The organism is Bacillus sp. NTK034 (genome assembly GCF_017303275.1).
Lineage (GTDB): Bacteria > Bacillota > Bacilli > Bacillales > Cytobacillaceae > Cytobacillus.
The window spans coordinates 171,251-258,973 of record NZ_JAFKOJ010000008.1; the positions used below are offsets into that span (position 1 = coordinate 171,251).

Annotated in this window: 95 protein-coding genes, 1 pseudogene and 4 riboswitches; of the genes and pseudogenes, 72 read left to right on the forward strand and 24 right to left on the reverse strand. The window is 40.5% G+C overall.

Translation table 11 applies throughout. The features are described 5' to 3' along the window. Nucleotides 1-7 precede the first annotated feature (7 nt). Entirely contained in the window at nt 8-1,174 is a 1,167-nt protein-coding gene (locus JI665_RS21100) for a TraB/GumN family protein (protein ID WP_206843757.1), read from the forward strand. A gap of 211 nt (nt 1,175-1,385) precedes the next feature. Further along, complete coding sequence (locus JI665_RS21105) at nt 1,386-2,399, forward strand: DUF3231 family protein (RefSeq protein WP_206843758.1); 1,014 nt, start codon at nt 1,386-1,388, stop codon at nt 2,397-2,399. A gap of 84 nt (nt 2,400-2,483) precedes the next feature. On the opposite strand, the gene JI665_RS21110 is transcribed toward JI665_RS21105, so the two are convergent. Together JI665_RS21110 and JI665_RS21115 are read right to left on the reverse strand one after the other, a co-directional pair. Continuing rightward, the gene (locus tag JI665_RS21110; RefSeq protein WP_244671270.1) at nt 2,484-3,647 is read right to left on the reverse strand and encodes an ABC transporter permease; all 1,164 of its coding nucleotides are present in this window, start codon (nt 3,645-3,647) and stop codon (nt 2,484-2,486) included. Next, nucleotides 3,607-4,536 carry an ABC transporter ATP-binding protein gene (locus tag JI665_RS21115; RefSeq protein ID WP_206843761.1) on the reverse strand — a complete coding sequence of 310 codons (930 nt, stop codon included), beginning with the start codon at nt 4,534-4,536 and terminating at the stop codon, nt 3,607-3,609. The genes JI665_RS21110 and JI665_RS21115 overlap by 41 nt, the downstream gene beginning before the upstream one ends. Nucleotides 4,537-4,761: 225 nt before the next feature. On the opposite strand from JI665_RS21115, the gene JI665_RS21120 reads away from it, so the two are divergent. After that, nucleotides 4,762-5,550 carry an aminoglycoside adenylyltransferase domain-containing protein gene (locus JI665_RS21120; RefSeq protein WP_206843763.1) on the forward strand — a complete coding sequence of 263 codons (789 nt, stop codon included), beginning with the start codon at nt 4,762-4,764 and terminating at the stop codon, nt 5,548-5,550. Nucleotides 5,551-5,586: 36 nt separating this feature from the next. On the opposite strand, the gene JI665_RS21125 is transcribed toward JI665_RS21120, so the two are convergent. Further along, nucleotides 5,587-5,928, reverse strand: a complete 342-nt coding sequence (locus tag JI665_RS21125) for a hypothetical protein (protein WP_206843765.1) — start codon at nt 5,926-5,928, stop codon at nt 5,587-5,589. A 159-nt stretch (nt 5,929-6,087) separates the two neighbouring features. Between JI665_RS21125 and JI665_RS21130 the strand changes: the two genes are divergently transcribed. The 15 genes from JI665_RS21130 (at nt 6,088) to JI665_RS21200 (ending at nt 18,127) form a co-directional block, all read left to right on the forward strand. Beyond that, the gene (locus tag JI665_RS21130; protein WP_206843984.1) at nt 6,088-6,924 is read left to right on the forward strand and encodes a pentapeptide repeat-containing protein; all 837 of its coding nucleotides are present in this window, start codon (nt 6,088-6,090) and stop codon (nt 6,922-6,924) included. Next, a complete protein-coding gene (locus JI665_RS21135) occupies nt 6,921-7,376 on the forward strand; it encodes an NUDIX hydrolase (protein WP_206843768.1) in 456 nt (151 codons plus the stop codon). Before JI665_RS21130 ends, JI665_RS21135 begins: the two co-directional genes overlap by 4 nt. A gap of 32 nt (nt 7,377-7,408) precedes the next feature. Beyond that, complete coding sequence (dnaN, locus tag JI665_RS21140) at nt 7,409-8,530, forward strand: DNA polymerase III subunit beta (protein WP_206843770.1); 1,122 nt, start codon at nt 7,409-7,411, stop codon at nt 8,528-8,530. Between the two features lie 240 nt (nt 8,531-8,770). Further along, a complete protein-coding gene (locus JI665_RS21145; protein WP_206843773.1) occupies nt 8,771-9,463 on the forward strand; it encodes a response regulator transcription factor in 693 nt (230 codons plus the stop codon). Continuing rightward, a complete protein-coding gene (locus JI665_RS21150) occupies nt 9,441-11,660 on the forward strand; it encodes a sensor histidine kinase (protein WP_244671271.1) in 2,220 nt (739 codons plus the stop codon). The genes JI665_RS21145 and JI665_RS21150 overlap by 23 nt, the downstream gene beginning before the upstream one ends. 16 nt (nt 11,661-11,676) lie before the next feature. Next, on the forward strand, nt 11,677-12,177 hold the full coding sequence (locus JI665_RS21155; protein ID WP_197249428.1) for an RNA polymerase sigma factor: 501 nt from the start codon (nt 11,677-11,679) through the stop codon (nt 12,175-12,177). A 241-nt stretch (nt 12,178-12,418) separates the two neighbouring features. Next, entirely contained in the window at nt 12,419-12,898 is a 480-nt protein-coding gene (locus tag JI665_RS21160; protein ID WP_206843776.1) for a hypothetical protein, read from the forward strand. 23 nt (nt 12,899-12,921) lie between these two features. Continuing rightward, nucleotides 12,922-13,359, forward strand: coding sequence for a hypothetical protein (locus JI665_RS21165; RefSeq protein ID WP_206843779.1), 438 nt, complete (start codon nt 12,922-12,924; stop codon nt 13,357-13,359). A 363-nt stretch (nt 13,360-13,722) separates the two neighbouring features. Then, the gene (locus tag JI665_RS21170) at nt 13,723-14,088 is read left to right on the forward strand and encodes a DUF805 domain-containing protein (protein WP_206843781.1); all 366 of its coding nucleotides are present in this window, start codon (nt 13,723-13,725) and stop codon (nt 14,086-14,088) included. A 103-nt stretch (nt 14,089-14,191) separates the two neighbouring features. Further along, nucleotides 14,192-14,737 (forward strand): general stress protein, encoded by a 546-nt coding sequence (locus tag JI665_RS21175; RefSeq protein WP_206843783.1) that lies wholly within the window; start codon nt 14,192-14,194, stop codon nt 14,735-14,737. A gap of 82 nt (nt 14,738-14,819) precedes the next feature. Beyond that, nucleotides 14,820-15,653, forward strand: coding sequence for an aminoglycoside 6-adenylyltransferase (locus JI665_RS21180; RefSeq protein WP_206843786.1), 834 nt, complete (start codon nt 14,820-14,822; stop codon nt 15,651-15,653). Nucleotides 15,654-15,686: 33 nt separating this feature from the next. After that, a complete protein-coding gene (locus tag JI665_RS21185) occupies nt 15,687-16,040 on the forward strand; it encodes a VOC family protein (RefSeq protein WP_206843788.1) in 354 nt (117 codons plus the stop codon). A 211-nt stretch (nt 16,041-16,251) separates the two neighbouring features. Continuing rightward, nucleotides 16,252-16,434 (forward strand): hypothetical protein, encoded by a 183-nt coding sequence (locus JI665_RS21190; protein WP_206843790.1) that lies wholly within the window; start codon nt 16,252-16,254, stop codon nt 16,432-16,434. A gap of 225 nt (nt 16,435-16,659) precedes the next feature. Beyond that, on the forward strand, nt 16,660-17,202 hold the full coding sequence (locus tag JI665_RS21195; RefSeq protein ID WP_206843792.1) for a DUF1572 family protein: 543 nt from the start codon (nt 16,660-16,662) through the stop codon (nt 17,200-17,202). Between the two features lie 109 nt (nt 17,203-17,311). Then, nucleotides 17,312-18,127 carry a lipid II flippase Amj family protein gene (locus JI665_RS21200; RefSeq protein WP_206843795.1) on the forward strand — a complete coding sequence of 272 codons (816 nt, stop codon included), beginning with the start codon at nt 17,312-17,314 and terminating at the stop codon, nt 18,125-18,127. A gap of 52 nt (nt 18,128-18,179) precedes the next feature. Here JI665_RS21200 and JI665_RS21205 read toward each other — a convergent pair whose 3' ends face one another. From JI665_RS21205 to JI665_RS21230, 6 genes are all read right to left on the reverse strand, one after another. Beyond that, nucleotides 18,180-18,785 carry a DedA family protein gene (locus JI665_RS21205; RefSeq protein ID WP_197249434.1) on the reverse strand — a complete coding sequence of 202 codons (606 nt, stop codon included), beginning with the start codon at nt 18,783-18,785 and terminating at the stop codon, nt 18,180-18,182. Nucleotides 18,786-19,218: 433 nt separating this feature from the next. Beyond that, nucleotides 19,219-20,529 (reverse strand): hemolysin family protein, encoded by a 1,311-nt coding sequence (locus JI665_RS21210; RefSeq protein ID WP_206843798.1) that lies wholly within the window; start codon nt 20,527-20,529, stop codon nt 19,219-19,221. 137 nt (nt 20,530-20,666) lie between these two features. After that, nucleotides 20,667-21,038 carry a MerR family transcriptional regulator gene (locus tag JI665_RS21215; protein ID WP_206843800.1) on the reverse strand — a complete coding sequence of 124 codons (372 nt, stop codon included), beginning with the start codon at nt 21,036-21,038 and terminating at the stop codon, nt 20,667-20,669. Between the two features lie 177 nt (nt 21,039-21,215). Then, nucleotides 21,216-22,439 carry a dicarboxylate/amino acid:cation symporter gene (locus JI665_RS21220; RefSeq protein WP_206843802.1) on the reverse strand — a complete coding sequence of 408 codons (1,224 nt, stop codon included), beginning with the start codon at nt 22,437-22,439 and terminating at the stop codon, nt 21,216-21,218. Nucleotides 22,440-22,587: 148 nt separating this feature from the next. Continuing rightward, nucleotides 22,588-22,732: riboswitch (cyclic di-AMP (ydaO/yuaA leader) on the reverse strand. 126 nt (nt 22,733-22,858) lie between these two features. Further along, nucleotides 22,859-23,044, reverse strand: a complete 186-nt coding sequence (locus tag JI665_RS21225) for a hypothetical protein (RefSeq protein ID WP_009333656.1) — start codon at nt 23,042-23,044, stop codon at nt 22,859-22,861. Nucleotides 23,045-23,293: 249 nt separating this feature from the next. Further along, on the reverse strand, nt 23,294-23,818 hold the full coding sequence (locus JI665_RS21230) for a GNAT family N-acetyltransferase (protein WP_206843805.1): 525 nt from the start codon (nt 23,816-23,818) through the stop codon (nt 23,294-23,296). Nucleotides 23,819-23,937: 119 nt separating this feature from the next. On the opposite strand from JI665_RS21230, the gene JI665_RS21235 reads away from it, so the two are divergent. The 8 genes from JI665_RS21235 (at nt 23,938) to JI665_RS21270 (ending at nt 31,043) form a co-directional block, all read left to right on the forward strand. After that, nucleotides 23,938-24,399, forward strand: coding sequence for a GNAT family N-acetyltransferase (locus tag JI665_RS21235; RefSeq protein WP_206843808.1), 462 nt, complete (start codon nt 23,938-23,940; stop codon nt 24,397-24,399). A gap of 115 nt (nt 24,400-24,514) precedes the next feature. Further along, nucleotides 24,515-25,534, forward strand: coding sequence for a serine hydrolase domain-containing protein (locus JI665_RS21240; RefSeq protein WP_206843810.1), 1,020 nt, complete (start codon nt 24,515-24,517; stop codon nt 25,532-25,534). A 63-nt stretch (nt 25,535-25,597) separates the two neighbouring features. Next, a complete protein-coding gene (locus JI665_RS21245) occupies nt 25,598-26,131 on the forward strand; it encodes a DinB family protein (protein WP_206843813.1) in 534 nt (177 codons plus the stop codon). A gap of 151 nt (nt 26,132-26,282) precedes the next feature. Continuing rightward, on the forward strand, nt 26,283-27,446 hold the full coding sequence (locus tag JI665_RS21250; protein WP_206843815.1) for an endonuclease: 1,164 nt from the start codon (nt 26,283-26,285) through the stop codon (nt 27,444-27,446). Between the two features lie 112 nt (nt 27,447-27,558). Further along, a riboswitch (cyclic di-AMP (ydaO/yuaA leader) is annotated at nt 27,559-27,709 on the forward strand. Nucleotides 27,710-27,787: 78 nt separating this feature from the next. Beyond that, nucleotides 27,788-28,444 carry a potassium channel family protein gene (locus JI665_RS21255; protein WP_206843818.1) on the forward strand — a complete coding sequence of 219 codons (657 nt, stop codon included), beginning with the start codon at nt 27,788-27,790 and terminating at the stop codon, nt 28,442-28,444. A 46-nt stretch (nt 28,445-28,490) separates the two neighbouring features. Further along, nucleotides 28,491-29,861: a TrkH family potassium uptake protein gene (locus tag JI665_RS21260; protein ID WP_206843821.1), complete on the forward strand. Its 1,371-nt coding sequence runs from the start codon at nt 28,491-28,493 to the stop codon at nt 29,859-29,861. A 73-nt stretch (nt 29,862-29,934) separates the two neighbouring features. Further along, the gene (locus JI665_RS21265; RefSeq protein ID WP_206843822.1) at nt 29,935-30,369 is read left to right on the forward strand and encodes a MarR family winged helix-turn-helix transcriptional regulator; all 435 of its coding nucleotides are present in this window, start codon (nt 29,935-29,937) and stop codon (nt 30,367-30,369) included. Between the two features lie 404 nt (nt 30,370-30,773). Continuing rightward, nucleotides 30,774-31,043 (forward strand): DUF1450 domain-containing protein, encoded by a 270-nt coding sequence (locus JI665_RS21270; protein WP_206843825.1) that lies wholly within the window; start codon nt 30,774-30,776, stop codon nt 31,041-31,043. 194 nt (nt 31,044-31,237) lie between these two features. Here the strand turns inward: JI665_RS21270 and JI665_RS21275 are convergent, their stop codons facing one another. Continuing rightward, on the reverse strand, nt 31,238-33,385 hold the full coding sequence (locus tag JI665_RS21275; RefSeq protein WP_206843826.1) for an FUSC family protein: 2,148 nt from the start codon (nt 33,383-33,385) through the stop codon (nt 31,238-31,240). A gap of 182 nt (nt 33,386-33,567) precedes the next feature. Between JI665_RS21275 and JI665_RS21280 the strand changes: the two genes are divergently transcribed. The 9 genes from JI665_RS21280 (at nt 33,568) to clpP (ending at nt 40,562) form a co-directional block, all read left to right on the forward strand. After that, entirely contained in the window at nt 33,568-33,921 is a 354-nt protein-coding gene (locus tag JI665_RS21280; RefSeq protein ID WP_206843828.1) for a YolD-like family protein, read from the forward strand. Nucleotides 33,922-34,010: 89 nt separating this feature from the next. Then, nucleotides 34,011-34,502, forward strand: a complete 492-nt coding sequence (locus tag JI665_RS21285; protein ID WP_206843830.1) for a tetratricopeptide repeat protein — start codon at nt 34,011-34,013, stop codon at nt 34,500-34,502. 74 nt (nt 34,503-34,576) lie between these two features. After that, nucleotides 34,577-35,134: an MEDS domain-containing protein gene (locus JI665_RS21290; RefSeq protein WP_206843831.1), complete on the forward strand. Its 558-nt coding sequence runs from the start codon at nt 34,577-34,579 to the stop codon at nt 35,132-35,134. Between the two features lie 26 nt (nt 35,135-35,160). Then, nucleotides 35,161-35,919: a GNAT family N-acetyltransferase gene (locus JI665_RS21295; RefSeq protein ID WP_206843834.1), complete on the forward strand. Its 759-nt coding sequence runs from the start codon at nt 35,161-35,163 to the stop codon at nt 35,917-35,919. Between the two features lie 198 nt (nt 35,920-36,117). After that, nucleotides 36,118-36,741, forward strand: coding sequence for a YhbD family protein (locus JI665_RS21300; RefSeq protein WP_206843836.1), 624 nt, complete (start codon nt 36,118-36,120; stop codon nt 36,739-36,741). Nucleotides 36,742-36,761: 20 nt separating this feature from the next. Continuing rightward, nucleotides 36,762-37,475 (forward strand): polymer-forming cytoskeletal protein, encoded by a 714-nt coding sequence (locus tag JI665_RS21305; protein ID WP_206843988.1) that lies wholly within the window; start codon nt 36,762-36,764, stop codon nt 37,473-37,475. Nucleotides 37,476-37,749: 274 nt separating this feature from the next. After that, nucleotides 37,750-37,828, forward strand: a riboswitch (ZMP/ZTP riboswitch). Between the two features lie 67 nt (nt 37,829-37,895). Beyond that, nucleotides 37,896-39,095, forward strand: coding sequence for a phosphoglycerate dehydrogenase (locus JI665_RS21310; RefSeq protein WP_206843839.1), 1,200 nt, complete (start codon nt 37,896-37,898; stop codon nt 39,093-39,095). 184 nt (nt 39,096-39,279) lie between these two features. Next, nucleotides 39,280-39,954, forward strand: coding sequence for a sigma-70 family RNA polymerase sigma factor (locus tag JI665_RS21315; RefSeq protein WP_206843841.1), 675 nt, complete (start codon nt 39,280-39,282; stop codon nt 39,952-39,954). Between the two features lie 26 nt (nt 39,955-39,980). Further along, entirely contained in the window at nt 39,981-40,562 is a 582-nt protein-coding gene (gene clpP / locus JI665_RS21320) for an ATP-dependent Clp endopeptidase proteolytic subunit ClpP (protein WP_035329466.1), read from the forward strand. 44 nt (nt 40,563-40,606) lie between these two features. Here the strand turns inward: clpP and JI665_RS21325 are convergent, their stop codons facing one another. Then, nucleotides 40,607-41,266 carry a GntR family transcriptional regulator gene (locus JI665_RS21325; RefSeq protein WP_206843844.1) on the reverse strand — a complete coding sequence of 220 codons (660 nt, stop codon included), beginning with the start codon at nt 41,264-41,266 and terminating at the stop codon, nt 40,607-40,609. Nucleotides 41,267-41,557: 291 nt separating this feature from the next. Between JI665_RS21325 and brnQ the strand changes: the two genes are divergently transcribed. Further along, a complete protein-coding gene (brnQ, locus tag JI665_RS21330; RefSeq protein ID WP_206843846.1) occupies nt 41,558-42,910 on the forward strand; it encodes a branched-chain amino acid transport system II carrier protein in 1,353 nt (450 codons plus the stop codon). Nucleotides 42,911-43,049: 139 nt separating this feature from the next. Next, a riboswitch (purine riboswitch) is annotated at nt 43,050-43,153 on the forward strand. A 129-nt stretch (nt 43,154-43,282) separates the two neighbouring features. Then, nucleotides 43,283-44,152, forward strand: a complete 870-nt coding sequence (locus tag JI665_RS21335; RefSeq protein WP_206843848.1) for a 5'-methylthioadenosine/S-adenosylhomocysteine nucleosidase — start codon at nt 43,283-43,285, stop codon at nt 44,150-44,152. Between the two features lie 320 nt (nt 44,153-44,472). Here JI665_RS21335 and JI665_RS21340 read toward each other — a convergent pair whose 3' ends face one another. Continuing rightward, nucleotides 44,473-44,778: a winged helix-turn-helix transcriptional regulator gene (locus JI665_RS21340; RefSeq protein WP_019382679.1), complete on the reverse strand. Its 306-nt coding sequence runs from the start codon at nt 44,776-44,778 to the stop codon at nt 44,473-44,475. Nucleotides 44,779-44,925: 147 nt separating this feature from the next. Here JI665_RS21340 and JI665_RS21345 point away from each other — a divergent pair, with 147 nt between their 5' ends. The 7 genes from JI665_RS21345 (at nt 44,926) to JI665_RS21375 (ending at nt 49,255) form a co-directional block, all read left to right on the forward strand. Next, nucleotides 44,926-45,330, forward strand: coding sequence for a DoxX family protein (locus tag JI665_RS21345; RefSeq protein WP_206843850.1), 405 nt, complete (start codon nt 44,926-44,928; stop codon nt 45,328-45,330). Nucleotides 45,331-45,347: 17 nt separating this feature from the next. Next, complete coding sequence (locus tag JI665_RS21350) at nt 45,348-46,196, forward strand: VOC family protein (protein ID WP_206843852.1); 849 nt, start codon at nt 45,348-45,350, stop codon at nt 46,194-46,196. Nucleotides 46,197-46,219: 23 nt separating this feature from the next. After that, the gene (locus tag JI665_RS21355; protein ID WP_206843854.1) at nt 46,220-46,810 is read left to right on the forward strand and encodes an NADPH-dependent FMN reductase; all 591 of its coding nucleotides are present in this window, start codon (nt 46,220-46,222) and stop codon (nt 46,808-46,810) included. A 117-nt stretch (nt 46,811-46,927) separates the two neighbouring features. Next, nucleotides 46,928-47,656, forward strand: a complete 729-nt coding sequence (locus tag JI665_RS21360) for a ZIP family metal transporter (protein WP_206843855.1) — start codon at nt 46,928-46,930, stop codon at nt 47,654-47,656. Between the two features lie 76 nt (nt 47,657-47,732). Continuing rightward, nucleotides 47,733-48,017: a YrhK family protein gene (locus tag JI665_RS21365; RefSeq protein ID WP_206843857.1), complete on the forward strand. Its 285-nt coding sequence runs from the start codon at nt 47,733-47,735 to the stop codon at nt 48,015-48,017. A 104-nt stretch (nt 48,018-48,121) separates the two neighbouring features. Next, on the forward strand, nt 48,122-48,331 hold the full coding sequence (locus JI665_RS21370) for a DUF2187 family protein (protein WP_206843860.1): 210 nt from the start codon (nt 48,122-48,124) through the stop codon (nt 48,329-48,331). A 198-nt stretch (nt 48,332-48,529) separates the two neighbouring features. Beyond that, nucleotides 48,530-49,255 (forward strand): MOSC domain-containing protein, encoded by a 726-nt coding sequence (locus tag JI665_RS21375; protein ID WP_206843862.1) that lies wholly within the window; start codon nt 48,530-48,532, stop codon nt 49,253-49,255. 64 nt (nt 49,256-49,319) lie between these two features. Here the strand turns inward: JI665_RS21375 and JI665_RS21380 are convergent, their stop codons facing one another. Further along, entirely contained in the window at nt 49,320-50,540 is a 1,221-nt protein-coding gene (locus JI665_RS21380; RefSeq protein ID WP_206843865.1) for an MFS transporter, read from the reverse strand. 417 nt (nt 50,541-50,957) lie between these two features. Between JI665_RS21380 and JI665_RS21385 the strand changes: the two genes are divergently transcribed. Genes JI665_RS21385 through JI665_RS28720 form a run of 3 tightly spaced genes read left to right on the forward strand, consistent with a single transcriptional unit; the run spans nt 50,958 to nt 52,526 of the window. Beyond that, nucleotides 50,958-52,235 carry a hypothetical protein gene (locus JI665_RS21385; RefSeq protein WP_206843867.1) on the forward strand — a complete coding sequence of 426 codons (1,278 nt, stop codon included), beginning with the start codon at nt 50,958-50,960 and terminating at the stop codon, nt 52,233-52,235. Between the two features lie 22 nt (nt 52,236-52,257). After that, complete coding sequence (locus JI665_RS21390; protein ID WP_206843869.1) at nt 52,258-52,395, forward strand: hypothetical protein; 138 nt, start codon at nt 52,258-52,260, stop codon at nt 52,393-52,395. Between the two features lie 2 nt (nt 52,396-52,397). Next, nucleotides 52,398-52,526: a GNAT family N-acetyltransferase gene (locus JI665_RS28720; protein ID WP_244671272.1), complete on the forward strand. Its 129-nt coding sequence runs from the start codon at nt 52,398-52,400 to the stop codon at nt 52,524-52,526. A gap of 34 nt (nt 52,527-52,560) precedes the next feature. Here the strand turns inward: JI665_RS28720 and JI665_RS21395 are convergent, their stop codons facing one another. Next, complete coding sequence (locus JI665_RS21395; RefSeq protein ID WP_206843871.1) at nt 52,561-53,049, reverse strand: J domain-containing protein; 489 nt, start codon at nt 53,047-53,049, stop codon at nt 52,561-52,563. Nucleotides 53,050-53,256: 207 nt separating this feature from the next. Here JI665_RS21395 and JI665_RS29035 point away from each other — a divergent pair, with 207 nt between their 5' ends. After that, a complete protein-coding gene (locus JI665_RS29035; protein ID WP_280516118.1) occupies nt 53,257-53,385 on the forward strand; it encodes a hypothetical protein in 129 nt (42 codons plus the stop codon). Between the two features lie 117 nt (nt 53,386-53,502). On the opposite strand, the gene JI665_RS21400 is transcribed toward JI665_RS29035, so the two are convergent. Together JI665_RS21400 and JI665_RS21405 are read right to left on the reverse strand one after the other, a co-directional pair. Then, the gene (locus tag JI665_RS21400; protein ID WP_019382696.1) at nt 53,503-53,745 is read right to left on the reverse strand and encodes a DUF2164 domain-containing protein; all 243 of its coding nucleotides are present in this window, start codon (nt 53,743-53,745) and stop codon (nt 53,503-53,505) included. Between the two features lie 117 nt (nt 53,746-53,862). Further along, a complete protein-coding gene (locus JI665_RS21405) occupies nt 53,863-54,039 on the reverse strand; it encodes a hypothetical protein (RefSeq protein WP_206843873.1) in 177 nt (58 codons plus the stop codon). Between the two features lie 90 nt (nt 54,040-54,129). On the opposite strand from JI665_RS21405, the gene JI665_RS21410 reads away from it, so the two are divergent. The 5 genes from JI665_RS21410 (at nt 54,130) to JI665_RS21430 (ending at nt 56,687) form a co-directional block, all read left to right on the forward strand. After that, entirely contained in the window at nt 54,130-55,092 is a 963-nt protein-coding gene (locus JI665_RS21410; RefSeq protein ID WP_206843876.1) for a LacI family DNA-binding transcriptional regulator, read from the forward strand. A gap of 4 nt (nt 55,093-55,096) precedes the next feature. Next, nucleotides 55,097-55,306 carry a hypothetical protein gene (locus tag JI665_RS21415; RefSeq protein WP_206843879.1) on the forward strand — a complete coding sequence of 70 codons (210 nt, stop codon included), beginning with the start codon at nt 55,097-55,099 and terminating at the stop codon, nt 55,304-55,306. A gap of 61 nt (nt 55,307-55,367) precedes the next feature. Further along, entirely contained in the window at nt 55,368-55,841 is a 474-nt protein-coding gene (locus JI665_RS21420) for a hypothetical protein (protein WP_206843881.1), read from the forward strand. Further along, nucleotides 55,838-56,347: a hypothetical protein gene (locus JI665_RS21425; protein ID WP_206843882.1), complete on the forward strand. Its 510-nt coding sequence runs from the start codon at nt 55,838-55,840 to the stop codon at nt 56,345-56,347. Before JI665_RS21420 ends, JI665_RS21425 begins: the two co-directional genes overlap by 4 nt. A 139-nt stretch (nt 56,348-56,486) precedes the next feature. Continuing rightward, complete coding sequence (locus JI665_RS21430; RefSeq protein ID WP_206843884.1) at nt 56,487-56,687, forward strand: hypothetical protein; 201 nt, start codon at nt 56,487-56,489, stop codon at nt 56,685-56,687. Between the two features lie 49 nt (nt 56,688-56,736). On the opposite strand, the gene JI665_RS21435 is transcribed toward JI665_RS21430, so the two are convergent. Next, on the reverse strand, nt 56,737-57,693 hold the full coding sequence (locus JI665_RS21435) for a 3-oxoacyl-ACP synthase III family protein (protein WP_206843886.1): 957 nt from the start codon (nt 57,691-57,693) through the stop codon (nt 56,737-56,739). Between the two features lie 147 nt (nt 57,694-57,840). Then, entirely contained in the window at nt 57,841-59,262 is a 1,422-nt protein-coding gene (locus JI665_RS21440) for a vWA domain-containing protein (RefSeq protein ID WP_206843889.1), read from the reverse strand. 145 nt (nt 59,263-59,407) lie between these two features. Here JI665_RS21440 and JI665_RS21445 point away from each other — a divergent pair, with 145 nt between their 5' ends. Together JI665_RS21445 and JI665_RS21450 are read left to right on the forward strand one after the other, a co-directional pair. Then, entirely contained in the window at nt 59,408-59,950 is a 543-nt protein-coding gene (locus JI665_RS21445) for a GNAT family N-acetyltransferase (protein WP_206843891.1), read from the forward strand. 68 nt (nt 59,951-60,018) lie between these two features. Then, nucleotides 60,019-60,360, forward strand: coding sequence for a n-acetylglutamate synthase (locus JI665_RS21450; protein WP_206843894.1), 342 nt, complete (start codon nt 60,019-60,021; stop codon nt 60,358-60,360). Between the two features lie 32 nt (nt 60,361-60,392). On the opposite strand, the gene JI665_RS21455 is transcribed toward JI665_RS21450, so the two are convergent. The 3 genes from JI665_RS21455 to JI665_RS21465 all read right to left on the reverse strand — a co-directional run bounded on the left by JI665_RS21455 (nt 60,393) and on the right by JI665_RS21465 (nt 62,937). Next, complete coding sequence (locus JI665_RS21455) at nt 60,393-61,628, reverse strand: Bcr/CflA family efflux MFS transporter (protein WP_206843896.1); 1,236 nt, start codon at nt 61,626-61,628, stop codon at nt 60,393-60,395. 136 nt (nt 61,629-61,764) lie between these two features. After that, the gene (locus JI665_RS21460) at nt 61,765-62,148 is read right to left on the reverse strand and encodes a VOC family protein (RefSeq protein ID WP_206843897.1); all 384 of its coding nucleotides are present in this window, start codon (nt 62,146-62,148) and stop codon (nt 61,765-61,767) included. Nucleotides 62,149-62,211: 63 nt separating this feature from the next. Then, on the reverse strand, nt 62,212-62,937 hold the full coding sequence (locus tag JI665_RS21465) for a MurR/RpiR family transcriptional regulator (RefSeq protein ID WP_206843900.1): 726 nt from the start codon (nt 62,935-62,937) through the stop codon (nt 62,212-62,214). A gap of 230 nt (nt 62,938-63,167) precedes the next feature. Here JI665_RS21465 and JI665_RS21470 point away from each other — a divergent pair, with 230 nt between their 5' ends. From JI665_RS21470 to JI665_RS21480, 3 genes are all read left to right on the forward strand, one after another. Further along, nucleotides 63,168-64,604, forward strand: coding sequence for a glycoside hydrolase family 1 protein (locus tag JI665_RS21470; RefSeq protein ID WP_206843901.1), 1,437 nt, complete (start codon nt 63,168-63,170; stop codon nt 64,602-64,604). A gap of 183 nt (nt 64,605-64,787) precedes the next feature. Then, nucleotides 64,788-65,315 carry a DUF3189 family protein gene (locus JI665_RS21475; RefSeq protein WP_206843903.1) on the forward strand — a complete coding sequence of 176 codons (528 nt, stop codon included), beginning with the start codon at nt 64,788-64,790 and terminating at the stop codon, nt 65,313-65,315. Between the two features lie 151 nt (nt 65,316-65,466). Then, nucleotides 65,467-66,084, forward strand: coding sequence for a hypothetical protein (locus tag JI665_RS21480; protein WP_206843904.1), 618 nt, complete (start codon nt 65,467-65,469; stop codon nt 66,082-66,084). A gap of 93 nt (nt 66,085-66,177) precedes the next feature. Here JI665_RS21480 and JI665_RS21485 read toward each other — a convergent pair whose 3' ends face one another. Together JI665_RS21485 and JI665_RS21490 are read right to left on the reverse strand one after the other, a co-directional pair. Next, nucleotides 66,178-69,867, reverse strand: a complete 3,690-nt coding sequence (locus tag JI665_RS21485; RefSeq protein ID WP_206843906.1) for a polysaccharide deacetylase family protein — start codon at nt 69,865-69,867, stop codon at nt 66,178-66,180. Between the two features lie 223 nt (nt 69,868-70,090). Continuing rightward, nucleotides 70,091-70,693, reverse strand: a complete 603-nt coding sequence (locus JI665_RS21490; RefSeq protein WP_206843908.1) for a TetR/AcrR family transcriptional regulator — start codon at nt 70,691-70,693, stop codon at nt 70,091-70,093. A gap of 182 nt (nt 70,694-70,875) precedes the next feature. Here JI665_RS21490 and JI665_RS21495 point away from each other — a divergent pair, with 182 nt between their 5' ends. Both JI665_RS21495 and JI665_RS21500 read left to right on the forward strand, forming a co-directional pair. Beyond that, complete coding sequence (locus JI665_RS21495; RefSeq protein WP_206843912.1) at nt 70,876-71,637, forward strand: SDR family oxidoreductase; 762 nt, start codon at nt 70,876-70,878, stop codon at nt 71,635-71,637. Between the two features lie 196 nt (nt 71,638-71,833). Beyond that, nucleotides 71,834-73,308, forward strand: a pseudogene (locus JI665_RS21500) (flavin monoamine oxidase family protein). Nucleotides 73,309-73,729: 421 nt separating this feature from the next. Here the strand turns inward: JI665_RS21500 and JI665_RS21505 are convergent. Continuing rightward, the gene (locus tag JI665_RS21505; RefSeq protein ID WP_206843915.1) at nt 73,730-74,374 is read right to left on the reverse strand and encodes a 2OG-Fe(II) oxygenase; all 645 of its coding nucleotides are present in this window, start codon (nt 74,372-74,374) and stop codon (nt 73,730-73,732) included. A gap of 272 nt (nt 74,375-74,646) precedes the next feature. On the opposite strand from JI665_RS21505, the gene JI665_RS21510 reads away from it, so the two are divergent. From JI665_RS21510 to JI665_RS21565, 12 genes are all read left to right on the forward strand, one after another. Next, complete coding sequence (locus tag JI665_RS21510) at nt 74,647-75,267, forward strand: YitT family protein (RefSeq protein WP_206843918.1); 621 nt, start codon at nt 74,647-74,649, stop codon at nt 75,265-75,267. A gap of 68 nt (nt 75,268-75,335) precedes the next feature. Further along, entirely contained in the window at nt 75,336-75,572 is a 237-nt protein-coding gene (locus JI665_RS21515; RefSeq protein WP_206843921.1) for a hypothetical protein, read from the forward strand. A gap of 98 nt (nt 75,573-75,670) precedes the next feature. Then, nucleotides 75,671-76,162: a MarR family winged helix-turn-helix transcriptional regulator gene (locus tag JI665_RS21520; RefSeq protein ID WP_206843924.1), complete on the forward strand. Its 492-nt coding sequence runs from the start codon at nt 75,671-75,673 to the stop codon at nt 76,160-76,162. Nucleotides 76,163-76,200: 38 nt separating this feature from the next. Further along, complete coding sequence (locus JI665_RS21525; RefSeq protein ID WP_206843927.1) at nt 76,201-76,767, forward strand: hypothetical protein; 567 nt, start codon at nt 76,201-76,203, stop codon at nt 76,765-76,767. A 239-nt stretch (nt 76,768-77,006) separates the two neighbouring features. Next, nucleotides 77,007-77,732: a GntR family transcriptional regulator gene (locus tag JI665_RS21530; RefSeq protein WP_206843930.1), complete on the forward strand. Its 726-nt coding sequence runs from the start codon at nt 77,007-77,009 to the stop codon at nt 77,730-77,732. Between the two features lie 192 nt (nt 77,733-77,924). Further along, nucleotides 77,925-79,058: an alanine dehydrogenase gene (gene ald / locus JI665_RS21535; protein ID WP_206843933.1), complete on the forward strand. Its 1,134-nt coding sequence runs from the start codon at nt 77,925-77,927 to the stop codon at nt 79,056-79,058. A gap of 59 nt (nt 79,059-79,117) precedes the next feature. Next, entirely contained in the window at nt 79,118-80,479 is a 1,362-nt protein-coding gene (locus JI665_RS21540; RefSeq protein WP_206843936.1) for an aspartate aminotransferase family protein, read from the forward strand. Between the two features lie 65 nt (nt 80,480-80,544). After that, on the forward strand, nt 80,545-82,314 hold the full coding sequence (xsc, locus tag JI665_RS21545) for a sulfoacetaldehyde acetyltransferase (protein WP_206843937.1): 1,770 nt from the start codon (nt 80,545-80,547) through the stop codon (nt 82,312-82,314). Nucleotides 82,315-82,619: 305 nt separating this feature from the next. Then, a complete protein-coding gene (locus JI665_RS21550) occupies nt 82,620-84,080 on the forward strand; it encodes a sodium:solute symporter family protein (protein WP_206843941.1) in 1,461 nt (486 codons plus the stop codon). Between the two features lie 15 nt (nt 84,081-84,095). Then, nucleotides 84,096-85,760, forward strand: coding sequence for an amidohydrolase (locus tag JI665_RS21555; protein WP_206843943.1), 1,665 nt, complete (start codon nt 84,096-84,098; stop codon nt 85,758-85,760). A gap of 146 nt (nt 85,761-85,906) precedes the next feature. Then, on the forward strand, nt 85,907-87,388 hold the full coding sequence (locus tag JI665_RS21560) for an APC family permease (RefSeq protein WP_206843945.1): 1,482 nt from the start codon (nt 85,907-85,909) through the stop codon (nt 87,386-87,388). A gap of 109 nt (nt 87,389-87,497) precedes the next feature. Beyond that, nucleotides 87,498-87,689 carry a hypothetical protein gene (locus JI665_RS21565; RefSeq protein WP_206843948.1) on the forward strand — a complete coding sequence of 64 codons (192 nt, stop codon included), beginning with the start codon at nt 87,498-87,500 and terminating at the stop codon, nt 87,687-87,689. Nucleotides 87,690-87,723 lie beyond the last annotated feature (34 nt).

Sequence of the window (87,723 nt, forward strand, 5' to 3'; positions counted from 1 at the left end):
GGTATTTATGTCAGAGGAAAACATAACGAGGATTCATTTAAATGGCAAGGAATACATACTGGTAGGAACAGCACATGTTTCAAAGCACAGTGCAGAACAGGTGAAGGAAGTCATTGAGGCTGAACAGCCTGACTCTGTTTGCGTGGAATTGGATGAACAGAGATATCAGTCGATTACAGAAGGCAGCAAGTGGAAGGAAATGGATATCATTCAGGTCATTAAGGAGAAGAAGGCATCACTGCTTTTAATGAATCTGGCGATTTCATCCTTTCAAAACCGCATGGCTGACCAATTCGGCATTAAAGCCGGCCAGGAAATGATCCAGGGAATTGAATCAGCCAAGGCTGCCGGGGCAAAGCTTGTTCTGGCGGACCGGAATATCCAGATTACCTTTGCCAGGATTTGGGGCAACCTCGGATTAAAAGGAAAATCCCTGCTTCTAAGTCAAGTAATAGCAAGTATTTTCAGCAAAGATACCATAACTGAAGAAGAACTTGAGAAAATGAAAAATCAGGATACGATAAATGCGATTCTAAATGAATTTACAGATAGTTTTCCGCGATTAAAGAAACCGCTCATTGACGAGCGTGATCAATACCTGGCACAAAAAATTAAAGATGCACCAGGAGAAAAAATAGTAGCGGTGCTTGGGGCAGCCCATGTACCGGGGATCAAAGAGGAAATCAAAAAAGAACAGGACATGGCCAAATTGACTGAGCGTCCTCCAAAATCCAATGTTCCAAAGATCATTGGCTGGAGTATTCCGGTGTTTATTTTAGCCATAATCGCCTATACATTCTTCGCAAACCCTTCTGCGGGTCTTGCACAGACTATCAGCTGGATTATCTGGAATGGTTCCTTGTCAGCACTGGGGGCTGCCATTGCAATGGGACATCCGCTGACAATTTTAACTGCCTTTGTTGCAGCGCCAATTACATCATTGAATCCCCTTCTTGCAGCAGGCTGGTTTGCCGGACTGACTCAGGCTTATATGCGGCGTCCGAATGTAAGGGATTTTGAAACCTTAACTGAAGATGTATTCAGTGTTAAAGGATTCTGGAGAAACAAAGTAAGCCGGATTTTATTAATTGTTGTTCTATCCAATTTGGGAAGCTCATTGGGTACCTTTATTGGGGGAGCTGATGTAATCAGAGTGTTTTTTGAAAATTTATGATTGGCGAGTTTGAGGTGAAACCCAGGTGGTTTCACCTTTTTGGTTCTTTGAATCATTTTTTTAGCATGGTCTAAACGAGTTTGGAGTGTCTTAGGGTTAAGGTAATAGGAGAAGAACCTCTTATCGCACTAAATATGAAGCAGGAAATTTTTTAAATAAATCAGAGAAGGGCGGGAAAGAATATATCAGACAAAGTGCTGGAGGGAAAGATATGCCTGGCGGAAATAATGAAGACAAGCTTACTGCAGCTGAACACGCAACCCTTTGGTCCCAATATGTGAATGATAGTCTTGCTGTTTGTATCCTGCGGTATTTCTTAAACCATGTAAAGGACAAAGAGGTCCGTAAGGTACTCGAATATGCCCTTAAATTATCAGAAAGCCACATAAAAAAAATTAAAGGGTTTTTATCTAGAGAGAATCAGCCTATACCTGTTGGTTTTACTGACAAAGATGTTCATGTGGATGCCCCGTTATTATTTACTGATATTTATATGGGGGTATACATACATATTATGGCTATACATGGGGGGACAAGATATGCAGGTGCCTTAGGCAATGCTACCCGGGCAGATATTAGGAAGTATATGAGGCAGGTTATCGATGAAACGATGGAATTACATGATCGTTCTTCAGATGTTTTGATTCACAAAGGAGTAATTGTCAAACCGCCGATATTGAACAACCAACAGGAGATTGACTTTGTAGAGAGACAGAGCTACTTAACTGGATGGTTCGGGAAGCGGAGACCTATAAATGCGATTGAAATCAGCGGAATTTATGTGAATATGCAGAAAACGATGATGAAAATTGTTCTGGAACTCGGATTTGGACAAGTTGCCCAATCTAAAGATGTTCAAAAATATATGGAGAGAAGCAGACAAATATGCCGCAAACATCTTGAAGTTTTATCCGGGATATTAACGCAGTCGAATTTGAATATCCCGAGGACTTTTGAGGCAGAGGTAACGGATTCCACGATACCCCCCTTTTCTGATAAACTTATGATGTATCATATCTCAACCCTCCTATCTGCTTCTATAGGCTATTATGGGGAAGCGATGTCCATGGCCCAGCGGAGGGATATTTCAGCAAGCTATGCACGAATGATTGTTGAAATTGGATTGCTGGCAGAAGACGGGATGAATCTCCTAATAGAACAAGGATGGTTCGAAAAACCGCCTATGGCAACTGACCATGAAGATTTGTCAAAGAAAAAGTTTTGAGAGGGCCAAGTATTAGGTGGTTCCTCAAATGTTTATAGCCATGAGGTCCAGCCGCCTGTTTATAGGCAGCCGGACACATTATGTTTATCTATCTGCTGCAATCGCCTTTCTTTTATAAAGCAGCGATCCCAAAAGGAAGGTGATTGCTCCCCAGATCACCATCACGCCTATTCCTGCCCAAAGTGCTGCTGTAGCAATGCCGGTTTCATACACCATGCTTTCCCGTAAGCCTTCAGCAAAATAGGTCAGCGGCAGGATGCTTGATATTGGCTGGATCCATTCAGGCATCGTTTCAATTGGGAAGAACACTCCGCTTAAAAACATCATGAGAAAGCTGCAGATATTGGCTACTCCCATATAAGCTTCTGTTGTTTTGCTGAAAGATGAGAAGAAGTAGCCAAGTGCATTAAAGGATAAAGCTCCTATCAGGAATACGATAATCAAGGTAAAAGGATTTATATAAAGATTGGCGCCAAATACGAAGACTCCTATTAAGGAAAGCAGGATAATCTGAACAATACTGAACAAAAGCCTCATTACCATATCGCTTAAACCGAAGATGCCCATATTTGCCGGTGTCATTCGCAGCCTTTTGATTAACCCTTTTCTGCGCATTTCCACCAGATCCACCATGCCAAACATGCCGCCCTGGGCAATGGATAATGCAATCATCCCGGTTAAAAGGAAATCTGTATAATCCAGTTCATTGGTGCCTGATGTAATCGATTCATATTGCAGATCATATTTCGGAGAAGCACCTGCAGCCATTAAATTGGCCTGCTGGACAAACTTATCCAGTATGCCGGAAATGGCCTGGGCTGCTGCACCCTGTTCATTTTCTTTATTTATTACAAGGAAAACAGAGGAAGCTTCTGCTGACTCCGGCAGGATGATGGCGGCAGCCACTTCCTGATCTTTTACCCATTCCTCCGCTTTATCCCTTGTGACAGGCTTACCTGATTTGACTTCAAAAACGGGAAGTCCGCTGATTTGTGTAAGCATCATCTCTGAAGCAGGATTCGGGTTTGAATCCACCACAGCCACTTCAGTTTTAAACTTTTCATCCGAATTTCCGCTGAAGATGACCATAAATATAACCAATAAAATAACCGGGAAGAAGATGCCCCAGAACCATGCCTGTTTTTCTCGAAGAGTTAATTTCAGCTGTGCCAAAAACATCATCTTAAATTGATTGAATCTATTAATCTTAATCCCTCCATTCTTTGCCGGTAAACGCAATAAACACATCTTCCAGGCTCATTTCCCTTATGGAGACCTGTTCCACCCCGTATGACTTTTCTTTTGTAAACTTAAATAAGTCCAAAAGGGTTTCTTCAGGCTTTGCTGCCCATATTTTCAGAGTTGCCCCTTCCCGTTCCGTTCTGGATACGGATTCCAGATCCTTCGAGAATATATCAGCATCCTCTGCGGCACCTTCGCCATCTAGAAAACTCAATCTTATTTCCCGTTCATCTGTAAGTTTCTCTATGAGTGCGGAAGGGGAGTCAAGTGTAATCACGTTCCCCTGGTCCACGATGCATACACGATCACTTAATTTCTCTGCTTCTTCCATGTAATGAGTGGTAAGGATGGTCGTTTTGCCTAGTTCTTTAAGATAAAGAATGATATCCCAAATGTTTCTTCTGGCCTGTGGATCAAGGCCGGTAGTCGGTTCATCCAGAAATATAATTTCAGGGTCACTAATCAGCGCCAGTCCAATGGCAAGTCTTTGCCTCTGGCCGCCTGAAAGTTTTTTTACATGATTTTTGCGGTGCTCAGTAAGATTGACTATTTCCAGTATTTCTTCCGTTGGTCGGGCATCGTCGTAAAAGGAAGCAAAAAGGTTCAGGTTTTCTTCGGGTGTTAATAAATCAAACATGGCACTCGACTGAGGCTGGACGCCAATTTTCTTCTTTATTGACACTGCATGCTTTTTCCAATCGAGCCCGCCAAACTGTATTTCACCATTATCGGGTGAAACAAGGCCCTCGATCATTTCCAGTGTAGTCGTTTTGCCAGCTCCGTTTGGACCGATAATCGTGAAGACTTCCCCGGCATTAACCGAGAAACTTATATCCTGGACAGCCTTTATTTGGCCAAAGGATTTTTGTAGATTCCTTACCTTTAACACAGTCATTCATTTTCCCCGCTTTCATGACAAGTTGGATGTCTCTATCCTGCAAAATTCCTAACCTTCTATTTAATACGTTACTAATTTTGAAAAAATTCACTTTTTTAGTAAACTTAATATATCGATCCTTGTTCCATAATATGGGACGAACCGATATAGAAAAGAAGATTGCTGTGTTTTAAAATGATATGTGAAAGGCTTTTTCTATCAGAAATTAGGGGAGAAGTGAAAATGAGAGAACTTCCAAAAGTGGTTGAAGATTTATTAAATGAGTACATACATTTAGTAAATGAATATATGCCCAATCAGCTTGCAGGCTTATATTTGCACGGATCGCTTGCACTGGATGCTTTTGTGGAAGGATCAAGCGATATTGATTTTATTGCGGTTACACAAAGCGGTTTAACTGAAACAGAATTGAAAAAGGCTGAGGAGATTCATAGGGTAATAGCAGACAAATATCAGTTTCCTGAGATGGATGGGGTTTATTTAACTCAAAATGACCTGGGAACGCTTGGTGAATGTTTCTTTTATAATAACAGGACAATGAATTATGGACACTTCCTGAATCCGGTCACCTGGTGGCTTTTAAAAAGGAAGGGAATTGCCATTTATGGGGCTATTCCGGCTATAGAGATAAATGACAATGATTTGGTTTCATACACTTACGAGAACATGAATACATATTGGGCAAATCGAATCCGGACATTCGAGAAATCGATTGATGAACTTACACAAATAGACGACTCTGAGATTGATAAAGAAGTTGAATGGACGGTGCTCGGCCTATTGCGCCAGTTTTACACATTGAGAGAGAAGGATATTATCTCTAAGCAAGGGGCCGGGGAGTACTCATTAAAGCATTTGCCGGAAAAATGGCACCCAATCATAGTGGATGCCATCAATATTCGCAGAGGTGAGGAAAAGAGACATTATGCAAGAAAGCGTGATCGAATTGAAGAGACTATTAAGCTGTCAAAATATCTTATCAGCCAATCAGCAGCAATCAAAAACAGGTGAGCTTCCCTTGATATGAAGCTCACTTCAGTGAGGCCGCTATGTCATCCTCATTGGTGTGTTCAAGTTATGGCTATCCCGATAGGATCGATAAGAGACAAATTTTTTTCCGTGTGAGGATCCATCCAATTGAAGAATCCGTTCATTAATTGTTTCCATATACAGAAAGTCATCATTCGCATTTAGATGATAAAAAGTGTAAGTATTTCCAAGGAGTTCTTTCTTTGTTATTTGTGTGTCGGGATGCTGAAGGATGAAATCTGAGAGCTGCTTAACAGTAACGGAAGGAATGTCTGCCATTTCATAAAGCTTCCCTTTAAGATTGGATTTTAGCTTGCTTACGGCACTCATTGCCTTTTCTTTATATTTATTCCTTGACATGAAGTCACTCCTTAATAATGAGATATTAAGAATAATTTCCATTTGCAGAAAGAATAAACATTAATGGCAGGAAAGTCAAGAACAGCAGCAAATGATAAAATATTGCTGAAATCTTTCCTGTACTTTGAACGATAGGATGTGCGCGTTTTGCCTAAACAAATGTGTAATTTAATACCCGATTGTGAAAATTGTTTCGGGCTTTGCTGTGTGGCCCTGCCATATGCAAAATCTGCTGACTTTGCTTTTGATAAGGAAGCAGGTAAGCCCTGCCACAATCTGCAGGCTGATTTTCGCTGTCAAATACATGCAGACCTCAGGGAAAAAGGCTTCAGAGGATGCACCTCATTTGAATGCTTTGGAGCAGGCCAAAAAGTATCACAACACACTTTTAAGAATAGAGACTGGCGCAGCTATCCCGGACTTGAGAAAGAGATGTTTGATGTGTTTCCAATTATGCATCAGCTTCATGAAATGCTTTTCTACTTAACAGAAATTCTACATTTGGAAGCCGCTAAGCCTATTCATGGTGAAGTCAGAGAAATTTTGGACAAAACAGAGGATTTAACTAATATGGAACCGGGTTTAATTATGGCTGTTGATGTCCAGGCACATAGGGAAGAAGTCAATAAGCTGCTTCTAAAAGCCAGTGAGTTTGCCAGGAAGAACTCTGGTTTGAATCAAAAATCCGCGAAAAAATATAGCGGCAGAAGAGATTTTATCGGAGCCAAATTAAGCGGTGAGGTGTTTTGCGGAGTGAATTTAAGAGGATCCTTATTTATTGCAGCTGACCTTCGCAAAGCTGACTTAAGATACACGGATCTTATTGGTGCAGACTTTAGGGACGCAAATTTAAGCGGAGCCAATCTAATGGGAAGTATTTTTCTAACACAGGCTCAGGTTAATTCAGCAAAAGGGGATATGTATACGAAGCTGCCAAAGGGTATACAGAAACCGCAGCATTGGGTGAATAAAAGGGAAAGAAGAGAAACCGAATGACACAGAACGAAATCGTGCTGGTTGTCAGCACATCAATTATACAAGAAGGCAAAGTGCTGATGATAAAAGAGAATAAAGCCACAGTAAAGAATAAATGGAATTTCCCGTCTGGCCATGTTGAAAAAGGGGAAGATATCCTTGCGGCTGCCTGCAGAGAAGTTAAAGAAGAAACGGGCCTGGATGTAAACCTGACCCATACCACTGGAATCTATAACTTTATCAGCAGTACGAACCATCAGGTCATCTTATTTCATTTTATCGCTCAAATTAGAGGGGGCTTTTTACATCTTCAGGAAGAGGAAATTGCCGATAGCACGTGGGTGAACCTGTCAAACCTTAATAGCTTGAAAGACGAGGAGCTTCGCGATGCCAAAGTCATAAGGCAAATCCATGATGCTGTAAAAGCTGATAAACTTTATCCATTAGAACTGTTTCAAACAAAGTTAAGCTGATAAGGGAATCGAAAAAATTAGGTGGGGTATGAATGGAGTTTAAAATTAAGAATGATTATTTTAATAAAGCTGTTGGAGAAGTAAGCAGTGCAATTTCTGCCAAGACACCTTTTCCTATTTTAACCGGGATTAAGCTGACTGCAAGTGAGAACCTTTTAAGACTCACCGGAAGCAACTCTGATATTGTGATTGAAAAAGTCATTCCTGCTGCTGCAGAAGGGCTGGAAATAGTAAAGACCGGGAGTGTTGTAGTAACATCCAGAATCCTGACAGAGCTAATTAAAAAGCTGCCTGGTGATATACATATCAAAGTCAATGAAAAGCATAAGGTGACAATCATATCAGATGAAATTATCACATATATTAATGGTTTTCCAGCTGAACAGTATCCAAAACTTCCTGAAATTGAAAATTCGCACGGGATCGAAATTTCAGCTGCTAAATTATCGGGAATGATAAAGCAGACCGTGTTTGCAGTTTCCAAGAATGATACAAGGCCGGTGCTCACAGGCGTGCATATGATTGTTAAAGAAAATCACTTTTCGTGTGCGGCAACTGACTCACATCGATTAGCATTTCTGGAGACAGGAATCGTTTCTGCTTCCCAAGGGTCTTTCATTGTTCCCGGCTCCAGCCTTAAGGAACTTTTAAAGCTATTGGCTCATCAGGACGAAAGTGAAATACAAATCTTCTCATCTGAGAGCTATTTAGTTTTCAAAACAAATTCAATCATGCTCTGCTCACGGCTTATAGAAGGCAAGTATCCTGATGTAACAGGACTGATCCCTAATGAAGCGAAAACAGTTATAAAACTGGATGCAAAGAAACTATTAAAGGGAATTGACCGCGCCTGCCTGTTTGCCCTCGAGTGGAAGAATAACAATGTCCTCTTGGAGATAAAGGAAGAAACATTGAAAATTTCTTCTGTTTCCTCTGCCATTGGTAAAATTGAAGAAACACAGCCTCTATTAGAAATCATTGGCGAGCGGGAACTATCCATATCGCTTGATGGAAACTTTTTGATGGATGCCCTAAAAGCTATACAGGAAGAGTATGTTCTTTTATGCTTCAGCGGTTCAATGAAGCCTGTTATAGTCAAGCCTTTCAGAGACGGGTCGTATATTCAGCTTGTTTCGCCCGTCCGTTCGTATTAACAGCTGTAATTAATCTTTTGCACCATTCACCAGCAAGGTCAGCTGGCGGATGGTGCTTTTTTATGGCTTACAATTTCAAGTCTATATTTCCATTTCCATCCATTATAAAATAGAAGGGATGTCAAACTTAAGAAATGCAGATTCAATCTTAAGAAATTCTTAAGATTTCTATTACATTAATGTTAAGATTTTGCGTTTAGTATAAAAATATGAAAAGAGCACCTTGAAAGCAGGGGAATTATGGATAACTATTATGTACTTGTCGTAGATGATGAAAAAGAGATAAGAGATGCCATTGAAATTTATCTTAAAAATGAAGGCATTACCGTCTTGAAGGCGAAAGACGGAATCGAAGCTCTGGAGATATTGAATGAGAACCAGGTGCATCTGATCATTTTGGATGTCATGATGCCAAAGCTCGACGGCATTTCTGCTACATATAAAATTCGCGAAAAGAAAAACATCCCGATTATTATTCTGAGCGCCAAAACAGAGGATACAGATAAAATCCTGGGGCTGCAGGTTGGAGCTGATGATTATGTGACCAAGCCTTTCAATCCCATGGAATTGGTTGCCCGTGTGAAATCGCAGCTGAGAAGATATGTGACATTCGGAACGTTTGAAGGAGTTAAAAAGGTGATCGATCTGAACGGTCTAATGCTGGATAAGGAAGCAAAAGAAGTGAGTGTTAATGGCGAGCCAGTGAAAATGACTCCGATCGAATATAAAATTGTGGAACTTTTAATGACAAATGCCGGGCGCGTATTTTCCATTAATGAAATTTATGAACGGGTATGGAACGAGCCGTACTATAACGCAGAAAATACGGTTGCAGTCCATATTCGGAAAATCCGGGAAAAAATTGAAATCGATCCGAAGAATCCAAGATTTTTAAAGGTGGTATGGGGAATTGGATACAAGATGGAAAAATAAATTCATCATTGCGATGATAACGGTTTTATTTGCTTTCGGAGCGAGCGGCGTTTTATCTGTTCTGATAAACGGAAGGGAATATGCGAACCCTGACTATTATCATACAAATCAGTTCAGAAGCGACTTGGATCAGTATGCCGGATACCTGGAAATGTTTGAACTGAATAACATCACACTGGAAGAAGCCAAGAAAGCGATTGAGGTGACGGAAGAGGACATTAATGAACATCGCTATCGTTATGGTACTCTGCCTGAACAAATAGATAATATTAGAAACCAATATGAATATAGAATCCAAGAGGCAAAGGACACTGAAAATAATGAATTTGCCAAGGCTTTGACCGATCAGATGAACAAAAGAATCGAAGATATTACGAAGAACTTTGAGAGTGATGAACACGTACGGCCTAAGGTAATGAAAGAAAAAGAAGAAAAAATAGAAGAGTTTTTCAAGGAAAAAGAACAATTGCGGGATCAGTACGATTTTTATGAGGATTCATTTACCTATTATTTTGAGGACACTGCTACTGGTGAAGTGTACACCAATTTAACTTTGTCCAAAAATGAGTCTCCGGATGAAGTAATGAAAAAAGAGATGGTATATCATACCGACTACACCATGGACAAAAATTATTTCCTTCATTTTATCATGGGGGGATATGAGGAGTATGAACAGTCGCTGACAGAATCGCAATCAGGCTACTTTAAGGGTCAAATAGGCCTGGATAAAAATCTTCCTGATTCAAATATGTTCATTGACCAAAATAATCAATTCAAACAAAAGCAGATTGTATTATTCGTTTATGGCGGCTCAGCTGTTTTGGCCGTTATCGCTGCATTGATTGCTGGCAGAAAGTCAAAGGCCCTATCAGCTGAAATTAAAAGGTGGGAGCCTTTATATAATAAGCTGCCTATAGACTTAAGAATAATCTTTCTGGGATTTGCTGTAATGGGCAGCATTTTGGCGCTCTTTCTGATAAATGATTTTCTAATAGACTCCTACAATATCCTGCCGCGTATTATTGAATTGATTATTGTGCTTCTGGGAGCATCGGTTCTTTGCGGTCTGACAATTGTGCAGCTGAAATATATTGCTGATGAATTTAAAGACTGGGAAAAAGCAAAGGCAATTTTGAGAAAGAGTCTGGTTTATAGAGCGGCTTGTGGTTTGAAATCCAGCCTGCAGGAAGCCTTTTTAAACCGGAGTACAGGAACTCAGCTGTTTGTTGTTTTAATCATTATCTTTGGAATGGGAATGGGTTCCATTGTCATGTTCTTCCATCCGCTATTTGCCCTGTTTTATGTAATGGTCTTAGCGCTTGCTGGTATTCCGCTATTTATGGCACTAATCAGGCGCGTAGGCTATTTCAACCGAATTGTCGACACCGCAAATGAATTGGCAACGGGTCACATGGGACAGGATCTGCCGGTTAAAGGAAAAGGTGTTCTCGCTTCACTCGCAGGAAATATGAATGTATTGAAGCAGGGCGTAAAAACATCCCTTAGCGAGCAGGCAAAAAGCGAAAGGCTGAAAACGGAGCTGATTACAAATGTCAGCCATGATTTAAGAACACCATTGACTTCAATTATTACGTATACAGAGCTTCTGAAGTCAGGTGAGGTTTCACAAGAAGATCGCTCAGCCTACCTTGAAATCATTGACAGAAAGTCAAAACGATTAAAAGTTTTAATTGATGATTTATTCGAGGTCTCAAAGATGGCAAGCGGCAATATCGAGCTTAGGAAAGAAAGAGTGGACCTCGTCCAGCTGCTGCAGCAGGCTCTCGCGGAGCATAATAACGCGATTAATGAATCTAACCTTCATTTCAGAGTAACCAAGCCTGATCATCCGGCAATCGCATTTGTAGATGGTCAAAAGCTCTGGCGAGTCTTTGATAATTTAATTGGCAATATACTGAAATACTCATTGGAAAACTCACGGGTTTATATAGCGATAACGAAAGTGAAAGGCCAGGCAGTTATAACGTTTAAAAATGTTTCTAAATATGAATTAGACGATCAAAGTGAAGAACTGTTCGAGCGTTTTAAACGAGGAGATAAATCAAGGCATACAGATGGTTCAGGTCTTGGCCTCGCCATCGCCAAATCGATTATAGATCTTCATGATGGAAATCTTGAAATAGATACAGATGGTGACTTGTTCAAGGTGAGCATTTCACTGAATATAGAGGAGTAAGGGAAGAGGATGAATTATGGATATTACCGAGCTGTATACGTGTCATTATAAACGCCTTTATCATATATGTTTCTCGATGACAAGAGACGCTTATCTTGCGGAGGATATCGTTCAGGAAACGTTTATTAAAGCCATGAAGAAAGCGGAAACGATTATCGATGAAGAAAAAGCGGGCGCATGGCTGTCTGTCATTGCCCGAAGGACCGCCCTGGATGTTATTAGAAGAGAAAGGCGAAAGGCTGCTGTGCCGATGGAGCAGGACATGCTGGAATGCCTCGGTGTAGCTGCGAAACAGAATGTCGAGCAGGAAGTTGAATCCGGCTTTGCTGCTGAAGAAATCACCGGAGCCGTAAAGCAGCTGACAGGCAGCTATAGAGATATTCTTTTGCTGAAAATTGACCGGGGATTAAAGGAAAGGGAAATAGCGGCTATGCTTAATTTAAATCCATCAACTGTAAAAACCAGGATCTTCAGGGCTCGAAAGCAGCTGAAAATGATGGTGCAAATGGGCGCATAATAACGAAAAAGAGAGCAATTGGCCAATAAGATCGGCCGCTTGCTCTCTTTTATATTTTACCCATCCTGCACTCAGTTCCAATGGACCCGTACTTCTTATCGATATTGGTTCGGATGGCATTATGACTTTTTCAAACTCTTGTTTTCTTCACGGTTATTTGTCTTATATGCTTTTGCATAGCAGACGGCCGAATTAGGAAATAATAATAAAAACTTTCGAGAAAGAGATATAAGGAATAGATATGATCTTACTTATAGCTTCAATAATCGCCTTTAATATGGCTGCCTTCAAAATAAATAATAAAATGACTCCCAGCCAAGTTTTGCAAATCTGGACTTTTACGATTGCTTTTCAGATGTTATTTGATTTAATTGTTGAATTTAAACATCATCATTATTGGTACTTTTCTCCAGGTGTTGAATGGGTAGGTTTGCTGCCGAGGTTATTTTTAATTCCGCCGGTGAACATCATTTTTTTGAATGGATTCCCTTTTTCAAAAGGCGTTCTTAAAAAAATGGTTTATCTGCTTTTCTTTGTTGCGGGAATTATCCTATATGAAATGGCGGCTCTGCTTCCCGAACCATGGGGTTTCTTTAACTATGGCACATGGAAGATATGGTATTCGATTATGGTTGATCCATTTCTTCTGCTGTCTCTCGTTTTATTTTATAAATTTATGCTTTTATTAGAGCAGAAAAGTTTCTTACATAAAAAGTATTGAAACAATTAAAGGCGGTTTATTGTATGTATTGGTTTCCTTATCTTTCATTGGCTATAAATCTGCTGGTAATCAGGTACATGCCAAGGCGTTTAACGAGAAAAGAAATTTATGTCAGCTGGGTTGTTATTGCCTTAATTAACTTAAGTACGGATGTAATACTGAGTTTTTATTTTCGGCTTTATGAGCTAAATGGCGGGGGAGTGCAGCTGGGAGTCCACATCATTGAACTGACTCTTGGAGCATCATTTGGGATTATCTTTTTAAATTTCATGCCAGAAAGCAAGCGTTCTTTTTTCTTTTATACAGCAGTCTGGGTCATTTTTTCACTTCTTTTCGAAATGGTTACCGTCAAGCTGAACTTTTTAAACTACTTTTCCTGGAAATGGTGGTATTCTGCCCCCTATTATTTTGCAGCTTTTTTATTTGTGCGCTGGCATTTGCATTTTATTAGGTCAAATTAAAGCTTCCTGTTTGTGCAGGAAGCTCATTTATCTGTTTGGGAGCCTATCTTTATGCCTGGCCATTCTGTTGCCGAAGAAACTCTTGGCCTCGTGCTTTATCACATTTCGGATTGTTTTTAGTATTTTCAAGTTCATCACCACTATAGAAATACGCCGAAAAAAATTATTCTGTGCCAGTCCTTATCTGGTAATATGAGAAAAAAATGAACAAAAGACCACTGCTTCGATTATCAGAGGCAGGAGTCTTTTCTTGCATTTTGGGAGACATCTCAATTTTCGTTATAAAACCATATTTTTCCCTGCTGAAAAATGGTTTTTATTATTGATATAATAGATGGATGTGTACAGCGGAGGTGAAACAGCATGAATGCATTTATTAAGGTGCTTAAAGAATCATTTAATTTCAGCGGGAGATCCAGACGAAAAGATTATTGGATGTTTATTCTGTTTACATTTGTCATTTCAATCATTTTAACGGTTATTGAGATGGCGCTGGGATTGGAGATTACAGAGGACATTGGAATTCTTACAACCCTGTTCTCTGTGATTATGATAATTCCGAGTCTTTCTGTAACTGTCAGAAGACTCCATGACACAGGGAAAAGCGGCTGGTGGATTTTAATATCTTTGATTCCTTTAATCGGAGGGATTATTATCCTCATCTTTACTCTAATGGACAGCGAACCTGGATCAAATAAATACGGACCTAATCCTAAAAAAGCAATATAAAAAATTCTCCAGCCGCCTCGGCTGGAATTTTTTTTTGAAACTATTTTTGAGAAAATTCGTATTACTTTTAAGTGGTATCTTTACCCGGAAGTGAGGAATTTAGGTGAGGAATAGAGTATTGAAGAGACTTTCATATCTTTATACCGGAGAAACGACGAGCCTCATAATGTTTGTTTTTATCAGTTATCTGGTGAATTATACATATCCTGATCTCCATTTATATTCACTATCTTCTTTCTGGTCATCATTTCTGCTGCTGGAGTACTTACTCCTTCAAGGCTCCATTTATTGGTTTGTAAAATGGAAGCGCCTAAAAAAGGAAAATACATCAGCTGCCCCGATCAGGTTGGTTGAGCATTTATGGGCCATTAAAAAATGGAACATTGCTACGATATTAATAATTCCGGCTGCTTTCATTGCAGATTTTTATATGTGGCAACCATCAATCCCTCAGGGAATAACCATTGCCGCCTTTATCTATATCTTTGCCATTCTGGAGTATATTAACTATTTTCATATTCAGCTATCTTATGATAATCGCTCTGACATTAACAGCCTCAAGCAGACAAAGCGTTTTAAACAAGCATGCTTGAGCAAGGATTTTAAAAGGCTGAAAAATATTAAAGCAGAAAGCAGGAATTTACGGTGAGCATACTGAACAGGAGTTGGTAGAATCACAGAATTGGTAAAGTATAGACGGAATAATGTATAAGGGAGTTGGCCAGGAATGAATGGGATTATATGCTAAATACAAAGGAAGAGACTCTGAACTTCCACGACATAGAGAAAGAATAATGCATTCCATTGAAAAAGATTTGATCCATGATCAAAATGTATTGTCTGTTTTTTATGGCGGTTCAATAGGAGAGAACAGTGCGGATTTATTTTCAGACATTGATCTGCGGATTGTCGTGCATGATAAGGTATTTGAGGAATATAGGCTTAATAAAAAGGTAAGGGCGAAAAAATGGGGAAATGTTTTATTCTTTGAAGATAATCCCCGTTCATCATATACTGTTGCACACTATACTAATTTTATTAAAGTTGATGCATTTTATTATCGTTCCCAACAGCTCCAGCCATCTGTATGGCTTCAAAATATAAAGATTGTTCATGATACGGATAGACTAATGCTTACATTATCGGAAAAGTCAAAAGTTTTAACTTACCAGCCTACTCTTGAAGAAGTAGAGAGCTGGAGAAATAAATTTTTTGCATATATACATGAGATATACAGAAGAGTGAGCCGGGGGGAGATATATTACGCTCTGCACTGCTTGGACAATCTCCGGTTATCTATGATAACCGCATGGCATATGGAGGCTGGACTGCAGCCAAATACCTTTGGAGACTGGGCCAAATTGCAGGGACCAAGGAGCAAACTGGAGACCTGGCAGCTAAAACTGTTGGAGGAATGGTTCAGCAGTGCGGAACACTCTGAAATTATGAAGGTGATGACAAGCATTTTCCCGGAATTCAAAAGAGTACATGCATGTCTATGTCACAAGGTTGGACTGGAAGAAAATGAAGATTGGGTGGATAAGGTACTCGAAATGGTTAATTGAGCCATAAAATAATAAAAGAAAGCAGGCGAAATTATGGCAAAAGTAATTGGATTTGAATTAAACAGCCAGGATCCGGAAAAAGCAGCTGAGTTTTATTCCAATGTTTTCGGATGGGAGATTGAAGAACCGAATTGGGGATACTGGCCAGTCAAGACAGGGAATGACAAAAATCATGCAATAAATGGGGGCATTAGTAAAGGGCCACACGATTACCCGCATGGAACCCGTATTCAGATAGAAGTGGAATCGATTGACGAATCCATTTCATTGGCAAAAGAAAATGGGGCAATGGTGGTAAGGGATAAAATGGAATTTGCTGATTTTTATCTTGCCTATCTGGTGGATCCGGTCGGGCTTGGGTTTGGGCTTATTCAGAGAAAGGGATAAGATGGGCATCCCTCTTGCTTTCTGTCATGATAAAGGAGAACTCTTAATTGAAAAAGTTACATTAAGCGAAGTAAGATTGCTGACACGAATCTTAGGGAGGATAAGACTCCTATTCCATTTGAAAGATGTAACGTAGAAGGCAGTAAAATAAAAAACAGCAGCTTGAAACATGGTGAAATTATCGATAGTTACATAAGCGGGATGAAGTTCAATGGTATTTTTGTGTAAGACTATTCCAAGCTATGAGCAGGTAAATAACAAATATATGGTGATGCTCCAGATGCTTGTGAAGATTAGCGACGAAAATGACGAAGGAAAATGGTCGTTAATCAAGAAGATTAACGACGAAAAAGAAGAGGGACGAAGGAAAATGGTCGTTAATCAAGAAGAATAACGACGAAAAAGAAGAGGGACGAAGGAAAATGGTCGTTAATCAAGTAGAATAACGACGAAAAAGAAGAGGGTCAAGGGAAAATGGTAGTTAATCGAGATGAATATCGACGGAAATGACGAAGGTCGAAGGAGAATGGTATTTAATCCTGTGTCTGCATCAAAAAAGTTTCGCAGGTTTGGTTCTAATTAGTCCCAAATTTACTGAAGATAAATAGGAGGCCATACTATGAGCTTAGGTGCAAATTATCTAATAATCGTAAAGAAAAGGTTCCAGGCTGTGAAGGAGTTAGCGGATATAACCATTCAGCGGCTTTCCAAGGAGGAATTGAATTGGGCTTGCAATGAAGAGTCCAATAGTACAGCGGTGATTATCAGGCATATGAGCGGCAATATGGTTTCACGGTGGACCGATTTTTTGACATCAGATGGAGAAAAGCCTTATCGAAACAGGGATGAGGAGTTCTCGACAGCTACGGCTTCAAAGGATGAACTAATTTTAATTTGGGAAAAAGGGTGGAAGGTGCTGTTTTCCGCTTTAGATAGTTTAAAAGAGCAGGATCTGCTTAAAAATATCACTATTCGCGGCGAAAGTCATATGGTAGTGGATGCAATTGAAAGGCAAATGGCGCATTATTCTTATCATGTTGGACAGATTGTTTATATCGGGAAGCTAATTAAAAACGGTGAGTGGGAAAGCCTCAGTATTCCAAAAGGGAAATCTGATGAATTTCTTAAGGAAATGCTCGACAAGCATGATGCCGGACAATAGGCAGTGTAATATTTGCAATATTTTTTCGTCTGTATTTATCTACTTCGTCGCGCTTCATACATTACTAGCCTAATGGTATAATAAGGAAAAATCGAAAGAAGTGTTCTTTTTGGATCTAATTACAGGGAAAATCGTGTTTACTTCTTTATTTATTATCCTTATACATAGTATTGAAACACTGGCTTATGCAGTCCGATTATCGGGTGCAAGGGTCAAACTGATAGCATCAGGGCTTTCTTTGTTCAGTACCATTGTCATTGTTTCACGAATGGCAAATATGGGTCAGCAGCCTTTGCTTGGCAGTATTATTGATACTGCGCCCGAACAAGACTTTCTCGGTTATGTTGAAAGTCAATTCAGGGTGTTAATAGGGGCATCCACAATAGGTACCATCATTGGTATTCTATTGCTCCCGACGTTCATAGCCATTTTCTCTAGAGCAATAATCCGTCTTGCCGATGAGGGAGGGTCAGTGCCTTCACTGCTGAAAATCGGGTTTAATTGGGAATCAGCAATGAAAGCAATCAAACATTTTAAGATTCCGAAAATTTCCTATTTAAATGGGCTTAAACTAAGTGAAATACCGAAACGGCTATTTTTATTCAATATGTTTGTAACAGCCATTTATACAATTGGAGTATTGGCAGCTCTATATGCTTCCTTGCTTTCTCAGGAAAGTGAAAGAACTGCTATAATGGCATCTGGACTCATAAACGGTGTGGCAACGATCCTTCTTACCATTTTTGTGGACCCGAAAATATCTGTCATGTCAGATAATGTGGTGCATGGGAAGGCCAAGTATACGAATTTAAAAGGAATTTCCATTATGATGGTTACCTCCAGATTGATTGGAACAGTCCTTGCACAAATCATGTTTATACCTGGTGCGTATTATATTGCCTGGGCTTCAAAGTTTTTTGTATAAAACATAAACAGAAAAAACGGCACTGTCGATTCAGTGCCGTCTGTTTTTATATTTAAATGCTTTGACTCTTCTTGCGCTTGCTTACATATTTGTATGTGAACACAATAATGATTCCTGCAATAATAATCAGGGCGAGAGGCAGGGCATAGCTATTAAAGATTTCCTCTGCTTCTTTATAATGAGGGCCCAGTTTATATCCCAAATAAACATAGAATGCGGTAATCGGCAGCATTGCCAGGAATGTATAGATAGAGAACTTCCACACATTCATTTTGGCCATCCCGCATGGAATGGAGATCGCTGTACGGACAACTGGCATAAAACGGGCGAAGAAAGCTACTCCTGCGCCATATTTTTCAAAAAACTTGTCCGAAGCATCAATTTGTTTTTGCGAAACCAAGAAATATTTCCCATACTTTAAAACCATTGGGCGGCCGCCATATCGGCCCAATGCATATAATGTCAGCGGTCCAATCGTTCCTCCCACTGTACCTGCTAATACGACTAAATAATAATTAAAATCTCCCTGGAAGACCCAGAAGCCTGCCAAAGGAAGAACCACTTCTGCCGGTATAAATTCAAAGCATAATGAAAGCAAAATACCAAAGTAAGAAAACTGTTTTAAGAAATCAATAAAGCTGATGATAATTTCTGACATAGCCACACATCCTGTTGATTAATAAGAAAAGCGCAAGCGCCTTGCTCACGAATGAACGCAGACTAAGAACGCCACGTCCTGTGGCAACGTCTGCATGACCCACATCCTGTGGGCCTCAAGCACAAGACGAGCCTCACGGAAAGGCGTCCTTTGCCTTTTTGAGAGGATTGGCTTGTGACCTCGAGGGGGTAGGCGCTGAAGCTAGACAATAAGAAAAGCGCAAGCGCCTTGCTCACGAATGAACGCAGACTAAAAACGCCACGTCCTGTGGCAACGTCTGCATGACCCACATCCTGCTTGCGCTAGACAGTTCACGAAGTTCAAAGATATAAAACGTACATAAGTCAGTCTAACGGGTAATAGGAAAACAATCAAGTATTTATATAGACGCAAAAAGAAACGGCAGCTGCCGAAATTGGAGCCGCCGTTTTTCCTAGGCTAATAGGGGCTTGCTTTTAAAAACCTCCAGATAATGAAGCTGGTGACCATCTTTTTCGTGGACCTTGAATGTGAATCCATCAGCTTCAATCTCTGTTCCTATCTCTGCTTCCATATGCTGTGTCAGGAACCAGCCGCCAATTGTATCAACATCTTCATGCTCAAAATCTGTGCCAAGCAGATTATTGACATCGTCTATAAGAAGCTTGGAATCCAGAATATAATGGTTATCGTTTAGCTTTCTAATTTCAGGAACTTCGTCTTCATCAAATTCATCACGAATTTCTCCGACAATTTCTTCGAGTATGTCTTCAACAGTCACTAATCCGGAAGTTCCGCCATATTCATCCATTAAAATGGCAATATGGATGCGTTCTTTTTGCATTTTTACAAGCAGGTCATGAATCGGAATGCTTTCAATTACATGGATTACCGGGTTAATAAACGAGTCAAGCTCAAGATTCTCCGGGGTGATCTTGTTTGTAAGACTGGCCGTCAGAAATTCTTTTACATTAATAAACCCGCGGATATTGTCTTTATCCCCATCTTCAACTGGATATCGCGTGTAATTCTCTGTTTGGATAGTTTGCATAATATCTGCCAGTGTATCATCCGAGGCAATCGTAATCATCTCGGTACGCGGAACCATTATTTCTTTCGCAATTCTTTCGTCAAATTCAAAGATATTGTTCACGTACTTTAACTCATTTTTATTGATCTCACCGCTTTTATAACTCTCGGATAAAAGGATTCGCAATTCTTCTTCAGAATGGGCAATTTCATGCTCAGAAGCCGGTTTTAAACCAAATATGCCAACCAGTACCCGAGCAGATCCATTTAAGAACCAAATGAAAGGGAACATTAAACGATAGAACCAAATAATTGGTGTTGCGAACGCCATTGTAACGGCCTCAGCTTTTTGAATGGCAACGGTTTTGGGTGCAAGCTCACCTACAACTACATGCAGGAAGGTGACTAAAGCAAACGCAATGCCAAAGGATAAAATATGAGTTAGCGATTCGGCGATTTCAAATCTTTCAAATACCGGGTGCAATAATTTTTCAACTGTCGGCTCACCCAGCCACCCCAAACCTAATGCGGTTATGGTAATCCCTAACTGACAGGCTGATAAATACTCATCAAGGTGAGTAACGACTCTCTTAGCTGCAATAGCCCTTTTATTGCCCTCAGCAATCAGCTGATCAATTCGGGAAACACGTACTTTTACAATCGCAAACTCAGTTGCTACGAAGAATGCGGTTAATGCTATTAATAGTGCAATCAGTAATAAATTTATGGTTGTCAACGAGCAGTCTTACTTAAAAGTAAGACATACACCTCCTAAAATGGTAATAATCCTTATAAAGTTCACTACTTAAATTGTGCCCAAATTGATATCCATAATGCTCCAAAAACCCAAAAAACTGTTTGGGCGCAGGATATTCAGTTAAGCAATAAAAGCAAGGTCTGAATTAATGATAAGCTTTCATGTGAAATGTTTTTTTTGACATATTCGTATTTTTCGGGATCAGATTTCTTCAGCTGAGAAAGTGCTTTTGTGACATCTTCCTCCAGATCCTGAATTTTAAGCCTTAGTTCAAGAACATCCACCTCTTCAGAAAATCGGCTGATAACTTTTTTCTTTATTTCCTCCAGCGATAAACCATCCGCTTTACATCTTTCGATAAAAGCAATCCGTTCGATGGCGGAATAATCATAATAGCGATAATTTGAAGGGGAACGTTCTGCTTTTAGCAGGCCAAGTGAAGTATAGTAATCAATCGTTCTCTTAGTAACCTTTGCTTTTTCAGCCAATTCTCCTATTCTTAACTTCTCAGCCCCATGAGGATTCCTCCAAACTGTTACGTGATGGTTATGAAACTAATTATACTAAAAATTAATAGAAAATCAATGAATTTGAATAAAGAAGCAAGCAGGAAGGAAGAGATTTCCATAAAAAAACAACACCGGATAACCGGTGTTATTTATATTTTAGGCTTTAACTGCCTCATTCTTTGCTTCTGTTTCCGCTACAATCACTGCACATGCAGCATCACCTGTAATGTTGACTGCCGTTCGCGTCATATCAAGCAGACGGTCAATACCAATGATTAATGCAATCCCTTCAACAGGAAGATTGACAGAGTTAAGGACCATGGCAAGCATAATCAAACCGACACCTGGCACACCAGCTGTACCAACACTGGCAAGAACGGCAGTCAGGACGACCGTAATAAGCTGTGTCAATGTTAAATCAACATTATATACCTGAGCAATGAAAATAGTTGCAACACCCTGCATGATGGCTGTTCCATCCATGTTGATGGTTGCACCGAGAGGCTGAACAAAGCTGCTGATTGATTCAGGAACCTTCAAATTTTTCTGAGCAGTATTCATGGAAATCGGCAGTGTCGCATTACTGCTTGATGTACTGAAAGCAACACCCATGGCCGGCGCAAAGCCTTTAAAGAACCATAGCGGGTTTTTCTTTGCAAGTAAAGCAATAGAACCTCCATAAGTTAAAATCGCATGTATAAACAATGCAAGAAGAACAACGATCATATAAAGTCCCATAGCTTTAATGGCACTCAGACCCTGACTGCCTACAGCAGAAACGATAAGTCCGAACGTTCCATAAGGGGCAAATCTCATCACCAGGTTAACAAGGTACATCATCATGTCATTGCCTTGTTCAATAAGGTTTAATATGCCTTTTGTTTTATTGCCAAGCATGGTTAGTGCAAATCCGACAAAAATTGAAAAAGTGATAATCTGAAGCATGTTGCCTTCCGTGAAGGCTTTTACCGGATTGGTTGGAATAATATTTAATAATGTCTCTGAAACAGGAGGAGCCTCTTTAGATTCATACTCTACGTTTGTTACGTCAAATTCACCAACGTTCCCTGGCTGGAAAACAGCTGCCAAAGCAAGACCGATGACGATTGCAATGCTGGTGGTTACCAGAAAGTAGGAGATGGTCTTAATCCCAATTCTTCCTAACTTCTTAGGATCACCGAGGCCTGCTGTCCCAAGAGTGATGGAAAAGAAGACGATCGGAACAACCAGCATATTGATGAGATTTAAAAAGATTTTTCCAAGCGGAGTAAATAAAAACTTGTCTAGCTCGGGGAAAATGCCAGGTGCAAATAAGTTAATCAAAAGACCTGTGATTCCCCCGGCGATTAGAGCAATAATAATTTTAGTTGATAATTTCATACACGTTCCTCCAATGAATAATGTAAAAAAATGTAAACCGGAAACAAAAAATATTTTGCCTTTCCTATATTACCCCCAAAAAACATAATCCTAACTAAAAAAGGCAACAAAAAAACACAGAGGTAATAACCACTGTGCATTTATGCAGTGTTTCCCTCTCAACACGCTTACGAGGTTAGCTGTCGGGTTCGGGTCTTGAGAGTACCCTACCTGTAAAAGGATTCACCCCAGGTACTTTTATAAAAAAGTACAGTTGGTTCCCCCGCTCAATTAAGATTAAGCGAAAAATTATTAATGATTTTTTAATATATTAACAATAATCATAAAAGTTGTAAATCATACGATTTTCTTATCTATGATTACTATTAATTAAATAGTAATTTAATAGAAAAGGTCAATTAGATTTTTGAGCAATAAGATTAGAAGTTAAGCCAGCTTAAAAGAGGATGTCTTTTTTTGTCCTTCACTTTCAGTTCCTTCTTATTCAGCTTGTCTTCATGTTCCGCCAGCCACTCTTTTAACTCTTCTTTATCCTTGCATTGCGTATAATAAGTCTCGCCGTTTTTCCCAGTGGCACTCACAACATATCTGCATGTATTTCCCATAAAGCACCCTTTTCAAAGTAATTTCTTATAGAATTATAACAAGATTTATGACAATGTCCACCATTATTTTTTAAGATTATGGGTATTGGTTTTGGGAAAATTGCTGATGAAAAAATATGACTGAAAAAAATCCAGCTCAGATTTCCGCTGGATATTTTTCGCTTCTGACTTTATCCAATTGGTTCAGCAGCTTTATTGATTATGGGGAAAGTTTTATCCTGTTGTCAGAACCTGGGGGAATGGCCTTTCCTATTTGCGCAAAACTGTAATAAAGCCTTCCAGAATATCGTGACTGACAGTAAACCCTTTGCGTGTATAAAATTCAAGGGCCTCTGTATTCCCATTTGACACATAGATAAAATAATCTTCAACATCTTTAAATTGACTTAACCATTCCATCGACATGTTAAAAAGCACTGATCCAATTCCATATTGCCTGTAGCCATCTTTTATATAGAATTGTGATAAGCACCCAACATTGTCTTTCCCCACTGAATTTAAATCAAAAAATGTGGCGAAATCATTAGAGTAGGCTTCCTTCGGAGAAACATTGGAATAGACATAGCCCACAATTTCTTCATGGTCCTTAACAATCACAATAAAATTATGTATAGCAGATTTTGCGGATGGAATCATCCTTGTTTCAAAATTCATACTGTCAAAACGCTCAGGTGTTATATGTGCCTTAGATTTCTGGAAAGTCATCAGCTCATTGCATAAATCCCGGCAAAGGCTGATTTTTTCTTCTGTTATCACTTCATATTTTAAATTCATCCAATTCACCCCCTTAGTTATCATTTTATATTGGAATGCCTTCATTCGTCCAAAAAAGAGGGAAATGATCTTTGATAGAGAAATTAATTTTTAAAACTAATTTCAAAAGAGGGACCATAATGATTAAGGAAATTAATATTAAAGACCGAAAAGCTGCTGAGCAGGTTCTAAGTGTACAGCTTCCCGCGTATAAAATTGAGGCTGAAATCATTGGATGTCCAGATTTACCGCCTTTGAAGGATACGGCTGATGCCTTGCGAATAACCGGAGAGACCTTCTTTGGGTATTTTATTGGTGAAACATTATGCGGTGCGATTTCGTTTAAAGAGGAAAATAATGTTTTAGATATTCATAGATTGATTGTTCATCCTGAACATTTTAGAAAGGGTATTGCACAAAAGCTGCTGAACTTCATTGAACTGAGGCCAATGATTGAAAAAATGATTGTCACAACAGGTTCTAAGAATACACCTGCTGTCGCTTTTTATTTAAAGAATGGTTTTAAAGAGCTTGAGAAAATAGAGATAAATGAATCACTGACTATTACTGCTTTTGAGAAATATTTGTTTAATACTGGATGATTAAGCGCTTCTTTCAATTGGAAGAATCATGCTTATTACCGAAAATATTAGAGACCGTTATTCCTGTCCCGCAATTGTTTTAGGTCATGGAATAATACCTTAAAGGGGAATACTCATGTTAATTAAGAATTATGATAAAAGGTTAAGTTCTGTAATTAATAATGCTGGTTTTTCTGGTGTCGTACTTGTTAAAGAAAACGAAGATATGATCCTTCAATTAGCAGAGGGGTATGCTGATAGAGCAAATGAAACTTCCAATAATCCAGGAACCAGGTTTGGCATCGCCTCCGGGTGTAAGGTTTTTACGGCGGTTGCTATTTGTCAATTGGCCGAGAAAGGATCCATATCATTTGAAACAAGATTTAAAGATGTATTGGAGGATGTTTTTCCCTTCTTTGATGAGACAATGACCATTCATCACCTGTTAACCCATTCATCTGGAATGCCTGACTATTTTGATGAGTCAGTTATGGATGATTTTGAGGACCTGTGGAAAGAAAGGCCAATGTACCTATTAAATCATCTTAGAGATTTTCTTCCTATGTTCCAGAATAAAAAAATGATGTTCAAGCCGGGGGAGAGATTTCATTATAATAATGCCGGATATATACTTTTGGGTTTAATTATAGAGAAGAAGGCAGGAATGAGTTTCCAGGATTATATCCAGTCCCATATTTTTGAACCATGCGGAATGAAGGATTCAGGCTTTTTCCGATTTGACAGTCTTCCTGGAAATACAGCAATTGGTTATATAGATAATGAAGAAGATGGGACATGGAGAACCAATATTTATTCATTGCCCATTAGAGGCGGTTCTGACGGAGGAGCCTATGTTACTGCTCAGGATATGACCTTATTTTGGGAAGCATTGTGTAAAAACAAGCTCCTGAGCGAAGAGTATACTGAAAAGCTTATGAGCCCGCATGCCAAAACAGATGAGAATGATTATTACGGCTACGGATTATGGATCAGCAAGAAAAACGGATCCATCTTCAAATATCACCTCATGGGCTATGACCCGGGAGTCAGCTTTCATTCTGCCTATTATCCTGAAAGCGGAATAACCCTCGTAGTGCCATCAAATAAATCATATGGTCCCTTCAAAATAATGGGAGAGATTGAAAAGGACTTGTAGAGAAGTTAGATACAGACGCGCAGTTTTGTATCTGAGCGGGTCTGTTAAAAAAGGAGCGGTTATATGAATTTTAATTTAAGAGAAGCTATGGAGATTCTTGAACGGACACCCCGTACGCTGGATTCATTGCTAAGCGGGCTATCTTCGGAATGGCTTAAAGGCAATGAAGGGGATGGCACGTGGAATGCAGCCGAAGTGGTTGATCATTTGATTGATGGTGAGGAGAAAAATTGGATTCCGCGGCTGAAATTGATTCTGCAGGAAGGGGAAAGCAAGCCATTCCCTCCATTTGACCGGTATGCTCATTTAAATGTGTCAGATGATCTATCACTTGAAGACAAGCTTGAAGCCTTTAAGACCCTTAGAATGAAGAATTTAGCCACACTTACTGGTATAACTGATCTGGAAACTCATTTCGAAAAAACAGGGCTTCATCCGGCATTTGGTCCAGTTAGAGTCAGGGAATTGATTTCCACTTGGGCAGTGCATGACCTTACGCATATTTCACAGATTTCAAGAGTATTGGCAAATAGATACAGGACAGATGTTGGTCCTTGGATTGAGTATTTGGGCATTTTAAAAAAGGAAGAACTTTAAATAAATTACATTAATGTTAAGTATTGTAAAATAGTAAATTTTTGGGACCAATACCTCATGCTATGTCCGAAGGTGTTCATTTATACTTGGAGATGATTGTGACTTTTCTGAATATTTATAAGTCCTTTCAAAAAAATGTGGAGGCGAATGAATGCTGAATCGTAAGAAAAAAGGCCTGCTGTTATCTTTTATTTTGGTTACTGTCATTCTGATCGTGATGCAGCCCATTCAAAATTCAATAACCAGGGCAGCTGCCGGGGATGGGTCCTGGTCATCACCTTATTCCGTTTCACAGGGAATCAGTACTCAAAACAACTCTTCCAAAACTGTTCAAGGCTATGTGGTAGGACAGCCGACTGCGGCAAATACGGTTATTTCCAGCGGGTTTCCAAATGACTATGCTTTGGCTCTGTCAGATAGTCCATCAGAGACCAGCACAGACAGGATGCTTTATGTTCAAATACCTTCCTCGTTCCGATCAGCTTTTGGTTTAAAATCCAATCCATCTTTGATTGGAGAAAAAATTAAGGTAACCGGAACGCTTACCGCCTATTTTTCTCATCCAGGGCTAAAAGATGGAACTGCCTTCGAACAAGCTGGTGATGGAACAGCCGATCCCGGCCCGGAACCAGGGGGATATTATGATGCTGCAAACGGAAAAACTGGAGAGGATTTAAAAACAGCCCTCCATACAATCATTGATGACCACACGGAAATTTCCTATTCGAATGTATGGGAAGCGCTGCGCGAAACTGATGAAGATCCTGCCAATCCCAATAACGTCATTCTTTTGTATACTGGCCGCTCTCAGGGGAAATTCACTAATGGTTCTGGCGTCAATGATTGGAACAGGGAGCACGTTTGGGCTAAATCGCATGGGGACTTTGGTACAGCGATGGGTGCGGGAACAGACCTGCATCATTTGCGGCCAACAGATGCTTCCGTAAACAGCTCGAGAGGAAATCTTGACTTTGACGATGGAGGCACCCAGCATTCAGAGGCACTGGGAAACTACTATGATTCAGATTCCTGGGAACCAAGGGATACGGTAAAAGGCGATGTTGCGAGAATGCTTTTTTATATGGCTGTCCGTTATGAAGGAGACAGCGGAGAGGTGGATCTGGAGCTGAACAATCAGGTCAATAATGGCTCTGCTCCTTATCATGGCAAAATGTCTGTCCTGCTTGAGTGGCATAAGGAAGATCCAGTAGATGATAACGAGCGGAGAAGAAACGAAATCATCTATTCTGATTACCAGCATAACCGCAATCCATTTATAGATCATCCCGAGTGGGCATCAGCAATTTGGGAATAACCTTCTGGCAGCACTTTCCGTACAGGGAAGTGCTTTTTATTTTACATGCTATGTAAAAAAAAAGATTGACAAGAGTTTTACATGGGAGTAATTTATATTTATTAATTTTATAGTAACCTTTTTGCTGAATCATTTTGAGCGGGGGAACCAATTTTGATAAACCTGGTTTATCTTGGGGTGAATCTTAGCATATTAAAGCTAAGAAGGGATACTCTCAATCCCTAATCCGACAGCTAACTCCGTAAGCCGAATCGAGAGAAGGGTTGATGGAAACCATTAGCCATTCTTTTATTAAGAGTGGTTTTTTTGTGTTCATTTTCAAAAAGAAGGGAATTTCTTCAATGAAAAAACAGTATGCTGTATTTGGTTTAGGCCGCTTTGGCGGAAGTCTCGTAAAGGAATTTCATGAATTGGGTGTGGAAGTGCTCGCAATTGATGTCGACCAGGAGAAAGTAAATCAATACTCACAGTTTGTGACATATGCAGTTCAAATCAATGGTATCGATGAAGCTGCGATAAAGCAATCAGGAATAAAAAATATTGATCATGCATTTGTTTCATTTGGTGAAAATATTGAGTCCAGCATTTTGACATCCCTGTTATTAAAAGAAATGGGGATTCCAAAGGTATGGGCAAAGGCACATAATGAGTATCATGCCAGGGTGCTCGAAAAAATTGGCGTCGATCGTGTGATCCATCCGGAGCGGGATATGGCTAAGCGGATTGCCCACCATATTGTTTCAGAAAAAATGATTGATTATATTGAGCTGTCTGAAGATTACAGTATGGTTGAGATTGTGGCTACAGATAAAATCTCAAGCAAATCCCTATCTGAATTGAATATAAGGGCTAAGTATGGCTGTAATATCGTGGGGATTCAGCGCGGGAAAGAAATAATCGTTACTCCGCCAGCTGAAGAGGTCATTTTAAGGGGAGATGTCCTGATTGTAATGGGACACAATAATGGAATTGGCAGATTTGAGAGGCATGGAGTATAAGCTTTTTCAATGATGTTTACCATTTAAATGAAGGAGATTATGGACCATGTACAAAGAAACCAGAAAGACAAGAAGAATTGAGCGGCCCAGCACATGGATCAGGATGAATCCTGCCCAGGCTTTGTCTGTTGGCTTTTTAATTCTAATAGCCATTGGCACCCTGCTGCTCATGCTCCCTTTTTCGACTAGTGACAGACATCATTTATCGTTTATTGATGCATTATTTGAAGCGACCTCTGCCGTATGTGTAACAGGTTTAGTCGTCGTGGATACACAAACAACTTTTACTGTTTTTGGCCAGGTAGTTCTTATGGCTCTTATACAAATAGGCGGACTTGGTTTTATGACCTTTGGAGTTCTCATTGCCATTATGCTTGGGAAAAATATTGGCTTAAAGGGAAGGCTGATGATACAGGAATCATTAAATCAGCTTACAATTGAAGGGATGGTCCGTCTCGTAAAATTCGTGGTGGCTTTTACTCTGATTGTTGAAGCAATTGGCGCCATCATTTTGGCTGTTCGGTGGGCAGAAGATTTTGGATTTCCGCAATCTTTATATTATGGGGCTTTTCATTCTGTCTCAGCTTTTAATAATGCCGGGTTTGATATCATGGGCGACTTTAGCAGTGTTACCGGTTATGCAGGTGACATTACTGTCATTATGACGTTAAGCTCACTGTTTATCATCGGGGGGATTGGCTATATCGTGCTGCTTGATTTAAAAATCAATAAAAGCTTGCGGAAACTTTCTCTCCATACCAAATTGGTTTTGCTGATGACACTGATTCTAAATATTTTAGGCACAGTTTTCATATTTCTTTTGGAATTCAATAATCCTGCGACAATTGGTGACTTGGGAATGAAGGAAAAACTGTTAGGATCTTATTTTCATGGCGTCGTTCCTAGAACAGCTGGCTTTAATTCGCTTAATACGGGTGAGCTGACCATGGGCTCTCAGCTTATTACCATGCTTCTAATGTTTATTGGCGGAGGATCAGGCGGAACGGCAGGAGGCATTAAAGTAACTACCTTTGCTTTGATCCTGCTTGCTGTCAGAGCCCTCATCAAAGAAGATGAGGAAGTCAATCTGATGGGCAGAAGAATCCCGAAGGAATTAATTTTTCGGGCGTTTACGATTACGGTGTACTCTATGGGTTTAATAGCACTGGTTCTATTTCTTCTTTGTTTGACAGAAAATGCACCGCTGAATATGCTTTTATTTGAAGTTATTTCTGCTTTCGGCACCGTTGGGATGTCTCTTGGATTAACTCCAGAGCTGAGTCCATTAGGAAAACAATTAATTGCTTTTATGATGTTTGCAGGCAGGGTGGGACCGTTAACTCTTGCATTCGCACTAGCCAGAAAAAGAGAAAAAGCTAACTTTAAATATGCAGAAGAGAAAATCATGATTGGATAAGTAAAGGAAAGTTATCTGGTGTATACGACAGATTTCAATAAAATGCCACCATAAAAAGGATAGGGGATTTTAAATGAAAACCAGATTTAATGACTATATAAGCATTAAGATCCATCAGACAGACCTGAACTTAACAAGCTATATTAAGACTAAATTAGCCCATTTAAATATTGCCCCTGAGCAGAACCTTATTCTTATGCTTCTCTGGGAAGAAGACGGATTAAGCCAAAATGAAATCGCCAGGCGGCTGGATAAAGATAAATCCAACATTACCAGAATGCTGAGCAGTCTTGAAAAGAAAGGATTTATCAATAAAAGCATGAATAAAGAGGACAGCAGATCTCTGAATGTCTATCTAACAGAAAACGGCAAAAATCTCAGCGAGCATGTATATCCAATCACAGAGGAATTTCACTCGATCGTCACATCAGGTATTACGAAAGAAGAGCTGAGAATTGTTGATGATGTTTTAATGAAAATGAGAAGAAATGTAGAGGGTAATAAGTAAAATTAAGGCTGTGCAGGATAGAGTGGAATGCTCTTCCTGTTTTTTTGTGAAGGTCTTGAAGACAAAAATGAGAGCAGCAGTAAGAAAACAGTCGCCATGGAATCTATAAGAATTTAAAGCGGCATTCAAAAGAAAATCAGTTTATGTGCAATTAAACATTTGAACCATCTGAATTAACAGGTAAATCGATTCAGTTCCCCTCATTAATAATGTATAATAAAATACTAACAGGTTTGTATATGAGACTTTATTTAAAATTGTTGGAAATGAAGCAATAGAGACGACAGAGGGGCAGCAGATTCGATATAATTATAAAGTCCCCGATATAGGCAGGAAGGGGAATGGAAAACAATATATACTGCCATTAGAGCTTTTAAAGAAAAATCAGAAGGAAGTTTGATCAGGTGAAACTCATCAACAAACTATTCTCAAAGCAAAAAACGGCTTCGATTGAATTTTGTCAGCGGAATCTGGATGCTTTTTTAAAAGAAGAGAGTGTTGCTGCATTTAATCAATTTCTGAGCCAGAAGAGTGTTAACTATAAAGAATACGAATGTCAGAGCAGATGCAAAGAATGCAAGCAATCACCCTATGCCCTTGCAGACGGGAAACTGATTGCAGCGGAGAATTCGGATGAATTATTGATAAAATTGAAAGAGGAAGTAATGAAATAAAAGGAATCGGAGCAATCCGAGTCCTTTTTTATATAATATCATTTTTTCTGGCGTAACCTTGAATGGTTTACGGCTGTTCAAAATAACAAAAACAAAGTCAGAGTGATGCATTTAGTGCATCGCTCATTTTTGAGGTATATTGGGAATGTATTAATCTATTATTGGTCCTGAAAGAGCATAAAAAAGAAGGAGCACTATTGCTCCTTCCCTGCACCAAGGTCTTCTGCCAATTCGATAATCGCTTTGTTGATTCTCCAGACGAAATAAAGATGATGAATCAAATCTCGCTGGGATTGCTGCCTTGCCGGTGCCAATCGTTCAATTTGTTCCCTTTCATTTTCAAGACTATAAACAAGCATGCCGTCTCCGCTGTCTTTAATCAGGTCCATTAATGTCTCAATATTTAGTTCAAGCTTTTCTTCAATCCTTATGAAAACATCGACCAGCTCATCGGGATAGTCAAATCCTTTTCGGTAGGAGGAAGCCACAAGGTGTCTTGCATAGTAATTGATGGCTGAAAATAATGTAATCCATCTGTTAACATCAGCATGGCGCGGGGATCCGGGTTTCTTTATCAAGGATTGCGCTTCAACGTTTATGGTTTTAAGTTTTTGATCCAATAAGAAGCCTTTGCCTGAAAGCTCCTTAACGTTCACATCTTCCCGGAAGCTTCGCACATACTCAGTGACATACGGTTTCAGTTCTTGAAGGTAATCATTTATGGTATCCGCCACTTTTTCCTTCGTTTTCTTTGGGAAAATAAATAAGGAAACTCCGAATGCAATGCCGGCACCGGCGATTGTATCGATAACCCTTGAACTGATAAGGGAAAATGTAATTCCACCCAGTAAAAGGTCATACATAAAAGCAACCAGCATCGTTATAAACATGCTCATTAACGTATAGGAGACCTCAAACAAATAAAAGGCGAAAAAAACTGCTGCAAAAATCAGCGCAATTTCCAGGACGGAATGGCCGCTGACAACTCTTGCAAGTGTAAATCCTATTACTGCTCCAATAATTGTTCCAACCGAACGCTGAAAACCCTTCGTATAAATGCGTCCGATCGATTCGGTTCCGAGCAAAACAATAAAAGCGGTTAAAAGAACCCAGTAAGGCTGGTCAGGCGAAAGAATCTGGCCGGCAATGATGGAAATGATTGCAGCAGTCAATGCCTGAAAAGCTTTTTTAGTGGAAGGCTTGATGCCCTTATCTTCTTCAGATGGTTCATCTTCATTTTCGCCTTCAGCTGCCTCATCGGATGATTTAATCTCATTGTCTTTCACTTTATGAAGTGCCTGCTGTATGGTTATGCCGCCCTCGATTACATGGTTCGCAATGGACTCGATTCGCCTGATCAAAAACAGCCATCCAGCAGGTTTGTCTTCCCGGCTGAACAAATCAATAATAAGCAGGCGAAGGGCCTGTACAGCAAGCTCTGCTTCACGCAGATTTTGTTCTTCATATTGCTGGGCAAGAACTTCAGCATCGCGAAGAGAACGGGTTACCCAAACCAGGAGTTTTTTCAGCTCATCAATTTCAAGAGCATTCGCTTTTTTTAAGCTTCGAATTGAGTCTGTCAGTGTTTCAATCAGCATACCTGCATCAAATATATATAACCTCAGCTGAGTAGAGGTCAGCCCTGGCCATAATTTTTGAACATCTTCATCATTTACATACTCTGAAACCATTACTGCGTATTCCCTGAGCTTCAGCACGTTTCTCCGCAATTCCTCCCGCTGCTGGGGAGTCATTTCCTTGGCTTTCATCCCCTCAATTAACAGGTTGAACGTAAAATTGCTTTGGAAATGAAAGGAGCGAATGCTTCTTTTCAGGTTTTTCGCGGTGTCCTGAAACAGGATGAAATTGAACAGGAAAGCATACGCGACCCCTATCCAGATGCCGAAGTAAAAGGATGGAAGCTGACTGCCTGATAACTTTAGGATAGATGAAAAATAAAGTGTCATGAATGCAATCATGCATAGAGAAAAATACCGTACGCCAAAGCGGGTTAAATAAAAGCTTAAGAATATTAACAGCACCATTGCAATATCGACAAAGACCGTGCTTCCCGCCAATAGTGAACCAATCGATACCCCCGCCATGGCAGAAATTCCAAGCAGGCCAGTTGTGAGCATCTTACCTTTTTTAGAGTCATCCATCACAATCATGATGCCAAGCATGCCAGCCATTCCGGACACGATCGCCGGAGTGAGAGCGGCTTTAGCACCAGCGCCGGCCAATTGCATGATAAGCAAAGTCGTAAAGACTGAAGCCATTAAACTTAAAGTGGCCCGTCCAGCTTTTTGAAATCGGATAAGCCCGGGATCGGATGCAAGCAATCGACCGAGCCACCGGTGTTTTATAGGGAGCTGCTTCATTGTTTCACCAATCTTTTTAGAGAGTTAAAGATTATTTTACCACTCGTACTTTTATTATCCAAATGAACCAGCTTGAGTTTTTTATGCTTTACTGGTTTAAATACAGAACAAATGTTCTATAATAGAGGATGGAGGGATTTACTATGCCGCTAAAAGACAGAGGGAAAATAAAATGGCTGCCAGCTCATTTCATGCCGGAACACCGGGCGATGTTAAGAAAATTGGAAACTGAACAAATGGCACAAAACAAGCCGCTTATTGATGAATATGAATTGGAGGATTATGAAAACAAAATTCACTATGCAATGGAATTTGCCTTTTTTCTAAAAGTAAAGGTTTGGCGTGGTGGATTTTTCTGCGAATACACAGGGAGGGTAAACAGGCTGGATAGCATCAGCAGAAAAATTTATCTGGAAATGGAAGATGGGTTTCTTGAGAAGGTCCTGTTTGACGAAATCACTGCGGTTGAAGTGAAAGAACGGTGCAGAGAGTCATAATTCAATTTTTGCAGAAAAGTTGAAGCCTTACCAACCATTATTTTCAATTTTTAGATATAATAGAAAGAAAGCGCTGATCGGAGGTACATATGAGCACGGACTTAGAAAAAGCGATAGTACTTCGCAATCTCGGAAAATACAAAGATTCCAACCTTCTGCTTATAAAATTGGCTGAACAGTATCCCTTAAACCCAGTTATTCATTATCAGTGCGGCTGGAGTTTTGACGTTTTAGGGGAGGAATCGAAGGCAGTTTCTTATTATGAAAGAGCGATCGAACTTGGGCTTCCTGAATCAGATCTGCAAGGTGCTATTTTGGGTCTTGGGAGCACATACCGGACACTTGGGGAATATGAAAAGTCAAAGATGGTGTTCGAAAAAGGGATCTCCCAGTTTCCGGCTAATCGTGCAATCCAGGTGTTTTATTCCATGACGCTCCATAATTTAGGCCAGCATAGGCAGGCCATGGAGCTGCTTCTAAAGTGTGTGGCCGAAACCTCTGATGACCCAGAAGTTTTGCAATATAAAAAAGCGATTACCTTTTATGCAGACAAACTTGATGAAATATTTGATAAAGATTAGAAAACGGATATTCCAAAATACATGATATGAAGGTGGATAGATAAAACATCTTTGAATTATAAGGGGTAATTTTAATGAATGAATGGTTAATCGATTTAATGGATAATCTTAAAAGGTCAAACGGCGGCCATATCCTTTATCAATTCGATCAAAGAGACTGCTATCTTCAAAATGCAGTCTCTTATATATCTGCAGGTGCCAAAAGCGGCTGCCATGTTTTATTTGTGGAGAACGACCGTAATTTCCTTCAGATTGATAAAGAGATAAGAAAGCTGTTAAACAAAGAGGAATTAAAGAGAGTCCACTTCGCGAATAACTTTGATTTTTATTATTCGAACGGGGATTTTAATCCTGAAACAGTGTTGAATTTTTTTCTCAAAAACATACATCCTTATTTGGAAAGCGGTACAAAGATTTTTACATGGGGCCTGGTTGAATGGGGAAACGTGAAGGACTATATTCCGTTAGTGGAAGCGTATGAAAAGAAAATTGACAAGGTCATTTCTGAACAGGGTCTGATTTCCCTGTGTGCTTATGATAACAGCATTACCCCTCTGGAATTAAAGAATAATTTAATGCGCTGCCATGATGTGCTAATTACAGATAAAGAATATAAATACTTGCAAAACTAAAGTGTTTGCTATTTTAGGAGATACCGATGGACAAGATCACTTTTCATGATATTTATAAACCGGGACACACCGTTCTGGAAAATGAACTATTTATTCACAACCATAATCCTGACATGCTCCTTCAGTATGACAGCAACTTTGTTGTTTTTAAAAGAATGCCTTCTGTTCAAGAGTTTGAGGAGGCGCATCAATATTTAAGAGATTTTCATCAGAAATATGGCCAAAAGCATGTAAGGTTTTATTTTCCCGATGACGAGGAGCTTTCTGGAGAGCTTCTGGCTTTTTTTCAGAAAGATGAGGATTATACGGTTGGTTTCTTAGAGTTATTTGCCATCCATCCGGCTGATTTTCCTGATGTTCAGGAAAAGGAAGAAATCATAGTCAAAAATGTTACGGATGAAACATGGAATGATTATCTGGAATTCCAGTATGAGCAGGATTCGGTATATGGGGGAAATTTCGCAGAGAAAAAGAAAGCTCAGCATCTTAGAAATTACAGCGATGAATGCATTCAGCAGCTTATTGCATACTATAAAGGGAAAGCTGCCGGATCTGTTGATGTCATTATCAAGGAACGAACAGCTGAAATTGATGGATTGATGGTCCATGAGGATTTTCAGAAAAAGGGCATCGGCAGCCGCCTGCAGAAAGCGGTGATGGATCAGATTAAGGATAAAACCATCATCCTTGTTGCAGATGGAGAAGATACTCCAAAGGAAATGTACCGCAGGCAAAATTATCAGTATCTTGGAAAGCAGTATAATCTGTTAAAAATATATGAATGAAGTGAAGCCTGGTTCTATAGAGAACCAGGTCTTTTTGTGTCAATAGAACATTGTTTTGTTGAGGGGAGAGCTTCCAGGATTGATTTCACGGTACAAAACCATAAATTTGTCGAAAAATATCAGAAAAAAATGAATAAAACAACATTGTAACGTAACAGTGTTATGTTACAATGGTAACATTAGAAAGGAGTCCTGGAATTGAGCGATGAATTAATTTCAAAAAAAGAAGTCCTTGATCTAACTGGGATTTCTTATGGGCAGCTTTATCGGTGGAAAAGGAAAAGCCTGATACCGGAGGATTGGTTTGTCAGAAAATCAACCTTTACAGGGCAGGAGACTTTTTTCCCAAAAGAGAAAATTCTGGAGCGGGTCGATAAAATACAAAAGATGAAGGATAGCCTTTCGCTGGATGAGCTGGCAGATGTGTTTTCTCTGAATGCTTCACATCTGAAGCTGACAAAGGAAAGTCTGATTGCTAAAGGGATAGCTTCTGAACCGGTTATGAATATCTTTCTCGAAACTCAGGGGGAGCTTAAAGAATTCAATTACCATGAGATTTTGAAGCTTTATATACTTTCCATCCTGCTTGAATCGGGAGATATCCATATAGAGGAAGGGAAAATGCTCCTTCAGTTATTGAACGATCATCAAAGTATCCTGCAGCAGCCAAAAGCTGTTATTTGCTTTATTCGCAAACTTGGAATGTCCAGCTGCCTGGTTTCGGTTAACGGGGAACAAGTCCTGCTTGAAAAAGGAACAAAAGTGGCAGCCACTTTATCGATAGAACATTGTGCAGAGGAATTAAAATCCAAATTGGCATAGGGGGAAAATTTGCTGTGAATATGAAAACGCTAGGGAACTTAATAATTAATGGAGTTGGATCGTCTAATGGAGGTTCATTTGAAAAGGTTGAATTAAATGGCAAGGGAACTGTAAACAGTGATATTGAATGCGAGAGATTCCTTTGTAACGGTACGGGCACTGTCCATGGAAACGTAAAAACCGAAAAAGGAAAGATCAGTGGTGCAGCAAAAATCCACGGAGCTGTTAAAGCTGAATCCCTGATTATCAATGGCTCGGCTGCCATTTCTGAAGCCGTCAGCTGTCAAAAGCTTGAGGTCGCTGGGAAATCCTCTATTGGAGGCTCTGTAAAATGCGATGTAATCGATGTGAATGGAAAAGTATCTATTGAGGGAGACTGTGAAGCGGAAATCTTCAGTGCTGAAGGGACTTTTTCAGTAGAAGGTTTACTGAATGCAGAAACGATTGATATTAAGCTTTTTGGAGACAGTAAAGCGAAAGAGATTGGCGGCAGAATAATTAAAGTGACACAGCATAGAGAGACCCTATTTAAATTAATCAAATCCATCTTTCCCTTGAAGCTGGAGGCAGATTTAATTGAAGGGGATGACATCGAACTCGAAGGCACAGCAGCTCTTGTCGTAAGAGGGAAAAATGTAAAAATCGGCAAAAATTGCGAGATTGGGCTTGTCGAGTATTCTGGCGAGTATGAATGTTCCCCAGAAGCAGCAGTTACAGAACTTCGCAGAATCTGATAAAGGAGAGAGGTGAAGGGAAACAGTTTATTAATAATTACTTTCGGATAGTCCAATTTTATTTCCAGATAAAATGCTTCATTTCTTAGAACAGAATACCAGCAATTAATATGCATACAGCTGAAAGGAAAATGTTATTCCAATTACTAACTTCAAAAGCATATGTACAAAATAAGAAAATATACTGTAAAAAAATAAAAAATAATTTTAATAATGTAAGCGCTTTAAAGGGTTGAAGTTTTCAGAAGACTTTGATAAGATTTAAAAAACCGAAAAGGCTATGTGTAACTGGCGAGACGCGGATCACCGCGAGGGAGCACATAGTGTCGAAGCCGTTCGCCTGGGCAGAGGTAAGGGATTCTACCCTTGCCTCTTTCTGTTTTAAAATCTGACAAAGTTAGTTGAAAAGGGGAGAATCCAGTGAGTACCATGACTTTAGACAGAGTAAAGACGATTAAAACATTGAATGCGATTGCGCCAAGCGGTCTTGAGGTGTTTAACAAGGATCAATTTACAATCGATAATGAAAGCGGCAATCCGGATGCGATTGTCCTTCGCAGCTTCAATATGCATTCAATGGAATTGGGCGATCGATTAAAAGCAATTGCCCGTGCAGGCGCGGGTGTAAATAATATCCCGGTTGAGAAATGCACTGAGCAGGGCATTGTTGTTTTTAATACTCCTGGTGCCAATGCAAATGCAGTAAAAGAAATGGTGCTTACTTCCTTAATGGCGTCATCCCGCAATCTCTTTGCCGGCATCGCCTGGACCAAAACGCTGAAAGATGAAGGAGATCAAATTCCAAAGCTTGTAGAAGCAGGGAAAAAGCAATTTGTCGGAAAAGAAATTAAGGGGAAAACTCTCGGTGTAATTGGATTGGGAGCAATCGGGGCACTTGTGGCCAATGATGCACTTGAACTTGATATGGATGTTATAGGCTTTGATCCATTCATTTCAGTTGATACGGCCTGGAACTTGTCCCGCAATGTTCAGCGTGCCATGACCATTGAGCAGGTGTTTGCAGAATCCGACTATATCACTGTACATGTTCCATTAACCGATGATACAAGGGAAATGTTCAATGAAGATACATTCAGCATGATGAAGAATGGTGTTCATATTTTGAATTTCTCACGCGGAGAGCTTGTGAATGAATCAGATATGGCAGCAGCGCTTGAGAGCGGAAAAGTGGGCAAGTATATTACAGACTTCCCAAATGAAAATGTCCTGAAAATGAAAAACGCTGTGGCAATTCCGCACCTTGGCGCTTCAACAAAAGAATCTGAGGAAAACTGCGCTGTCATGGCAGCACGACAGGTGAAGCACTTCCTTGAAACAGGCAATGTTAAAAACTCAGTGAACTTCCCAAATGCTGCTCTTCCTTACACAGGCAAGCGGCGTGTCACTGCTTTTCATAAAAACATCCCAAATATGGTCGGCCAAATCACGCTTGCCATTTCAAGCTACCAGCTGAACATCGCAGACATGGTGAACCGCAGCCGCGGTGAATATGCGTATACCATGATCGATATCGATAATAAAGTCAATGGCGAAGTGGTCCCTGGACTGCTTGAACAGATCAATCAAATTGACGGCATTGTAACGTCACGAATTATATAAAACTGCAGCCTCAATTCCAATGGGATTGGGGCTTTTTTTTGGATTGAAATCAAAAAAGGTATATGAGCAGGATAATATCAGCTATCCTTAGAATAAAATGATAATAAATTATAATTACCCCGTATCTTTTAGTTCTCTTATTCCGTTATAGAAGCAGAGATGTATTAAAGGAGTGAACAGGTTTATGAAGCAAGGGAAAGTTCAGGCTGAATCAAGGGATTTCTTAGAGCAGAAGGAAAGATGTATTGCAGATATCTATCCTTCACTGCAGCGTTATAGCCGGTTTCTTGCACAGAGCAGCTGGGATGGGGACGATCTTGCCCATGAGGCAATCATCCGCGCTTATAAAAGCTACTCTCCGGAGAATATCAATCAGGCTCTTTTGAAGAAGATTGCCTATAATTGCTGGATGGATACTCTTCGAAACAGAAAGCGGGAGCAGCTGGAAGAGTCGCCTGAAAGTGAAATGAAGAATTACAGCACCGATCGAGGAGAAGCAATCAGCCATCTCATTAACCGTCTGACATTAAAGCAGGCTGTTATTTTTACTCTAAAGGAAGGGTTTCGATACAAAACAAAAGAGATTGCGGATATCCTGCAGACCACTGAATTTGCAGTGAAGTCCTCGCTGAACCGTGCTCGGAAGCAGCTACAGCACTCAGTTGAAGATGAGACTGAGGATTCTTTTGCAAATGATGAAGAAGAAAAGCTTTTTCATCTGCTGCAGCAATCTGTGGCTGCGGAAGATCCGTCCATCCTGGTAAAAACCATACCTTTTCTGCGATCCCTGGAAAGCCAAGCAAAGAAGCCTGTACTGCCAGTTCCATCTCCTTCTAATACTCTCTGCATGGCGGCATAGATCCGCAATGAACTGGAGGGATACAGGTGACAGCAATACCATATGTAATTGAGCAGTCAAGCAAGGGAGAACGTTCCTATGATATTTACTCACGGCTGTTAAAAGACAGGATTATCATGATAGGAGAAGAAATTAATGATGTGGTTGCCAATAGTGTGATTGCCCAGCTGCTATTTCTTGCAGCTGAATCTCCTGAAAAGGATATCTCTCTTTATATTAATAGTCCGGGCGGTTCGACCACCGCAGGGTTTGCCATCTTTGACACGATTCAATATATAAAGCCTGATGTGAGAACGATTTGTACAGGAATGGCCGCATCATTTGGTGCTATGCTTCTCCTGGCAGGAAAAAAAGGAAAGCGCTACAGCCTGCCGAACAGTGAAATCATGATTCATCAGCCTCTGGGCGGTGCTCGAGGCCAGGCAACCGAAATCGAAATTTCGGCGAAGCGGATCTTAAAACTGAGGGAGCATATAAATGGAATTATTGCAGAAAGAACTGGCCAGCCTGCAGAAAAAGTGGCGCGGGACACGGACCGCGATTATTTCATGACTGCTGAAGAAGCAAAGGAATATGGGATTATCGATGAAATTATCTACAAAAGCTAGGATAACGGAAAAAGCAGCCGAAGGAGGCTGCTTTTTCCGTTTGATCATTTTTCCTCGGAGTAGTACTCGTCAATTGCTCTAAGCCAGTTGACACGTGCAATGTGTCCGGCTTTTTCTCTGTCTTTTTGTTCAAATGCTTTTAATATATCTTCATGTTCTTCTATAGAACGCTCTTTCAATATAATTGTTTTATTGTAGTAAAGCCGCATGACATGAGCCTGAAGCATGGAAGCTGTATTCGTAATATAAGGATTCTGAGCAAGATCTATAATAATATTATGAAACTTCTCATCCTGCTTCAAAGCTGTGAAGGTATCTCCTGCAATTAGAGCTTTAGCGAATTTATGATTAATATCCCTAAGTATATTAATCGTTTCCTGGCTGATAACAGGAGCTGCCAATTCTGCAGCAAGTGCCTGCAATACGCCTAATGGGGGCAGGATTTTACTAATATCTTCAGGGTTAACTGAAGTGACCTGCGTTCCAACTCCGGGAAACATTTCGACGAACCCCTGAACATTCAGCAGCTGAAGAGCTTCCCTGATGGGGGTTCGGCTGACGCCTAACGCTTTGGCAAGATCGGCATCATTCAATTTTTCTTTCGGCTGTAGTGTGCCGTCAATGATCCACTCCTGGATTTGGGAGAAGGCGCGATCCTTGGCTGACACACGGGTAGGTGATGAATAATTGGAGGGTATCGGCATAGCTGTAACCACCTTTTCATTTCATGCAATTTATCTGTGAAATTATAGTTATTTCCAATAGATTATAAATTTAGTATATAGAAGTATCTTGAAAAATTCAATATATCGCATGATTCGACAAAAAGTTTTGTGCGATATATTGCATAAGTATTTTGAATATGTTATCTTGAGTTATGCAATATATTACTAGCGTACAAAAATAATAATGTTACAGCGCTATAATATTTCAGAAAATTTAAATTTAATAAAATCAGAATCATTTAGACAGACAGATTAATAGGAGGAATTGAAATGACCAGCAAAATACCATTCTCATATATTGTGACAGTTGGTTTTATGCTCTTTGCCTTATTTTTTGGGGCAGGAAACTTAATTTTCCCTGCGATGCTTGGCCAATCCGCAGGAACGAATGTATGGTCAGCGAACGCTGGCTTCATCATGACAGGTGTAGGTTTGCCTCTTCTTGGTATACTGGCTTTGGGCTTCTCGGGAAAAAGTGATCTGCAATCACTGGCGAGCCGTGTCAATCCATTGTTCGGACTGGGATTCACAGTGGCCCTGTACTTATCAATTGGACCGCTTTTTGCCATTCCGAGAACAGCTACAGTGTCATACGAAATCGGAATTAAGCCATATCTATCAGAAGGAAGCGGATCAGTTGGCTTAATCGTATTTTCAATTATTTTCTTTGGAATTACCGCTTTTTTCTCTTTGAATTCTTCAAAGATTGTTGATATCGTAGGAAAATATTTAACACCGATTCTTCTAATTGTAATCGCAGTTTTAATCGGCGCTGCCTTCTTTAATCCAATGGGAGCATTCCAGGCTCCGACTGAATCCTATATGAATGGTGCGTTCTTTAAAGGGTTCCAGGAAGGCTATCTGACAATGGATGCTCTGGCAGCATTTGTATTCGGTATTATCGTTGTAAATGCTGTGAAGGAAAAAGGCGCAGTAACTAAGAAGGATATCATGGTATCCATTGCGAAGGCTGGTGTGATTGCTTCAGGTCTATTAGCAGTCATTTATACATCGCTTTCATTTATTGGGGCTTCAAGTGTCAGCGGTCTTGGAGCATTGGATAACGGGGGTGCTGTTCTATCTGGTGCATCTTCCCATTACTTTGGCTCATTTGGTATGCTGCTTTTAAGTGTCATTGTGTTTGGTGCATGTTTGACAACCAGCATCGGTCTAATTACAGCTTGTTCTTCATACTTTAATAAACTGATGCCAAGAGTTTCTTACAAAATGTTCGTCATTATTTTATCAATATTCAGCGCGGTTTTTGCCAACTTTGGCCTTAGCCAGCTTATCGCCATTTCCGTCCCTGTCTTGGTGGGAATCTATCCATTGGCCATTGCATTAATGGCTCTTACTTTCCTGCATCCATTCTTTAAAGGCAAGAAAGAAGTTTATCAGGGAAGCATGCTATTCACATTTGTGGTAAGTTTGTTTGATGGTTTGAATGCAGCAGGCATTGCGTTTGCGCCAATCAATGACCTATTCAGTGCGATCCTTCCTTTATATGATGTGGGGTTAGGCTGGATTGTCCCAGCTATCGCAGGTGGTCTGATCGGTCTGGCTGCTGCTGCCATAAAGAATAACAGCCAATCATCTTCTGCTGATGCCAAAAAAGCAGCATAATGATTAGAGCCTCCAGTTTAATACTGGAGGTTTTTTTATGGATTAATATTGATGAATTACGAATGTTTAATAGTTAATATGTACTAATTGTTCGTATTTCAGTTGAATTCTCACAAGCTATTTGTTATATTGGCATTGTAATCTTACTAATTTCATCACTCGTATATGCTCGGTAATATGGTCTGAGTGTTTCTACCTGGTTCCCAATCAAAGAACCGGACTACGGGTTAAAGTATAGGAAAGGCCGCAATCTTTATTGCAGCTGCTTTAACTCTATGGTCTGGAAGGTAGAAATCATTCTGCTTTTACAGGCCTTTTTCTATGATTAGAAATTCGGGTGTATCAGACAACAAGAAAAGGGGAGAACGTGCAATGAAAAAGAAATTAGCTTCACTCGCTGCGATTGCAGCACTATCTGCAGCGATGCTCGCAGGATGCTCTTCGGCAGGAAAATTAGAAACCGAGGCTGAAGGAGCCCAAAAGCCAATTCTTATCCAGGGGCCAATGCCGATCGAGGCTGAAAAGTTTGCTGAACGATTAGATAAAGTTAAAGTAGAAAAATCAGGTAATTTTGTTTTTTATAAAGGCAAGCTGGACAAGTACCCGGTTATCGTAGCTAAAACCGGAAAAGGCATGGAAAATACAGCAGCTGCCACAGCAATCGCCATTGAAAAGTATGATCCAGCTGCCATCATCAACCAGGGGACTTCAGGCGGCCATGATCCGGGCTTGAATGTGTATGATATCGTTTTAGGAGAAAGAACAGTCAATATCGGATCATTGAAGACTGGTCATTTGGAAGCAGGGGAAGGGATTGAACCAACTAATTGGATCCCAATGGACCTGATGGCTTCTGAGGGAAGTGCCGGTGAAGACCCTGATGCCGAAAAGATTCGTTATTATGAGGGAGATGAAAATCTTCTTGCTGCTGCCAATGCAGTTAAAGATAAGCACAAGAAGGGCAAAGTAGTCGAAGGGACAATCGGTTCAGCGGACCTATGGAATAACGAAGTAGACCGCATCAATTGGTTTCATGAAAACTACGGAACATCGGTAGAAGAAATGGAAGGCGCTGCAGCAGCGCAGATTGCCGGAGCATACAATGTTCCATTCCTGGGAATTCGTATTCTTTCTAATAATAAAACAAACGGAGGCCAATACGACCCCAACACTGCGGCCGCAAACCAGGATTACGTATATGAAGTTGTAAAACAGTATATTTCAGAGATAAAAGGAAAGTAAATTTGCTGTTTACCTATTCTGACAGAAGAAGGACGAATCCTAGAGAATGAGTCCGAACGCAGACAACCTTCAGACAGCGTAAGGATAAATCCGAAGAGTTGCTTCTGAAGTCAGGGGACCTTCGGACAGAGTAGGATAAATCCGAGGAATTGAGTCCGAAGTCGAGGCACCTTTGGACAGAAGAAGCAAGATTTTCGGAGGGAATGAGTCCGAACTGGCTCGCCAGTCAAAAAAGAAATAACCAGGATCAAAGAGATAACGCAAAAAAGAGTCTTCCAAAAAGGGAGGACTCTTTTTTGATATTCATATATAAATTAAGCCTATAACCAGTTCTGCGACCATTTTTCTATTTCTTTCATCAGCGGTTCCATGGCCAGGCCTTTTTCTGTCAGGGAATATTCGATTCTTACAGGAGTTTCAGGGTAAACTTCGCGTTTTACGACCCCCTCATTCTCCAGGTCCTTTAACCGGTCTGAAAGAACTTTGCCGCTTATCCCGATAGAGGATTCTATACTGCAGAACCGCTGCGGCCCGTTAAGCAATTGATAAATGATCAATCCGGTCCAGCGCTGGCTCAATATGCCTATGGCTTTTTCAAATCTTGGACAAATTAGCGACTTTTCCATAATAATCACTCCTTGTTTCTTATTATAGTCATAAACCGGAAATAATTAAATCACTTTTTATAAAATAATTACTTGACGAAAATAAATATCAATTATATACTAACTTACATAAAGTAAGTAACTAACATTAGATTCAAGGAGGAAAACATGAACAAAAACGAATTAGGCCATTTCATTCTGCGTGTAATTTTAGGATTTATTTTCTTTATTCATGGATTATCAAAATTTCAGGGAGGCATAAGCAATACTGCCGGCTTCTTCGACAGTATCGGTATTCCGGGTTTTATGGCTTATGTCGTTGCCGTAATCGAGCTGGCAGGAGGCATAGCGGTGATTCTGGGTATTGGCACAAAAATGGTTTCTGTACTATTTGCTTTCATCATGCTGGGAGCGATCTTTACTGCTAAGCTGTCCGCAGGCCTGCTGGGGAACGGTCAAATGGCTGGATATGAATTAGATTTAATCCTGCTTGCAGCATCGATCTATTTTGTATTAGCTAAGGAATCACCACTATCTCTTGGGAGCAAATTAATACAATCAAAAGCAAACTAGTGGGAGGAAAAATTCACATGAACTTTCATCAAAAACCGATTACCTTTGTAGCTCAGGTCAATCTGAAAGTACAGGATCTGGAACGGTCACTTGCATTCTATAAAGAAGTAATTGGATTTAAAGTGTTAACAAAAACAGAAAGAACTGCCCAGCTGACTGCTGATGGAAAAACGGCATTGCTGACCATCGAACAGCCGGAAAATGTCGAACCTGCAATAGGAAGAACAACAGGTTTGTATCATTTCGCCCTGCTCCTCCCAAAGCGTTCTGATTTGGCTAAGATAGTACGTCATTTCGTCGAGATTGGGCTGCAATTTGGATCATCGGATCATCTTGTCAGCGAAGCACTTTATCTGTCAGATCCGGATGGCAATGGGATAGAAATTTACACTGACCGCAACCCTTCTGAATGGACATGGAAAAACGGGGAGGTAAATATGACTGTTGATCCTCTGGACTTCCCTGACCTGCTGTCAATTGGGCAGCAGCAGTCCTGGAAGGGCCTGCCTGGCGGTACGGTCATGGGGCATATCCATTTGCATGTAGCAGAACTGGCGCATACCGAAACGTTTTACAGTGAGGGGCTTGGATTCGAAGCAGTCTGCCGATATGGCACACAGGCACTGTTCATTTCGAGCGGAAAATATCACCACCATATTGGTTTGAATACATGGAATGGGGTAGGAGCGCCGCAGCCTTCAGAGAATAGTGTTGGGCTACAATCCTTCAGGCTCATTTTTGAAAATGAAGAAGCCGTAGACCAGGCAGTAGAAAACTTGAAAAAGATAGGCGCGGCTGTGTCTGTTGAAAATAATCAGGCGGTTACTGAAGACCCTTCTGGAAATCGAATTATTATAGGAGTTTAAATTATCATCAGGTGGTGTGAGTCATGGGTTTTTTTAATCAATTATTTGGAAGAAAATCTAAGGAGGAACAAACAATGAGCGAGAAATTAAACATTGGGATTATCTTAGGGAGCACACGTCAGGGGAGAGTCAGCCCACAGGTCGGTTCATGGGTAAAAGAGATTGCCGATAAACGCGGAGATGCCAATTATGAGATTATAGATATCGCTGATTTCAAATTGCCATTCTTAGGTGAAGCGGATTCGCAAGGAATTGCTGCATGGAATGAGAAGCTTAATAGTCTGGATGGATTCATTTTCATCGTTCAGGAATATAACCACAGTATTACAGGGGCATTAAAAAATGCACTTGATCTAGCCCGTGAACCCTGGAACAATAAAGCTGCAGGAATTGTAAGCTATGGGTCAACCGGCGGTGCGAGAGCTGCTGAACATCTGCGCGGAATCATGGGTGAATTAATGATTGCTGATGTACGCGTGCATCCAACATTGTCTTTATTTACTGATTTTGAAAATGGTACAGTATTTAAACCTCAAGATCTTCATCTCAATAATGTGAACGCAATGATTGACCAGGTGATATCCTGGAGCGGTGCATTAAAAACCATTAGATAGAGTCTAAGCAGAACCCTCGAGGTTCTGCTTTTTTAATCTTATTCTGAATAGTGGTTTTTAGGATTGGCCAAAAGGAAATAATGAGAGAAACAAAACAAAATGGAAGGAGTGAACTTGATGTGGAATGCTGCACTATGGGGAGGGGTCTCTGGATCAGCAGTCCTTTTTGGCGCATTGGCAGCGATGTTTTTGCCCATCCGGAAAAAAATGATCGGTTACATTATGGCATTCGGAACAGGTGTCCTGATTGGTGCTGCCTCCTATGAGCTGCTTGGGGAGTCAGTCCATAACGGCGGCTTAATTCCGACAGGCATTGGATTTTTGGCTGGAGCAATTATCTTTACCCTTTTTGATATCATGATTTCAAACAAGGGGGCTAAGAACCGGAAAAGGTCCGGCCATAAAGCAGCAGCCAGCAGCGGTATAGTCCTTTTTACCGGGACCATTATGGATGCCATTCCAGAATCAATCATGATCGGGACAAGCCTGCTTGAAGGAGGTAAGGTGAGTTTTCTATTGGTGACAGCCATTTTTATCAGCAACTTTCCGGAAGGCCTTTCCAGTACTTCGGGAATGAAAAAGAGCGGCTATTCAAAAAAGAAAATTATCCTCCTTTGGAGTTCGGTATTTGTCATTGCGGGAATTGCTTCGATGGCTGGATACATATTTTTGGATGGAGCTTCAAAAGAGGTCCTGTCAGGAATTGCAGGCTTTGCTGGTGGTGCAATTATTGCCATGGTGGCTTCCACGATGATGCCTGAAGCCTTTGAGGACAGCGGACCGATGACCGGATTCATTGCAGCTACCGGTTTGCTGGCTTCATTGGTGCTTGATCATTTTTCATAGTATTTTCCAGAAATTAACTATATATTAATGAATGTTTGGCACCTTATGTGGAAAAGACAAAACAGAGGTGTTATTCATGAAGATTAGAAATATAGTTAGGGAACAGCAGGAAGATGTGCATATTGAAATAGGCGACTACGAAATGATCATTGAAAAGCGATATAGGGTAGTATCATTTATTAATGATCTGCTCCTGGGTGTTTTATATTTTATCGGAAGCATATTGTTTTTAACAGATGTCAGCCAGGCGGTTTCGATATCATTTTTCCTTGCAGGAAGTATTATGATGATTATCAGGGCAGGCTTAAATATATTGAAGGACCTTCATATTAATAAGATTACAGGACCAAAGAAAGAGTAAGTTAATTTGAAAATGAAATGGGTTTTGCGGAAGGATGAAACGGCAATACTAGCCTCATAGCGAAAACCAGCTAAAAAAATTAAAGTATTTAAAGGAGAATGGCGATGGCTGAAGAAACAGAAAAGGTAAGCAAAGGTAAAAAAGCAGATGTCGGCGATACGATCAGCATCTTAAGCGGTTCCGAAAAAGGGAAAAAAGGCAGAGTAATCGTGGTACGGGATAACTCAGTCATTGTGGAGCTTGGAATTAATCCGAAAAAGGATGAGCCCATCAAAACGGTGATCAGCCATAAGCGCTATAAAGTCGAAAAATAAAAAGGGAGGGTTAAAGGTGAGATCTGAGCAAAAACGAACTTCTGCGTCCATACCTGCTGACGTCCGTGAAAAAATTATTCAAGCGGACAGGGATGAAAAAGCAAAGCGACAAACAAAACGGCCGCAGTAAATGATATCCATGACAGCCGAACGCGCTGTCATGGATTTTTCATTTGGTTGAAGGGAGTGGAATGGAAGGTGCTAATAGGACATATTAAAAAGATTGTCCGCTATCCGGTGAAAAGCTTTTACGGGGAAAGTGTGAAAAAAACAAACGTAATGGATTATGGACTCTATGGTGATCGCAGCCATGCCTACCTGGATGAATCAAGGCCGGGGAAATATTTGACGATTACTCAGTTTCCCAAAATGGTCAGATATAAAGCAGAGTTTACGGGAGAGGAAAATGAGAACTTATTTCCTCCAGTAAGAATAACTACTCCCGACGGCAGACGGATCCCCTGGGATGATAAAGAATTGTTAAAAGAAATGGAAGACCATTCTTCCAGAAAAATCACTCCTGTGAAATATAGTCCTGTTCATGTACCTGTAGGAGCAATAGAAGAGGAAAACATTCTATTAGTGACTGACGCGTCCCTGCAAAAAATGAAAGAGATGTGGGGCAAAGAGAAAATGGACTTCCAGCGGTTTCGCCCGAATTTAGTCATTTCCCTGATAAAGGACGATCCTTTTGCTGAGGAAAAATGGTTTGGGAAGACAATGAAAATTGGCAGTGCTGAGATAAAAGTTAAGCGGCATTGCGAACGGTGTATGATTATTACAGTAGATCCAGAGAGCGGGGAGCGGGATTCCAGTTTGCATAAAAAGGTTATCAGTGAAAGGGATAATCATTTTGGGGTGTATTCCTCTGTCATGAAAACTGGTGAGATTTCAGCAGGGGATGCGGTTTATCTTTTTAATTAATATATGTTTGCTCCTCGTCAATAAACTAAGTTATAGCGGGCCCAGTTCATAAACTGGGCTCTTTTTATACACCTTGACTCATTCTCTTAACTTTTTTTTGGGTCCCAGCAGCAAAGACCAGGACGATAATGCTTGCCGATATTAATGTCCCATGGAAGAGCCAAACCATTTTAGCTAATGAGAATACTTCCAGTACAAGAGGGGCGGCAGCAAATCCAAGTGCAAAGCCGAATGATTTTAAAAGCATGCCTACTCCAAAAATTCTGCCTCTGATATGGTTGTCTGTCTTCTGCAGAATTGTGGCATGCAGAGTCGTGAAACCCGCATCAAAAATTCCAGTTAAAAAGGCAAACGGCAGAATAATCCATAAGCTATGATTGGACAGGAAGGTGATAAAACCTGCCGACATAAACATGGCGGATACAAAGCATGCAAAATAAAGGCGGTTTTCCCGGAGGCTTTTTAATTTTGGCAGAATCATGGTTGCTGAAACTGATCCAATTCCCCATACACCCCAGATTAATCCGTAGTAAAAACTTTGTTTGCTGCTGTCGATATTCTCGGCCAGCAGCGGAATCCCCAAATTATGCGAAGCACCTGCGAATGCCCCAATAAGAAAGACAATGTTGACAAGAAGCAGCATCGGCTTCACCAAAATAAAGGAATAGACTTCTTTCAAATCTCTGCCGATGATTGCCAGTTTATCTTTAAAGCCGCTGCTGATCCTTTTTCTTACAGCTGATTCCGACGTTTGCCATTTCATTTTTAATAAAACGAGTGCTGAAATGATGTAGGTTGCGGCATCAATGATTAAAGTTACCTGGTATCCGAGGAAATCAGTTATGACTCCAGCCCCGATAAAACCAAATACCAGACTGACAGATGTTAATCGGGAAATTAACGCATTTGTTTCCAGTACTTTATCCTCGCCAAAAATCTGAGGGATTTCGGCGCTGTAGCTAACTGCAAAAAAGCTTGATGTCAATCCGATAAAGAAGCAGACAATGAGAATCATGATTGGATTTGGAAACGGTATTAAGCTTAAAATGATGACAGCCCGGAATACATCCGTCCAAATCATAATTTTTCGGCGGTCAAAGCGATCGGCCAAGACCCCTGAAAAAAGGCTTGATAAAACGCCGCCAAGTGTCCTGATGGCCATGGTCGCTGCAAGCCAGGCAGAGCTTCCGGTGGCCGCATACATGAGCACATTTATGGCAATCAGGTCCATGAACGTGCCCAAATCGGAAAAAGCTTTTACATACAAAAAAATTTTGCGGTTCATGTGAGTCTCCCAGATTTTCAAAGATGTTTTCTGTTTTATTTTAAAGATTTTGAATTTAATTCGCAATACGAAATTTCAGATTTTTATTTTACTGATTCTGGCATTTTTTATAAAGGAGAATCACGTAAGAATGTGGAATAAATTGATTGGTGAAATTTTGAAAGCAAGACTGGATCACTGATGAAAGCAGCCATTGATACAAAGAAGGTAAGAGAATGAACAACGTATTCGGGAACCAAATAAAAGGACTTGATTATAAAATATGCAAAGGTGCTTACGCTGTAATTTTCAATTCCTGTTTATGAATGTACGAAATGACCAGCTGTCATCTTGACGGCTTTTTTCAGCTTTGTTGGCGGGATAAGGTTTATTATCAAATTACTAAGTGCCAAGATTCATCAAGAGAGGGGTGCTTATATGGAGCTGGAAGAAAAAAGGGAGTCATCTAAACGTTTGAGGCTGATTAAAAAGGTCATATGGGGAATATCGATTATTTCGACCCTCTTAGCAATGTTTTATTTAGATATGCAAAAGTTACACAAGGAAGAAAAACCGCCAATGCCCACTGTATTATTTGGGGAGCAGGAGTTAGATCCGATCTTAAGCACTTATACTTGGAACGCAGGAGAAAATGTGAAGGAGATAAAAGATCTCACGAAATTGATTGAATATCAGCATGCAGAATTTCGAGAGAATCTTAACATAGAATTTCCAAAAAATCAGCAGCCAATCTTCATTGCAAGAGGAAACTATTATAATGGCGAAATTAAAGTAGAGCCCTATCAAACTCTGTATCGTGGATTTACACTTTTAGGAAACGAATCGCGCAAAGAAATATATTCTATAAAAGCCTACTGGAAGGATGGCAAGCGGGCTGAATATATCATACCTGTTAACATTAAAGAGGTTAGTCCGGAAAAGAACTATCTTGCAAGAAATAAAGGGTATCATTCACTTCTGATTGTTGGAGATACTGATAAAAATGTAATTGATGAACTTTATTCTCAACCAGTTCACTTTCTTTTCGAAACAAGCAGTTCATTAGGTCTAAAGGATGTAAATGCTATTTATCCTGAATTGCAAGTAAAGGAAGAGCCTAGTTATATATTATTTGATCATATGAAGGAAGCATTTCGCGCAGCTTCTATAGAAGAGTTAATAAAATATATGAAAGATAATACGTATTCTAAAAAAAGCACAATAAAGGGAAACGTTATAAAGCTGGATCGAGATTTGGGAGTAATCCAAGTGGATGATAAAGTTTTTACTGCTGCAGATATGGAAGAGGTTAAAGTTGGACAGAGAATCTCTATAGAGGTGAATCAGTTAAATAAGGACATCCCTTACTATCGAATAACCGAGAACATCAATGTGATAAAAGCTCCTGACACGGTCTTTTCCGCTGCTAAATGGCTAGCGAAGGATGCTGAAAAGGTTTCTATTCTTGCTATTGGACCATCTGCCTTTACTGAGCAGTTTAAATCTCCAAATAAGGAAGATTTCAAGCTGGTGGAAAACATAGAGATTCAAGAGACACTAACATTAAAAAATGGAGAGGCAGTCACAGATGCTGCTGTTTATGTATTTAATGATAAGGAATTAGTTTTCCAGACGGACGAATTTGACCAGCTGCTGAACTATTTATTTGAGTTTGAAATGTTAATGCCTGCTAGAAAGGAAAGAAACGGGCTTTAGTGCAGCGAAAGGGGGATAATTGGTGGGTACTCCAATTATCAAAACAGACAGATTAATGTTAAGAAAAATGCAGAAAAGCGATCTGCCTCATTTAATGGAAATTTTTCCCGACTCGGTGGCCATGAGGTATCGCTCCACCAAAACGAGTGGGCAGGCCTAAGATTGGATCAGCTGAGCTTAAAATATAAGAAGCTGGTTTCTATTATAAATGTGAACAATCTTGCTTCTATCCGTGTTGCCGAAAAAGCGGGCATGAAAATGGAAAAAACATTCCTCAGATCCGGAAATTAGATGTATGTATATTCCATATCAAACGTTTAGAATTCTAGAAGATGTTTTTATAATGCTCAGTAAACACCTTAAAAAGCCTTTCGTCTCCGCCGCGGTCTGGATGGAGGGCTTTTAGAAGTTTCTTGAATTCTTTTCGGATCAATTGCAAATCCTCATCAGGCTTCAGGCCCAGGAGCTTTGCAGGCTTGATTTCTTCATCATCAATCATCTTTTGTGCTTGTATCATTTTCTTCAATGATTTAACTTTGGATTCCTCTATTTGGACACGGGTATTCAGGATCTCCATTTGTCCCTTAAGATCTTTAACTTGCAGAAGGATCCCTTCGAGTTTTTGCTGATAAAGCTCTTCCTGTTTTTTGAAGATGAAATCAGTGAGATCCTTCGTCTTTATTGTGTAGCTGATTTGCCTCCTGGGACTTCGTTCCGCTTTTATTTTTCCTTCTTCTATCCAGCGCTCAAGGTCTGCGTCATTCGCCTTAATTCCAGCTTTGTGTAATTGTGCCACAGCATCAGTAATGTTCATCTTTCATGCTCACTCTCTATAAAATCTATTTATCAGTCAAAAATATCATATCACTGAACACTTTCAGAAAAATAACAAGCAGATGACATAGTATTAAAGTTTATTTACACTGGTAACGCCATTATTTCGAATAACTGGAATTATTAGAAAAATAGGTGGAATCTTGATATAATGTAAAAAACTGGACGTGGGAGGATGGAGATAATCATGAAGAAAATGTTCAAATTTGCAGTATGGGTCGCTGCTCTACCGGTTATTTTGCTGTGGACAATCTTTTTTGATTCGAGCGGCAACTCTGCCATGTTTGTGAATGACGTATTTAATGATAAGAAATAGGTTAAAGAAATTGAATGGGCAGCTGGACTCCCGCATATCCTCATTCGGTTCCTTTGAGTCTAGATGAGGGAGTCTTATGCCCGTCAGATTGCTATAAAGTCAAACACCAACCAACAATTATTTTATAGGACGCTCGAGAGTCAGGATTTCATCCTCCATTGAAGCATATTGCTGCTCTACTACATGCTTTACATCTGAAATCGCTGCATTATAGAAATGAGGGGCCAATGACTCTTTAACAAAATCCAGCACCCTTTCTGCACCGAACTCAGATATTTCTTCATCTCTTTCCTCAGAGAAAAAAATCTGGATATCCTCGATCATCTTTTGCTGCTGCTCTTTTGTTATTTTTAAAAACATATCATGCCTTCCTTTCGGTTTTGGATACATGTTACTATACACAGAAATTTCTTCAAAAGGGAGACTGTAATTTTTAAAAGAAATATGTACAGCAGGAAAATGGAAGCCTCCCGCCAGCTACTTATGTGATGAGTCATCGCTATAGACATCAAAGAGAAGTCTGTAATAATCTTTCACATAAATATCTTTGTTTTCAGCCTTTTTTTTTGGATAGAGTGAAATAGGGATAGATGACAAGGCAAGAATCGAACTGCATAATAGAACCAGATATAAGATTCCAGTTAGAATGTACATACAGGATACCTCCTTTAGTTGTTAAAAAAAGCTTATATTATGAAACGCATTTCAGAGCAAGAAAAAAAGTGAAAAAAATTAGGTGGTTTTATGGCAAATATAAAAGACATTGCTAAAAAGGCCGGGGTTTCAGTTACAACCGTTTCCAGAGTGCTGAATAACCATCCTTATGTGAGTGAGGATAAAAGGGGAGCTGTCCTGCAGGCGATGGAGGAATTCAATTATCAGCCGAATATCAATGCTGTTCATTTGAGTAAAGGGGAAACACTTCTTATAGGAGTCGTGGTTCCTTTTACCAATCATCCTTATTTCGGCCTGCTTTTAGAAGGGATTGCAAATGAGGCCATGAAAAACAACTATAAATTAGTTCTTTTTCAAACAAATTACGAGCAAGACAGGGAGATTGAAGCTCTAAAGATGCTGCAGCATAAACAAATCGACTCTTTAATTATTTGTTCCAGAATCTGCGAATGGGATGTCATCAATCAGTTTACCGAGTATGGCCCCATTGTTCTATGTGAAGATGCGAGGAATCATAATGTGTCCTCTGCCTTTATCGACCATTACATGAGTTTCTCTAGTGCTTTAGAGTATCTGCATAATAAAGGGCATCAGAAAATCGGGTATTGCATTGGAAGAAAGACGGGTGCCAACAGCATGCAGCGCGGAAAGGCTTATGCTGATTTTTTAATACGAATTAACGAACGGCATAACGAAGAATATATATTCTATGAGTGTCTGAATTTTGAGCATGGCGAAGAAGTGGTTCGCCGCATATCGAACATGGATAATCCACCGACAGCTTTGCTGGTAACAAGTGATTTTGCTGCTGCCGGAATTGTAACCTCCTGCAGGGAAAAAGGCATCCATATTCCGGATGACCTGGCAATCATGGGGTTCGATAACCAGCCAATCGCCAAAATCATGCACATTACAACACTTGAAATACCGCTGGTTCAAATGGGACGGCAGCTGCTTCTTCAAGCGATTGATGGTAAAAAGCACACACATGAGGAAATATCGGTGAAGCTGATCGAACGGCAAACGGTATAGCAGAATGATGGTTGAAGCGGCTGATCCCAGCCGTTTATTTATTTGTTTGATGCATTTTAAAAAGGATCAGAGGGTGTCCATTCGGACAGGTAAAGAGAAGTCTTATCAAGTTAGTCCGAACAAGGCTCATCCTTCAGACAGGGGAAGAAAAAATCCGGGAGAGTGGTTCCGAACTCCTGAGAAATCCATGGAACGGGGCTACCCAAAGGCATAACATCAGAATAATATTCAAATTCTCAGGTTAAACTAGCAAAAAAGTATGGGACTGATGTTACATGGGATTTGTACTTATCGTTTTTCTAGCATGGCTGGTGCTAATGCTGTTCACATCAATGAATAAAAAGCTGACATTTATTGAAAATACCTTCGTATATCTAGTGGCATTGGTCATACATATCAATTTTACGTGGATTGTGTATGAAGAGTTGAATATGGCGAAGATTTCCCAGCATATTTTAGATAATTCCGCTTTCTTAATACATAGAAGCATAACTATTCCGCTCACAGTTGCTATAACACTAAATTTATATAGAACAGCCCATTCCTTTGGTTCAAAATTATTTAAAACCGCCCTGTCAGTTTTGTTCCTAATCCTGGCTGTGGTGATTGCCCTATACTTTGACATTGTAGAATATAAAATGTGGAATATCGGCTATGAGATTATTTACTTATTCCTCCTTCATTTAGCGGTTCAATCCATGCTGAAGTATTTTGGACAGCTTAAAACAAGAGGGGTGAACGAATCATGAAATTATGGGAGGATTTCGGTGGTAATGAGCTGTATCTCTTGATCATGAATGCTGCTGCCTATCTTATCTATTTTCTCCTCATAAGAAGGCCGGATAAGCTGGCTAAGCAAATCAGAGTACTGAGTCTGCTGTGGGGGATAGCAATTGGGATTTTGTATGATTTCACAATAGGCGGAGGGAGAACCGATTTTTATAAGGTGAACGATTTAAATAATTATGAAGTGACAGATGTTCTTTATTACTTACTATTCGCTCCATTTGGCTACTTCTTTTTTTATTTTTATGAAAAACTGAAGGTCAGCAAAAAGACTTTCATTCTATATGTTTTGGTCTGGGCATTATTTGGGGTGCTTGTACAATGGGTACTAACGGCAGCTGGAATAATTACTCTGCAAAAAGAATATCAGCTCATCCATTCATTTCCTATCTTTCTGCTGACTCAAACACTGACAGGAGTTTATATCCAGGTGCTCAAATCCAAAGAACAGCTTACAGCAGCAGAATAGAAAAACGTTAGGCGGCCTCATCAGGATGGCCGCATTTTTCTGTTTTCATGAACATTTGCTGTTTAAAGGTGTATAATATCTATTTTAGGGATTCAATCTCATCTAATCTGAAAAGTTATAGGAGCACCAAGATCAAATCATGAAAAAATATAAATTAAAGAATCATTTTAAAGGCTTAAAGAAGGGAACTCACTTTTACCTGATTGCTGAGTCTGAATTTATTGGCATTAAAGAGTATGTATTGCGGACAAAAGACTTATCGATCAGGATTTCCATTAATGAAAGCGAGCTGTCCAGGCATTTTACTTTAATGCACAGCTATGCTGCCAAAGGGGGATAAATACCTCCTTTATGGTTGTCAAATAATAAAAAGCCCCCTGTAGGCGGCCTTAAATTAGCTGTTTTGATGTTTGTCCCCAGCGCATGACAATGGCTCCCCAGCCGAGACCTGCACCATATCCAGCCAGTACAACCACATCCCCGTCTTTTATTTTGCCTTCCTTCACTTCTTCATGAAGACCAATTGCTATCGTTGGTGCAGAAGAGTTTCCGTAATATTGTATGGTTTTGGTATGCACTTTTGCCATAGGAAATCCGAGGCGTGCAGTACCTGCTTCAATAATCCGCAAGTTGGATTGGTGAGGGATGATGAAATCGACATCCGGCAAGCTTAGGCCTGATAGTTCCAAAACTTTATGAACCGCTTTGGGAAATCTGTCTACTGCAAATTCAAAAACGGCTCTTCCGTCCATCCTGATGTGCTTGTTTTCATCAAGATGAAGATATTTTCCCCCGCTTCCATCCATTTGCATATGGATGCCGAGAATACCATTGCTTTTTTCCACCTGACCTAAGACAACAGCAGCAGCTCCATCTGAAAATAGCAGCGCCGTCTTTTTATCCATCGGATTCAAGAGGGAAGAGCATTTGTCGACAGCAATGACTAATACGTTTTTATACAACCCGGTCTGAACAAATTGGGCCCCGGTTGCCAGGGCTGTGATAAAGCTGGAACAGCCTGAATGAAGATCCAGCCCCGCACATTGTTCAGCACCGATCCTGTCCTGAACCAAGGCTGCTGTAATGTGGGTGTCATGTGTGTTTGTTCCAATAATGACCATGTCGATATCCTTCGGGTTGACCCCTGCGTCTTCTATCGCACGTTTTCCAGCAATTTCGCACATATCTGTAAGTGATGAGTCTGGAGATTCGTAGCGTCTTTCCAGTATGCCTGTTTTTCTGCATATTTCTTCTTGTGTAATACCGAAACGTTTGGCAATTATCTCATTAGTAATAATAGTTTCTGGAATGTTTACACCGATTCCTAATACACCTGCACTGAACAAAGCACTGACCTCCCGGGATGAGTTAATTTTTACCATTACACTTTATCACATAATTGGACAAATTTTGCAATATTAAGAGTTTTATAATTTTGTTCGAAAAAATGCTCAGAGCATTTCGCCCTGAGCAATCTAAATTTCGTAAGTCTTTTACCAAATGTCACCGCGCTCCTTCTTTAGAGCCTTCATTTTTTCAACCCATTCGTCGACTCTCTGCTTAATTTCAGCACTTTGTGCATCAGCTGAATTTCGGTTTTTTTCATAGAGTTCTAAATAGAGGTCCTTCATTTGCTCGCTTCGTTCATAGCCCCAATCACGAAGTTCTGATCTCTGCTCATCAGTGATCCAGCCGTTGTCTCCCATGACTGTAACAGCATCAAGGATTCGATGTGCTTCACGCCTGCCGATCGTAAATAATTGGCGGGGATAAACTTCTCCCAGTTTATACTCATCTATCATTTCCCATGGGCTTGGCGACAGTGTAAAAGCCCAGGCCAGGTCGCCTGCAGAAGGAAGCCACTCGTATTGGATCGTGTTTTTCAATTCATCCGGGTTATCCGCTTTTAAATATTCCCCATTGCCGGCTTCGGCAACTGCTTTTAATTGGTTCTCGGCTTTTCCATCTACATCAAACCCAATGATATTCACAGTATTGCTGCTGTTGGTTTTCACAAGGTTTTTACTGGCCAGGACAGGGTCGCCATCACATGTTTCGGCACCGTCACTGACAATGTAGATCGTTGTTGACCCATCATAACCGCTGCTCATTTCTGCAGCCTTTTGAATGGCACCGGCAAGCGGTGTCCATCCTTTGCTTTCAAACGAATCAACGGCTTCGTGGAACTCCTTCTTGGAATATTTCCCCATCGTGTAGACTTCCTCTACTCCTGTACAGGAAATTTCCTTATCAGCGTCCGCTTCAGAGCCTTTATGGCCATATACAACAAGGGAAATTTCACTGCTTTGGCCAATTGTCTGCGCGAAACTCTTTACGGCACTTTTAGCGATATCCATTTTCATTTTGCCGCCTGCCTGCATCAGCATGCTTGAGCTGGCATCAAGAAGAATAATGGCCTGTTCTGAAGTCTTTTTTTCTTCCCCAGGCTCTGATTTAGTGGGATCCGGCAGGTAAGGCTCTTCAAAATCTGGCTGGTAGGCATTGGAATTTTCAATGATGTTTTTATAATTAGGACTCGCCAGCAGGGAAAGAAGCCCTTTTTTAATCGAGTCTGTATCTTTGGCTTCTTTCGTCAGCTCTTCCAGTTTGGGGGTCATTTTGCTTATCAGTTCTGGATCGGTTTCAGGCACATTGAATTCAATGGCCTCAATGTCTTTTTCGTATGTGAGCCCTTCCATTAATGTTCCAGGGGTCAATTTCAGCAGGTTTTCTTCAGAGATTTCTAAATTAATATTCTCAGACTCTGCTAAAATGCTTTCCTGCTTTTTTTCTTTCCTGTCTTCTTGCTTTTGTTCTTCTTTGCCTGATGAATCAGCTGCCGCTTTCTCTTTGTCATTGCTGCATGCCGAAAGAATCAATACAGCAGACAGCAGCCATAAAGCATAACGTTTCACATAAATTCTCCTTTTTCTTTAAGTTTTACTAATAATTGAGTTTATCATGGATAAAGCTGGGTTTGAAGTAATTTCCATATGATAGGATTTTTTTACAGCAATTTGGTATAGTTGAAGAAAGGTAGAAAGCAGAGGAGGCAATCCGTTGGAAACAGTTTTTCCGATCCTTGAAACAGAAAGATTAATTTTAAGAGAAGCAACTGAAGAAGATGCAAAAGATATGTTTGTATATCTGTCTGATCACCTGGTTGTAAAGCATATGGGAATCTCGGCCTGTGAATCTGTGGAAGAGGTGCTGGGTGAAATAGAATGGTATAAATCCATTTATAAAAATCGCACTGGAATGCGCTGGGGTATTACCCTAAAGGATTCCGGGAAGGTCATAGGGAGCTGCGGTTTCCTAAACAGGAACCCCAGACATTTCCGAAGTGAAGTCGGTTATGAACTAAGCAGAGAGCATTGGGGAAAAGGGATAGCCAATGAAGCACTTGAGAGAGTTTTAAAATTCGGATTTGATCATCTTGAGCTTGAAAGGATAGAAGCCCTGATAGAGCCTAAAAATCTCTCCTCCCAGAAGCTGGTTGAGAGGCAGGGATTCACGAGAGAAGGTTTGCTTAGGCATTATGAATATGCAAATGGAAAATTTGATGATCTGTATATGTACTCTATATTAAAAGGGGATTTGTAGAGGTACTGGAGTTAAAGAATACATATTGGGTTTGAGTGAAACACCAGATCCGCCGGGAGGATATTTTAATGAACTACAATGGCCGTACCTTTGTTTCTGTTCAAAATACAGAGAATGGTGAAGTATCATCAAAGACTTTTTTTCAGTACAAACAGGAGGGAAACATTATATCTGCTGATTATGGCGGGGGAGAGATTATTCAGGGGACACTTATTGGCATTGTAAATGAAGATGGGAGTTTAAAATTTAGATATAACCATGTGAATAACAAAAATGAAATACGCGGCGGAAAATGTCATTCAAAACCTGAAATATTGCAGGACGGCCGCATCAGGCTATATGAAAAATGGCAATGGCAGGATGACGAGGGGACTGAAGGTCATTCAATTATCGAGGAAGTAAAAGAGTAAAGTTATAAAGGCGGCATGGGAGCCGGAGGGAATTACCCCTCCGCATGCAGCTTCAGGTTCTGTCTGCTTCTATTTGTTTTTTCTTTCGTTAAGGTGAAGAAGAAAACAAAGCCGATGAATGATGTTACAAACAAGATGGCACCCATTGGTACGGCAGTGGTTTCATTAATGCTCACCAAAGGGGAAACAGCTGAACCCAGCACTAAGGGAAGCATTCCAATAACGGCGCTTGCACTGCCAGCACGATGCCCCTGATTTTTCATGGCTAATGTAAATGAGCTGGTGATGATCATCCCCATTGAAGTCATATAGATAAAAATCGGAATGACAAGCATGAACAGCGGCCCTTTAATGATCGTCATGATCAAAAGGAACGAAGTGGCACTGACGGCAATGCAGACGGCTGTCCGGAGCAGGCTTCTTTCCGGAATGACACCTGCCAGGCGGCCAATCAGGTAACTCCCCGTAATGATGGCCAACCCATTAATGCCGAACAGGATGCTGAACACCTGAGGCGATACTCCATAAATCCCCTGATAGACAAAAGGTGTCCCCGAAACATAAGCAAAGCTTCCGCCATGTATGAATCCTACGATAAGGGCATACCCGATGAAGGAACGGTCCCTGAAAAGGCCACCCATGCTTTTAACGGAACTTCCAATGGAGCTTGGGACCCGTTTTTCTGGGGGAAGGGTTTCTTTTAATCGGAAATAGATCACAATGGTAATAAATAATCCCAAAAAGCTTAGAAAATAAAATATGGTTTCCCAGCTTGCGAAAGGAATCAGAAGCAGGGCACCGCCTGTCATTGGCGCTATCATCGGTGCCGTTGCATTAATGACCATAAGCAGGGCAAAAAATTTGGTGAGCTCTTTTCCGCTGAACACATCACGGACAACTGCCCGGGATAAGACAATTCCAGCAGAGGCGGTTAATCCCTGCAGAAAGCGGGCTCCAATAAATGCTGCAATATTTGGTGAAATGGCGCATAAAAGGGAAGATACGGCAAAGAGTGAGATCCCGATAAGCAGTGGTTTTCTTCTGCCATGCGAATCACTGAGCGGTCCGACAATAACCTGTCCAGCTGCAAGTCCAATCAAACACGCTGTTAAACTCATCTGTACAAGTGAAGCTCGGGCACTGAAATCATCAGCGATATCTGGAAAGCCTGGCAAATACATATCAATATTGAATGGCCCCAATATTCCAAGCATGCTGAGGAGAAAAGCCAGTGCAAGCCTCTCTTTTCCAGTCGGATTGTGAATCATGTTAAACACCTTTCTTTCTATGAAGCTGTTAATCTTTTACATAAATATGGCTAGTATACGCCAGGTAAAGGGGGATGTCCAGCGGAGAATGCTGTAAATAAAAAAATCTATGGCAGAATAGCCACAGATTTAATCATTAACAATTGCAGATCATCAATACATTTCCGTCCAAGTCCTGAAAGTTGAAATAAGCAAAATCTCCAATACGCTCTATTTCCTTTACAATGGTGATTCCCTGATCTTTCACAAAAGTGTATGCCTCATCAATATCCTGAGCGAAGAAATTAAATAAAACGTGGCCGGAAGGATTTAAGGTAAAGGCTGGATCAAAGGTGTGGTCATCCAATGTAAGACCGGTTTCAGAGGTGACAGGAATGTTATATACCGGGGATTCTACAGTATCCTTATGAAAAGGCACTCCAAGCAGGGTGCTATACCATTCAGCCGACTTTTTCAGGTCGCTGACATGAATAAAAACATTGTTCACTTTGCTTGCAATCGGGGAAGCAATTGATTTCATATACTCACCGCTTTCATTGTGTTTATTTTACATATTCTCCATCCGATGGAAAATCCCTTTAATCTAAGGGTTTAGCTTATGTATTTCTCTGGCGACAGCTTCCAAAATGTACACAACTGGAACTTGAGTCGTAATATTGGACTGCTCAAAGGTTTCCTCTGTCACATAATAGGCGATGTTTAAATCAGAAACCTTCGCAATCGTTGAAAGCCGGCTGTTTGTGATGCTGATGATTTTACTGCCTTCCTGCTTCAGCTGGTTAAGATGGGTGATTGTAAAAGGAGTTTCCCCTGAGACAGATAAGGCAATTGTGACACTGCTGCTGCGGATACTCGAATGAATCGGAAAATGGGGATCCTTGATATACAGTGAAAACTTGCCAAGGCTGGAGAAATATCTGGCTCCGTATTCAGCCAGTATCCCTGAACTGCCGATTCCTATAAATATAACGTTATCTGCCGTATTTATTAGTTCTGCTGCCTCTCTGATTTTTTCCTCTAAATCACCCCTTAGCGTTCGCTCGAAGAACTCGACGATAGATTGCCTGGAACCTTGTATAGAGGACTTTTTATTTTCCTGCAAATATAATTTAAACTTTATCTTAAATTCAGTGAAACCCTCACAATTCAGCTTCCTGCAGAATCGTAAAATGGTGGCAGTGGAAACATGGGTTTCATCTGCGAGTTCTCGAATCCGCATATAAGGAATCTTTTCTTTGTTTTGACAAATGTAATGGTATATGGCTGTTTCTAAATTATTAAAAGATGCGATGATTTCGTTTGAGAACATGATTCATTAATCTCCCGGCGTAAAAATAGTTAGGCTTATTCTATCACACGTGGAAACAATATGTTACTTTGATGTAACAAATATCAAAATGCGGTAAAATAAGACTTAATTAACTCTAATTATTTACATTCCTTTTGACTCGATTTAAGCTTCTTCTATATCCCTTTTCGGGTAACATAAAAACTCCATTTAAACAAATAGTAAAAATAGCAGGTATTGGAGGGAATGAATTGAAAAAATACAATTTTCCTGAAGGTTTTTTATGGGGCGGCGCCACTGCAGCGAACCAGATAGAAGGCGGTTATAAGGAAGGGAATAAAGGCTTGAATATTGCGGATGTTCTTCCCGGAGGAAAAGAAAGATACAATATCTTAATGAAGCCAGGGTTTGACTTTGAAATTCATGAGGATCAATTTTATTATCCCAATCATGAAGCAATCGATTTCTATCATCGGTTTAAAGAAGATATTGCCTTATTTGCAGAAATGGGCTTCAAGGCATTCCGCATGTCGGTAGCCTGGACCCGCATTTTTCCGAATGGCGATGAGACGGTGCCAAATGAAGAAGGGCTTGCTTTTTATGATCGTGTTTTTGACGAATTGCAGAAATATGGAATTGAGCCGGTTGTAACGATTTCACATTATGAAATGCCCCTTAATTTAGTAAAAGAGTATGGTGGGTGGAGAAACCGCAAAGTTGTCAGTTTTTTTGAGAGGTACGCTAAAGCGATTTTGGGCCGGTATAAAGATAAAGTAAAGTACTGGATGACTTTTAATGAAATCAATAGCGGATTGGTCATGCCAATTAATGGGCTTGGCTTCTCCTATCAAGGTGAAGAAGATAAATACCAGCCGACCTTTCAGGCCTATCACCACCAATTGGTCGCAAGCGCAATCGCGGTAAAGGCATGCCATGAGATTATTCCTGACTCAAAAATTGGCTGCATGATTCTATTTGCGCCTGTGTATGCCTATGACAGCAACCCGGAAAATGTCATGTATGCTCTGCAGGAAGAACAGCTTTTCAATTACTTTTGTGCTGATGTACAGGTACGCGGGGAGTATCCGGCTTTTATTAAAAGATACTTTAAGGAACATCATATCAGCCTGGACATACAGGAAGGCGATCTGGATTTGTTAAAGGACGGTATTGTTGATTATATTGGCTTCAGCTATTATATGTCCCGTACCGATAAGAAGGTTAAGTCAGATGCAGATTCATCGGAAGGGAACATCATTGGCGGGGTTAGGAATCACTTCCTGGAAACAAGTGACTGGGGCTGGGAAATCGACCCTGAAGGTTTGCGGATCAGCTTGAACAAGTTATATGACCGCTATCAGAAACCGCTATTTGTCGTAGAAAACGGACTTGGTGCATATGACAAGGAAGAAGAGGATGGCAGCATCCATGACGACTATCGGATCGACTATCTTCGCGAGCATATAAAAGCAATGGGTGAAGCTATAGAAGATGGCGTCGAGCTAATGGGCTATACAAGCTGGGGCTGCATCGATATGGTCAGCATGTCAACAGGCGAGTTTTCAAAACGCTATGGCTATATTTATGTGGACAAGCATGATGACGGAAGCGGAACAATGGAACGGAAGAAGAAGAAGTCTTTTTATTGGTATAAAGATGTAATCGGGTCAAATGGAGAAAAACTATAGCAAACTTAACTGGCTGCCTGGGGGCAGCCTTTCCTTGTTTAGAAAGTTAAATGTGCAGGTGTTATTATGAGAAATTTACTCATTAACTAATTAAAAAATCTTTATGGAGTAAAATATGAACTAAGTCCAGGAAAATGATATGGCAGAGGTGCTAATAATAACCCTGGTGTTCAGGAAAGTCTGATGAATAGGGAGATGAAGCAGGTGATTTATATCTACCACGATTTTGGGGGAACTCATACGACATCACTGGCAGCAGCATACCATCTGAAAATAATTCAGAGCCGCAAACTCGAAAAAGAAGAAATAATTGAGCTGCCGTATTTTAATAAATTGACAAAGAAAGATGCAGGAAAATTTATTTTTCATGGTGAGGATGAGGAAGGAAGTCTGGTGTACACCCTTGGAAGAAGATCTTCTAAGCTGGCAGTTGAAACACTGCATCACTTTTGCCATTTATTAAATAGTCATAAAGGAATTAATGATAAAATCGTCCTCTCTGATACTTCACCTGCAGTCCCTCTTGCCCTGACCATCGGAGGATTCATATCCAAAGGCTTAGGTCTGAACAGCATAGGGACTCCACTGGTTATTAAAGGAGCACAGAAATGCAGCGGAAATATTCTGGAGCTGGTGAACGAAACGAAAAAAATTGCCGCCGGTTCTAATTCTGACATAATTAAAATTGACAATAAGGAGTTCCAGGCATAAGTAAAGAATATCTGAAACTTTTTCTCATGACGGTAAATGTTCAGATAAAGAAATATGGAATTATGAAAATAACTAATTATACCCCCATAATATAAGGATTCTCCATCGTACTCTTTAAATATAATTAATAATTAGTCTCGAGGGGAAACATATGAAATCACCAGCTAAGGGGGCCCTTGCCATGGTATTAGCAGGGGCTATAACGTTTTCTGCTGCCAATGGCATGCTGAAAGCTACTAAACTTTTTTCAGAGGAACACTCTTCTGTTTTATCAGGTATTCAACAAAAATCTGAAGTAAACAGACAAATTGACGAAAAGGCGGAAGCAAGCATACTGGCTGTGCAAGAGAATGCGAAACAAAAAACGGTTACAGAAGGTGCTCCTGCTTTTGAAAAATCATTAAAAAAGGAAGAGAAAAGCAATAAGATGATTGTTGCTGCTCAAACGAATACCGAAATTTCCAATCAAAAACCTGCTGTAAATCCTGTTTCAAAAGCTGTATCTGTCTCAAACGAAAAACCTTCGGCACCGGAGTCTGCCACTGCACCTGCGGGAAGCAAGCCAACAAATGAAGCATCAATACCTGAGACCAGCACAAAAGATCCAAACATACCTGTCTCTGGCACGGGAGGAAGCAGTACAACGAGTCCTGCTGCAAAAACACTCAGCCATGGACAGCAGGTTTCCCAAGCCGCAAAAGAAAAAGCTGTGAGTAATCGGGTCAGCAAAGGAAAAGAAGGCAAAGAAAACAATGGGAAAAATCATTAAATCTATCAGAAAGGATCACCAGGTAATGGTGGTCCTTTTTTTTCTATAGTTAAGTAAAAGGGCCTCTCCCCAGTTTGGGAAAGGCCCTTTGATTCATTTAATATTCATAATGGAATTATCCTGAGTTACATTGCCATTTCGTTTAAGTTTATTCCAGCCAACGGTTACTCCTTTGATAGCGGAGAAGATCGATTTTACCACTACATAAGTCATCAACTGTTTATATAAAATTCGCTGCAGGAACAATGAGACCAGTGGCTTAGGGCTTTCTTTCTCCAGCCTGAACGCATATAGGGCGGCAAAGAAATCCATCAAGTAAAAAAGGACAAATCCTATGGCTGCTTTTTCAGGTTTTGGGCTGAAAAGGGCAAAGATGAACAATATATCTGCAATAGGAGAAATGGTTTGATAAACATATTGAAATAGCCACATGTTAGGCAGGGCTACATACCCTAATGAATGGTGTTTTTTGTTAAATAATGCCGCACGATGTTTCCAAAGGCATTGGAGAGTACCATATACCCATCTGTAGCGCTGCTTTGTCAGGCTTTTAATATCTTCAGGCACTTCTGTATAGGCATAAGCCTTTTCTTCGAACTCAATTTTCTTATCGTTTCGCAATAGTGCAAGAGTGATATCCGTATCCTCCGCAAGTGTATCCTCTCTAAAGTAACCAGCTTCTTCAACCGCAGACTTTTTCCACGCACCGATGGCACCTGGTACTACGGTAATGCAATTAAGAGCTGCGAACGCTCTCCTTTCCAGATTAAAGCCTGTCACATATTCAATATGCTGCCAATTCGTCAGGAGATTCCCCTTATTGCCAACCTTTACATTACCTGAAACCGCAGCCACTTGATTATCTTTAAAATGGCTAACAAGCAAAGAGATGGCATTTTCAGCAATGAGTGTATCTGCATCTAATGCAATTACTATTTCTCCCTTAGCTTCCTTAAATCCAAGATTTACAGCCGAGGATTTTCCGCCATTGGTTTTTTTAACTAACCGGACGCAGGGATTGTCTGAAAACGCTTCTTCAACTGCACGAGCAGTATGGTCCGTTGAGCCATCGTCGATTATCAGTATCTCAAAATCTGAATAGTCGCTCGATAAAATAGAATCTACAGTTTTGCAAATTACTTTTTCTTCATTATAAGCTGCAATTACTACACTGACATAAGGAGTAAAGTCAGGGTCAATCTGGGTCTCTTCGTGCCTTTTAACCTGTTTCCAGGACAGGAAAACAAGAAATAAGATGCGCAGAACACCTAAAAGGATGGCTGAGTAAAACAAAAAGCTAAGTCCAGAGTTCCAGCTTTTAATGACCTTAAATACCGCCATATCATAAACAGAATAAGGGTTATCCTGATCAGCAAAAGGCATGATTTCAGTATCGCTTTTCCCAATTAAACCAGCAGTTGTCGTAAAAGTGTAGCCCTTATTTTTAAGTGTTTCAATAATAACCGGAAGGGCTTCTGCTGTTTTGGAGCGGTCTCCGCCAGCATCATGAAGCAAAATGACGCTGCCTTCGGATAGCTGATCCAATGTTCGATTTACAAGTTCATCTGCTGAGGATCCCTGCCAATCACCCGGGTCAATGGATTGGCCGACCATGGTATAGCCCAGCTTCTGAGCTTCCATTATAGGAAGCTGCTCGTTTCTTGTGCCCAGTTCCGTATCCGCTATGTAAGGAGGGCGAAAAAGAGTCGTAGAATGGCCGGTTATGCCTTGAATTAAGCGCTGTGTTGCATTTAATTCCATTCGTAAACGAAATGGTGTGATGGATGTAGTATCAGGGTGTGTAAAGGTATGATTTCCGATTTCGTGTCCTTCATTATAAATTCTTTTAACCAGCTGGGGATGCATCAATGCATTTTCTCCAACAATAAAAAAGGTGCCTTTTATCCCATAACTCTTCAAAATGTCCAATATTTTTGGTGTGTACTCCGGATCCGGGCCGTCATCAAAGGTAAGAACGATTTCTTTTTTGCTGGAATTTCCATGGCGGATTACTTCAAAAGGCTTTGGATATTTTACATAGGATTCCTTTTTTATCATTCCATTGGAATCCATTTCTATATTCCTTTTTCCTTTTTCAGTTTGTGAAGCGATTTTCAATACCTCTCCGTTCCATGTATGAAGTGCTGAGACAGGACTTTCAAAGGCACTTAGCATTTCAGATGGATTAATGATTTCCTTAGGCTTGTTAACAAAACTCCAGATAGAGGGATCCTCCGAACCGAGACGCCATATTGCTATTCCGGTAGAGCCGCCATTAATCGCAAGGTTCATCTGGTTATAAAAAGTAGCAGCATCCAAAAACCAGACAGTATGATTTTTTCCGTTTTGTTTATAGCGTAAGTAGGGGTTTCCAGCTTCCATGCTCCAATTGATAGTAAGGTTCTCCTCGCTGCCCAGCTTCATGATATCCCCAAAAGTCATGTCAGCTGCGGGTTTATCTGAACCTTCTTCCCAGTCGTAACCGTATGTTCCCAACCCTGCTACCAATTTTCCGGCTGGAATTTCAGCCTGATCCAAGTTGTCCTTAACCCAATCGGTTTGAGCGACAGGGCCGGGTGTGCTCATGGAATAATGCTGGTCATAGAGCATGACAATCACACGGTCAGCGTATTTTGCTAAAGAAGTATAATCATAGCTTTCGTCATTGGGCGGAACATCCAATGTCACCATTAAGCCTTCTTTGTGGAAGGCTTTATAAACTTTACTCATGAACTGAGTAAAATGGTCCTTGTCAGCTGGTTTAATTGCTTCAAAGTCAATATTAATACCATCAAAGCCATTTGTTATCACATAAGACAGCATTTCTTTTATAAAGAGATCGTCAGCACCTGGAGCAGTGAATAGCCGGTGGAGAACATCTGAATCCCATTTGTTGTCTATAAAATTATTCACTAATGGCAGAATCTTAATTTCATGTTTATTTGCTTCTTTTACAATGGACCGGTCAGTAGAAGATTTGAGCTTTAGATCTGGTGTTACCTGCATCCATTCAGGGACTAGAGTGGTTATGGACTCTTTATTTTTTCTGAAGGATGTTTTACTATTCTTGTCCCAATTGACATAGAATCCATAAACCTCTTGTTTTTGTGTCATTTGCGGCATCTTTGGCTTTTCTAAAATATTTGCTGCAGAATTTGTCTTTTGAATCTGTGGTGCCAATTCCTCTTCATTAAAGGGCTTATTTATCGGATCTATACCGGAACTTGATGCGCTTTGATCCAGATGAAGCTCAGGAAGCTTTGGAGCTGTATTTAAACTCTCTATAAAAAATGTTGATATCACAACAATTAATAGGATGAAGCCAGTGCTCATTCGCTTAATTAGGGACCACCGCGTTTTAGCAGGATCAAGAAATATAGATTCCTGTTTTCCCTCGTTTTTTTTCAGCCCCAGGTTATAAAACCAGTGGAAGAAAAAATAGCAGACTAGTCCTACCACTCCTCCGAAGACACCTGATGCAATAGATTCCGAGGTTAAAATATTGTTTTTAAGTGTTGAAATGAACCAGGAATCTGCAAATGGGCCAAAATTCATGAAAGGCAGCTTGTGTATGTAAGGTATAAAAACAGTAATCAGAGTGCCCAGGAATAAGGCAATAATATTTAGGCGCAGCAGCAGTGAACAAACAAACAATAATGGAATACTAAAACCTTCCAAAGGTAAAAATGCCAGAAAAAAACCAAGAGTACTTGCAATCGCTCCTGCATTTCCGGAGACAGGTGCAAACAAAGATCTGACAATCCACCTGAAAAAACGATCCACATTCATTCCTCCCAAAAGTAAAGTCGAATTATGTATAATAATTTAATAGCTTTTTGGAGTGTATGCTCCAAATATCCAGAGAATCATTATTTCGACAAAAAATGACCATCAACAAAAATTTAGGCTGTCATTCTTTAATTTTGGGGGTGGGAGAAAAAAATGTGTTTGTTTTATTATGGTATTTAAGCAATTTAAGATGAATTAATATAGGTATTGGTTTCATTCAAGTTAATTTGAATACCTCATCTTCTTGTCTGCTCTTTAAGATTTCCAGCAGCTGTTCGGACATATAGTTTGAATCATATTTAAATCCATGATTTATCCATTCCGTAATCATTCCCAATATTGCATGTACATAGAAGCTTGCCTGCAATTCACGATTGATTTTTGGGTTAAACTTTACATCTTTAAGGTCTTTCAAAGTTACCTCCTTCAGTACATCGCACAATTTGCTTTGCAATCCGGATAAGGCATTTGATTTTACCATTAAGGAATAGAATTCTTTTTTATGACTAACATGTTCAAAAATTTTAATGGCAGAAGAGGTAAGGGTCTTTAACTGGAAGGTTTCTGTGTTCTTGTATGGTTCGCGATAGGAGGAGATTAGATCTGATATCACATCATCGACCATTTCATCGAGGATATCCTCTTTGTATTCATAATGCTTATAAAATGTACCCCTGTTGAGATTGGCTGTCTTCACGATATCCGTTATGGTTATTTTTTTGAATTCCTTCGTCTGCATTAAGGATAATAGGGCATCCATTAAAGCTTGTTTTGATTTTGTTATTCTTCGGTCTATAGGGAGATTCTGCTTACTGGACATAAAAGGCCTCCATAGTTGAAATAGGATGAAAAAATAATCAAAATACAATGAATGTGTTCAATAGTAGACAAATCGCTGATAATTTGCTGATTGAATGGGCGTCCTTATTAACATATTATAAAGATGTAAGAGATAATCAACAAGTGTTCACTAAATTATTCAGCTGAACGGAGGAAATCTAAATGAAGCTTCAGGATAAAGTAGCGATTGTAACAGGTGCAGCATCCGGAATGGGAAAAGCGATTGCGGAGTTGTACGCAAAGGAAGGTGCAAGTGTCATTGCCGCTGACCTGAACCTGGAAGGGGCCGAGGCTGTGGTAAAGGGAATCACTGTGAATGGCGGAAAGGCCAAAGCTGTTCAGGTTAATGTTTCAAAACAAGATGATATTGAAAGAATGATAGATGGAGCTGTTCATGAATTTGGAGCGCTGGATATCCTGGTGAATAACGCAGGAATTATGGACGGGTTTGAACCCGTTGGAGACATCCAGGATGAACGATGGGATTTAATATTTGATATTAATACAAAAGGCGTCATGCGTTCAATAAGAAAAGCCATCCCTCTCTTTTTAGATAAAGGGAAAGGGGTAATCATCAATACTGCTTCTACAGGCGGATTAAATGGCGCCCATGCAGGCGCTGCTTATGGGGCATCAAAGCATGCCGTGATAGGGCTTACAAAAAACACTGCCTATATGTACGCAAACAGCGGCATCCGCTGTAACGCCATTGCACCAGGCGGTGTGGAAACAAACATTGCCTCATCAATGAAAAGCCTGAATGAATTTGGATTCAGCCGTACAAAGGCTGTTCAGGGTGTTATGCCAAGAGTCGGAAAGCCGGAGGAAATTGCACAGGTTGCATTATTCCTGGCATCTGATGATTCCAGCTTTGTTAATGGATCCGTGATCGTTGCTGATGGCGGATGGACAGCAGCGTTCTAGCAGAATCATATTTATAGGGTGAGGCATCAAATCATGAAGATTTGGTGCCTTTTTTTGCGATAAATAAGCTAATTGGTTTTGGCCGTGACTTGATTCATGCATAGCTGCCAAATTCATAAAAGAATCATAATCTGAAGTTGTCCGGCAGTATGATAAAGTAATAACTTTTTGACAGATCCCCAGGAGGAGAATAGGTATGGTCTTTTATCGGGATCCACAGTTAAATACAGAAGAAATGCTATCCATCATCAGAAACGGTCTCGGCCTTTCTAAGGTCCAAAAAAAAATAATCGTTGTCGGTGCCGGTATGTCAGGTCTTGTTGCCGCTTCCCTGCTGAAGGCAGCAGGGCATGATGTGACGGTTTTAGAAGCAACACAAAGGGTTGGCGGCAGAATATTTACAATGAGGGAGCCTTTTATGGACGGAATGTATCTGGATGTGGGAGCCATGCGCATTCCTCATACTCACTCTTTAGTTTTGGAATATATAAAAAAATTCCGTTTAAAGGTAAATGAATTCCGGAACACAACTCCTCAGGATCTTATCTTTGCCAATGGCATTAAAATAAATCGCACCATATATCAGCAAAACCCTGATATCCTGCGTTACCCTGTTGCTCCGCATGAAAAAGGGAAGACGGCGGAGGATCTGCTTACGATGGCCATTAAGCCTGTAGCAGATTTTATTAATCAAAACCCTGCTCGAAATTGGAGTATTATAGTAAAAGAATTTGACCGGTATCCGATAAGCTTCTTTCTCAGATACAACCCGGTTGGACCGAGTTTATCACCTGGTGCCCTTGAAAGCATTAAAGTTTTGCTTGGTCTGGAAGGTTTCCCGGAGTTGTCGTTTCCTGCGATTCTGCGGGAACTGCTTCCTTTATTTAGCCCGGACATTCATTTTTATGAAGTAGAAGGAGGGAATGACAAGCTTCCAAATGCTTTTTTGCCCCAGTTAAAAGAAGACCTTTATTTCGGTTATCAAATGACAAAAATAGAACAGGATCCTCAGCAGGTTACAATCCATGCCAGACATACCTTGAGTCAAAGACCTTTGATGGTCAGTGGTGATCTTGCCATCTTAACTATACCTTTTTCTTTGCTGTCCTTCGTTGAAATCGTTCCCCGGCAATCATTTTCCCCGAATAAATGGAAAGCCATAAGGGAACTGCATTATCCTCCACGAAAATTGGACTGCAGTTTAAACAGCGGTTTTGGGAACGCGAAGGTTTGCAGGGAGGAAAGCTGATGACGGATCTGCCCATTCGGTTCGCTGCCTATCCGAGCCATTTAATTGGGTCAGCAGGTTCCGGCATCATTATGGCAAGCTATACATGGGAAGATGATACTTTATCCTGGGATAACCTTAAGGAAGGAGATCGGATTCGGAATGCCCTTGACAATTTAGCTGTCGTTCATGGCAATCAGGTTTACGAGTATTTCTTAACAGGCGCCTCCCATAGCTGGTCACAATATCCGTTTTCTGGCGGAGCCTTCTCCATGTTCAAACCGAACCAGGAAACAGAGTTATTCCCATTTATTCCTGTTCCGGAGGGAAGAGTCCATTTCGCCGGGGAACACACGTCCACAGCCCCGGGATGGATTGAAGGGGCGATTCAATCAGGAATAAGGGTTGCACTTGAAGTAACCGATTTGCCCCGCAGCTATTAGGGGCGGCAAAAGCTAAAATGCGACAGGAATGTCTTTTTTTGACGTTAAAATGTGCCATAGGATAGGCACTTTTTAAAGATTTTCCAACAAATTGTACAAGACAGCTGTAAACGCTTTCATTATAATTAAATTAACAGATAGGAAGGGGGATGCGTTCAGGTGGAACTTTTAATGGAACAATGTGAACATGGCCAGCAGGAAGAACCTTGTGAAAAGTGTGCCCCTAATCTAGAAGGGGAAGAGAGTTACGACACCTCTGAATATGACTATCATAAGAGACTGTGGTTCTAAGAAAAGCCTCAGCGCCTTGCCCGCCCCGGTTTCGTGAACTCGAGGGGGCAGGCGCTGAGGCTGGACAATTTCAATTGATTGTATTTTAAAAGACACTTGGAGAAAAAATTTTCCCAAGTGTTTTTTCTATCTAAAATTTCTTTCTCCTCATCCATTGCGTAGCAGCCCATTTATCTCCGATGACAACAGGTGCACCGCCATGAAGTGTCAGGTCGTTTAAGTTCTGATCATTATAAAAGTATTCAAAATAAACAGCCATGCCTTTTTGTGGAGAAACGGAGAAGTTAAGCTTAGGAAAATACGTTTCCCCGCCCTGTTCCACATCATTCAGGTACATGACGAGCGTGCTGATTCTCGGATTGCTTGCTGCTCTGCTGGTTGAAGAGAAAAAGTCAAAATGAGCTTTATATTCCTGGCCTATTTTATAATTAAGGATCTGCAGCCCTTCACCATGCTCAACTGGAATGTTCATGATTTGTGAGATTCTTTTTTCGATTCTGGAGACAATTTCATTCTCCCCTTCATGGAAAAAAGTACTGCTGCTGGTTCGCAGTTCATCAGCTTCAATGGAGTTGGCAACTTTTGAACGCTGCATGCGCTCTTTTGATTGCTGAATCAGCTGGTCACATTCTTCATCGCTCAGGACATTTCCCAGAATCACGATCAATGGTTCTGCTAATCTGGCAATTATATGAATTTCCCGATCTTCTGTAATAATCTTATTTCCAACATGATCAAAAATCGTTGGTTCTTTAATAGATGCATCCATTGCCATATACATCAACCTCTTTTTATTTAGTTTTCTGAAAATTCAATATATTTAAAGGCTGCTTAAAGTATTTCTATTAGTGCGTTCCATCCTCCTATACAAATGGATGTCTGTGTCAGTTTTTCAACTGGCTGAATTTATTTTACACTCTGATATGAAGGAATTCTATCTTTTTTTTACTGGAAACTATTAAAATAGAAAGGAGGCTTCTGCATTTTATTGATTTTTCGGGAATATATTTCAATACATAAGCCAGTCTGAACAAAAGGAGATGGCCAGTGTATAAAAATAGGATTCAATACTATTTAAGCCAAAGACGAAGGGGTAATTTTTCCGCCTTTAAAAATGGGCTGATTATCATATTCGGAGCAACACTTGTGGCTGTTTCCCTGCAATTATTCCTTGTGAAAAATTATGTTATTGATGGAGGCATTGTTGGATTGAGCATCATCCTTTCACATGTATTTCATGTAGATGTGGGTGTCTTGATCCTGCTGTTGAATCTCCCCTTTTTAGTGGCGGGCTTTTTCTACTTAGGGGGAAGATTTTTGGTGTTAAGCCTTTTTGCCAGTTCCGTGCTGGCAGGTGAGACATACATATTGGCCCCATTTGAGGAAGTGACTGACCATCCCCTGCTGATCATAATTCTGGGAGGTCTTTTGCTCGGAATGGGAGTGGGTCTCATTATCCGGTTTGGAGCCTGTCTGGATGGTACAGAAGTTTTGGCTATTTTATTCAGCGAGCGTTTGCCTTTAACCATCGGGCAATGCATCCTATTAATGAATACCATTATCTTTGGAAGTTCTGTTTTTTTATTCGGCATTACAGAAGCCGCATACTCCCTTGCTACATTTTTTGTTGCATATAAAACCATAGATACCATTATTATGAAGACTTAAACATTTTCGGATAAATTTGATGGGCCAGGTGCATTCTAAATAGTAAAAAAAGCTAAAGGAGATTATTTGTGAATCCATACGAAATTACCAGTATGATTATTGATGATGAATTTGATGGAGAAGAATATGCCACAATTGAATTTCTCCAGGAAAATAATACTTATAGCATAACATTTAAAAAAGCTGATCTTGAAGTGATCAACGCCTGGGTATTTCATGATGGCTCGTCGCTTCCGGCAAATTTGTCTGAGGAGATGATAGAGTCAATCAGAAACTCTGTGAAAAAAAGAATAGGACAAAAATAGAGGCAGGAAAGCGAACCTCTATTTTTTTTGCATAAAATCAGTCATCTCTCAAACAATACTTGTAAATACAATTGTATCTGCAAGTGAGGGGGAAAAGGATGAACATTTTATTGAAACAGCAGACATTGCTTGTCATAAGGGCACTATACTTCTGTATGGAAAAGAAGTGGGCAGAGCTTGAAAAGAAATTTAAGCTGACGCCTGCTCAGCAGCATATTTTGTTCCTGCTTGGCACCCATAATCAAAAACTAAGCCCGACCCAAATAAGTGATCTGGGCTGCTGGCATCTATCGACTGTAACCAGGCTTTTAAAACCGTTAAAGGAAAAAGGACTGATCGAAATCACGGCCAATAAAGAGCAGCTCCGCTATAAATGTGTAGCAATTTCCAAAAGCGGAAAGGAACTATTGGATCAGATTATGGATGAGGTAAAAGAGATGGAACAATTTCCGCTGAATATGAGTCATTTATCGGAAAACGAGCTTATGTCTTTCCTTGAATATGGGCAGAAGATATTAGGGGTTCAAAAAGGAGATACATTTAGAAAAATGCTGATTGATGCACGGGTAGAAAACTATGATTATGCATAATTCTATTAAGATGATGATGCGTTTAGGGAGGTAATTCTTTGAGTTATAGTGAATACTGGGAGCAGATATTCTCCCAAAGTGAAAAGATGAATGGACTCATTTCTTCCTATTGGAGAGAATACTCTGGTCTTGGAACCTGGCAGTTTTGGGTGGTTTTGGCACTTATGGTGCTGCCGCTCGTTATTGTATATCTATCAATTGACAGGACCAGGATATTTGAGATTTTCTTCTTTGGTTATACCGTGCATATTCTTTGGACGTACGCCGACAGCTTTTTGGAACGATATAGTTATTTTGTTCACACCTATTTTTTATTTCCCATGTTTCCCTATGCCCTGAACATGACAGCATCAGCTTTACCAGTCGGTTTCCTGCTGATTTATCAGTTCTGCACAAACCACAAGAAAAGCTTTCTGATTTACACGATTTTAGCAAGTGCCGTTTTTGCCTTTGGATTTGCCACACTTGAGGAATGGGCAGGCATGGTGCATTTTAAAAAGGGAATGAATCATTTCTATATCTTTCTGATCGATATCTCGATCGCTTATGCAGCCTATTTTTTGACAATGTTTGTTAAAAGAATGAGTGAGAATATCAAAGGATGACCAAAATCGAAAACAATGAGCATCCCATCTCTAAGCAGATGGGATGCTCATTGTTAAACGTTCTCTTTCCATCGCTTCATTGGATTGTCTTGATCCTCAGTTAATGACAACCTATAATTAGAAAAATTTTTAAATACGCGCAACAGGATCTGCTGTAAATGGATGGATATTCATTCGGGTAACCTATATAATTAATTATACATTTTGATTATTCGAAAAATAGTAAGGAGGCATCCATTATGACAGAGTTAGATTCTAAAAGTCCTATTCCGCTTCACATACAATTAAAAAATAAGCTGCAGGAGCTCATAGACAATCGTTCTTTCAATGAGAAAATTCCAAGTGAAAGGGAGTTGATGGATACCTATAAAGTGAGCAGAAGTACAGTGAGAGAGGCAGTTTCCCATTTAGTCAACGAAGGTGTGCTAAAGAAAGTCCACGGAAAAGGCACTTTTATTTCAAAGAAACCGATTGAGGAGTGGCTGGGAAATATTACGAGTACAACAGAAGTGATTAAAAAAATGGGGATGAAGCCTGATGCAAAATTACTGGACAATGGCATTGTTGTTCCATCAAGAGAAATTGTGGAAGCCAGCGGACTTACAGAGGCATACTTTATAAAGCGAATTCGCTATGCAAACGATAAGCCATTGGCCCTTGAAAGTCAGTATTACCCTATTGAAATTGGTGAAAATCTCGCCAGATATGATATTGAAAAGGGTACATTGTATGATCTGCTGGAGCAAAGTTTAGACTTAAAGTTTTCAGAAGCTGAACAGATCATTACAAGTACTTATTTATCCAAGGAAGAAGCCGACCTGCTTGGTGTACCCTCTACATTAAGTGTGCTTCACATAGAGCGGTTATTATCAGACACAAATGGCAGCTTAATAGAATATTATTCTGCTTTTTTTCGTTCGGATATGTATTCATTTAGAATAAAACTATCAAAGAATTATAGTTAAATGCAGTGTTATTCAATTTTACAATAATATCTATTGATAATTCCGATAATATAAAATTTTTAGAAAATATTGAAAAGGAATAATGGTTATGTTTTAATTACAACTGAGGCTAGTCATACAACAACTGGTACGGACGACATGACGTCATGACGAGATGGTTAATATTTCTATTTTGCAGGATGGAGTGATGACATGATTATTGGTGTGCCAAAGGAAGTAAAGAATAATGAAAACCGGGTTTCCGTTGTTCCAGCAAGTGTTTCTGCATTTGTTAATGCAGGCCATACGGTCTGGATTGAGAAGGGTTCAGGTGCAGGAAGCGGCATCTCAGACGAGGAATACGAAAAAGCTGGTGCAACGGTTGTGTCAAGTGCAAAAGAGGCCTGGGCTGCGGATATGGTTATGAAAGTTAAAGAGCCTCAGCCAGTCGAATACCAATATTTCCGAAAAGGATTAATTCTCTTTACTTACTTGCATCTTGCAGCTGAACCTGAATTGACAAAGGCTTTGGTCGAAAAAGAAGTTACCTCGATTGCTTATGAAACCATTCAGCTGGATAACAAATCATTGCCTCTTCTAACGCCTATGAGCGAGGTTGCCGGAAGGATGTCTGTCCAGCTCGGAGCGCAATTTCTTGAAAAGATTCATGGCGGTAAAGGTGTCTTATTAGGCGGGGTTCCTGGTGTGAAGCCTGGAAAAGTGGTGATTATTGGCGGGGGAGTAGTTGGGACAAATGCCGCAAAAATGGCTGTCGGCCTTGGTGCAGATGTATGCATCATCGACATAAGTGCAGAAAGACTCCGCCAGCTGGACGATCTTTTTTCAGGCAGAGTGAGAACAGTCATGTCAAATCCGTTCAATATCGCCCAGGAAGTAAAACTGGCCGATTTAGTGATAGGGGCTGTCCTTATCCCCGGTGCAAAAGCACCTCAGTTAGTAACCGAAGAAATGGTTATGCAAATGGAAAAGAACTCGGTCATTATTGATGTTGCCATTGATCAGGGCGGTTCAATTGAAACCATCGATCATATTACCTCACATGATTCTCCAACTTATGTAAAGCATGGTGTTTTGCATTATGCGGTTCCAAACATTCCGGGCGCTGTAGCAAGAACTTCCACCTATGCCCTCTCCAACACTACAGCACCATATGCCTTAATGCTCGCTAATACAGGAATTGAAAATTCTATTTTAAAGTATCCTTTTCTTGAAAAAGGGGTCAATACCATGAATGGAAACGTCACTCATCAGAAAGTTGCAGAGGCGCATAACTATCCTTATACACCCACCCAAGAATTAATAAACAAGATTCCAGCCGCAACATGATTCCCATAAGGAAAGACAAAAAACAAACCTGAATTAATGAATAGAAGGAGGCAAGCAATATGTCTACGCTAGAACTTAATGATAACAAAAAGTTAACTGATCAGGACCAGGAACACTTGTGGCATGCGATGAGCCGGCATACAGAAGGAAGCAGTCCGATGATTGCCAAATCAGGGGAAGGCTCATGGTTTACTGATATGGATGGCAATCGATATTTGGATGGTGTATCCGGTCTTTGGTGCCTGAACCTGGGACATGGACGGAAAGAAATTGCAGAGGCTGCTGCAGAGCAAATGATGCAGCTGTCGTATTTTCCTCTGACATTAAGCCATGCACCAGCCATTAAGTTATCTGCAAAAATTAGTGAATTGCTGGGGGATTCCTATAAAACCTTTTTCTCAAACAGCGGTTCCGAAGCGAATGAAACCGCATTCAAATTAGCGAGGCAATACCATAATCAGAATGGCAATCCGGGAAAATATAAATTTATTTCGCGCTACCGTGCCTATCATGGTTCCACTTTAGGTGCTTTAAGTGCTACTGCACAGGCCAACAGAAGAGTGAAATACGATCCTGGCATGCCGGGGTTCCTGCATGTGCCGCCTCCTTACAGCTATCGCTGTCCATTTGGCGAGGATGTGAAGGATTGCGATAAAGTCGCAGCTGACATGATTGACCAGGTCATCCAATGGGAAGGTGCCGAAACGGTTGCTGCAGTCATAATGGAGCCGTTCATTTCAGGCGGGGGAGTTATTATCCCGTCCCCTGAATATCTGCAGAGAGTGGCACAAATCTGCAAAAAACATGATGTCCTCCTGATAATGGATGAAGTAGTATCCGGATTCGGGCGAACGGGCAAGATGTTTGGATTTATGCATTCAAAGGGTGTTCAGCCTGATATCGTAACAATGGCAAAAGGGTTGACCAGCGGTTATCTGCCGCTTGGTGCTACAGCAGTTCATTCCAGAATTTATGAGAAATTTAAGGAGCAAGGTGCAGATAACCATTTCCGCCATGTCTCAACCTATGGGGGACATCCGGCAAGCTGTGCAGTTGCATTGAAAAATATCGAAATCATAGAAAGGGAGAATATTGTCAGCAGGGTAGAGGTGCTGGGTGAAAGCATTTTAAGCAGTTTAAAAGATTTGCAGGCTCATAAAAATGTAGGCGAAGTCAGAAGCACCGGTTTCTTGTATGGCATTGAATTGGTTGAAGACAAGGAAACGAAGCAGCCGGCTTCTGATCATTTATTGGCAAAGATCATTGCACTGTGTAAAGAAAAAGGCCTGATCATTGGCAGAAATGGGGATACAGTGCCTGGCTTCAATAATGTCCTTATTATAGCTCCGCCGCTTTCTTCTACAGAAGAAGACTTAAAATTTGTTGTTGAGACGATCAAAAATGCATTTAAAGAAATTTAGATAGGGAAAATTTGAATCTGATTAAGAGCTATCATCCTATTAAAACTGGAAAGGAAGTGCCCGCAATGGCAAAAGCAGAAAAAGAACTAGCAGTAATCAAAACAAGAAAGGTGAAAATGACACCAAGTGAGGCAATTGTAGAAACATTAGTTAAAGAAGGTGTCACACATATTTCCGGGATTTTGGGATCAGCCTTCATGGATCTATTAGACTTGCTTCCAACTGCCGGGATCCGCTTCATCGGCGTTCGGCATGAGCAAAGCGCTGCCCACATGGAAGATGCCTATACTCGAGTAAGCGGAGTTGCAGGGGTGGTCATTGGCCAGAATGGACCTGGAATCACCAATATGGTAACGTCGGTAGCGGCAGCGAATCAGGCTCACACTCCTATGGTCGTCATTTCTCCTTCAGCAGGAACACCTACCGTCGGATGGGACGGTTTCCAGGAGTGCGATCAGGTTTCAGTTTTTAAAGCGATCACGAAGGAAACCGTTAGGGTCACACATCCGGGACGGGTGGCGGATTGCCTGAGGACTGCCTTTAGAATTGCTTACGCAGAGAGAGGTCCAGTGTTATTTGATATTCCGCGGGACTATTTTTATGGTGAAGTGGAAGATGTAATCCTAGAACCGCATCAGTATCGCGTAGATAATAGGGGCTGCGGATCATTGGAACAGATTGATCAGGCTGTGGAATTGCTTTCATCTGCCAAAAATCCAGTCATCATTTCCGGCAGGGGAGTAGTGGATTCAGATGGAATAGAGGCAGTGAAGGAAATTGCCGATCATTTAACGATCCCTGTAGCTGTTTCCTATATGCATAATGATGCTTTCCCGGCAAATGAACCTTTAGCGGTGGGGCCTATTGGGTATATGGGGTCAAAAGCAGCTATGAACACATTAAAGGATGCAGATGTGGTGCTCGCTATCGGTACCAGATTATCTGTCTTTGGAACATTGCCATGCTATGACATTGATTACTTTCCGAAAAACGCAAAGATTGTCCAAATTGATATCAATCCCCGTAATATCGCCAGAACCCATCCAGTAGAAATTGGGATTATTGGTGATGCCAAAGCAGCTTCTGCTGAAATCGCAAAACGGCTGAAAGAAAAAGTACCAAATAAGCAATTCAATTCTGAGAGAATGGCGAGAGTCACAAATGAAAAAGAACAATGGGAAAAAGAACTTGTGGATCTGGCCATGGTGGAAGGAAGTCCAATTAATCCGCGCAGGGCGCTGCTTGAGCTTACAAAGGTCCTTCCGGAAAACGCAATTGTCACTACAGATATCGGGAATGTATCTTCTACCGCAAATGCCTATTTAAAATTCAATTCCGGCCGCCAGCATGTGGCAGCCTTAACCTTTGGGAATACAGGCTTTGCCTATCCGTCGGCATTAGGTGCAAAGCTTGCAAATCCGAATAGTCCTGTAGTGGCCATCGTAGGGGATGGCGCCTGGGGAATGAGCCTGCATGAAGTAAGTACGGCTGTAGAGGAGAATATTCCAGTAGTAGCATGTGTTTTTAATAACAATGCCTGGTGTGCAGAAAAGAAAAACCAGGTAGATTTCTATAATAATCGCTTTGTAGGAGCGGATATCCAGAATCCGGACTTTGCAGAGGTGGCAAGGTCCATGGGGGCACAGGGAATAAGTGTAGACAAACCTGAGGACGTAGGACCAGCTATCCGCCGTGCAATAGAATCCAGCAAACCGACAGTTATTGATATTCAGGTGGATGGCACGCAATTGGCACCTCCATTCCGTAAAGATGCCTTAAAGATGCCGACTCGCCTTCTGCCGAAATATGCTCACCTAGATCATAAAAACTGGTAGGCAAAATGGAAGGAGCTTAATAGATTTTTGATTAAGCTCCTTTTTTAAAGAAAGCTTAGGAGTTTGAATTATATCGTTACGGTGCTGAAGTTAGAAAGTTGCTATGACGCGAACTGACCGATATAGTGGAAAAGCGGCCAATAAAAATGAAAATTGACCGATAAATGGAAGAGTTGACCGATAAATTCAAAAACTGACCGATAATTATGTGAAAGTGACCGATAAAGTGGAAGTAAATAGAAGAATCACAATATATTACTGCCAATAATTTACAGAATATTAAGAAAATAAAAAGGAGGCAGTCGATGAGCTGGTATTTTGGATACATTTTGGCATATTTCATATTCATGTTTGCAATTGGAATCTATTATTTTACAAAAATTAAAACCTCTGACAGTTATTTAATTGCAGGCTGGAATATGGGGTTTTGGAATATTGTCGGTACAATCATCAGCACGAATTGCGGCGCTGCCGTTTTTATTGGCTGGATTGGAATGGGGTTCACAATGGGGGTATCGGGATTTTTTAAATTTGCATTACCAGCCATGCTTGTCAGTATGCTCTTGATTTTCTTCTTTAGCCGTCCATTAAGAAGACAGAGATTGTATACACTGGCCGACCTTTTTAGTGAAAGATTCGGAGCAAAAACCGGTATTATTCCATCAGTGTTATCTGCTTTTATATACTCAGTTCCCACTACTGCCCTGCAGATTGTAGGGATGAGTACCGTATTTAGCATTGCTTTTAATATGAATGTGAAAACTGGAATTGTACTGTCATTTATTTTGATTCTCGGTTTTACGATTTTGGGCGGTTTAGTAGCAACGATTGTAACGGATGCCATTCAAAGTATAATTCTGATTGCAGGGATTGTGATGCTTGCATATGCCGCCTTGAATTTTGCCGGGGGGATGGAACAAATTTTTAGTAACACGCCGAGAGATTTTTTAACTCCGCTCGGTGCGAATGGACTCGGGGATGTCCTGCTATTTGCCCTTTCTGTAGCTCCGTTCTACTTAGTTTGGCAATCCACATGGCAGCGAATCTTTGCTTCCAAGACAGAGGATATTGCCATTAAAGCTGGCTTAACAGGTTATGCCATTACTTTATGTATTTCTGTGCTTCCATATAGTATAGGAATTATGGCAAGGCAATTTGTGCCAGCCGATATACACCCAGATTTAATTTTCTCCTATGTAACCGTGGAAATGCTTCCTCCTTATATTGGCGGCATCATTCTGATCGGACTCCTATCAGCACTTATGACAGGTGCAGACTCCTTCATTTTACAAGGAAGCTCTAATATCACTCAGGATTTGTATCACCGTCTATTAAATCCCAATGCTACGGAAAAGCAAATGATGTTTGTTTCCCGCTTGAGTGTAGTGATTATATCGGTATTATCACTGTTAGTTGCTTTTGCATTAACAGATATAGTCAGCATGTATCAATGGGCACTCAGACTGTCAGCAACAACTCTTGTGTTTCCGTTTCTGGCCATTATGTTTTGGAAAAGGACAACCAACACCGCTGTCATTTCCAGCATGCTTCTGGCTTGTTTCACTACCATTCTTTGGCCTCTTATCAATACAGGAATAGATCAGACAATACCCGGCTTTATCGCTTCTTTTTGTTCACTTGTCATAATTAGTCTCTGGACGAAACATTCATCAGCAGAAAATGTAAAAGCTGTTTACTGGGAAGACCTTCCTTCAGCAAATAGAAAGATTGACGATACCGATTCAGCAGAAAACAAAGCTGTCTAATAAGGAGGGATAAGGATGAGTATCCTTATCATAAAAAATGCAAATATCATCACACTTGATCAACATAATACGAAGGCAAAATCATTGCTTGTCAGTAATGGCATCATCGAAAAAATTTGGGATAAAACCGAACCGGACCGTTCGGAAATTCCAAAAAGCCCTGATATTGAGATCTTGGATTTAAACGGGGCTGCTTTGCTTCCTGGTTTTATAGACACTCATAGTCATTTATTAATGTTCGGGCAAATGCTGAATTATGCTGATTGCAGATCCCCGCGAAATAAAAACATTGGTGATATAAAGGAAAGAATAAGAGAAAGGGCCAGTAAAGCAAAACCTGGAGAATGGATCATGGGGTGGGGATATGATGATACCCTATTGGAGGATAAAAGGCATCCGAACAGGTCTGATTTAGACCAAGCAGCTCCAAACAATCCCGTTTTTATTCGGCATATTTCAGGGCACTTTGGTGCTGCCAATTCCAAAGCTCTTGAAATGGCTGGAATCGATGAAAGCATTTCGAATCCGCATGGCGGGTACTTTACACGCGATAATAATGGCAGGCTGGATGGTGTCATTCACGAAATTCCTGCCCTGGAATTTATTTTTCCAGTGCTGCCTTCCCCGTCAAGCGATGAACAAATCAAAAATATAGAAAATGCAGCAGAGGTGTACCTGTCTCAGGGAATCACCACATGTACAGATGTCGGTGTAGGCCTGGACAGAGGAATAGAGGAATTAAATGCGCATATAGCAGCCATTAATTCAGGTAAGAATCCGCTGAATATGCGGCTAATGATCCTGCATCACCTTTTAAGAGAGGGAAGTGCTTTTTCGGGTTATACCGCCGATCAGCTCGATCTTGAATTAAAAAGGCGCACCAAAAACAGAGCATCACTCGATAGTGCCAAATTATTTCAGGATGGATCCATCCAGGGACTTACCGGTGCACTCCGCGAACCTTATCATTGTGATAATTCTGTATTTGGTGAGCTCCTGCATGATCAGGACACTTTTGCAGAAGAAATGCTGGATCTCCATAATAGAGGATTTAGAATAGCGATTCATGGAAATGGAGATCGGGCTATTGGATCTATCCTTGAGGCTTTCGATTATGTTTTGTCAAAAAGTCCGATGGATGACCACAGGCACCGGATTGAACATGTACAGACTGCAGGCAGTAAAGACCTTGATGCCATGCAAAGATTAGGTGTTGCTGCTTCGTTTTTCATCAATCATGTTTATTTTTGGGGAGATCGGCACCGCAGAATATTCCTGGGTGAAAAGAGGGCGGCTAGAATTAATCCTTTGGCTGATGCGGTTGACCGCAATTTGCTGTTCACACTGCATTCTGATTGTCCAATTACCCCAATTTCGCCCCTGTTTTCCATATGGGCGGCTGTAAACCGAATCACTTTAGAAGGTGATGTGCTTGGTGATGATCAAAAAATTGATGTTCTGGATGCTTTAAAAGCGATGACATCTTACGGTGCAGCTCTAAACTTTGAAGAAGATTCTGCTGGCACAATAGAAGAAGGGAAAAAAGGAGATTTTGTTGTCCTGGATGCCGATCCTCTTACCTGCCCAGCAATGGACTTAAAAGATATACCTATATTGGCGACCATCATTTCCGGTAAGGTTGTGTGGGAGAATACAGAAAAAGCTTACACTCATTCATAGATAACCGCTATTCAAAAAATCCTCGATACTGAAGCAAAAGCCGGGGGTACGCTTTTTGCTCCAGTATAAGGATAAGGCATTAGCTCAACAAGATTAAGCAGTCCTTAATAAATTTTGAGAGAAGCCTTAATAATGGAGGGGAAAACATGGAAGAAAGGGTACAGCTTGAAAAAACGTTTAAGCCGCAATGGGTGTGGGCTATCGCGCTTGGTTCTGCCATTGGCTGGGGAGCCTTTATTCTGCCGGCTGAATGGATGGGGAAAGCAGGCCCGATCGGGGCGGTGATCGGGTTAACCATTGGTGCTTTATTAATGATGGTGATTGCCGTCAGCTACGGGGTTTTAATTGAAAAATATCCTGTTTCCGGCGGTGAGTTTGCTTATGCATATATAGGGTTTGGAAGGAAACATGCCTTTATTTGCGGATGGTTTCTGACTCTTGGCTATATTTGTATTGTCGCCCTGAATGCATCTGCATTGGCCTTGCTTGGAAAGTTTATGCTTCCCTCGCTTACAAATATCGGTTTGTTATATGAAATAGGAGGCTGGCAGGTATATCTGGGTGAAGTAGTGATTGCGACTTCAGCACTTCTGATCTTTGCCTATTTTAATATAAAGGGTGCTTCCATTTCTGGCAGTCTCCAATATATATTCTGCATTATCCTCGTTGCCGGTGTGTTCCTGCTCACCATAAGCATGATACTAAGTCCATCTTCAGATCTGTCAAATCTTCAGCCTTTTTTTAAACCGGGGATACCTGCACTGACTGGAATCATCGCAATCATCGCGATTGCTCCATGGGCATATGTTGGTTTTGATAATATTCCGCAGGCGGCTGAAGAATTTAATTTTCCTCCTAAAAAGGCATTCAAGCTTATCATTTATTCGTTAATTGTAGCTTGTGTCTTATATTCCTTTATGATTATTGCAACAGCAGTAGCAATGCCATGGCAAAACCTTATTGCCGGAAAGCCGATTTGGGGGACAGGTGATGTCATCTCTGATACGTTAGGTGCCTTCGGAGTGCTTCTGCTCGCAATCTCCCTTTGCATGGGTGTATTCACAGGGCTTAATGGATTCTATGTTTCTTCCAGCCGATTGTTGTTTGCGATGGGGAGAGCAAAAGTAGTTCCTAAAGCTTTTTCCAGGCTTCACCCGAAGCATGGCACCCCTTATGTAGGGATCCTGTTCACATGTGCCCTGTGCCTGTTTGCTCCATGGTTTGGGCGTCCCGTCCTATTATGGATTGTTGACATGTCAGCAACAGGAGTAACCATTGCCTATTTTTATACTTGCTACACAGCTTATAAACTGTTCAGCTGGACAGAAGCAGCCGATGGAAAAATGGTCTCACCCGGCAAAAAGCTGGTTGCTCTGATAGGAGCATTAAGCGGACTTGCATTTCTTGGGTTGCTGCTCGTGCCTGGATCACCATCAGCGCTTGGAGCACCTTCACTGATTGCCTTAATCGTCTGGACAGTATTAGGATTAGCTTTCTATCTATATAAAAGGAAAGAATACAATCAAATACCTAAAAGTACACTTGATTATTATATTTTAGGCAAAACAGATACAGATGGGACTGATGTTAAGACTGATAGCCAGGTTAGTATAAAAATAGATGCTTAATAGCATAGAGTGAGCTGTGAAGCAGTTTCAAAAACACGGGAAAAATATTTATATAATTTATCTATCAGAGAACCAGGTTTCGTCAAAACAAAGTCAGAAAAGGTTGGGGTTGGGTCATAATAGGAAGCTTATTCGGACAGAGGGAAGCAGAGAAGGCGAAAACCAGTCCGAATACGAGCCAGATTCGGACAGGATGAAGCAGAAAAGGCGAAAAGCAGTCCGAATACAAGCCAGATTCGGACAGGATGAAGCAGAAAAGGCGAAAAGCAGTCCGAATACAAGCCAGGTTCGGACAGGATGAAGGAAAAAAAGGGTGAAGCAGTCCGAATACGAGC

Coding starts and splice junctions, on each gene's coding strand:
- JI665_RS21100 (WP_206843757.1), top strand. CDS start 8: ATGTCAGAGGAAAACATAACGAGGATTCATTTAAATGGCAAGGAATAC.
- JI665_RS21105 (WP_206843758.1), top strand. CDS start 1,386: ATGCCTGGCGGAAATAATGAAGACAAGCTTACTGCAGCTGAACACGCA.
- JI665_RS21110 (WP_244671270.1), bottom strand. CDS start 3,647: ATGTGTTTATTGCGTTTACCGGCAAAGAATGGAGGGATTAAGATTAAT.
- JI665_RS21115 (WP_206843761.1), bottom strand. CDS start 4,536: ATGACTGTGTTAAAGGTAAGGAATCTACAAAAATCCTTTGGCCAAATA.
- JI665_RS21120 (WP_206843763.1), top strand. CDS start 4,762: ATGAGAGAACTTCCAAAAGTGGTTGAAGATTTATTAAATGAGTACATA.
- JI665_RS21125 (WP_206843765.1), bottom strand. CDS start 5,928: ATGTCAAGGAATAAATATAAAGAAAAGGCAATGAGTGCCGTAAGCAAG.
- JI665_RS21130 (WP_206843984.1), top strand. CDS start 6,088: ATGTGTAATTTAATACCCGATTGTGAAAATTGTTTCGGGCTTTGCTGT.
- JI665_RS21135 (WP_206843768.1), top strand. CDS start 6,921: ATGACACAGAACGAAATCGTGCTGGTTGTCAGCACATCAATTATACAA.
- dnaN (WP_206843770.1), top strand. CDS start 7,409: ATGGAGTTTAAAATTAAGAATGATTATTTTAATAAAGCTGTTGGAGAA.
- JI665_RS21145 (WP_206843773.1), top strand. CDS start 8,771: ATGGATAACTATTATGTACTTGTCGTAGATGATGAAAAAGAGATAAGA.
- JI665_RS21155 (WP_197249428.1), top strand. CDS start 11,677: ATGGATATTACCGAGCTGTATACGTGTCATTATAAACGCCTTTATCAT.
- JI665_RS21160 (WP_206843776.1), top strand. CDS start 12,419: ATGATCTTACTTATAGCTTCAATAATCGCCTTTAATATGGCTGCCTTC.
- JI665_RS21165 (WP_206843779.1), top strand. CDS start 12,922: ATGTATTGGTTTCCTTATCTTTCATTGGCTATAAATCTGCTGGTAATC.
- JI665_RS21170 (WP_206843781.1), top strand. CDS start 13,723: ATGAATGCATTTATTAAGGTGCTTAAAGAATCATTTAATTTCAGCGGG.
- JI665_RS21180 (WP_206843786.1), top strand. CDS start 14,820: ATGGGATTATATGCTAAATACAAAGGAAGAGACTCTGAACTTCCACGA.
- JI665_RS21185 (WP_206843788.1), top strand. CDS start 15,687: ATGGCAAAAGTAATTGGATTTGAATTAAACAGCCAGGATCCGGAAAAA.
- JI665_RS21190 (WP_206843790.1), top strand. CDS start 16,252: ATGGTATTTTTGTGTAAGACTATTCCAAGCTATGAGCAGGTAAATAAC.
- JI665_RS21195 (WP_206843792.1), top strand. CDS start 16,660: ATGAGCTTAGGTGCAAATTATCTAATAATCGTAAAGAAAAGGTTCCAG.
- JI665_RS21205 (WP_197249434.1), bottom strand. CDS start 18,785: ATGTCAGAAATTATCATCAGCTTTATTGATTTCTTAAAACAGTTTTCT.
- JI665_RS21220 (WP_206843802.1), bottom strand. CDS start 22,439: ATGAAATTATCAACTAAAATTATTATTGCTCTAATCGCCGGGGGAATC.
- JI665_RS21225 (WP_009333656.1), bottom strand. CDS start 23,044: ATGGGAAATACATGCAGATATGTTGTGAGTGCCACTGGGAAAAACGGC.
- JI665_RS21230 (WP_206843805.1), bottom strand. CDS start 23,818: ATGAATTTAAAATATGAAGTGATAACAGAAGAAAAAATCAGCCTTTGC.
- JI665_RS21235 (WP_206843808.1), top strand. CDS start 23,938: ATGATTAAGGAAATTAATATTAAAGACCGAAAAGCTGCTGAGCAGGTT.
- JI665_RS21240 (WP_206843810.1), top strand. CDS start 24,515: ATGTTAATTAAGAATTATGATAAAAGGTTAAGTTCTGTAATTAATAAT.
- JI665_RS21245 (WP_206843813.1), top strand. CDS start 25,598: ATGAATTTTAATTTAAGAGAAGCTATGGAGATTCTTGAACGGACACCC.
- JI665_RS21250 (WP_206843815.1), top strand. CDS start 26,283: ATGCTGAATCGTAAGAAAAAAGGCCTGCTGTTATCTTTTATTTTGGTT.
- JI665_RS21255 (WP_206843818.1), top strand. CDS start 27,788: ATGAAAAAACAGTATGCTGTATTTGGTTTAGGCCGCTTTGGCGGAAGT.
- JI665_RS21260 (WP_206843821.1), top strand. CDS start 28,491: ATGTACAAAGAAACCAGAAAGACAAGAAGAATTGAGCGGCCCAGCACA.
- JI665_RS21265 (WP_206843822.1), top strand. CDS start 29,935: ATGAAAACCAGATTTAATGACTATATAAGCATTAAGATCCATCAGACA.
- JI665_RS21280 (WP_206843828.1), top strand. CDS start 33,568: ATGCCGCTAAAAGACAGAGGGAAAATAAAATGGCTGCCAGCTCATTTC.
- JI665_RS21285 (WP_206843830.1), top strand. CDS start 34,011: ATGAGCACGGACTTAGAAAAAGCGATAGTACTTCGCAATCTCGGAAAA.
- JI665_RS21290 (WP_206843831.1), top strand. CDS start 34,577: ATGAATGAATGGTTAATCGATTTAATGGATAATCTTAAAAGGTCAAAC.
- JI665_RS21295 (WP_206843834.1), top strand. CDS start 35,161: ATGGACAAGATCACTTTTCATGATATTTATAAACCGGGACACACCGTT.
- JI665_RS21305 (WP_206843988.1), top strand. CDS start 36,762: ATGAAAACGCTAGGGAACTTAATAATTAATGGAGTTGGATCGTCTAAT.
- JI665_RS21315 (WP_206843841.1), top strand. CDS start 39,280: ATGAAGCAAGGGAAAGTTCAGGCTGAATCAAGGGATTTCTTAGAGCAG.
- JI665_RS21325 (WP_206843844.1), bottom strand. CDS start 41,266: ATGCCGATACCCTCCAATTATTCATCACCTACCCGTGTGTCAGCCAAG.
- brnQ (WP_206843846.1), top strand. CDS start 41,558: ATGACCAGCAAAATACCATTCTCATATATTGTGACAGTTGGTTTTATG.
- JI665_RS21335 (WP_206843848.1), top strand. CDS start 43,283: ATGAAAAAGAAATTAGCTTCACTCGCTGCGATTGCAGCACTATCTGCA.
- JI665_RS21340 (WP_019382679.1), bottom strand. CDS start 44,778: ATGGAAAAGTCGCTAATTTGTCCAAGATTTGAAAAAGCCATAGGCATA.
- JI665_RS21345 (WP_206843850.1), top strand. CDS start 44,926: ATGAACAAAAACGAATTAGGCCATTTCATTCTGCGTGTAATTTTAGGA.
- JI665_RS21350 (WP_206843852.1), top strand. CDS start 45,348: ATGAACTTTCATCAAAAACCGATTACCTTTGTAGCTCAGGTCAATCTG.
- JI665_RS21355 (WP_206843854.1), top strand. CDS start 46,220: ATGGGTTTTTTTAATCAATTATTTGGAAGAAAATCTAAGGAGGAACAA.
- JI665_RS21360 (WP_206843855.1), top strand. CDS start 46,928: ATGTGGAATGCTGCACTATGGGGAGGGGTCTCTGGATCAGCAGTCCTT.
- JI665_RS21365 (WP_206843857.1), top strand. CDS start 47,733: ATGAAGATTAGAAATATAGTTAGGGAACAGCAGGAAGATGTGCATATT.
- JI665_RS21370 (WP_206843860.1), top strand. CDS start 48,122: ATGGCTGAAGAAACAGAAAAGGTAAGCAAAGGTAAAAAAGCAGATGTC.
- JI665_RS21380 (WP_206843865.1), bottom strand. CDS start 50,540: ATGAACCGCAAAATTTTTTTGTATGTAAAAGCTTTTTCCGATTTGGGC.
- JI665_RS21385 (WP_206843867.1), top strand. CDS start 50,958: ATGGAGCTGGAAGAAAAAAGGGAGTCATCTAAACGTTTGAGGCTGATT.
- JI665_RS21395 (WP_206843871.1), bottom strand. CDS start 53,049: ATGAACATTACTGATGCTGTGGCACAATTACACAAAGCTGGAATTAAG.
- JI665_RS29035 (WP_280516118.1), top strand. CDS start 53,257: ATGAAGAAAATGTTCAAATTTGCAGTATGGGTCGCTGCTCTACCGGTT.
- JI665_RS21400 (WP_019382696.1), bottom strand. CDS start 53,745: ATGTTTTTAAAAATAACAAAAGAGCAGCAGCAAAAGATGATCGAGGAT.
- JI665_RS21405 (WP_206843873.1), bottom strand. CDS start 54,039: ATGTACATTCTAACTGGAATCTTATATCTGGTTCTATTATGCAGTTCG.
- JI665_RS21410 (WP_206843876.1), top strand. CDS start 54,130: ATGGCAAATATAAAAGACATTGCTAAAAAGGCCGGGGTTTCAGTTACA.
- JI665_RS21415 (WP_206843879.1), top strand. CDS start 55,097: ATGATGGTTGAAGCGGCTGATCCCAGCCGTTTATTTATTTGTTTGATG.
- JI665_RS21420 (WP_206843881.1), top strand. CDS start 55,368: ATGGGATTTGTACTTATCGTTTTTCTAGCATGGCTGGTGCTAATGCTG.
- JI665_RS21425 (WP_206843882.1), top strand. CDS start 55,838: ATGAAATTATGGGAGGATTTCGGTGGTAATGAGCTGTATCTCTTGATC.
- JI665_RS21430 (WP_206843884.1), top strand. CDS start 56,487: ATGAAAAAATATAAATTAAAGAATCATTTTAAAGGCTTAAAGAAGGGA.
- JI665_RS21450 (WP_206843894.1), top strand. CDS start 60,019: ATGAACTACAATGGCCGTACCTTTGTTTCTGTTCAAAATACAGAGAAT.
- JI665_RS21455 (WP_206843896.1), bottom strand. CDS start 61,628: ATGATTCACAATCCGACTGGAAAAGAGAGGCTTGCACTGGCTTTTCTC.
- JI665_RS21460 (WP_206843897.1), bottom strand. CDS start 62,148: ATGAAATCAATTGCTTCCCCGATTGCAAGCAAAGTGAACAATGTTTTT.
- JI665_RS21465 (WP_206843900.1), bottom strand. CDS start 62,937: ATGTTCTCAAACGAAATCATCGCATCTTTTAATAATTTAGAAACAGCC.
- JI665_RS21475 (WP_206843903.1), top strand. CDS start 64,788: ATGAATAGGGAGATGAAGCAGGTGATTTATATCTACCACGATTTTGGG.
- JI665_RS21480 (WP_206843904.1), top strand. CDS start 65,467: ATGAAATCACCAGCTAAGGGGGCCCTTGCCATGGTATTAGCAGGGGCT.
- JI665_RS21490 (WP_206843908.1), bottom strand. CDS start 70,693: ATGTCCAGTAAGCAGAATCTCCCTATAGACCGAAGAATAACAAAATCA.
- JI665_RS21495 (WP_206843912.1), top strand. CDS start 70,876: ATGAAGCTTCAGGATAAAGTAGCGATTGTAACAGGTGCAGCATCCGGA.
- JI665_RS21505 (WP_206843915.1), bottom strand. CDS start 74,374: ATGGCAATGGATGCATCTATTAAAGAACCAACGATTTTTGATCATGTT.
- JI665_RS21520 (WP_206843924.1), top strand. CDS start 75,671: ATGAACATTTTATTGAAACAGCAGACATTGCTTGTCATAAGGGCACTA.
- JI665_RS21530 (WP_206843930.1), top strand. CDS start 77,007: ATGACAGAGTTAGATTCTAAAAGTCCTATTCCGCTTCACATACAATTA.
- ald (WP_206843933.1), top strand. CDS start 77,925: ATGATTATTGGTGTGCCAAAGGAAGTAAAGAATAATGAAAACCGGGTT.
- JI665_RS21540 (WP_206843936.1), top strand. CDS start 79,118: ATGTCTACGCTAGAACTTAATGATAACAAAAAGTTAACTGATCAGGAC.
- xsc (WP_206843937.1), top strand. CDS start 80,545: ATGGCAAAAGCAGAAAAAGAACTAGCAGTAATCAAAACAAGAAAGGTG.
- JI665_RS21550 (WP_206843941.1), top strand. CDS start 82,620: ATGAGCTGGTATTTTGGATACATTTTGGCATATTTCATATTCATGTTT.
- JI665_RS21555 (WP_206843943.1), top strand. CDS start 84,096: ATGAGTATCCTTATCATAAAAAATGCAAATATCATCACACTTGATCAA.
- JI665_RS21560 (WP_206843945.1), top strand. CDS start 85,907: ATGGAAGAAAGGGTACAGCTTGAAAAAACGTTTAAGCCGCAATGGGTG.